The 113,763-nt window shown below is 71.1% G+C and carries 109 protein-coding genes, 3 tRNA genes and 1 other RNA gene (2 of these 113 cut by a window edge); 37 read left to right on the top strand and 76 right to left on the bottom strand.

Annotated elements, in window-relative coordinates; translation table 11 throughout:
* Window positions 1-327, top strand: the 3' end of a protein-coding gene (locus tag B5D60_RS13380) for an Ldh family oxidoreductase (protein WP_078700623.1). Its footprint begins 660 nt before the window's first position; only the last 327 of its 987 coding nucleotides appear in the window; its start codon lies beyond the left edge, outside the window; the stop codon is at window positions 325-327.
* Entirely contained in the window at window positions 324-734 is a 411-nt protein-coding gene (locus tag B5D60_RS13375) for a carboxymuconolactone decarboxylase family protein (RefSeq protein ID WP_197684323.1), read from the top strand. The genes B5D60_RS13380 and B5D60_RS13375 overlap by 4 nt, the downstream gene beginning before the upstream one ends.
* A 49-nt stretch (window positions 735-783) precedes the next feature.
* On the opposite strand, the gene B5D60_RS13370 is transcribed toward B5D60_RS13375, so the two are convergent.
* The 4 genes from B5D60_RS13370 to B5D60_RS13355 are packed head-to-tail and all read right to left on the bottom strand — an operon-like array spanning window position 784 to window position 5,566.
* Entirely contained in the window at window positions 784-2,577 is a 1,794-nt protein-coding gene (locus tag B5D60_RS13370; protein ID WP_078700622.1) for an acyl-CoA dehydrogenase, read from the bottom strand.
* Window positions 2,578-2,625: 48 nt separating this feature from the next.
* Window positions 2,626-3,330, bottom strand: a complete 705-nt coding sequence (locus B5D60_RS13365; RefSeq protein WP_078700621.1) for a GTP pyrophosphokinase — start codon at window positions 3,328-3,330, stop codon at window positions 2,626-2,628.
* A 35-nt stretch (window positions 3,331-3,365) separates the two neighbouring features.
* Window positions 3,366-3,992 (bottom strand): TetR family transcriptional regulator, encoded by a 627-nt coding sequence (locus tag B5D60_RS13360; protein ID WP_078700620.1) that lies wholly within the window; start codon window positions 3,990-3,992, stop codon window positions 3,366-3,368.
* A gap of 41 nt (window positions 3,993-4,033) precedes the next feature.
* Entirely contained in the window at window positions 4,034-5,566 is a 1,533-nt protein-coding gene (locus B5D60_RS13355) for an MFS transporter (protein ID WP_078700619.1), read from the bottom strand.
* A gap of 222 nt (window positions 5,567-5,788) precedes the next feature.
* Between B5D60_RS13355 and B5D60_RS13350 the strand changes: the two genes are divergently transcribed.
* The 4 genes from B5D60_RS13350 (at window position 5,789) to B5D60_RS13325 (ending at window position 10,444) form a co-directional block, all read left to right on the top strand.
* Window positions 5,789-6,880, top strand: a complete 1,092-nt coding sequence (locus B5D60_RS13350) for a ferredoxin reductase (protein WP_197684322.1) — start codon at window positions 5,789-5,791, stop codon at window positions 6,878-6,880.
* 11 nt (window positions 6,881-6,891) lie between these two features.
* Window positions 6,892-8,169: a fatty acid desaturase family protein gene (locus B5D60_RS13345; protein ID WP_078701436.1), complete on the top strand. Its 1,278-nt coding sequence runs from the start codon at window positions 6,892-6,894 to the stop codon at window positions 8,167-8,169.
* Window positions 8,170-8,543: 374 nt separating this feature from the next.
* Complete coding sequence (locus B5D60_RS16810) at window positions 8,544-9,818, top strand: DUF6801 domain-containing protein (RefSeq protein WP_153303021.1); 1,275 nt, start codon at window positions 8,544-8,546, stop codon at window positions 9,816-9,818.
* A gap of 86 nt (window positions 9,819-9,904) precedes the next feature.
* Window positions 9,905-10,444, top strand: a complete 540-nt coding sequence (locus B5D60_RS13325; protein WP_153303020.1) for a hypothetical protein — start codon at window positions 9,905-9,907, stop codon at window positions 10,442-10,444.
* A 355-nt stretch (window positions 10,445-10,799) separates the two neighbouring features.
* On the opposite strand, the gene B5D60_RS13320 is transcribed toward B5D60_RS13325, so the two are convergent.
* Genes B5D60_RS13320 through B5D60_RS13310 form a run of 3 tightly spaced genes read right to left on the bottom strand, consistent with a single transcriptional unit; the run spans window position 10,800 to window position 15,975 of the window.
* Window positions 10,800-11,690, bottom strand: coding sequence for a DUF3152 domain-containing protein (locus B5D60_RS13320; protein WP_078700615.1), 891 nt, complete (start codon window positions 11,688-11,690; stop codon window positions 10,800-10,802).
* Window positions 11,691-11,740: 50 nt separating this feature from the next.
* A complete protein-coding gene (locus tag B5D60_RS13315) occupies window positions 11,741-14,632 on the bottom strand; it encodes a bifunctional [glutamine synthetase] adenylyltransferase/[glutamine synthetase]-adenylyl-L-tyrosine phosphorylase (protein WP_153303019.1) in 2,892 nt (963 codons plus the stop codon).
* A gap of 5 nt (window positions 14,633-14,637) precedes the next feature.
* Window positions 14,638-15,975 (bottom strand): glutamine synthetase family protein, encoded by a 1,338-nt coding sequence (locus B5D60_RS13310; RefSeq protein ID WP_078700614.1) that lies wholly within the window; start codon window positions 15,973-15,975, stop codon window positions 14,638-14,640.
* A 91-nt stretch (window positions 15,976-16,066) separates the two neighbouring features.
* Between B5D60_RS13310 and B5D60_RS13305 the strand changes: the two genes are divergently transcribed.
* Window positions 16,067-17,818 (top strand): NAD+ synthase, encoded by a 1,752-nt coding sequence (locus tag B5D60_RS13305; protein ID WP_078700613.1) that lies wholly within the window; start codon window positions 16,067-16,069, stop codon window positions 17,816-17,818.
* A gap of 7 nt (window positions 17,819-17,825) precedes the next feature.
* On the opposite strand, the gene B5D60_RS13300 is transcribed toward B5D60_RS13305, so the two are convergent.
* The gene (locus B5D60_RS13300; protein WP_078700612.1) at window positions 17,826-19,520 is read right to left on the bottom strand and encodes a hypothetical protein; all 1,695 of its coding nucleotides are present in this window, start codon (window positions 19,518-19,520) and stop codon (window positions 17,826-17,828) included.
* Window positions 19,521-19,603: 83 nt separating this feature from the next.
* Here B5D60_RS13300 and panB point away from each other — a divergent pair, with 83 nt between their 5' ends.
* Window positions 19,604-20,455, top strand: coding sequence for a 3-methyl-2-oxobutanoate hydroxymethyltransferase (panB, locus tag B5D60_RS13295; protein ID WP_078700611.1), 852 nt, complete (start codon window positions 19,604-19,606; stop codon window positions 20,453-20,455).
* A gap of 114 nt (window positions 20,456-20,569) precedes the next feature.
* Here panB and B5D60_RS13290 read toward each other — a convergent pair whose 3' ends face one another.
* The gene (locus B5D60_RS13290) at window positions 20,570-21,409 is read right to left on the bottom strand and encodes an aldo/keto reductase (RefSeq protein WP_078700610.1); all 840 of its coding nucleotides are present in this window, start codon (window positions 21,407-21,409) and stop codon (window positions 20,570-20,572) included.
* A gap of 96 nt (window positions 21,410-21,505) precedes the next feature.
* Complete coding sequence (locus B5D60_RS13285) at window positions 21,506-23,992, bottom strand: YncE family protein (RefSeq protein WP_078700609.1); 2,487 nt, start codon at window positions 23,990-23,992, stop codon at window positions 21,506-21,508.
* 155 nt (window positions 23,993-24,147) lie between these two features.
* Between B5D60_RS13285 and B5D60_RS13280 the strand changes: the two genes are divergently transcribed.
* The 6 genes from B5D60_RS13280 to B5D60_RS13255 are packed head-to-tail and all read left to right on the top strand — an operon-like array spanning window position 24,148 to window position 31,161.
* On the top strand, window positions 24,148-25,131 hold the full coding sequence (locus B5D60_RS13280) for an ABC transporter substrate-binding protein (protein ID WP_078700608.1): 984 nt from the start codon (window positions 24,148-24,150) through the stop codon (window positions 25,129-25,131).
* Window positions 25,128-27,422 carry a hypothetical protein gene (locus B5D60_RS13275; protein ID WP_078700607.1) on the top strand — a complete coding sequence of 765 codons (2,295 nt, stop codon included), beginning with the start codon at window positions 25,128-25,130 and terminating at the stop codon, window positions 27,420-27,422. Before B5D60_RS13280 ends, B5D60_RS13275 begins: the two co-directional genes overlap by 4 nt.
* The gene (locus B5D60_RS13270) at window positions 27,419-28,222 is read left to right on the top strand and encodes a hypothetical protein (RefSeq protein WP_078700606.1); all 804 of its coding nucleotides are present in this window, start codon (window positions 27,419-27,421) and stop codon (window positions 28,220-28,222) included. Before B5D60_RS13275 ends, B5D60_RS13270 begins: the two co-directional genes overlap by 4 nt.
* A 4-nt stretch (window positions 28,223-28,226) precedes the next feature.
* Window positions 28,227-29,222, top strand: coding sequence for a FecCD family ABC transporter permease (locus B5D60_RS13265; protein WP_231948753.1), 996 nt, complete (start codon window positions 28,227-28,229; stop codon window positions 29,220-29,222).
* A gap of 11 nt (window positions 29,223-29,233) precedes the next feature.
* Complete coding sequence (locus B5D60_RS13260; protein ID WP_078700605.1) at window positions 29,234-30,322, top strand: FecCD family ABC transporter permease; 1,089 nt, start codon at window positions 29,234-29,236, stop codon at window positions 30,320-30,322.
* Window positions 30,319-31,161 carry an ABC transporter ATP-binding protein gene (locus B5D60_RS13255; protein WP_078700604.1) on the top strand — a complete coding sequence of 281 codons (843 nt, stop codon included), beginning with the start codon at window positions 30,319-30,321 and terminating at the stop codon, window positions 31,159-31,161. The genes B5D60_RS13260 and B5D60_RS13255 overlap by 4 nt, the downstream gene beginning before the upstream one ends.
* Here the strand turns inward: B5D60_RS13255 and B5D60_RS13250 are convergent.
* Entirely contained in the window at window positions 31,085-31,786 is a 702-nt protein-coding gene (locus B5D60_RS13250; protein ID WP_078700603.1) for a FadR/GntR family transcriptional regulator, read from the bottom strand. The two genes, B5D60_RS13255 and B5D60_RS13250, sit on opposite strands and share 77 nt — an antisense overlap.
* Window positions 31,787-31,830: 44 nt before the next feature.
* On the opposite strand from B5D60_RS13250, the gene B5D60_RS13245 reads away from it, so the two are divergent.
* Both B5D60_RS13245 and B5D60_RS13240 read left to right on the top strand, forming a co-directional pair.
* On the top strand, window positions 31,831-32,955 hold the full coding sequence (locus B5D60_RS13245; protein ID WP_078700602.1) for an alpha/beta hydrolase-fold protein: 1,125 nt from the start codon (window positions 31,831-31,833) through the stop codon (window positions 32,953-32,955).
* 77 nt (window positions 32,956-33,032) lie between these two features.
* Window positions 33,033-33,929 carry a sunset domain-containing protein gene (locus B5D60_RS13240; protein WP_078700601.1) on the top strand — a complete coding sequence of 299 codons (897 nt, stop codon included), beginning with the start codon at window positions 33,033-33,035 and terminating at the stop codon, window positions 33,927-33,929.
* 6 nt (window positions 33,930-33,935) lie between these two features.
* Here the strand turns inward: B5D60_RS13240 and B5D60_RS13235 are convergent, their stop codons facing one another.
* The gene (locus B5D60_RS13235; protein WP_078700600.1) at window positions 33,936-35,435 is read right to left on the bottom strand and encodes a hypothetical protein; all 1,500 of its coding nucleotides are present in this window, start codon (window positions 35,433-35,435) and stop codon (window positions 33,936-33,938) included.
* Window positions 35,432-35,626, bottom strand: coding sequence for a hypothetical protein (locus B5D60_RS13230; RefSeq protein ID WP_078700599.1), 195 nt, complete (start codon window positions 35,624-35,626; stop codon window positions 35,432-35,434). Before B5D60_RS13230 ends, B5D60_RS13235 begins: the two co-directional genes overlap by 4 nt.
* A 121-nt stretch (window positions 35,627-35,747) precedes the next feature.
* Here B5D60_RS13230 and B5D60_RS13225 point away from each other — a divergent pair, with 121 nt between their 5' ends.
* A complete protein-coding gene (locus tag B5D60_RS13225; protein ID WP_078700598.1) occupies window positions 35,748-36,068 on the top strand; it encodes a hypothetical protein in 321 nt (106 codons plus the stop codon).
* A gap of 40 nt (window positions 36,069-36,108) precedes the next feature.
* Here B5D60_RS13225 and rnpB read toward each other — a convergent pair.
* Window positions 36,109-36,485: RNase P RNA component class A (gene rnpB, locus B5D60_RS13220), an RNA gene on the bottom strand.
* 236 nt (window positions 36,486-36,721) lie between these two features.
* Between rnpB and B5D60_RS13215 the strand changes: the two genes are divergently transcribed.
* A complete protein-coding gene (locus tag B5D60_RS13215; RefSeq protein ID WP_078700597.1) occupies window positions 36,722-37,282 on the top strand; it encodes a TMEM165/GDT1 family protein in 561 nt (186 codons plus the stop codon).
* Between the two features lie 14 nt (window positions 37,283-37,296).
* The gene (locus B5D60_RS13210) at window positions 37,297-38,040 is read left to right on the top strand and encodes a YaaA family protein (protein WP_078700596.1); all 744 of its coding nucleotides are present in this window, start codon (window positions 37,297-37,299) and stop codon (window positions 38,038-38,040) included.
* Between the two features lie 6 nt (window positions 38,041-38,046).
* Here B5D60_RS13210 and B5D60_RS13205 read toward each other — a convergent pair whose 3' ends face one another.
* From B5D60_RS13205 to B5D60_RS13160, 10 genes are all read right to left on the bottom strand, one after another.
* Window positions 38,047-39,249 (bottom strand): bifunctional RNase H/acid phosphatase, encoded by a 1,203-nt coding sequence (locus B5D60_RS13205; protein WP_231948748.1) that lies wholly within the window; start codon window positions 39,247-39,249, stop codon window positions 38,047-38,049.
* The gene (locus tag B5D60_RS13200; RefSeq protein WP_231948746.1) at window positions 39,207-39,950 is read right to left on the bottom strand and encodes a zinc ribbon domain-containing protein; all 744 of its coding nucleotides are present in this window, start codon (window positions 39,948-39,950) and stop codon (window positions 39,207-39,209) included. Before B5D60_RS13200 ends, B5D60_RS13205 begins: the two co-directional genes overlap by 43 nt.
* 10 nt (window positions 39,951-39,960) lie before the next feature.
* Window positions 39,961-41,085: a Nif3-like dinuclear metal center hexameric protein gene (locus B5D60_RS13195; RefSeq protein WP_078700593.1), complete on the bottom strand. Its 1,125-nt coding sequence runs from the start codon at window positions 41,083-41,085 to the stop codon at window positions 39,961-39,963.
* Window positions 41,086-41,110: 25 nt separating this feature from the next.
* Window positions 41,111-41,971 carry a murein hydrolase activator EnvC family protein gene (locus B5D60_RS13190; RefSeq protein ID WP_172806363.1) on the bottom strand — a complete coding sequence of 287 codons (861 nt, stop codon included), beginning with the start codon at window positions 41,969-41,971 and terminating at the stop codon, window positions 41,111-41,113.
* Between the two features lie 28 nt (window positions 41,972-41,999).
* A complete protein-coding gene (locus B5D60_RS13185; RefSeq protein WP_078700591.1) occupies window positions 42,000-44,105 on the bottom strand; it encodes a RecQ family ATP-dependent DNA helicase in 2,106 nt (701 codons plus the stop codon).
* A 47-nt stretch (window positions 44,106-44,152) separates the two neighbouring features.
* On the bottom strand, window positions 44,153-44,404 hold the full coding sequence (locus B5D60_RS13180; protein ID WP_197684321.1) for a TfoX/Sxy family protein: 252 nt from the start codon (window positions 44,402-44,404) through the stop codon (window positions 44,153-44,155).
* Window positions 44,405-44,474: 70 nt separating this feature from the next.
* Window positions 44,475-45,074 (bottom strand): VOC family protein, encoded by a 600-nt coding sequence (locus tag B5D60_RS13175; RefSeq protein WP_078700590.1) that lies wholly within the window; start codon window positions 45,072-45,074, stop codon window positions 44,475-44,477.
* Window positions 45,075-45,094: 20 nt separating this feature from the next.
* A tRNA-Val gene (locus B5D60_RS13170) sits at window positions 45,095-45,171 on the bottom strand.
* A 181-nt stretch (window positions 45,172-45,352) separates the two neighbouring features.
* Complete coding sequence (locus B5D60_RS13165) at window positions 45,353-45,817, bottom strand: peroxiredoxin (protein ID WP_078700589.1); 465 nt, start codon at window positions 45,815-45,817, stop codon at window positions 45,353-45,355.
* On the bottom strand, window positions 45,814-46,200 hold the full coding sequence (locus tag B5D60_RS13160) for a DUF3052 domain-containing protein (protein WP_078700588.1): 387 nt from the start codon (window positions 46,198-46,200) through the stop codon (window positions 45,814-45,816). The genes B5D60_RS13165 and B5D60_RS13160 overlap by 4 nt, the downstream gene beginning before the upstream one ends.
* 117 nt (window positions 46,201-46,317) lie before the next feature.
* Between B5D60_RS13160 and aceE the strand changes: the two genes are divergently transcribed.
* Complete coding sequence (aceE, locus tag B5D60_RS13155) at window positions 46,318-49,077, top strand: pyruvate dehydrogenase (acetyl-transferring), homodimeric type (protein WP_078700587.1); 2,760 nt, start codon at window positions 46,318-46,320, stop codon at window positions 49,075-49,077.
* A gap of 57 nt (window positions 49,078-49,134) precedes the next feature.
* The gene (locus B5D60_RS13150) at window positions 49,135-50,220 is read left to right on the top strand and encodes a phosphatase PAP2 family protein (RefSeq protein WP_153303017.1); all 1,086 of its coding nucleotides are present in this window, start codon (window positions 49,135-49,137) and stop codon (window positions 50,218-50,220) included.
* On the opposite strand, the gene B5D60_RS13145 is transcribed toward B5D60_RS13150, so the two are convergent.
* A complete protein-coding gene (locus tag B5D60_RS13145; protein WP_078700586.1) occupies window positions 50,157-51,128 on the bottom strand; it encodes an alpha/beta fold hydrolase in 972 nt (323 codons plus the stop codon). The genes B5D60_RS13150 and B5D60_RS13145 overlap by 64 nt on opposite strands.
* A gap of 59 nt (window positions 51,129-51,187) precedes the next feature.
* Between B5D60_RS13145 and B5D60_RS13140 the strand changes: the two genes are divergently transcribed.
* Window positions 51,188-51,700, top strand: a complete 513-nt coding sequence (locus B5D60_RS13140) for a hypothetical protein (protein WP_078700585.1) — start codon at window positions 51,188-51,190, stop codon at window positions 51,698-51,700.
* 7 nt (window positions 51,701-51,707) lie between these two features.
* On the opposite strand, the gene B5D60_RS13135 is transcribed toward B5D60_RS13140, so the two are convergent.
* The 12 genes from B5D60_RS13135 to B5D60_RS13080 form a co-directional block, all read right to left on the bottom strand.
* Complete coding sequence (locus B5D60_RS13135; protein WP_456236402.1) at window positions 51,708-52,178, bottom strand: DUF3145 domain-containing protein; 471 nt, start codon at window positions 52,176-52,178, stop codon at window positions 51,708-51,710.
* A 160-nt stretch (window positions 52,179-52,338) separates the two neighbouring features.
* On the bottom strand, window positions 52,339-52,785 hold the full coding sequence (locus B5D60_RS13130; protein ID WP_078700583.1) for a phosphatase domain-containing protein: 447 nt from the start codon (window positions 52,783-52,785) through the stop codon (window positions 52,339-52,341).
* Window positions 52,786-52,813: 28 nt separating this feature from the next.
* Window positions 52,814-52,887, bottom strand: a tRNA-Met gene (locus tag B5D60_RS13125).
* Between the two features lie 90 nt (window positions 52,888-52,977).
* A tRNA-Asn gene (locus tag B5D60_RS13120) sits at window positions 52,978-53,050 on the bottom strand.
* Window positions 53,013-53,552, bottom strand: coding sequence for a sigma factor (locus B5D60_RS17355; RefSeq protein WP_407922768.1), 540 nt, complete (start codon window positions 53,550-53,552; stop codon window positions 53,013-53,015). Before B5D60_RS17355 ends, B5D60_RS13120 begins: the two co-directional genes overlap by 38 nt.
* Before the next feature lie 240 nt (window positions 53,553-53,792).
* The gene (gene dnaG / locus B5D60_RS13110; RefSeq protein WP_078700582.1) at window positions 53,793-55,676 is read right to left on the bottom strand and encodes a DNA primase; all 1,884 of its coding nucleotides are present in this window, start codon (window positions 55,674-55,676) and stop codon (window positions 53,793-53,795) included.
* A 62-nt stretch (window positions 55,677-55,738) separates the two neighbouring features.
* The gene (locus B5D60_RS13105; RefSeq protein WP_078700581.1) at window positions 55,739-56,947 is read right to left on the bottom strand and encodes a deoxyguanosinetriphosphate triphosphohydrolase; all 1,209 of its coding nucleotides are present in this window, start codon (window positions 56,945-56,947) and stop codon (window positions 55,739-55,741) included.
* A gap of 35 nt (window positions 56,948-56,982) precedes the next feature.
* Complete coding sequence (gene mutM, locus B5D60_RS13100) at window positions 56,983-57,828, bottom strand: bifunctional DNA-formamidopyrimidine glycosylase/DNA-(apurinic or apyrimidinic site) lyase (RefSeq protein ID WP_078700580.1); 846 nt, start codon at window positions 57,826-57,828, stop codon at window positions 56,983-56,985.
* Window positions 57,812-58,570: a ribonuclease III gene (gene rnc / locus B5D60_RS13095; RefSeq protein WP_197684320.1), complete on the bottom strand. Its 759-nt coding sequence runs from the start codon at window positions 58,568-58,570 to the stop codon at window positions 57,812-57,814. The genes mutM and rnc overlap by 17 nt, the downstream gene beginning before the upstream one ends.
* Entirely contained in the window at window positions 58,548-58,733 is a 186-nt protein-coding gene (rpmF, locus tag B5D60_RS13090) for a 50S ribosomal protein L32 (protein WP_078700579.1), read from the bottom strand. Before rpmF ends, rnc begins: the two co-directional genes overlap by 23 nt.
* A 2-nt stretch (window positions 58,734-58,735) precedes the next feature.
* Window positions 58,736-59,254 carry a YceD family protein gene (locus tag B5D60_RS13085; protein ID WP_197684319.1) on the bottom strand — a complete coding sequence of 173 codons (519 nt, stop codon included), beginning with the start codon at window positions 59,252-59,254 and terminating at the stop codon, window positions 58,736-58,738.
* Between the two features lie 124 nt (window positions 59,255-59,378).
* On the bottom strand, window positions 59,379-61,523 hold the full coding sequence (locus tag B5D60_RS13080; protein ID WP_078700577.1) for an SGNH/GDSL hydrolase family protein: 2,145 nt from the start codon (window positions 61,521-61,523) through the stop codon (window positions 59,379-59,381).
* Window positions 61,524-61,611: 88 nt separating this feature from the next.
* On the opposite strand from B5D60_RS13080, the gene dinB reads away from it, so the two are divergent.
* A complete protein-coding gene (gene dinB / locus B5D60_RS13075; RefSeq protein ID WP_078700576.1) occupies window positions 61,612-62,802 on the top strand; it encodes a DNA polymerase IV in 1,191 nt (396 codons plus the stop codon).
* 12 nt (window positions 62,803-62,814) lie between these two features.
* Here the strand turns inward: dinB and coaD are convergent, their stop codons facing one another.
* The 4 genes from coaD to B5D60_RS13055 are packed head-to-tail and all read right to left on the bottom strand — an operon-like array spanning window position 62,815 to window position 67,654.
* Entirely contained in the window at window positions 62,815-63,291 is a 477-nt protein-coding gene (gene coaD / locus B5D60_RS13070; protein ID WP_078700575.1) for a pantetheine-phosphate adenylyltransferase, read from the bottom strand.
* A 1-nt stretch (window position 63,292) separates the two neighbouring features.
* A complete protein-coding gene (gene rsmD / locus B5D60_RS13065) occupies window positions 63,293-63,832 on the bottom strand; it encodes a 16S rRNA (guanine(966)-N(2))-methyltransferase RsmD (protein WP_078700574.1) in 540 nt (179 codons plus the stop codon).
* Between the two features lie 55 nt (window positions 63,833-63,887).
* Window positions 63,888-66,062: an ATP-dependent DNA helicase RecG gene (locus tag B5D60_RS13060; protein ID WP_078700573.1), complete on the bottom strand. Its 2,175-nt coding sequence runs from the start codon at window positions 66,060-66,062 to the stop codon at window positions 63,888-63,890.
* Complete coding sequence (locus B5D60_RS13055; protein WP_078700572.1) at window positions 66,059-67,654, bottom strand: DAK2 domain-containing protein; 1,596 nt, start codon at window positions 67,652-67,654, stop codon at window positions 66,059-66,061. The genes B5D60_RS13060 and B5D60_RS13055 overlap by 4 nt, the downstream gene beginning before the upstream one ends.
* A gap of 109 nt (window positions 67,655-67,763) precedes the next feature.
* On the opposite strand from B5D60_RS13055, the gene rpmB reads away from it, so the two are divergent.
* Together rpmB and B5D60_RS13045 are read left to right on the top strand one after the other, a co-directional pair.
* Window positions 67,764-67,949, top strand: a complete 186-nt coding sequence (gene rpmB, locus B5D60_RS13050) for a 50S ribosomal protein L28 (protein WP_078701430.1) — start codon at window positions 67,764-67,766, stop codon at window positions 67,947-67,949.
* Window positions 67,950-68,039: 90 nt separating this feature from the next.
* Complete coding sequence (locus B5D60_RS13045; RefSeq protein ID WP_078700571.1) at window positions 68,040-69,449, top strand: amidase; 1,410 nt, start codon at window positions 68,040-68,042, stop codon at window positions 69,447-69,449.
* Between the two features lie 15 nt (window positions 69,450-69,464).
* Here the strand turns inward: B5D60_RS13045 and B5D60_RS13040 are convergent, their stop codons facing one another.
* Window positions 69,465-70,409 carry a thiamine-phosphate kinase gene (locus tag B5D60_RS13040; protein WP_078700570.1) on the bottom strand — a complete coding sequence of 315 codons (945 nt, stop codon included), beginning with the start codon at window positions 70,407-70,409 and terminating at the stop codon, window positions 69,465-69,467.
* 81 nt (window positions 70,410-70,490) lie between these two features.
* Here B5D60_RS13040 and B5D60_RS13035 point away from each other — a divergent pair, with 81 nt between their 5' ends.
* A complete protein-coding gene (locus B5D60_RS13035; RefSeq protein ID WP_078700569.1) occupies window positions 70,491-70,727 on the top strand; it encodes an Lrp/AsnC ligand binding domain-containing protein in 237 nt (78 codons plus the stop codon).
* Between the two features lie 54 nt (window positions 70,728-70,781).
* Here B5D60_RS13035 and B5D60_RS13030 read toward each other — a convergent pair whose 3' ends face one another.
* The 3 genes from B5D60_RS13030 to B5D60_RS13020 all read right to left on the bottom strand — a co-directional run bounded on the left by B5D60_RS13030 (window position 70,782) and on the right by B5D60_RS13020 (window position 72,631).
* Window positions 70,782-71,714, bottom strand: coding sequence for a PKD domain-containing protein (locus B5D60_RS13030; protein ID WP_078700568.1), 933 nt, complete (start codon window positions 71,712-71,714; stop codon window positions 70,782-70,784).
* Window positions 71,684-72,262, bottom strand: a complete 579-nt coding sequence (locus B5D60_RS13025; RefSeq protein ID WP_078700567.1) for a DUF6318 family protein — start codon at window positions 72,260-72,262, stop codon at window positions 71,684-71,686. Before B5D60_RS13025 ends, B5D60_RS13030 begins: the two co-directional genes overlap by 31 nt.
* A 63-nt stretch (window positions 72,263-72,325) precedes the next feature.
* The gene (locus B5D60_RS13020; protein ID WP_078700566.1) at window positions 72,326-72,631 is read right to left on the bottom strand and encodes a WXG100 family type VII secretion target; all 306 of its coding nucleotides are present in this window, start codon (window positions 72,629-72,631) and stop codon (window positions 72,326-72,328) included.
* A gap of 202 nt (window positions 72,632-72,833) precedes the next feature.
* Between B5D60_RS13020 and B5D60_RS13015 the strand changes: the two genes are divergently transcribed.
* Genes B5D60_RS13015 through B5D60_RS13005 form a run of 3 tightly spaced genes read left to right on the top strand, consistent with a single transcriptional unit; the run spans window position 72,834 to window position 75,769 of the window.
* A complete protein-coding gene (locus B5D60_RS13015; RefSeq protein WP_078700565.1) occupies window positions 72,834-73,178 on the top strand; it encodes a hypothetical protein in 345 nt (114 codons plus the stop codon).
* Window positions 73,179-73,187: 9 nt separating this feature from the next.
* Window positions 73,188-75,176: a DUF6571 family protein gene (locus B5D60_RS13010; protein WP_078700564.1), complete on the top strand. Its 1,989-nt coding sequence runs from the start codon at window positions 73,188-73,190 to the stop codon at window positions 75,174-75,176.
* Window positions 75,173-75,769 carry a hypothetical protein gene (locus B5D60_RS13005; protein ID WP_078700563.1) on the top strand — a complete coding sequence of 199 codons (597 nt, stop codon included), beginning with the start codon at window positions 75,173-75,175 and terminating at the stop codon, window positions 75,767-75,769. The genes B5D60_RS13010 and B5D60_RS13005 overlap by 4 nt, the downstream gene beginning before the upstream one ends.
* A gap of 1 nt (window position 75,770) precedes the next feature.
* Here the strand turns inward: B5D60_RS13005 and B5D60_RS13000 are convergent, their stop codons facing one another.
* From B5D60_RS13000 to B5D60_RS12915, 18 genes are all read right to left on the bottom strand, one after another.
* Window positions 75,771-76,886, bottom strand: coding sequence for a cysteine desulfurase family protein (locus B5D60_RS13000; protein ID WP_078700562.1), 1,116 nt, complete (start codon window positions 76,884-76,886; stop codon window positions 75,771-75,773).
* Window positions 76,883-77,719 carry a carboxylating nicotinate-nucleotide diphosphorylase gene (gene nadC, locus B5D60_RS12995; protein WP_078700561.1) on the bottom strand — a complete coding sequence of 279 codons (837 nt, stop codon included), beginning with the start codon at window positions 77,717-77,719 and terminating at the stop codon, window positions 76,883-76,885. Before nadC ends, B5D60_RS13000 begins: the two co-directional genes overlap by 4 nt.
* A complete protein-coding gene (gene nadB / locus B5D60_RS12990) occupies window positions 77,712-79,229 on the bottom strand; it encodes an L-aspartate oxidase (RefSeq protein ID WP_078700560.1) in 1,518 nt (505 codons plus the stop codon). The genes nadC and nadB overlap by 8 nt, the downstream gene beginning before the upstream one ends.
* A gap of 1 nt (window position 79,230) precedes the next feature.
* On the bottom strand, window positions 79,231-80,475 hold the full coding sequence (nadA, locus tag B5D60_RS12985) for a quinolinate synthase NadA (protein WP_078700559.1): 1,245 nt from the start codon (window positions 80,473-80,475) through the stop codon (window positions 79,231-79,233).
* Complete coding sequence (locus tag B5D60_RS12980; protein ID WP_078700558.1) at window positions 80,472-81,113, bottom strand: NUDIX hydrolase; 642 nt, start codon at window positions 81,111-81,113, stop codon at window positions 80,472-80,474. The genes nadA and B5D60_RS12980 overlap by 4 nt, the downstream gene beginning before the upstream one ends.
* 47 nt (window positions 81,114-81,160) lie before the next feature.
* Window positions 81,161-81,556, bottom strand: a complete 396-nt coding sequence (locus tag B5D60_RS12975) for a hypothetical protein (protein ID WP_078700557.1) — start codon at window positions 81,554-81,556, stop codon at window positions 81,161-81,163.
* 41 nt (window positions 81,557-81,597) lie between these two features.
* On the bottom strand, window positions 81,598-82,485 hold the full coding sequence (locus B5D60_RS12970) for a GNAT family N-acetyltransferase (protein ID WP_078700556.1): 888 nt from the start codon (window positions 82,483-82,485) through the stop codon (window positions 81,598-81,600).
* Between the two features lie 22 nt (window positions 82,486-82,507).
* A complete protein-coding gene (locus B5D60_RS12965; protein ID WP_078700555.1) occupies window positions 82,508-85,879 on the bottom strand; it encodes an error-prone DNA polymerase in 3,372 nt (1,123 codons plus the stop codon).
* A 153-nt stretch (window positions 85,880-86,032) separates the two neighbouring features.
* On the bottom strand, window positions 86,033-87,604 hold the full coding sequence (locus B5D60_RS12960) for a DNA polymerase Y family protein (RefSeq protein ID WP_078701429.1): 1,572 nt from the start codon (window positions 87,602-87,604) through the stop codon (window positions 86,033-86,035).
* The gene (locus B5D60_RS12955; protein ID WP_078700554.1) at window positions 87,604-88,299 is read right to left on the bottom strand and encodes a hypothetical protein; all 696 of its coding nucleotides are present in this window, start codon (window positions 88,297-88,299) and stop codon (window positions 87,604-87,606) included. The genes B5D60_RS12960 and B5D60_RS12955 overlap by 1 nt, the downstream gene beginning before the upstream one ends.
* A gap of 113 nt (window positions 88,300-88,412) precedes the next feature.
* On the bottom strand, window positions 88,413-90,119 hold the full coding sequence (locus tag B5D60_RS12950) for a dipeptide ABC transporter ATP-binding protein (protein ID WP_078700553.1): 1,707 nt from the start codon (window positions 90,117-90,119) through the stop codon (window positions 88,413-88,415).
* Complete coding sequence (locus tag B5D60_RS12945; RefSeq protein ID WP_078700552.1) at window positions 90,116-91,114, bottom strand: ABC transporter permease; 999 nt, start codon at window positions 91,112-91,114, stop codon at window positions 90,116-90,118. The genes B5D60_RS12950 and B5D60_RS12945 overlap by 4 nt, the downstream gene beginning before the upstream one ends.
* On the bottom strand, window positions 91,107-92,033 hold the full coding sequence (locus B5D60_RS12940; RefSeq protein ID WP_078700551.1) for an ABC transporter permease: 927 nt from the start codon (window positions 92,031-92,033) through the stop codon (window positions 91,107-91,109). Before B5D60_RS12940 ends, B5D60_RS12945 begins: the two co-directional genes overlap by 8 nt.
* A gap of 144 nt (window positions 92,034-92,177) precedes the next feature.
* Complete coding sequence (locus B5D60_RS12935; RefSeq protein ID WP_078700550.1) at window positions 92,178-93,794, bottom strand: peptide ABC transporter substrate-binding protein; 1,617 nt, start codon at window positions 93,792-93,794, stop codon at window positions 92,178-92,180.
* A gap of 220 nt (window positions 93,795-94,014) precedes the next feature.
* Complete coding sequence (locus B5D60_RS12930) at window positions 94,015-94,962, bottom strand: electron transfer flavoprotein subunit alpha/FixB family protein (RefSeq protein WP_078700549.1); 948 nt, start codon at window positions 94,960-94,962, stop codon at window positions 94,015-94,017.
* A 16-nt stretch (window positions 94,963-94,978) separates the two neighbouring features.
* Window positions 94,979-95,758, bottom strand: coding sequence for an electron transfer flavoprotein subunit beta/FixA family protein (locus tag B5D60_RS12925; protein WP_078700548.1), 780 nt, complete (start codon window positions 95,756-95,758; stop codon window positions 94,979-94,981).
* A gap of 163 nt (window positions 95,759-95,921) precedes the next feature.
* Complete coding sequence (locus B5D60_RS12920) at window positions 95,922-96,701, bottom strand: enoyl-CoA hydratase/isomerase family protein (protein ID WP_078700547.1); 780 nt, start codon at window positions 96,699-96,701, stop codon at window positions 95,922-95,924.
* 42 nt (window positions 96,702-96,743) lie between these two features.
* Entirely contained in the window at window positions 96,744-97,229 is a 486-nt protein-coding gene (locus tag B5D60_RS12915; RefSeq protein WP_078700546.1) for a GNAT family N-acetyltransferase, read from the bottom strand.
* A gap of 39 nt (window positions 97,230-97,268) precedes the next feature.
* Between B5D60_RS12915 and B5D60_RS12910 the strand changes: the two genes are divergently transcribed.
* On the top strand, window positions 97,269-98,183 hold the full coding sequence (locus B5D60_RS12910; protein WP_078700545.1) for an NUDIX hydrolase: 915 nt from the start codon (window positions 97,269-97,271) through the stop codon (window positions 98,181-98,183).
* 22 nt (window positions 98,184-98,205) lie between these two features.
* Here B5D60_RS12910 and B5D60_RS12905 read toward each other — a convergent pair whose 3' ends face one another.
* The 6 genes from B5D60_RS12905 to B5D60_RS12885 form a co-directional block, all read right to left on the bottom strand.
* Window positions 98,206-99,120, bottom strand: coding sequence for a tetratricopeptide repeat protein (locus B5D60_RS12905; RefSeq protein ID WP_078700544.1), 915 nt, complete (start codon window positions 99,118-99,120; stop codon window positions 98,206-98,208).
* Window positions 99,121-99,142: 22 nt separating this feature from the next.
* On the bottom strand, window positions 99,143-99,808 hold the full coding sequence (locus B5D60_RS12900) for a PH domain-containing protein (protein WP_078700543.1): 666 nt from the start codon (window positions 99,806-99,808) through the stop codon (window positions 99,143-99,145).
* A gap of 10 nt (window positions 99,809-99,818) precedes the next feature.
* The gene (locus B5D60_RS16970) at window positions 99,819-99,974 is read right to left on the bottom strand and encodes a hypothetical protein (RefSeq protein ID WP_172806362.1); all 156 of its coding nucleotides are present in this window, start codon (window positions 99,972-99,974) and stop codon (window positions 99,819-99,821) included.
* Window positions 99,975-100,030: 56 nt separating this feature from the next.
* Window positions 100,031-100,987 (bottom strand): methylmalonyl Co-A mutase-associated GTPase MeaB, encoded by a 957-nt coding sequence (gene meaB, locus B5D60_RS12895; RefSeq protein ID WP_078700542.1) that lies wholly within the window; start codon window positions 100,985-100,987, stop codon window positions 100,031-100,033.
* 25 nt (window positions 100,988-101,012) lie between these two features.
* Window positions 101,013-102,203: an acetyl-CoA C-acetyltransferase gene (locus B5D60_RS12890; protein ID WP_078700541.1), complete on the bottom strand. Its 1,191-nt coding sequence runs from the start codon at window positions 102,201-102,203 to the stop codon at window positions 101,013-101,015.
* Window positions 102,204-102,280: 77 nt separating this feature from the next.
* Entirely contained in the window at window positions 102,281-102,706 is a 426-nt protein-coding gene (locus B5D60_RS12885) for a pyridoxamine 5'-phosphate oxidase family protein (RefSeq protein WP_078700540.1), read from the bottom strand.
* Window positions 102,707-102,772: 66 nt separating this feature from the next.
* Between B5D60_RS12885 and mce the strand changes: the two genes are divergently transcribed.
* From mce to B5D60_RS12870, 3 genes are all read left to right on the top strand, one after another.
* A complete protein-coding gene (gene mce, locus B5D60_RS12880; protein ID WP_078700539.1) occupies window positions 102,773-103,219 on the top strand; it encodes a methylmalonyl-CoA epimerase in 447 nt (148 codons plus the stop codon).
* 98 nt (window positions 103,220-103,317) lie between these two features.
* Window positions 103,318-104,655, top strand: a complete 1,338-nt coding sequence (gene ccrA, locus B5D60_RS12875) for a crotonyl-CoA carboxylase/reductase (RefSeq protein WP_078700538.1) — start codon at window positions 103,318-103,320, stop codon at window positions 104,653-104,655.
* Between the two features lie 4 nt (window positions 104,656-104,659).
* Window positions 104,660-105,715, top strand: coding sequence for a heparan-alpha-glucosaminide N-acetyltransferase domain-containing protein (locus tag B5D60_RS12870; protein WP_078700537.1), 1,056 nt, complete (start codon window positions 104,660-104,662; stop codon window positions 105,713-105,715).
* On the opposite strand, the gene B5D60_RS12865 is transcribed toward B5D60_RS12870, so the two are convergent.
* From B5D60_RS12865 to B5D60_RS12855, 3 genes are read right to left on the bottom strand one after another with little or no spacing between them, the layout of a single operon-like run.
* A complete protein-coding gene (locus tag B5D60_RS12865; RefSeq protein ID WP_078700536.1) occupies window positions 105,696-106,472 on the bottom strand; it encodes an alpha/beta hydrolase in 777 nt (258 codons plus the stop codon). The two genes, B5D60_RS12870 and B5D60_RS12865, sit on opposite strands and share 20 nt — an antisense overlap.
* Window positions 106,473-106,509: 37 nt before the next feature.
* Entirely contained in the window at window positions 106,510-106,785 is a 276-nt protein-coding gene (locus B5D60_RS12860) for a hypothetical protein (protein ID WP_153303015.1), read from the bottom strand.
* A gap of 51 nt (window positions 106,786-106,836) precedes the next feature.
* A complete protein-coding gene (locus tag B5D60_RS12855; protein ID WP_078700534.1) occupies window positions 106,837-108,027 on the bottom strand; it encodes a 3-hydroxyacyl-CoA dehydrogenase NAD-binding domain-containing protein in 1,191 nt (396 codons plus the stop codon).
* A 96-nt stretch (window positions 108,028-108,123) separates the two neighbouring features.
* On the opposite strand from B5D60_RS12855, the gene B5D60_RS12850 reads away from it, so the two are divergent.
* From B5D60_RS12850 to B5D60_RS12840, 3 genes are read left to right on the top strand one after another with little or no spacing between them, the layout of a single operon-like run.
* Window positions 108,124-108,492, top strand: a complete 369-nt coding sequence (locus B5D60_RS12850; protein ID WP_078700533.1) for a hypothetical protein — start codon at window positions 108,124-108,126, stop codon at window positions 108,490-108,492.
* On the top strand, window positions 108,489-109,166 hold the full coding sequence (gene nucS / locus B5D60_RS12845; RefSeq protein ID WP_078700532.1) for an endonuclease NucS: 678 nt from the start codon (window positions 108,489-108,491) through the stop codon (window positions 109,164-109,166). Before B5D60_RS12850 ends, nucS begins: the two co-directional genes overlap by 4 nt.
* 14 nt (window positions 109,167-109,180) lie before the next feature.
* Window positions 109,181-109,465, top strand: coding sequence for a hypothetical protein (locus B5D60_RS12840; protein ID WP_078700531.1), 285 nt, complete (start codon window positions 109,181-109,183; stop codon window positions 109,463-109,465).
* Between the two features lie 78 nt (window positions 109,466-109,543).
* Here the strand turns inward: B5D60_RS12840 and B5D60_RS12835 are convergent, their stop codons facing one another.
* Together B5D60_RS12835 and B5D60_RS12830 are read right to left on the bottom strand one after the other, a co-directional pair.
* Window positions 109,544-110,482 carry an endonuclease/exonuclease/phosphatase family protein gene (locus B5D60_RS12835; RefSeq protein ID WP_078700530.1) on the bottom strand — a complete coding sequence of 313 codons (939 nt, stop codon included), beginning with the start codon at window positions 110,480-110,482 and terminating at the stop codon, window positions 109,544-109,546.
* 4 nt (window positions 110,483-110,486) lie between these two features.
* Complete coding sequence (locus B5D60_RS12830) at window positions 110,487-111,011, bottom strand: ferritin (RefSeq protein ID WP_078700529.1); 525 nt, start codon at window positions 111,009-111,011, stop codon at window positions 110,487-110,489.
* Window positions 111,012-111,063: 52 nt separating this feature from the next.
* On the opposite strand from B5D60_RS12830, the gene B5D60_RS12825 reads away from it, so the two are divergent.
* Window positions 111,064-111,264 (top strand): hypothetical protein, encoded by a 201-nt coding sequence (locus B5D60_RS12825; RefSeq protein WP_153303014.1) that lies wholly within the window; start codon window positions 111,064-111,066, stop codon window positions 111,262-111,264.
* Between the two features lie 93 nt (window positions 111,265-111,357).
* On the opposite strand, the gene B5D60_RS12820 is transcribed toward B5D60_RS12825, so the two are convergent.
* Both B5D60_RS12820 and B5D60_RS12815 read right to left on the bottom strand, forming a co-directional pair.
* The gene (locus tag B5D60_RS12820) at window positions 111,358-113,343 is read right to left on the bottom strand and encodes a protein meaA (protein ID WP_078700528.1); all 1,986 of its coding nucleotides are present in this window, start codon (window positions 113,341-113,343) and stop codon (window positions 111,358-111,360) included.
* 69 nt (window positions 113,344-113,412) lie between these two features.
* Window positions 113,413-113,763 carry the 3' portion of a cob(I)yrinic acid a,c-diamide adenosyltransferase gene (locus B5D60_RS12815; RefSeq protein ID WP_078700527.1) on the bottom strand. 231 nt of this gene lie beyond the right edge of the window, so only the last 351 of its 582 coding nucleotides appear in the window; its start codon lies off the right edge, out of view — the gene reads right to left on this strand; its stop codon occupies window positions 113,413-113,415.

The raw sequence follows: 113,763 nt of genomic DNA, 5'->3' as shown, positions 1-113,763 counted from the left end.
GGCGGCCACAAGGGCTCGGGCCTGGCGATCAGCGCGCAGCTGCTCGGCATGATGTCGGGCGCCGAGGCCGACCCGCCGTGGCTGACGGACATGGGCTTCTTCATGGTCGTGATGGACCCGAACGCCTTCTCGGCCGACTTCTCCCAGCGCGCCGGCGACTACGGCGACTGGGTGCGCGCGACGAAGCCGGTCGATCCGCAGTCCCCGGTCCGCATGCCGTTCGATCGGTCGGTCGTCGCCCGTGACGCCACGCTGGCCGCCGGCGAGATCGAGGTGGCCGACGAGATCGTGGACCTCCTGCGCGACTTCGTGGGGTCGCCCGCGTGAGCGTGCTGTCGGACCTCGAGTCCTCCGACGACCCCACGGTCCGGCAGGGTCTCGCCACGCGGCGCGCCGTGCTCGGCGAGGCGTACGTGAGACGGACCCTGGAGCGCGAGGCGGGCCCGGGGGACGAGCAGCAGCACCTGCTCACGGGCCAGGTCTGGGGCACTCTGTGGAACCGCGAGGCGCTCGACCGACGGTCGCGAAGCCTCGTCACGATCGCCCTGCTCGTGGCCGGTGGCCACGGGGACGAGCTCGAGGCGCACGTCCTGGGGGGCTTGCGCAACGGGCTGACGGCCGAGGAGATCACCGAGGTCGCGATCCACTGCGGCGCCTACTGCGGCGCTCCCGTGGGCCTGGCGGGCATGCGGCGGGTCAAGGCCGCGCTCGCCCGGGCGGCAACGACCGCCTGACAGCGCGGGGCCGTCGTCCTCCCCTTCACGACGACCCCGCGCCCAGATCTCAGAGCGACGCGGGATCCAGGTCCAGCACGGTCCGGTCCAGCGACGCCAGCAGGTCGAACTGCGGGTCGACCTTCGGCAGCTCGAACGCGAAGAAGTACCGGGTCGCGGCGCGCTTGCCGTCGAAGAAGGCGTCCGAGCGGTCGCCCACCGCGAGCAGCTGCTCGAGCCAGATCCACGCGACCACGACGTGGCCCGCGGCCTCGAGGTAGACGGCGGAGTTCGCCAGCGCCAGCGCCGGGTCACCTCCGGCCCACAGCTGCGACGTGACCTCGACGAGACGGTCCACCCGCGCGTCCAGCTGCGCGGCGTAGGCGGCCGCCGGGCCGTCGACGGCGGCGGCGCGCGTGGTGGTCTCCTTGATGGCGCCGACGAGCGTGGCCAGCCCTGCTCCCCCACCGGCGATGACCTTGCGGCCCAGCAGGTCGAGGCTCTGGATGCCGTGCGTCCCCTCGTGGATCGGGTTGAGGCGGTTGTCGCGGTAGAACTGCTCCACCGCGTAGTCGCGGGTGTAGCCGTAGCCGCCGTGCACCTGGATGGCGAGGTCGTTCGCGGCCAGGCACCACTGGGACGGCCACGACTTGGCGATCGGGGTCAGCACCTCGAGCAGGTCGTGGGCCCGGGTCCTCGCGGCCTCGTCGCCGCCCGTGAGCTGCTCGTCGATGAGGCGCGAGCAGTACAGCAGCAGGCCGAGACCGCCCTCGACGTAGGACTTCTGCGCCAGCAGCATGCGCCGGACGTCGGCGTGCTGGGTCAGCGGCACCATCGGCGCGGACGGGTCCTTCGCGCCGGGCACGCGGCCCTGGGTGCGCGTGCGGGCGTACTCGAGGGCGTGCAGGTAGCCGGTGTAGCCGAGCGCCACCGCGCCCATCCCCACCGAGATCCGGGCCTCGTTCATCATGTGGAACATCTGGGCCAGGCCCTGGCCCTCCTCGCCCACGCGGTGGCCCACCGCGCCGGGGGCGCCGCCGGGCGTGGCGAGCCCCTCGCCGAAGTTCAGCAGCGTGTTCGTGGTGCCGCGCCAGCCCATCTTGTGGTTGAGGCCGACCAGCGCCACGTCGTTCCGCTCACCGATGACACCGTCCTCGACGAGGTACTTCGGCACGATGAACAGCGAGATCCCCTTGACGCCCGGGGGCGCTCCCTCGACCTTCGCCAGCACGAGGTGCACGATGTTCTCGGTCAGCTCGTGGTCGCCGCCGGAGATCCACATCTTCGTGCCGAACAGGCGGTAGGTGCCGTCATCCTGGCGCACGGCGCGCGTGGTGATGTCGCCGAGCGACGAGCCGGCCTGCGGCTCCGACAAGCACATCGTTCCGTACCAGCGGCCCTCGATCACGGGCACGGCGTAGTCGCGGACCTGCTCCGGCGAGCCGTGCTCGACCAGCAGGTTGGCGTTGCCGGTGGACAGGAACGGGTACGACGACGCCGCGGCGCTCGCCGCCTGGAAGAAGGCGAAGGCACCCTGGCTCACCACGAAGGGCAGCTGCATCCCGCCGAGCTCGGCGTCGAACACGCCCGCGGGCATCCCGGAGTCGCGGTACACGGCCAGCGCGGCGCTGAGCTCGGCCGGCAGGACGACCTTGCCGTCCTCCCCCACGACCGGCTCCTGCGTGTCGAGCAGCCGGTTGATCGGCGCGAAGCGCTCGGTGGCGATCGTCTCGGACAGGTCGAGGACGGCGTCGAAGGTCTCCTTCGAGTGCTCTTCGTACCGCTCGCGCTGGGCGAGATCGGCGGCACGGAGCCAGTCGAACAGAAGGAAATCGACGTCCCGACGGGACAGGACCACGGACATGGAGAACTCCTGACTAAGCGCTTGCTTAGTCACTCTAGCCGATGCCCGTCAGCTCAGGGAACGGATCTCCTCGCGCAAGCGGCCCATCTGGTCGTCGAGGTCGGCGGCGGTGCCGGCCACCTCGGTGAGCTTGGCGCTCAGGTGCTCGGGCACGTGCATGCCGTACTTGTAGTAGATCTGGTGCTCGACGCTGGCCCAGAAGTCCATCGCGATCGTGCGGATCTGCACCTCGACCGGCACATGCACCGTGCGGTCGGAGAGAAACACCGGCAGCTGGAGGATCAGGTGCAGGCTGCGGTAGCCGTTGGGCTTGGGCTCGGCGATGTAGTCCTTGGTCTCCAGCACCGTCAGGTCCTGCTGCTGCGTGAGCATCCGCGCGAAGCGGTACGTGTCCTCGACGAACACGCACGACACCCGGATGCCGGCGATGTCGCGGATCCGCTCGCGGACCGTGGGCAGGTCACGGGGGCAGCCGGTGCGGTCCACCTTGGCCACGAGGCTCTCGAGCGACTTCAGCCGCGACTTCACGTGCTCGATCGGGCTGTACTCGTGGGCCAGCTCGAACTCCTCGCGCAGGATCGAGATCTTCGTCTCGATCTCGTCGAGGGCGAACTTGTACTCCATCAGGAAGCCCGACATCTGCTGCTGGGCCTCGCGCAGGCGTCGACGGAACTCCACCGGTCCGTGCGGGGTCCCGGCCAGCTGGCGCAGGACCCCGAGGTCCAGGGACTCGGACGCCTCGGAACTCGTCATGCCTCCATCGTGCCCGGACGCCGGTGACGTCCCGCTCAACTGCGCCAGTCCTTGAAGCCGAGCACGATGAGGCGCATCTGCCGCCGCGCGCCCTCGCGGATCTTCTCCTCGAGGTCGGGACGCCCGGCCGGCATCTCGACGACCTCCTCCGCGTTCGCGACCATGTTGCGGACGAAGAGGCGCGACACCATCTGGACGTCGTCGGCGCTCCAGGTCTCGATGTTGGGCAGGCGGGCCAGCACCACCGCGAGCTCGGAGACGAACAGGTCGAGCTCGTGGCCGATGGCCCGGCGCACGGCCTCGGACCCCCCGACGCGCTCGCGCGCCACGAAGGCGAAGTCGGCCTTGTTCTCCTTCACCGCGTCGATCAGGATCTGCGCGGCCGCGTCGATGATCTGCAGGAAGACCTCGGGATCGCGCGAGGCGTCGCGGATCATCGTGCGCAGGGTCCCGAAGCAGCGCTCGACGAGGGCCAGGCCGAGCTCGTCCATGGACGCGAAGTGCCGGTAGAACGCCGCCGGGACCACACCCGCGCGCTTGGCCACCTGTCGCAGGCTGGTCTGGGCGAAGCCCTGCTCGCTGCTCAGCTCGAGCGCGGCGTCGAGCAACGCCCCACGCGTGCGCTCCTTCTGGAGCTGACGCGCGTTGACGGCCTCGGACACGCGCCCAGCCTAGAGGCACCGCCTCGCGGGCCGGATCTCGCTCAGTCCACCGGCGTGCGGTCGCGCCGCTGCCAGAGGAACCACACGACCACGGTGGCGACGAGGCTGATCGCTCCCGTGACCACCATCGCGTCGCCCACGCCGGCGGAGAAGGCGGACATGGCCGCATCCGTGACCTGCGCGCGGGTCTGCTCCGGGAGCGTGGCCAGGGCGTCGGCGAACGACGAGGAGTTCACCAGCGCGGCGCGGAGGTCGTCGATGGTCCCCGGCTCCACCCCGGACGCGGCCGCGGCGTCGGTCCACTCGCCGACACTGAGCCCCCGGCCGAGAGCACTCAGCAGGGCGACCCCGATCGCCCCGCCGACCATGCTCGACATCTTGAAGACGCCGGCGGCCGTCCCGGCGAGGTGGGACGGCACGTTGCCGACGGCGGTGTTCGAGATCGGGGTGGAGAGCAGACCGAGCCCGAGGCCCACCACGACGAGCCCGATCGCCATCAGCCACAGCGAGGAGTCGCTCGACGTCGTCCCGAGCACGAGCAGTCCGGCGCTCATCACGACCAGGCCGATCAGCACGGGTCGCCGCGACCCGAAGCGGGCGTCCATCCGGCCGCCCAGGGGTATGCAGCAGAAGATCCCCACCGTCGACGGGAGCATGAGCAGGCCGGCCTCCACGGCGCTGAAGCCCCGGACGTTCTGCAGCCACAGCACCAGCAGGTAGCTCAGTCCGGCGAACGCGAGGTTCATCGTGAGGTTCGCGACGAGCGCACCGTCGAAGTCGCGCAGCCGGAAGAGCCGCAGGTCGACCAGTGGCGCCTTCGCGTTCACCTCGATCACGCACCACAGGAGGGCCAGCGCGACGGCGCCGACGAACATCGCGATCACGATCGGTGAGTCCCAGCCGGCAGCCGGGCCGTCGGTGAGCGCGTAGAGCAGCGCGAACACGGCGAGCGCGATCGTGACGACGCCCGGCCAGTCGGAGCGACGCGACGCGCCCTCGTCCCGGGACTCGGGGGTGTACCGCAGCACGAGGAGCGCGGACAGCGCGGCGACGGGCAGGTTGATCCAGAAGAGCCACCTCCAGTCGAGGCCGTCGGTGATCGCGCCGCCGACGGCCGGCCCGACCGCCTGCCCGCCCCACGCCACGGCCTGCCAGACGCCGAACGCCGTCAGCAGCTCCCGCCCGGAGAACTGTGGCGGGATCAGCGCGAGCGTGGCGGGCAGGATGAGGGCCGCGCCGACTCCCATGAGCGCGCGCCCCGCGATCAGCGTGGGCACGTCGGGAGCCACGGCGCCGACGACCGAGAAGGCGCCGAACAGCACGATGCCGAGGACGAGCATCCGCCGGCGTCCGAGGACGTCGCCGAACCGGCCCGCGGCGATCACCAGCGCTCCCGTGACGAGGCTGAACGCGTTGTTCGCCCATTGCAGCGCGCCGAGGTCCGCGTCGAGGTCGTCGGCGATCGTGGGGATCGCGACCCCGAGATCGGCGAACGCGAGCCAGACCATCCCCGCCGCGGCGCAGCTCCCGACGAGGGAGATCCATCGAGTCGCGTGCCCGGCCCGGCTGTCCATGGTCGAGATCCTGCCCGGGCAAGCGTCGCACCGGGCTCATCCCTCACGGGTGAACGGCGTCACCCGTCGCCGCCGGACGGACGGACTCGGTGAACACGTGTTCCACGCCACGGCACGTCGTGTTGACCCACCCCGGCCTCACCTGCCATCCTTGGGTGAACACATGTTCACTGATTCGGGTGAACACCGCCCCGCTCGCCGCGCCGCTTCGACAGGAGTCCCATGGGACTGATCCGCAAGGCCCTGGCCTCACCGGTCGTCACCAAGGTGACGTCTCCTCACCATCCTGACGAGTACCTGACGCTGCTGCACCCCATGCTCACCGTGAAGGCCGTCCGTGGCCGCGTCGTCGACGTCATTCGCGAGACCGGCGCCGCCAGCACCGTGGTACTGCGTCCCAACGGCGCCTGGTCCGGCTTCACCCCGGGCCAGCACGTGGAGTTCGGCGTCGAGGTCGAGGGCACCCGCCGGGTCCGCGTCTTCAGCGTCTCGAGCTCGGCGGAGCGCAAGGACGGCCTGTTCAGCGTCTCGGTCAAGGCCCACCCCGACGGCTACGTCTCCCAGTTCCTCCACGCCGGCAGCCTGCGCCCCGGCACGGTCGTGTACCTCTCCCCCGCGGCGGGCGAGTTCGTCCTGCCGAAGCACGTGCCCGAGCACATCGCGCTGATCAGCGGCGGCTCCGGCATCACCCCCGTCATGAGCATGCTGCGCACCCTGGCCGACCGCGGCCACCAGGGCCGCGTCACCTTCCTGCACTACGCGCGCTCGCGCGACGACGAGATGTTCTCGATCGAGCTCGACGCGATGGCCGAGCTGCCGTTCGTCGACCTGGTCCGCGTCTACACGCGCGACCCCGAGCCCGACGCGAGGCTGAACGGCCGCATCACGCTCGACCACCTGCGCGGAGTCGGGCTCGACCCGGCCACCACCCCCACGTGGGTGTGCGGACCGGCAGGCCTCATCGCCACGGTCACCGAGCTCTACACCGACCTCGGCGCCCGCGAGCAGCTCACGGCCGAGTACTTCAAGGTGCCGTCGGTCGACCTCGATGCCGAGGACGCCACTGGCGCCGTCTCGTTCGACGCCAGTGGCGTCGACGCCCCGAACTCCGGCGCCACGATCCTCGAGCAGGCCGAGGCAGCCGGACTGTCCCCCGAGTACGGATGCCGCATGGGTGTGTGCAACACCTGCGCGGTCAAGAAGCTCCACGGCGCGGTGCGCCATGTCATCAGCGGTGAGGTCAGTGCCGACACCGACGAAACGATCAAGGTCTGCGTCAACGTCCCGGTGGGCGATGTCGCGGTGGATCTGTGAAGGAGAAGAACATGTCCCTCTTCCAGCGCACGAAGCACGCGCCGATCGAGCCGCTCAGCGCGTCGGCCCACAACCAGGCGCCCGTCCCCCTCGTCGACGCCTATGACCCGAACCGCAAGTCCACGGTCGGCCTCGACCTCATGACGTACGAGCAGCTCGAGGAGTTCGGGCAGGAGCTCGACGCCGTGCGCCAGCGCGTGCTCGACAACCTCGGTCAGGAGGACGCCGACTACATCCGTCGCGTCATCCGCGTGCAGAAGTGGTTCGAGGTGCTGGGCCGCATCGGCATCTTCCTGCCGATCTTCCCGCCCGCCTTCATCGCCGGCGTCATCCTGCTCTCCCTCTCGAAGATCATCGAGAACATGGAGATCGGGCACAACGTCATGCACGGTCAGTACGACTGGATGAACGACCCGATGATCGACGGCAAGCGCTACGAGTGGGACAACGTGGCCCCCGCGCAGGACTGGAAGCACGGCCACAACTTCATCCACCACACGTACACGAACATCCACGGCATGGACCGCGACATCGGCTACGGCCTGCTGCGGATCGACGATGGCCAGCCGTGGTACCCGAACCACCGGTTCAACCTCCCGCTCGCGTTCCTGCTCATGCTCTTCTTCGAGTGGGGCGTGATGTACCACGGCATCGAGCTCGACGAGTACCTCGGCGGCAAGATGAGCAAGGAGGAGTTCATCGCGCGCAAGAAGCGCGCCTACGTCAAGGTCCGGCGTCAGCTCTTCAAGGACTACGTCGTCTACCCCGTCATCGCCTGCGCCGCGATCCCGTTCGTCGGCTGGTGGGCGCCCCTGGCGGTGCTCGCGGCCAACTTCACGGCCAACCTGGTCCGCAACATCTGGACCTTCCTGGTCATCTTCTGCGGTCACTTCCCGGCCGATGTCGAGACGTTCGACGAGGAGGACGCCCAGAACGAGACCCGCGGCCAGTGGTACCTGCGCCAGCTGCTGGGCTCGGCGAACATCTCCGGGTCCAAGCCCTTCCACGTGATGACGGGCAACCTCAGCCACCAGATCGAGCACCACCTGTTCCCCGACATCCCGGCGCGGCGCTACCGCGAGGTCAAGGTCGACGTGCAGCGGCTCGTCGAGAAGTACGGCCTGCGGTACAACGAGGGCCGGCTGTCCAAGCAGCTCATGAGCGTGGCGCGCCAACTGGCGGTCTACTCCAAGAAGCCGTCGGACCCGTACAAGGTGGGCAAGTCCCCCGAGTCGAAGGCCCTGCGCCGGGCCAAGCGCGAGGCGAAGCAGGCCGCCCAGGCCGCCTGACGCCTCCCTGACCCGCTCGCAAAGCGCACCGAATCGCTGATTCGGTGCGCTTTGCCGTGTCTGCGACAAGGAGTTTCACCCGTCGTTCCAGGGGCCAAACAGGTTGTGTGACGAATGTTACCGAAGTGATCACTGACTTTGTAACCACTAGTTGCACTTTCGTTTTCGTGGCCCTAGGTTGTGTGTTGTCTGTCACAGCCGGCTCTCACGAGGGCACCTCTCGCGCTCTCGACGCGTCGGCTCAACTCCCAAAGAAGGACACCCTTGTGAAGAAGATGACGAAGACCGGAAAGGTCCTGGCGACAGGGGCAGCTGCAGCCCTCAGTGCCGGGGCCATCAGTGTGATTGGAGCCGCCAGCGCGAGCGCTGCGGACGTGACGTTGGAGAAGAACTTCCTCTACAAGTGTGAGGTCGTCGCCGGCGGACTGAACCTCGGCATCCAGGACATCGGCGTCCTCGCGTCGACCAGCGTCCCGGACACCGTGACCCCGGGTCAGGTGATTCCCGAGACCCCCGTGAACATCACCCTCACCATGCCGGAGCTGCTGCGCCAGTCCACCGCGCTGCTGCTCGGTGGCCGCGAGGCGTCGGGTGCGTCCACCAACTCCGCCGTCACCCTGACCACGGGCGGGCAGACCACCACGATCGCCATCCCGAACCTCGGCGCGCCCCGCACGCCGATCCCGCAGGTGGCCAACGAGCCGTGGCTCATCCCCGCCACCGGCACCGTCCCGCCGATCACGACCCCCGACTACGCGGTCGACTCGGTCGTCATCGGCATGCCGGCCGCGTTCAACATCACGGCGACGATCTTCAAGGCCGACAACTCCACCATCCCGTCGACCCTGGCCTGCAACGGCCCTGCCGACCTGGCACTGGGCTCGATCGGCGTGACGGAGCCCACGACGGAGCCGACCACGGAGCCCACGACGGAGCCGACCACGGAGCCGACCACGGAGCCGACCACGGAGCCGACCACGGAGCCGACCACGGAGCCGACCACGGAGCCCACGACGGAGCCGACCACGGAGCCGACCACGGAGCCGACCACGGAGCCGACCACGGAGCCCACCACGGAGCCCACCACGGAGCCCACCACGGAGCCCACGACGGAGCCGACCACGACTCCGACCCAGGATCCGGTCATCAAGGTGCCGTTCAAGCTCAAGGGCAGCACGACCATCAAGGCCGGCAACGGCACGGCCCCGCTGAACGGCAAGGTCGCGGCTGACTTCAACCTCGCCACGGGCCAGTTCGTCGCCGATCTGACGCTGGACAAGACCAAGGCGAGCCTGAAGGCTCTCGGCTTCCTCCCGGTCGACGCGGATCTCGCGTTCACCTCGGTGGGCAAGACCAACGGTGGCATCAACCTCGCCACCGGCCAGCTGACCGCCGACTCGAAGGTGAACATCCAGATCACCTCGATCAAGTCGTTCGGCCTGAAGCTCGGCGGCGGCACGAAGTGCCAGACGTCCAAGCCGTCCGACATCCGCCTGGCGTCCAACGGCCGCTTCGACCCGCTCGCGGGCGGTACGGTCACCAGCACGTACTCGATCGCGAAGCTGCAGGGCTGTGGCCCGCTGAACGACATCCTGTCGCTCTTCGCCTCGGGTTCGGGCAACAAGCTGACCGCGACGCTCGCTCCGTGAGCTGCGTGATCATCAACTGAACACCGGGGAGGGTCCTGCCGCAGCCGCGGTGGGGCCCTCCCTCGTTCCGATCGGGAAGGCAACACATGAACAGGACCATCCGGGTGGCGCTCGCCGGTGCGGCGATGGGACTCGTGCTGGGCGGCTGCACCGGCTCCAGCGACGAGCCGGAGGCGACGGCGACTCCCCAGGAGAAGTGGGCCCAGTCGCTGTGCAAGGCGCTCGAGCCGACCACCGCACCCGTCGAGCCGCCCGCCACCGACGGCAGCGCGGCGGAGTCGAAGGAGGCCATCGTGACGTTCCTGCGCACGCTGCGCGACCGACTCGAAGCGCAGGCCCAGGTGCTGCAGGAGGCCGGGACTCCCCCGGAGGTCGACGCGGCCGCCTACGACCAGGCGAAGAAGTCGCTCGACACGGGCGCCCAGACGATCCAGGGCGTCATCAAGAACCTCAAGGCGGCCAGCACGGCCGACGCCGACCAGATGCAGGCGACCCTGCTGCAGGTCAGCGAGTCGCTCGCCGAGTCGTCCAGCTACGAAGGACCGCTCGCCGAGCTGAGCGCCAGCGACGAGGGGCTGAAGCAGGCGTTCGAGAAGGACGAGACCTGCGCGTCGATCATGAGCTGATCGACACGTGCCTCGTGCCCCGGTGCCTCAGCGGTACCGGGGCACGGGCACGGCTCCGGACAGGCCGAGACCGAAGCCGCGACGGATGAAGGACCATCCGCCGGCAGCATCGACAGTTAGTCCCCCCGTCAGCCTTCTCCGTCTTCCAGTAGTAGAACCCCGCCCCAGCGAGCGCCAGCAGTCCTAGCGCCATCCCCGCCGGCGCCTCACCCATTGCGGAGATCACCAGCAGGACAATCCCGACGACAAGCAGTGCGAGGTAATTCGCCTTGTCGGAGCGTCGTTGAGCCATGCGCTGAGGCTACGCGCAGCGGTGCAGCGTCGAAGCGAATTCGCACTAGTGCAACGTGTTGCCTCAGCGGTACCGGGGCACGTTGCGCTCCGAGGGCTTCGGCCACGGGTTGAAGGTGCACCCGTTGCGGCCCTTCGACTGCTGCATCATGACGGGGGCCTTCTGGCCCTTGCCGCCGCAGGACTTGTGGTGCCAGCCGAGCCAGTGGCCGGTCTCGTGGTTGACGACCATGTGGCGGTAGCCCCGCAGGGTGGTGCCCTTCGCGGCGTTCCAGGCCGGCGAGGCGTGCTTCCAGCGCTCCTGGTTGATGATCACGTGGCGGCCCACGCGGCAGCTCCACGTGGACGAGCAGACGCTCGAGTACGTGGGCACGCGCGAGGCCTGGGCCAGCACGATCGTCATCGAGCCGCCTGACTTCACGCGCTTGAACTTGATGCCGGCGGCACGCCACCCCCGCGGGTCGTCGAGGATCTCGGCGACCTGGCGCTTGAACGTCTTCACACTCGTGGTCATCGAGCCGTTGGTGGCGATCGAGTACTTCACCGTGCGGCGCACGTCGCGCACGTGCTTGACCTTGCGCCACGGCGAGCGGTGCGTGAGGGTGCGGTAGCCCGGCTTGCTGACGGTGACCCGGACGCGCACCGTGTGGCCGACGTCCCGAACGCCGAGCTCGTACTTCCAGCGGGTGGCGCCCTTGATCGGCTTGCCGTCGCGCAGCCACTGGGTGCGGACCTGCAGACCGCCGACGGAGTAGCGGCCCACCGAGCGGGTGAGCGTCTTGCCGAACCGATGGGTGCCCTTCACCTTCGGGCCCTCGCGCACGACGATCTGCTGGGGTGCCGGCTGCGACGTCGGTGCCACGGCCGGCGCGACCGGAGTGGGACCCGCGGCCGTCGCCGGAGCCGCCGAGAGCAGCCCGGCGGCCAGGACGAGGGGAAGCAGTCGCGAGAGCATGCCTTCAGGCTAACCCGCGCCCACTCGCCGTCCCGCACCGAGATTCGGGGTCACTCGTAGAAGACGCGCTCCACCACTTGGCGGGCCCGACGCGTGATCCGCATGTAGTCGTTGACCATCTCCTCGGTGTGGTCCTGCCCGATGCCCAGGAGGTGCGCGAGGCCGATGCGGTCGGCGGTGGTCTCGACCATCGACTCGGCGGGCTTGGCACGCCACAGCACCACGCCGTTGCGGATGCGGGTCACGAAGCGCCAGGACTCGATGAGGGCCTGGGTGTCCTCGGCCGAGAGGATGTCGGCGTCGGCGGCCGCCTCCAGGGCGTCGATCGTGCGGGTGGTGCGCAGCGCCGGCACCCGGTGGGCGTGCTGCATCTGCAGCAGCTGGATGGTCCACTCGACGTCGGCCAGTCCCCCGCGCCCCAGCTTGAGGTGCGTGTTCGGGTTGGCACCGCGAGGCAGCCGCTCGGAGTCCACCCGAGCCTTGATCCGCCGGATGTCGCGCTCCTGCGAGGCCGACAGACCGCCCTCGGGATAGCGCAGCGGGTCGATCAGCTCTGTGAACCGCCGGCACAGCTCGGGATCGCCCACGGCGGCCTCGGCGCGCAACAGCGCCTGCGCCTCCCACGTGTCCGACCACTTGGCGTAGTACGCCGCATAGGCGTCGAAGGAGCGGACGAGCGGACCGTTCTTGCCCTCGGGGCGCAGTCCGGCGTCGATCTCCAGCGCGGGATCGGCGCCCGCGGCACCCAGCATCTGGCGGATGAGCTGGGCGATCCACAGGGCGCACGCCTTCGCCTCGTCGCCGTCCGCGCCCTCGACCGGGTCGTGCACGAACATCACGTCGGCGTCGGAGCCGTACCCCGCCTCGTGGCCGCCGAGCCGTCCCATCAGGACGATGGCGTTCCGCGTGGGCAGCGGCTTGTCATGGTCCTGGGACCAGGCCGCCTCCGCCGTGGCCAGCGTGGCGGAGATCGTGGCCGTGTTGATCGCCGTCAGCGCCTCGCCGACCTCGGTGACGTCGAGCCGGCCCAGCACGTCGGACATCGCGACACGCGACAGCTCGCGGCGCCGGATCCGCCGCACCGCACGCACGGCACCGTCGGGGATCTGGTGCCGCTTGGCCGCGATCGTCATCTCGGTGTCGAGCCGGTCGAGGTCGCGCGGCACCAGCGCCTCGTCGTCGCCGAGCAGCGCCACGGCGTCGGGCGCGCGCCGGATCAGGTCGGTGACGTACGTGCTGGAGGCGAGCATGTGCGCGAACTGCTGGGCCCCGCTGCCCTCGTCGCGGAGCTTGCGCAGGTACCAGGGCGAGTCGCCGAGCTCCTCGGAGATCTGGCGGAAGGCGAGCAGCGCCGCATCGGGCTGCGGGGACTCGGCGAACCACGACAGCATCGCCGGCAGCAGCGAGCGGTGGATGGCGGCCCGTCGCGTGACGCCCGAGGTGAGGGCGCCGATGTGGGCCATCGCGCCCTTCGGGTCGCTGTAGCCCAGCGCCGCGAGCCGGTCCTGCGCCGCCTCGGTGCTGAGCCGCAGCCGGTCCTCCGGGAGGGACGCCACGGCCTCGAGCAGCGGCCGGTAGAAGATCTTCTCGTGCAGGCGGCTGACGATCCGCCGGTGCGCCTGCCACTCCTTGACCAGGTTGTCGGCCGGATTCGTGGTGAAGCCCATGCTGCGGCCGATCCGCCGGAGATCGTCGACGTCCTCGGGCACCAGGTGGGTGCGGCGCAGCCGGAACAGCTGCATCCGGTGCTCGAGGGCACGCAGGAACTCGTAGGCCTCCTCCAGCGCGGAGCCGTCGCGGCGTCCGACGTAGCCGCGGTCGGTGAGCGCTCGCAGGGCCTCGAGGGTGTTGGGGCTGCGGATCTGCTCGTCGACCCGGCCGTGCACGAGCTGCAGCAGCTGGACGGCGAACTCGACGTCGCGCAGGCCGCCGCTGCCGAGCTTCAGCTGGCGATCGCGGTGGGCCGCGGGGATGTTCTCGATGACGCGCCGGCGCATCCGGCGGACCTCGGGCACGAAGTCGTCGCGCTCGGCCGCCTTCCAGACCATCGGCTGGAGCGCCTCGAGGTACGCCTCGCCCAGCTCGCGGTCGCCGGCGGCGTACCGGGCCTTGAGCAGCGCCTGGAACTCCCACGTGACGGCCCACCGGTCGTAGTAGGCGATGTGGCTGCCCAGGGTGCGGCTCAGCGGGCCGTGCCTGCCCTCGGGACGCAGGTTCGGGTCGACCTCCCAGATCGTGCCCTCGGCGGTGTGGTCGCCGCAGATCCGGATGATCGCGCTCGCCATCCGCGTGGCGGCGGCCGCGGCGCGCTGCTCGTCGGCGCCCTCGACCGGCTCGTGCACGAAGATGACGTCCACGTCGCTCACGTAGTTCAGCTCGTGTCCGCCGGTCTTGCCCATCGCGATGACGGCCACGCGGACGAGCTCGGAGTCGTCCTCCTCGTCGCCGGCGATCCGCAGGGCGGCGTCGAGCGTGGCGACCGCGAGGTCGGACAGCTCGGCTGACGACTGCTTGAACGTGGTGTGGGCGTTGAGGTCGCGCGCGGCGATCGCGGCCAGCTCGCGGTGGTAGCGCACGCGCAGCGCGTCGGGGTCGGTCACGTCGGCGAGCCACTCGCGGTACTCCGGCTCGGTGGCGGGCCGCTCCAGCAGGCGCTCCCCCACCAGGTCGAGGACGTACTCCGGGTGACGTCGCCAGAACTCGCCGATCGCACGGCTGGTGCCCAGCACGATCATCGCGCGCTGCCGCAGCACGGGGTCGTCCTCCAGCGCGGCCATCAGCCGCGGCCCCTCGTCGGTCTCCGCGAGCGCCACGAGCGACGCGAGCGCGCCGTCGGGATCGGCGACCGCGGCGATCTGGTCGACGAACTCGGGCGAGACGGAGCCGAGCCGAGCGAGGTTCGCGGTGGCGGTCTCCGGGTCCGAGAAGCGGGTGCGGGTCACGGGAGCTACAGGACCGGCATCAGTCGGTCGATCTCGAACTGCGTGACCTGCGAGCGGTAGTCCTGCCACTCCGCGCGCTTGTTGCGCAGGAAGAAGTCGAAGACGTGCTCGCCCAGCGTCTCGGCGACGAGCTCGCTGTTCTCCATCGTGCGGATCGCCTCGTCGAGGTTGCGCGGGAGCGGAGCGATGCCCATCGCACGACGCTCGTTCTCGCTGAGCGACCAGACGTCGTCCTCGGCCTCGGGCGGCAGCTCGTAGCTGTTCTCGATGCCCTTGAGCCCGGCGGCGAGGATCAGCGCGTACGCGAGGTAGGGGTTGCACGCCGAGTCGAGGGCGCGCAGCTCGACGCGCGCCGAGCCGGACTTGTGCGGCTTGTACATCGGCACCCGCACGAGCGCGGAGCGATTGTTGTGGCCCCAGCACACGTAGTTCGGTGCCTCGCCGCCCCACGCGAGACGCTTGTAGGAGTTGACCCACTGGTTGGTGACGGCGGTGATCTCGGGCGTGTGCTCGAGGACGCCGGCGATGAACGCGCGGCCCGTCTTGCTCAGCTGGTACTCGGCGCCGGCCTCGTAGAAGACGTTCTCGTCGCCCTCGAACAGCGACACGTGCGTGTGCATGCCGGAGCCGGGGTGGTCGGTGAACGGCTTGGGCATGAAGGAGGCCCACTTGCCCTGGCTCAGCGCGACCTCGCGCACGATCGTGCGGAACGTCATGATGTTGTCGGCCATCGACAGCGCGTCGGCGTAGCGCAGGTCGATCTCCTGCTGGCCCGGGCCGCCCTCGTGGTGGCTGAACTCCACCGAGATGCCCATCGCCTCGAGCATCGTGATGACCTCGCGGCGGAAGTCCTGGCTGGCGCCCTGGGCCGTGTGGTCGAAGTACCCGCTGTCGTCCACCGCGACCGGGCGGGTGCCCGGCTCGGGCTTGCTCTTGAAGACGAAGAACTCGATCTCGGGGTGCGTGTAGAACGTGAAGCCGGCGTCGGCCGCCTTCGCCAGCGCACGCTTGAGCACGTAGCGCGGATCGGCGTAGGACGGGCTGCCGTCGGGCATCGCGATGTCGCAGAACATGCGCGCCGTGGCGGGGGTCTCGCCACGCCACGGGAGGATCTGGAACGTGGACGGGTCCGGCTTGGCCAGCATGTCGGCCTCGTGCACGCGGGCGAAGCCCTCGATGGCGGAGCCGTCGAAGCCGATGCCCTCCTCGAACGCACCCTCGAGCTCGGTCGGGGCGATGGCCACCGACTTCAGCGAGCCGAGCACGTCGGTGAACCACAGCCGGACGAAGCGGACGTCCCGCTCCTCGATCGCGCGTAGGACGAAGTCCTCCTGCTTACCCATGCGGTCAGTGTAGGGCCGCGCTCGGGCGACCCGCGCGCGGCCGTTTGCCGCCGCCCGGCTGCACCCCACGACACGCCCTAGGCTGGGAACCGTGCCGCAACTTCGCCTCGCCCTCGCTCAGATCAACGCCGTCGTCGGAGACGTCGACGGCAACCTCGAGCTCGTCCTGCAGCAGGCGCGCGACGCCCATGCCGCCGGGGCGCACGTGCTGGTCACGCCCGAGATGGTGCTGACCGGCTACCCGATCGAGGACCTCGCCTACCGGCGGTCCTTCATCGAGCGCTCGCAGGCGGCCGTGACGTCGCTGGCCGAGCGCCTCGCGCAGGAGGGCCTGGGCGACCTCGTCGTCATCGTGGGACACCTCGATCGTGCGACCGACGTGGCCGACCGCCTCGGCGTGCCCAAGAACGCGCCGGTCAACGCGGCCTCGGTGATCACCGGTGGCGAGGTCGTCACCCGCTACGACAAGCACCACCTGCCCAACTACGGCGTCTTCGACGAGTTCCGCCACTTCGTCGCCGGCGACCGCACCCAGATCATCCAGGTCCACGGCGTCGACATCGCGATCGCGATCTGCGAGGACATCTGGCAGGAAGGCCCCTCCAGGGCCGCAAAGTCCGCCGAGGCCGGCCTGCTCGTCGTGCTCAACGGCTCGCCCTACGAGGCGGCCAAGGACGACGAGCGCCTCGAGCTGTGCGCGCGCCGCGCGGTCGAGGGCGAGTGTGCGCTGGCCTACGCCAACCTCGTCGGCGGCCAGGACGAGCTCGTCTTCGACGGTGACTCGCTCGTGGTCGACGCCCGCGGCGAGGTCGTGGCCCGCGCGAGGCAGTTCGAGCCCGAGCTGCTGATCGCCGATCTCGACCTGCAGGCCGCCACGGCGCAGATGCCCGAGCCCGGCACGCGGTTCGAGGGCCTGCTGGTCGAGCGGACGGTCCTCAGCAGCGACCCGCTGTCCGCGTACGAGCCCGTCAACGGCAGCATCGCGGAGCGGTGGGACGACCTCGGCGAGCGCTGGCAGGCCATCGTGCTGGGCCTGCGCGACTACGTCGACAAGAACGGGTTCCCGTCGGTGCTGCTGGGCATGTCCGGCGGGATCGACTCCACCTTGGTCGCGGCGCTCGCGGTGGACGCCCTCGGCGCCGACCGCGTCTTCGGCGTCTCGAACCCCAGCGCGTGGTCCAGCGAGCACTCGCGCTCCGACGCCGCCGACCAGGCCGAGCGCACCGGGCTCGACCTGCGCACCATCGCCATCGCGCCGATCTTCGACTCGTACCAGGACGCGCTGCACCTCGAGGGCATCGCCGAGGAGAACCTGCAGGCCCGCATCCGCGCCGTGATCTGGATGGGCCTGTCGAACGCCGAGAACCACCTCGTCCTCGCCTGCGGCAACAAGTCCGAGCTGGCCACCGGCTACTCGACGATCTACGGCGATGCCGTCGGCGGCTACGCGCCGATCAAGGACGTGCCGAAGACGATCGTGTGGGAGCTCGCGAAGTGGCGCAACGCGTGGGCCGAGTCGCAGGGCGAGACGCCGCCGATCCCCCCGAACACGATCTCCAAGGAGCCGTCGGCCGAGCTGCGCCCCGGCCAGCGCGACTCCGACAGCCTCCCGCCGTACCCCGTGCTCGACGGCATCCTGGACGCCTACGTCGAGCGTGACCTCGGGTCGGCCGACGTCGTCGCCGAGGGCTTCGACCCCGAGCTGGTCGAGAAGGTCATCACCTTGGTCGACCGGGCGGAGTACAAGCGTCGTCAGTACCCGCCGGGCCCGAAGGTCAGCAAGCGCAACTTCGGTCGCGACCGTCGCGTGCCGATCACGAACCGCTGGCGCGAGAGCCTCTAGACGCCGCTCAGTCGCCGCGCACCGACAGGAGCACGCGGATCTCGCCGCCGTCCTCGTCGGTCAGCAGCGGGAAGGTGAGGGTCTCGTCGACCGGCTCCGCGGGCTCCTCCCACGAAGCCCCTCCGGCGCGCTCCTCGAGCCGCACCACCACGCGGGTCCCCTCGATGTCCCGGGGGCGGCGGTGGTCGTCATCGGCCGACTTGGGCCACCACGACTCGTAGTACACGGGGCGGCCCTCGACCACGAGCCGGTGCGACACCGCGGGTCCGACACTCCCCCACGCCGTGAAGCCGACGCCCTCGACCTCGACGGGCAGGTCGGCGTACGGGGCCTCGCTCAGGGCGGGGACGACCTCGTCGACCACGAGCCGCGCCTGCTCGGCGTTGACCTCGTTGCCCGCCTCGACGAACGTGCGGACCGAGGCCGAGCCCGCGAGGGTGCCGAGGATCGGCAGCAGCACGGCCGCCGCCGCGGCCGCGACGGTGAAGCCACGGATCCGGTCGGCGCCGGCACCGCGACGCTCGAGCCGCAGGCGGACCCGGTGGAACCCCCACAGCGCGAGGGCGGCGGTGAAGAAGACCGGCCCGGCCATCGTGAAGTCGAGGTAGACGATCCGCAGGTCGCCGCCGGTGCGGGTGCCGGCCCAGAAGGTGGCGGCCACCGCGAACAGCCCGACCACCACCGCGCTGGTGGCGATGTCGACGTCGCGGTCGATGCGCCGCCGGCGGCGCCGGTCGCGGGAACGCCAGGCCACGGCGACCACGCCGAGGACCAACAGGCCGACCGCCGGGTACGTCAGCTGCCCACCGTCGCGCCAGTGGCGCACCCACGGGAACACCATGTGGGTGACGTGGATCCAGGAGTCGGCGACGGAGGTGTCCTGGGTCTTCTCCGCGGTGGTGAGGGCGGCGATCTCACCGACGTTGTTCGGCGAGTACGTGAGGGCCTCGACGATCGGGCCGAGCCAGCAGACGAAGGCAACCAGGAGCGTGCGCCCGACCTCGCCGGGCCTGCTGCGGAACCCGCGCCACCAGCGGCGGATCGTCAGGAGGAGCATCCAGACGCCCAGGAGTCCGACGATCGGGGTGACGCCGAGGTGGGCCTGTCCCGTCCAGCTGACGCAGATCATGAACAACGGCCACAGGCCGCGGTGCCCCAGCAGCATCCGCCACGCCACGGCGAGGCTGGCGAGCAGCCCGAAGACGGTGGGCCACGGGTTCCAGGGCAGCACGAGCACCGACCCGAACAGCCCGTAGAGCGTGATCGTCGCGCCGGCCATCGCGAGCAGTCCGGGACGGCCCGCCGCGCGGTAGCCCGACCACAGCGACACCCCGACGAACGCCGCCGTCACGAGCGCGCAGCCGAGCAGCAGCCCCCACACGTGCCAGCCGGACAGCAGGTAGGGCAGCCCGATCACGTAGAACTCGAGCGGCCCGGGGTGATAGGCGTAGACGCCCTCGACGGTCTGGTCGCTGGTCGAGCGCATGCCCACGAGGGGCCAGTGGCCCGACCAGGCGTCGTGGGCGCGAATGGCGATCATCGCGTCGTCGCCCTGGGGCAGCCAGCCCTCACCGAGCCGCGCGAAGTACCAGACGACGATCGGGACGAGCAGCAGGGCGAAGACCGTCCAGAACCACCGGTGCTCGCGCAGGGCGAGCCGTCGGCCGATCCGCGTGGGGATCGAGGCGGGCGAGGTCGACACGGGTTCCTTGCAGCAACGGGTTCGAGGTCCCGAGCAGTCTACGGGTCCGGAGCGGCTCCCCGCCGGGGACTAGCCTGTGCTGCATGACTGAAGAGCCCGCACCGTACGGTTCCCGTCCCACCGCCTCCCCCGACGTGCGCAAGGTCCGTACGCACCACCTGGCGAAGTGGAAGTCCGAAGGTCACCGGTGGGCGATGCTCACCAGCTACGACCAGTACACCGCCCAGCTCTTCGACGAGGCGGGCGTCCCGGTGCTGCTCGTGGGCGACTCGGCCGCGAACAACGTCTACGGCTACGAGTCCTCGCTGCCCGTCACGGTCGACGAGATGCTCGTGCTGGTCAAGGCGGTCACGCGATCGGTCCAGCGCTCGCTCGTCGTCGCCGACCTGCCGTTCGGGTCCTACCAGCGCTCGCCCGAGCAGGCCTACGACACGAGCGTCCGCTTCATGAAGGAGGGCCTCGCGCACGCCGTCAAGCTCGAGGGCGGCGCCGAGATGGCGCCCCAGATCCGCAAGCTCACCGAGGGCGGCATCCCCGTGATGGCGCACATCGGCTTCACGCCGCAGTCCGAGCACAACCTCGGCGGCTACCGCGTGCAGGGCCGCGGCGACGCGAGCCAGAAGCTGGTCGACGACGCCCTGGCGGTCCAGGAGGCCGGCGCTTTCGCCGTCGTCATGGAGATGGTCCCCGCCCCCGTCGCCACCGAGGTGACCTCGAAGCTGCAGATCCCCACGGTCGGCATCGGCGCCGGCGCCGGCTGCGACGCACAGGTGCTCGTCTGGCAGGACATGCTGGGCCTGCGCTCGGGCCGGGCGCCGCGCTTCGTCAAGAAGTACGCCGACCTGCGCAGCGTGATCTCCGGCGCCGTCGACCAGTTCCAGAGCGAGGTCGCCGACGGATCGTTCCCCGCGGCCGAGCACTCCTTCGAGAGCTGAGCCGGGACCGCTCGGGCACGCGGAGAGGCGCACCGTGCGGGGTTTCCCACCGCTATGCGGGGGAAACTTCCCCCGCATAGCGGTGGTTTCCCCTGTTAACAGGGGAAACTTCGGTCAGTCCTTCGGGATCCAGCTCATCGTGTCCGGGTCGGGACCGATGCGGCGCCCGGCGTCGAGGGCGGAGATCGCGCCCATGTCGGCAGGCGAGAGCTCGAAGTCGAAGACGTCGAAGTTCTGCTTGAGCCGTTCCACGGACGAGGCCTTCGGGAAGACGATGTCGCCGCGCTGCAGGTGCCAGCGCAGCACCACCTGCGAGACGCTCCGGCCGGTGGTGCCCGCGATGGCCTGCAACGCGGGGTCGTCGAACACCTGACCCTGCGCGAGGGGCGACCAGGCCTCGGTCGCGACGCCGAGCTCGACGTTCACCGCGCGCAGGTCGTCCTGGGTGAAGTAGGGGTGGATCTCGACCTGGTTGACCGCCGGGACGACCGTGCCCTCCTGCACGACGCGGCGCAGGTGCGACGGCTGGAAGTTGGAGACGCCGATCGCGCGCGCCTTGCCGGCGGCGTAGACCTCCTCCATCGCCCGCCAGGTGTCGACGAAGTCGATGTCGGTCGTCGGGAGCGGCCAGTGGATGAGGAAGAGGTCGACCCGGTCGAGCTGGAGCTTCTCCAGCGACTCGTCGAGGGAGCCGGCGACCACGGCGGGATCGTGCCGGTTGTTGTTGAGCTTCGTGGTGACGAAGACCTCGTCGCGGGCCAGGCCGGAGGCGGCGATCGCCGCACCGACGCCGGCCTCGTTGCCGTACATCTGGGCCGTGTCGATGTGGCGATAGCCGAGATCGAGAGCCTCGGTCACCCGGTCCTGGGCCGACTCGGGCGGGACCTGCCAGGTGCCATAGCCGAACTGCGGGATCTGGACGCCGTTGTTGAGCGTGAGCGTGGGAACCGTCATGTCGTCGACGCTACGGGCTGCGGCCACACGTCGCACACCCGAGACGGACGGGGCGGGGCGTGCCGGTCCCCCCGGGCCGGCACGCCCCGCGTCAGGTCACTTCCGCTTGACCTTGACCGCCTTCGCGGCGCGGGTCACGGAGGCGTAGCCCGCCTTGCTCCCGGTGACCTTGACGGTCACCTTCTTGCCGCGGTGCTTCTTCTGCAGGACGAAGGAGGACTTCGTCGCGCCCTTGACCGCCTTGCCACCGACGTACCAGCGGTAGCGGACCGTCGTGCCCGCGGTCCACGTGCCGCGCTTGACCACGAGCCGCTTGCCGGCCTTCGGCGTTCCGGAGATCCGCGGCTTCCCGGCGCGCAGGACCCCGGCACGCACGGTGACCGCGGACGACTGCTTCGTGACCGCGGCGTACGGCGCCTTGGCGCCGGTGACCCGCACCGACAGCGCGCGGCCACGGTCGGCGGCCGTCGGCGTGTAGGTGCGACCGGTCGCCTTCGCGATCGGCTTCCCGGCGCGCAGCCACTGGTGGGTGAGGCGGGCGCCCGTGGCCCACGACGCGGTGGTCGCGGTCAGGGTCGTGCCCACCCGCGCCGTGCCGGTGACCTTCACGGTGCCGGCCTGCAGCGCCTTCGGGGTCAGCTTGACGACCTGGTTCTCGGCGGCCTTGTCGACCGCGAAGACCGAGCCCTTGCCGTCCGTCGCGATGTGGTTGGTGCGCTGGAGGTCGAGGTTGGCCACCACGCGGTACGAGTCGTCCACGACCGAGACGGTCACGCCGCCGAAGTTGGCGAGGTACGTCAGACCGTTCACGGCGTCGTGCTGGACGTTGAGCGCACCGGCACCCGTGGGCACGTCGGCGAGCTGCTTGCCGGTGCGTGCGTCGACGACCAGCAGGTTGTCGGCGCCCTGGCTGGCCACGAAGAGGCGCTGCGTCTTCGGGTCGTAGTCGACACCCGACGCGCTGGCCGAGTCGCTGAGGCCGAGGTCGATCGTCCGCACCTCGTGCGCGGCACCCGCGACGTCGATCGCGTAGGCCTTCGGCGCCGAGATGTCGACGGTGTAGAGGCTGCCCTTCTTCTCGTCGAGCGCGAGGCTCATCGGGACGCCGGGGATCTCGATACGGTCGACGACCTCGAGGGTCTCGGTGTCGAAGACGACGATGTGGTTCGTCGTCCGCGAGCGCAGCGCCTCGCTGACGTAGGCGCGGCCGCGCGTCTCGTCGACGACGACGTCTCGCGAGTGCGAGGCGGTGCCGCGGGGGAACTGCTTGACGAGCGAGAGGTCGTCCTGGTCGTAGACGGCGACGGCGTCCTGGCGGGTGTTGGTGACCCACACGGTGCCGTTGCTGTCGTCGACGCCGACGCCGTAGGCGGCCCACAGGGCGCCGGGCGTCTCCTCGGCCGGGACGGTCGAGGCCTTGACGGCGAGCGTCTTCGGATCGAGCTTGTAGAGCGTGGACGTGGCGAGCACGCTGGCCGAGGTGGCGAAGAGCGCGTCGCTCGCGGCGCTGAAGTCGCTCTGGTAGAGGCCCTGCTGGATGGCGCCGGGCGCGGTCTCGACCCGGTCGAAGGCCTCCGTGCCGAACACGGTGGCGCTGGGCGAGATCTTGGCCGACAGCGTGTAGGTCGCGGCGGGGCCCGCCTGGGTGATGACGACCGGCTGGGTGCCCAGGCCCGCGTCCGCGGGGATGGAGTAGGCGATCGTCACCGCGCCGGCGGCGTCGGCCGTCGCCGGCAGCGCGAAGTCGACGTCGCCGAACTCGATCGCGGGCACGGTGGCGCCCGACGGCAGGTTGGAGAGCGTGAGGGTGCCCTCGGATCCGGCCGAGAGGGTGCTGAACGCCGCCGCGGGCGGAACGGTCACGTCCTTGGCGATGTCGGCAGCGCCGGCGGCGGCGCGCTCGATCACGAGCTCGTGCGGACCGGCGCGCAGCGTCCCCGGCGCGAAGACCAGGCGTGCTCCGGCGACCGATCCGTCGGCCGCTGCCGCGACCGTGGGCGTGGTGGCGCCGCTCGCGCCCCACGGCTTGGCCGACCCGTCGACGCGGGCGCCGAGGGCCTCTCCCGGCTCGAAGCCGTTACCGGCGACCGTGATCGTCACGGTGCCCGCCGGGACACCGCGGCCACCGGTGCTGACGGTCGCCGTGACCTCCGCACCCTGCGGCAGCTCGTCCACGACCGTGAAGGACTGCGTGTGCTTCGAGACGACCGGGTTCGAGCCCAGGAAGCGCAGCCAGTGCTCGCCGAGCGCGACATCGCCGGGCAGGTCGAGGGTTCCGTCGAACGTGCCGTCCGACTCGACCTGCACCGTGGCGAGGACGTCGCCGGCGTCGTCGAGCTTGACCGAGACGGTCTGCCACGCCGGTGCGCCCCCGGAGGTGCCGGCGGTGAAGCCGCTTCCCTCGAACGCGACCTCGGCGCCGGGCTCGGTGGTCAGCGGGGAGGTGATCGTGACGGCTCCGTCGCCGGTGTCGGGACGGGGTTCTGCGGCGTGCGCGGGCGCGGACAGACCGGCGACCGCGCAGGCGGTCACGAGTCCGGCGACGATCGTGCGCAGGCCGCCGCGGCGTGATGCTCGCGACATGGCTGTGATGCTCACTGGGGCTCCTTCAGGGCTGGCAATCAGGTTAGGCTTGCCTTCATCTGATGGAGGACGCTATCGCACGTCGGCCCCGACCCGACGGGGGGTCCGACACTTGGTCAGATTAAGGTGAGCCTGACCTACATCGAGGAGCTTTGATGACCCAGCGCCTGCTCGCGCTCCTGGCCGCGTCCGTGCTCGCGCTCGCCGCGTGCTCGGCCGGTGACGACCCCGCCGCCAGCGGGCCCGTCCGCACCGTGACCGACATCGACGGCCAACCCGTGGAGGTGCCCGAGAGCCCGGAACGGGTCGTCGCACTCAGCGAGCCCACCCTCGACGCCCTGGTCACGCTCGGCGTCACGCCGGTGGGCGCCGTCACCGGGCGCGGCCAGAGCACGGTCCCGGCGTACCTCGCCGACGAGCTCGCCGACGTGCCCGTCCTCGGCGGCATCGCCCAACCGAACTACGAGGCGATCGGCAAGGCCGACCCCGACCTGATCCTCGTCGACGGGACCAGCATCAACAACAACGCCGATGCCCTCGAGGCGCTGCGGCGGATCGCCCCCACGGTGTACACCGGCTACGCCGGCGGCGACTGGCGCACGAACTTCGAGATCACCGCCGACGCCCTGGGCCTGACCGATCGAGGCGCCGACGTGCTCGCCGCCTACGACACCCGCGTCGCCGACCTCCGGACCCGGCTCGCGCAGGACCACGCCGACGCCACCTTCTCGATCGTGCGCTGGCAGGGCGGCGCCCCGTCGCTGATCCTCAAGGAGCTGCCGGCCGGCCGGGCCCTGAGCGACCTGGGCCTGCGCCGACCGCCCGCGCAGGACCGTGAGGGCCGGGGGCACTCCGAGCCCGTGTCCCTGGAGAACCTCGACCAGATCGACGCCGACTACCTGTTCTTCGGCACGCTGGGCGGTGCGAGCGTGGACAACCCGGAGGCCGGCGGCAGCGCCGACGCGGCCGGCTCCCTCGCCGTGCTGGCCGAGGCCGCGGGGACGCCCGGCTTCGACCGTCTCAAGGCCCAGCGCGAGGACCACGTGATCGCGGTCGACGGCTCGGCCTGGACGTCCACCGGAGGGCCTCGGCTGATGAACCGCATCATCGACGACGTCGAGAGCGAGCTTCTGCCGTGATCGTCCGCCTGCTCCTGTCGGCGCTGCTGGCCCTCCCGTGGCTGGCCGTCGCCGCTCCCTCGCACGCCGCGAGCCCGTCGGTCGACGGGCCCGGCACCATCCGCCCCGGCACCACCATCACCCTGGCCGGCACCGGCTGGACCACCGCCGACGGCACTGCCGGCTCGGTGCTCGCGTTCAAGCTCGACGAGGGCTCCATCAGCACCAAGCGCGACGTCCGCCATCCCGTCACCGACGCCGTCATCGGCAACAAGACGGTGTGGGCGGCGGTGCGGGCCGACGCCGACGGTGACTGGGAGGTCGACCTGCCGTTCCCGACGACCGAGAACGCCACCGGCACCTGGGAGCCGGGCCGTCACGGCGTGCGCATCCTCTCCGGCTCGATGCTGACCGGTGACGTGAGCCGCACGGAGCTCGTGGAGGTCGACGTCGAGGCCGAGCCCACCGAGCCCGAGCCCACGCCGACCGCCCCCACGACACCCGCCCCGACCGAGCCCGCCCCGAGCGAGCCGGGTGCGCCGTCGTGGTCCCACGAGACCCTCGCCGCCGGCACGGCCACCGCGTGGGTCGAGAGCCGGATCGATGCGGGTGACGGGCGGAGCATCCGCCTCGCCGGCACGGGATGGTCCACGCGCGACGGCCGCGGCTCGACCGTGGCGGTCAAGCTCAACCGCAGCGCGACCGCGCAGTACACCCGCTCGGGCGACGCCATCGTCGACCACCCGTCCGCGGCGGGCGACGACACGATCTGGGCGCTCGTCACGGCCGGGGCCGACGGGACGTTCTCGACCACCCTCGACGCCCCGCCCGGACTCGTGGCCGGCCAGTACCTCTCGGCCACCGTGCTCAGCGGGCGGTTCGACGCCGCCGACGTGCAGAGGACGGCCACCTCCGGCCTGCTCGTGGTCGACGGCGTGCCCCACGAGGGCGGGGGCGGCCCCGGCGAGTCCGTCACGTGCGTCCCCACCTCGTCCGTGACTACCGCCCGCGCCACGGTCGAGACCGACGGCCTCGGCGGCACCCTCCACCTCACCGGCTCGGGCTGGTGCCACCCCGCTGCCGGACGTGGCGGCTCCACCGTCGGCATCAAGATCGACGAGGGCGCCTACAGCCGCACCGACACCTCGGTGCACCAGAACCGCACGATCTGGGCCGTCGCCGAGGCCGATCCGGCCACGGGCGAGCTCGATGCCCGGTTCCGGCTGCCCGACGGCACCACGACCGGCGACCTCGGCTCGACCCCTGCCTTCGGGCAGGGAGCCCACACGCTGCGGCTGCTCAGCGGATCCCTGAAGTCCGGCGACACGGTGCGCACGCTGCAGACCGACGCCTTCGTGATCGGCACGTACCGCCCGACGACCCTGCCCGACCCCGTGGAGTACTCCGAGGACCTCACCCCGTCCACCCGCCGCGGCCTCACCGCCGTGCGCTCGGGCGGGCGCCTCGACGTCACGGTGCCCGGTGCGTCGGCCGGCTCGTTCGTCTCGCTCAGCGCGTACCGGACCGACGGATCGCCCGAGTACCCGTGGGGCGACACCTGGTTCCGCACGGACGCCCGCGGGCGGCTCAGCGTGCCCGCCGCTGTCCTGCCGGACGCACGGGTGAAGCTCGTCGCCCAGTCCGGGGACCGGGACGCCTTCGGCGACCTGCTCGGCTGGACGTGGTGGGGCACCACGGCCGCCCTCGCGCCCCGGACGCCTGACCCCGAGGAGCCGGCGGACGCCGCTCGCGCGTGGACGAAGCCCACGACGAAGGCGGCCGCCCGCGCGACACCGCCGCCCGCGACCGCGGTCACCGGACCGCCGGTGCTCGCGCCGGCTCCCCCGGCCGAGCGCGCCGCCGACCTCACGACGCTCGTTCGAGGCGGTGTCGAGGCCGAGATCGAGGACGGGATCGCCACCGTGACCGTGCCCACCGGGACCCCGGCCGACTGGGTGCACCCGTTCGTGTACCTCGACGGCTCCGCCCCCGTCGGCGCCGGCTGGCTCCAGCTCGACGCCGAGCGACGGATCCGCCTCGACCTGTCGGCCTTCGGCGACGGGGACCTCACGATCGCCCTCGTCCGGGCCGACGGGAGCCTGGCCGGCTGGGACCGTCTCGTCGTCGGAGCCACGGCCCCGGCACCTCCCTCCACCGACGACTCCCCCGTCCTGCCGGCCGTGGGCGCCGCCGTCGTCCCCGCAGGCGAGGCGCTGCTCTCCGCGGCCGACTGGTGGCTTCTGGCCGCCGGCGCGGCGCTCGCCGTCGGCATCGCCGGCGGCACCCTCTCGACCAGGAAGAAGACCGCATGAAGCACCTCGCCCCGGCCCGCCTGCTCGCGACGGCCGTGATCGCGCTCGTCGCCCTCGGCCACGGTGGACCCGCCGCCGCGCTCCCGCCCGGCGGAGCCGATCCGGACACGCCGGGCACCTCCGCCAGCGCCAGCCCCACGCGCGTCGCCCCCGGCGACCGGCTGTCCTTCACCGTCACCGGCTTCCCGGCCGGGGAGACCGTCTTCGTGAAGATCGACGACGGCACGCAGTGCGACGCGGCCGCCGTGCATGGCGCCTGCGTCTACCACCAGCAGAAGATCCCGTCGTCGGGCACCGTCTCCGGCTCCTTCACCGTCCCGGGCGACCTCGCACCCGGCGCGCACTGGCTGCGCTTCCTGGCCAGCGAGCCGATCCTGCGCGACGGGCAGCAGGTCGGCGTCAAGGGCTACACCGCACGGGGGCGCTCGGATTTCACCGTCGTCGCCGGTTCCGGCAGCAACGCCGGCGCCGCCACCGGATCGGGCGGGTCCAGCGCATCGAAGGGCTCGGCGTCGGGTGCCGCGGGCGGTGCGACGGGAACGGCGGCCGGCGCCGGCGGATCCACGGCGGGAGCGACACCCGGCGAGGTCGTGAAGGTCGCACCACCGACCACCGCGAAGCCCTCCGCCACCGCCACGACGGCGGCGCCCACCGAGGCGCCCGTCGCGGCCGCGCCGACCGAGCAGACGGCGACGTCGACGAGCGACTCCGGATTCCCGTGGATCGGGGCGCTCGGCCTCGTCGGAATCGTGGCCCTCTCGTTCGTGGGCACACGCCTGACACTGTCCCGCCGCGGGTGAGCCGGTGACCCTGACGCGACCCCGTGCCCTGGCCCTCGCCTTCGCGGCGGTCGTCGTCGCGATGGTGCTGAGCGTCGCCGTCGGCTCGCACCCCCTCTCCCCCGGCCGCGTGTGGGAGGTGTGGTGGACCCCCGACGCGACGCAGGCCTCGGTGGCCGTGCACGAGCTGCGCTGGCCCCGCACCGTCGTGGGACTCGTCGCCGGCGCCGCCCTCGGCCTGGCGGGCGCCCTCATGCAGACGCTGACGCGCAACCCGCTGGCCGACCCCGGCGTGCTCGGCGTGAACGCCGGGGCCGCCCTCGCCGTGGTGGTGGCCAGCTCGCTCACCGGCGTGACGTCGGTCGGCTCCTCGCTGTGGGCCGCCCTCGTCGGCGCCTTCCTCGCCGTCGGGGTGGTGCACGTGCTGGGCGACACCGGCAGCACGGGAGGCAGCCCCGCGCGCATCGCGCTGGCGGGCGTCGCCGTGACCGCCGCGGTGTCCGCGATCGTCCAGACGGTGATCCTGGCCGACCAGGAGGTCTTCAACGAGTTCCGGTTCTGGGCGGCGGGCTCGCTCGACGGCCGGGCCCTGGGCACCGCCGGGACGATCCTGCCCTTCGTCGTGGCGGGCGTCGCCCTGGCCGCCGCGCTGGCTCCACGGCTCAACGCGCTGGCGCTCGGCGACGACACCGGACGGTCCCTGGGCCTCGATGTCCGCCGCACCCGGCTGCTGACCGTCGTCGCCATCGCCCTGCTGTGCGCCGCCGCGACCGCCGCGGTCGGACCGATCGCGTTCGTCGGGCTCGGCGTCCCCCACGTGGCGCGAGCCCTCTGCGGGTCCGACCAGCGCTGGGTGCTCCCGTGCTCGGTGCTGCTGGGCGCGGCGTTCCTGCTCGTCGCCGACGTGCTCGGCCGCGTCCTCGGAGGCACGTCCGAGGTCCAGGCCGGCATCGTCACCGCGATCCTCGGCGGGCCCGTCTTCATCGCGGTGGTGCGTCGCCGCCGGATCGAGGCACTGTGAATCGAGTCACTGTGACCCGCACCCTGACGCGCACCCCGGTGACCCGAGAGCCCGCACCGAGCCCGACCACCCGTCTCGTCCTGCGCAACCGGCTCGTCGCCTGGCGGCTCGAGGCGCGGGTGGCGGTGTTCGCGCTCGTCGCGACGCTCGTCGGCGCCGGCCTCGCCGTCGTGGCGCTGACGATCGGCGACTACGGTCTCGCCCCGTCCCAGGTGCTGCGGGCCCTGGCCGGGGACGGGAGCGACCCGCTGGCCGAGTTCTTCGTGCGCGAGCAGCGAGCGCCGCGCGTGGTGTGCGCCCTGCTCGTGGGCGCGGCGCTCGGCGTGTCCGGCGCGATCATCCAGCAGGTGTCGGACAACCCGCTGGGAAGTCCGGACATCGTGGGCTTCACGATCGGCGCGGCGACCGGCGCCCTGATCCAGATCACGCTGCTGGGCGGAGGTCCTGACGCGACCGCGCCTGCGGCCCTCGTCGGAGGTCTCGTCACCGCCGCGGTCGTCGGGGCGCTGGCGTGGCAGGGCGGCAGGCACGGCGGCGTGCCCGGCGTGAGGCTCGTCCTGGTCGGGATCGGCGTCGCCGCCGTCCTGCAGGCCGTCAACACGCTGCTCGTCGTGCGGGCCGACCTGTCGGCCGCGCAGGACGCCGCCCACTGGCTCGCGGGATCGTTCAACGCGATGACCTGGCAGGACGTCGCGCGGCTGGGCCTGGTCCTCGCGGTCGTCGCGCCGTTCACCGCCGCCCTCGCCCGGACCCTCCCCGTCCTCGCGCTCGGCGACGACGCGGCCCGCGGTGTCGGCGTACGCGTCGAGCCCTCGCGGCTGGGCCTGGTCGTGTGCGGAGTCGTCCTCGTCGCGGCGGCCACCGCGGTCGCCGGACCGATCGCCTTCATCGCGCTGGCCGCGCCGCAGCTGGCTCGCAGGATCACCCGCACGGCCGGCTCCGGCCTGGCCTCGGCCGCGCTGATGGGCGCCGCGCTGACGCTGGCCAGCGACATCGTCGCCCAACGACTCTTCGCCCCGACCCAGCTGCCGGTGGGCGTCGTCTCCGGCTCCCTCGGGGGCCTGTACCTGATCTGGCTGCTCACGAGGGAGAAGCGATGACCGTCCCCGCTCGACTGCAGGCCCGTGGCCTGTCCGCCGGCTACGACGGCCGGCCCGTCCTGGCAGACCTCGACGTGGCGATCCCCGACGGGTGCTTCACCGTGCTCGTCGGCCCGAACGCGTCGGGCAAGTCCACGCTCCTGCGCGCACTGGCGCGGATGCTGGTGCCGACCTCGGGCGAGGTCCTGCTCGACGGCCGTCCGATCGGCGAGTACGGCAGCAAGGAGGTCGCCCGCATCCTGGGCCTGCTCCCCCAGACCCCCGTCGCACCCAGTGGCCTGGAGGTCGTGGACCTCGTCGGCCGCGGCCGGTTCCCGCACCAGACGTGGCTGCGCCAGTGGACGCGCGAGGACGAGCGCGCCGTGGACGAGGCGCTCGCCCGCGCGGGCGTCAGCGACCTGCGCGACCGGTCGATCGACGAGCTCTCCGGCGGTCAGCGCCAGCGGGTCTGGATCGCGATGGCGCTGGCGCAGCAGACCTCGATGCTGCTGCTCGACGAGCCCACGACGTACCTCGACCTGTCGCACCAGCTCGAGGTCCTCGACCTGTGCCGGTCGCTCCAGCAGGACGGGTCGACCGTGGTGGCGGTGCTGCACGACCTCAACCTGGCGTTCCGGTACGCCGACCACCTGGTCGTCCTGTCGGGCGGTCGGATCGTGGCCCAGGGCCCGCCCACCGAGGTGGTCACGGCCGAGCTGGTCGAGGACGTGTTCGACGTGCCGTGCCGGCTGCTGCCCGATCCGGAGACCGGGACGCCGATGATCATCCCGCGGTCGTCAGGTCATGATCGACGTGATCCGCGGCAGCCTGTGCGGCCCGGACCGGATCCTGCTCCCTGATGGCGTCGAGGATCCGCCCGTGATCGGCCAGGCGCTCGGCCGCGGAGATCTGCGGCACCATCTCGCCACGCGCCATCGCCGTCCGGACACCGCGCATCAGCCCGGCATGGAGGTCGGCCATCAACGAGTTGCCGGCCGCCTCGAGGATGATCGCGTGGAACTCTCCCGGCGTGGCGCCACGGACGACGCCCTGCGACTGGTCGTCGTTGAGGTCGCGCTCGTGCGCGGCGGCGAGCCGCTCGAGCTGCTCGTCGGTGCGCAGCAGCGCGGCGAGCCGCGTGGACTCCACCTCGAGCAGCCGGCGCACCTGCAGGATCTCGGGGTTCGCGTGGCTCCCGATGAAGTCCGACAGCAGCGCGCTGACGGGGCTGAGCGAGCGGACGAACGTGCCACGGCTCCGGGCCGGCTCGAGCATCCCGAGCGCGGTCAGCGAGCTCACCGCCTCGCGCAGGGTGCTGCGCCCGACGCCGAGCTCGGCCATGAGCTCGGACTCGGTGGGGATCCGGCTGTTGAGCGGCCAGCGACCCGACGTGATGTTCTCGGTCAGGATCCGCAAGGTCTCGCGCGCTCGGTCCGAGCCGCGCGCCGTGGACGCTCGCGGCGGTCGGGGGACGTGCATGGTCATGGTCCGTCGAGTCTAGGGCCGGGCCGTTCGGATCCGGGGGTGTCATGAGGCAACCGCCCAAGGTTCCTCGTCCGTCGCCGGTCCCCCGGGTGCCGCTGCCCGAGCGACTGCGCGACCCCGAGGTGCTGCGCGCGGCGCGCGGGCCCATCGTCGACATCGAGCCCGACACGTGCGTCGTGACGTTCGTCCACGACGCGCCAGGCGCCTCCTCGGTGCTGCTGTTCGCCAACCGCCTGACGGACGAGTCCGACCTCGACGCCACCACGATGGAGCAGGTCGGCCCGCGCGGTCCGTGGGCGTTGAGCGTGCGCATGGCGCCGACGTGGCGGGCGTCGTACTCCTTCATCGTCCACGAGTGGCCGGAGGAGCCGCCGTGGCGACGGGCCGACGGGCACGTCGGGCTGCGGTCGCTGCTCGATCGCGGCCTGCCCGACCCGCACGTGGCCGATCGCGCGCTGAACCGCGCGGGAACGGCCATGTCCGTCGTGTCGCTCCCGGACGCTCCGGCGCAGCCATGGCCGGGTGACTCCTTCACGCCCCGCCCGCCGGTCCATCGCATCGACGGGCGCGACGTGTGGGTCCACCGGGTCGGCTCGGGTCGCCACCTGCCGGTGCTCGTGGTCCTCGACGGCGAGACCTGGCTCGATCACCACGGCCTGCACCGCTCCCTCGACGCCGCCCACCGTGACGGTGCCGTCCCGGCGCACGTGGCGGTGTTCGTCGCCTCGGGCAGCGTGGCCGACCGGTGGGCCGACGTCGGCACTCCCGAGGGCGTGACGGCCTTCGTGGCCACCTCGGTGCTGCCGTGGCTGCACGCACGGGAGGACGTCTCGCGCTCGCCGGAGCGGACGGTGGTCGCGGGGCAGAGCCTGGGCGGACTCTCGGCCCTGTGGGCCGTCGCGCTTCATCCGGATCGCGTGGGCGTCGCCATCGCTCAGTCCGCCTCGCTCTGGAAGGCCGATCCGGCCCCCGAGCTGGCCCGGGGCGGAGGGCTCGTCCTGCTCGAGGTCGGTCGGCAGGAGTGGACCCTGCTGCCCCTCCACCGCCGGCTGGCCGAGGACCTCGCCACCACGGAGACGACGGTCGAGCTGACCGAGTTCGACGGCGGCCACGACTACGCCTGCTGGCGCGGTGGGCTCGTCGACCTCGTCGCCCGGGCGCTGTCCTGAGGCCCTCCCATGGCCCGATGGGACCAATGTGGCTGATTCGCCGGACGGGGCCCAGGTGACTGCCTACGGTCGGGATCATGCCCCGCCGTCTCCCCTCGATCCTGCTCGCCCTGGCGCTGGCGCTGGGTACGCTCGCGCTCACCTCGTCCCCCGCTGAGGCGGGCCCTCGCAAGGTGGCCGCAGGGAAGCTGCTGAAGAAGCTGCGGATCGCCCCGGAGAAGGACCGCGGCACGTACGACCGTGACGCGTTCGACCACTGGACGATGCGCAAGGGCGAGTGCAACGTGCGCGAGACGGTGCTGATCGCCGAGTCGCGCAAGAAGGCCTCCAAGGACCGGTGGTGCCGCGTGAAGCGCGGTCGCTGGGTGAACGAGTACACCGGGCGCACCATCACCAAGCCACGTGGACTGCAGATCGACCACCGTGTGGCCCTCGCCGAGGCGTGGCGCTCGGGCGCCTCCACGTGGAGCACGAACCGCCGCCGCGGCTTCGCCAACGACACGTCGTACCGGCACTCGCTGCTGGCCGTCTCGAGCCACTCCAACCAGTCGAAGTCCGATCACGATCCCGCCAGCTGGCTGCCGCGCCACCGCACCTGCGCGTACGTCGCCCGCTGGGTGGCCGTGAAGTACCGCTGGAACCTCACGGTCGACCGTGCGGAACACCGGGTGCTGAGCCGGCGGGTGGCCCGCTGCGGTGACGCCCGCACGATGGTGGACCGGCCCGCGAAGGGCAAGGCGGAGAGCGCCAAGAAGAAGAAGAAGAAGAAGAAGAAGAAGCGGACGAATCCCGGCGGCGCCGTCCCGCCGGTCTCGGCCTACGACTGCCCGGGCAGCCACCCCATCAAGGGCAACGCGAACTCGATGATCTACCACCTCCCGAGCGGTCGCTACTACGACGTGACCAAGCCCGAGGAGTGCTTCGCGACCGAGTCGGCCGCCCAGGCAGCCGGGTACCGCGCCTCCCAGGCCTGACGGGGGTCAGCGCTCGTCGAGCAGCACGAGGTCGACGTACCGCTCGGCACCCGACACGACGGTGGCTCCCGCCGGCTGCGGCAGCTCGATCCGGTCGACCACCGCGCCCTCCGGCGGTGGATCGGTCGTTCCCGGATGACTGTGGACGGTGATCCGGCGCACGGGACCCTCCGCCTGCCGTGGATCGCGGAAGTCGTCCTCGCGCTCGCCGTCGACCCGCGCGTCGAAGTACACGTCGTGGCCATCAGCCAGCAGCGCCGCGTAGACGCCCGCGCCGATGTCGAGCCAGGCCAGCCCGCCCTTGGTCTCGACCACGACGGGGCCGCCGGCCGTCCCCGCCATCGCCTGCGCCGCCCGGATCACCGGCGCGGCACGACGGCTGTCCCCCTGAGCGGTGTCGGCCATGTTCTTCGGCAGGAACGCCAGGGCCAGGAGCGCGCAGGCCACAGCGACCCCGCCGAGCGCACGTCGGTGCCGTGACCGGAGCGCCCAGCCGACCACCGGCCACGCGAGGAGAGTGAGCGGGACGGCGGCGCCGTAGACGACGTAGAAGCCGCGGCCCTCCCCCGCCCTCGTCGCCGAGGCCAGCAGCACGAGCGTGCCGATCCACAGCCACGTCACCAGGCTCGAGGGATCGCCCGAGGTCAGGCCCGTGCGCCGCCGCCGGGTCCACCACAGCAGCCCTCCGACGACCGCGGCGAGCAGGACGGCGGGCAGCAGTCCGCCGCCGGATCCGGCGATGCGCGCCAGCAGGTCGAGGTTGTCCGGCTCGTTCCGCACCACCTCCACGAGCGGAGCGGCCCAGCAGGCCAGCCCCAGCACGAGGGTGAGCACGAGGGTTCCCCGCGTGACCTCGAGGCGTCCCCTCCTCCACAGCGCGATCGAGGCGCCGAGCGTGACCAGTCCCAGCACGAGGGCGAGCGGAGCGATCGCGAGCTGGGTCTGCGCCGCCAGCGAGATCACGACGACGAAGACCGGCCACCAGCGTCCGTGACCGGTCAGGACGGCCCAGGCAGCCGAGACCGAGGCGCCCAGCGCGAACATCGCCACCCACGGATTCCACGGGGTGACGAGGGCGACGCCGACACCCACGATCATGGCGAGGTGGACCACCGCGACGGTGAGCCAGCCGCGGCGCCCGGCGGCCCGTGAGGCCGCGGCGAGGGCGAGGCCCAGGAGCCCGGTCAGCAGCAGGAACGACCCCACCACCAGCGCCCAGGGAGCGAAGCCGCTCAGCGCGTACAGCGGGGCCAGCAGCTGGAACTGCATCGGGCCGGGGTGGTGGGCGTGCGCGCCCTCGACGATCTCTCCGCCGGTCGAGGGCATGCCCAGCAGGGGCGTGTGCGGCCCGAACACGTCGTGGATCCGCACGGCGGCCACGGCCGTGTCACCGTGCGGGAGCCAGCCGTCGGAGAGGAGCCCGACCGTCCACCACAGCAGCGGCAGCGCCAGGAGGACCCAGGCGATCGGCCAGCCGGCGCGGCCGAGCCGGTCGGGAAGGGTCACTCAGGTGAGCCGGCCGGTGGAGCGTCGTCGTTCCACTTCGGGTCCTCGTCCCACGCCTTCGACTTCTCGTGCGCGGTGTCCAGCGCACGCGAGGCCTCCGCCTCCGACTCGTAGGGGCCGAGGCGATCGGACGCCTTGCACCCCTCGTCGCCCTCGACGGTGTTGTGCTTCAAGCAGTAGAAGTACGCCATGGGCTCATCGTGCCCGATCCGCGACCGCGGCGCCCGCGGGCTCAGCGGCTCACGGTGCATCAAGTGGCGGACACCGTCTCGATGTGTTGCCCACAACCTGCGGACAAGGTACGAATCAGCCATGAGTCTCAGACACGAGGTCATCTCTGCCATCACCAGGCGAATGACAGACTCCCGGCTGCAATCGTCGGAGGAGGCAGTTGTCCTGATGCTCGCGCCGGACCCTGCCAACGGCTACGACCGGCCGATGACGGTCATCATCCCGTTCGCTCACATCCCGACCTCCGCACCGGCCGGCGATGACACACCGGAGAACCTGGCGACGTGGATGCTGAGGGACCTCGGGGAGGAGTACGACCTGAAGTCCGAGGCCACCTGCTTCTATCTGACGGCAAGCTCCGACTTCGTCGGGTTGTGTCCCGCGTTGCGGGACCCCGTCTAGGGCCACCGGTCCACGTTCTCGCCGGGCGGACGAGGTGGTGCGAATGAGCCGGCCTGTAAGCCGGATTCTGTCCTGTCGAAACAGGGGCGGCCATCCATCTGGGATGCCCATTGCTGGACACCTCGGTGCGACCTACCTGCCACGTCGGACGAGCAGCCCTGTGGCACGGCCCCGGAGGGCCTACTTGGTCTTGCTCCCGGTGGGGTTTACCTAGCCGCGACGGTCACCCGCCGCGCTGGTGAGCTCTTACCTCACCGTTTCACCCTTACCCGCACCACCCGGAGGTGGCCGCTGGCGGTCTGTTCTCTGTGGCACTGTCCCGCACGTCACCGTGGGTGGCTGTTGGCCACCACCGTGCTCTTCGGAGTCCGGACTTTCCTCGACGCCCGGAGGCGCCGCGGCCGCCCGGCCGACTCATTCGCGGACCCATCCTATGCCCCGCGGGCGAGGGTGACCGCCGCCCCGGTAGGCTGGGAGCATCGAAAGGGAGTAGTCCCCAATCGCTGCGTCGACACACTGAGACCTCGGTCTCCGGTACAGCGGGCCAGAGTGATCTGGCGGACGAGACTTTCGACCGGATTCGTGCAAGCGAGCCCGGTCGAGGCTCGTCGTATCCCAAGGCTCCTCGTCCGGGTGGACGAGGAGCCTTTGTCATGGAAGCAGTGTTCATCGCGGCAGCGCTGGTGTTCGTCGCCGAGCTCGGCGACAAGAGCCAGCTGATGGCGATGACGTTCGCCACGCGCTACCGCGCCCGCACGGTGGTCCTCGGGATGGGGATCGCCTGTGCGCTCATCAACCTCGCCTCGGCCCTGGTCGGCGAGGCCCTCGGGAACCTCATCCCCGAGCACGTCCTGCAGGTGGTGGCCGGTGTCGTCTTCCTCGTCTTCGCCGCCATCACCGCCTGGTCCCTGCTCGGGCAGGAGCACGAGGAGGAGATCAGCGTCGTCCCCCACAGCGGGCGCGCCCTGGTCACCGTGGGGCTGGCGTTCGCGCTGGCCGAGCTGGGCGACAAGACGATGTTCGCCACGATGACCCTGGCCACGCAGTACTCGTGGTACTGGGTCTGGATCGGCAGCACGATCGGCATGGTCTTCTCGATCACCCTCGCCGTCCTGCTCGGCAAGCAGATCCTCAAGGTGCTGCCGGTGCGGGCCGTGCACGCCGTGGCCGCGCTGCTGTTCGCCGCCCTCGGCATCTGGCTGCTGCTCGGCTGACATAGGGTCGCGACGTGCTGATCGTGCTGCCTCCCTCTGAGGGAAAAACCCGCCCCGCGACCGGTCCCGTGCTCAACCTGGGCACCCTCTCCTCCCCCGTCCTGGGCCGCACGCGCGAGCAGCTGCTGAACGCCCTCGTCCGGCTCAGCTCGACGAAGCGTGCCGCCGAGATCCTCGGTCTCGGGCCGACGCAGGCCGACGACATCGCCCGGAACACGCGACTGCGCGAGAAGCCCACCGCGCCGGCGATCGAGGTCTACACCGGGGTGCTCTACTCCGAGCTCGGCTGGGCGGACCTCGACGACGCGGCGCAGGAGCGCGGCCGCGCGAGCCTGGCGATCGCGTCGGCGCTGTTCGGGCTGGTGCGCCCGCAGGACCTCATCCCGGCCTACCGGCTGAGTGGCTCGGTGACGCTGCCGCGACTCGGTACCGTCGCCAGCCGCTGGAAGCCGGTGGTCCCCCGGGCGCTGGCCGAGCTCGCCGAGGGGGAGCTGGTGCTCGACCTGAGGTCCGGCACCTACGTCGCGCTGGGCCAGGCGCCTGCGGGCTCGGTGACGATGCGCGTGCTGACCGAGACGGACGGCAGGCGCTCGATCGTCAGCCACAGCAACAAGGCCACGAAGGGCCGGATCGTGGGTCAGCTGCTGGCCGAGGGCGTCGAGGCCAAGGACGCCGATACGCTCGCCGACGCCCTGCGCGACCTCGGCTGGACGGTCGAGGCGTCCGGCCCCACGCGGCTCGACGTCATCCTGCGCTGACCGAGATCAGGGCGTGGCGGAGAAGTTACGCAGGCTCGGGGTGCCGTCGGGCCACCACGTGATCGTGGTGATCGAGGCCGGCGCGAGCTCCATCCGGTGGATGACGCCCATGTCCGAGCCGAGCGCGAGCCGCACCATCAGCTTGATCGGGGTGACGTGGCTGGCCACGACCACCGTCCGGCCCGCGTGACGCTGCAGCAGCCGGTCGCGCGCCGCCTCGACGCGCGTGGCGACGGCGTCGAACGACTCACCACCCGGCGGCGGGACCGCGGTGGACGAGAGCCAGGAGTCCAGCTCCTTCGGCCAGCGCTTCATGATGTCGCCGAACGAGAAGCCGTCCCACTCACCGAAGCCGGCCTCGGCGAAGCCCTCCTCGATCTCGACCGGCAGGCCGAGTCGCTCGGCCACCTGGGCCGCGGTCTGGCGGGTGCGCTGCAGCGGGGACGACACGATCGCGTCCGCTCCCCCGCGCTCGGCGATCCACGCCGCGGCATGGCGGGCCTGCTCGACACCCTCGTCGACCAGCGGCGGATCCTCGCCACCGGTGCCGCTGAACAGCTTGCGCTGCGTGTGGGCCGTGACGCCGTGGCGCAGCAGGATGACGGTGGTGGGGTCGCCGTGCATCGACCCGCGCCAGCCGAGCGCCGGCTTCTTGTCCTTCGCCTCGTCGCGGGGCTCGGTGAACAGCGCCGGCGGCTCCGGCGGCTCGTCGGCCAGCTGCACCGGCTGGGTGGAGTCGAAGGACGACACGAGGCCCGAGCGGCCTGCCTTCTGCGCGTCCAGGGCCGCGTTGGCCAGCGCGTCGGCCCGGGCGTTCTGTGCGCGCGGCACCCACGTCCACGTGACGGGGCCGAGGTCGCGCACGATCGCCTGCGCCCGTATCGCGAGCGGCTTCATGTCGGGGTGCTTGATCTTCCAGCGCCCGGCCATCTGCTCGATGACCAGCTTGGAGTCCATGCGGACCTCGAGCGGCTCACCGCCGGCGTGCTCGCGCGCGAGCTCGAGCGCGCCGATGAGGCCGCGGTACTCGGCCACGTTGTTCGTCGCGACGCCGATCGTCTCGCCGCGGTCGGCGACGAGAGCGCCGTCCTTCAGCAGCGCCGAACCGTAGGCGGCAGGACCGGGGTTCCCGCGCGATCCTCCGTCGGCCTCGGCCACCCAGCCCATCAGGCGCTGGGCTCGGAGGTGCGCACCAGGATGCGGCTGCACTCGGGGCAGCGGAGCACGGTGTCGGCGGGCTCGGCGAGCAGCTCGCGCAGGTCGGCGCCGTTGAGCTCGAGGTGGCAGCCCTGGCAGCGACGGGCGCGCAGGGCGGCCGCGCCCAGGCCACCGTGGTTGCCGGCGAGCTTCTGGTAGAGCGTGAAGAGGTCGTCGGGCACCTGGGGGCGGACCTTCTCGCGACCGGCGGAGGCCTCGGCGGCCTCGGCGTCGATCGCCGCGACCTTCTCGTCGCGCGCGGCCACCAGGGTGTCGCGGGTGGCGTTCTCGGCCTCCAGCTCGGAGAGCGCCCGGGACAGCTCGGCCTGGGCCGTCTCGAGCTGCTCCATGACCTCGAGCTCCTCGTCCTCGAGCGTGGAGATCCGGCGCGCGAGGGCTTCGAGCTCGCTCTGCATGCTCGACAGGTCCTTCGGGTTCGAGATGGCGCCCGAGGCCATCCGCTCCTCGTCACGGGTGCGGCGGGCCTTGACCTGCTCCACCTCGGTGTCGGCCTTGGCCTGCGCGCGCTCGAGGTCGGAGACGCGGGTCTGCGCCTCGATCCGGCGGGCGTCGATCTCGCGGATCCGGGCGTCGACGGCCGCGATCTCGGCGTGCTCGGGCAGGGTGTTGCGGCGGTGGGTCAGCTGCGCCAGCGCCGAGTCCTTCTCCTGCAGGTCCAGCAGCGCCTGCTGGGCGACCGGTTCAGCCTTCACGTGCGACTCCTCATGACAACGTCCGGCTCCAGGGATCGGTGCCGATCGTGGAGACGTGGGTCTTCACCGTATCGCCCAACTCCTCGCGCACCGCCGCCGCCACGGTGGGCAGCCAGGTCCACTCGGCGGCCCAGTGGGGCACGTCGATCACGGCGCACGCGCCGGCCCGCTCGAGGTGCTCGCTGACGGGATGGTGGCGCAGGTCGGAGGTGACGTAGACGTCGGCCCCGGCGGCGTCGGCCGTGCCGAGGAGGAAGTCGCCCGATCCCCCGCAGACCGCGACGGTCTCGATGGTGCGCTCGAGGTCGCCGGCGACCCGGGTGGCGCCCGCGTGAGCAGGCAGGCAGCCGCGCACATGCTCGGCGAACGCGCCCAGCGTAATCGGCTCGCGCAGGCGCCCGATGCGCCCCGAGCCGCGCTCGCTGGGCCGGGCGGCCAGGGGCCAGAGGTCGTAGGCCACCTCCTCGTAGGGGTGCGCGGCCAGCAGCGCCGAGCGCACGTCCTCACGGATCGACTGGTCGGCCACGACCTCGACGCGGACCTCGTCCACCCACTCGACCTCGCCAATCGACCCGATCGCCGGATCGGCGCCCTCGAGCGGCCGGAACGACCCGCGGCCCGGACTCTGGAACTGGGCCCGGTCGTAGTCGCCCAGGCTGCCGGCGCCCGCTTCGTGCAGGGCCGCGACGACGCGATCGGCGTCGTCGCGCGGGACGAAGACGACCCACTTGTCCATCGGCGGGTCGAGGTCGACCTCGAGCGGTCGCACGTCGGTGAGGCCCAGCGTCGTCGCCATGGACTCGCTCACGCCCCGCGGCGCACAGTCGGCGTTGGTGTGGCACGTGTGCAGGCCGATCCCGTGCGAGATGAGGGTGTGGACGACCCGCCCCTTGGGCGTCGTGGCGGCCACCGAGGTGGTCCCCTTGAGGAAGAGCGGGTGATGCGTGACCACGAGCTGGGCCCCCAGCTCGACGGCCTCGTCCACGACGGCCTGCACCGGATCGACCGCGAACAGGATCGAGGAGACCGGCGCGCTCGGATCGCCGACGACGGTGCCCACGGCATCCCAGTCGTCGGCCCAGCGGGGGTCGTAGAGACCGTCGAGAACGGCGATCACGTCACGCAGCGAAGGCATGGGGCGAGTCTGTCACGCCTGTCCGTCAGGCCTCGAAGACCTGGAAGTTGGCGGGCATCCCCGGTTCGATCCCCAGCTCGGGCTCCTTCTTCGTCCACCCGCGGTCGACCGCACCCTCGGGCTGCTTGATGTCGCTGAACCGCATCGGCAGGCCCGCGGCCCGCAGCGGCGCCGCGTGGTCCATGAGCTGCACGTGCAGGTGCGGCTCGGACGTGTTCCCCGAGTTGCCGACCTCGCCGACCACCTGCCCCGTCGCGACTCGGTCGCCGACCGCGACCGACGCGCTGCCCCTACGGACGTGGGCGTAGAGGGAGTACACGCCGGCGCCGTGGTCGACGACGACGTGGTTGCCCACGACGGCCGCCGCTCCCCCGAGGTCGCGAAGCCCGTCGATCACCATCATGTAGGCGAACGCGAGCCACGAGGTGCGTGAGAGGTGATCGCGCCGGGTGTCGAGGACCTTCACCACGGTGCCGTCGGCGACGGCGTGGATGGGCTCGCCGAACGAGCTGAACGTCTCAGGTCGCTCGAACCCGCCGAACACGGGGTACGTCGGCTCGGTGCCCTCGGGTCGCGGGTGGATGATGTCGATCGCATGGGACTGGCCGTAGCCGCGAACTCCGTGGCTCGGCACGGACGACACGGGACTGTGCACGACCGTCCACGTGCCGCGCACGGGACTGTCGACCACCTCGGGCTCACGGTCGTCCTGCCGCGGCGGGCGGACGAGGCACAGCGCGAAGAACGCGAGGACGGCGAGGCTCGTGATCCCGATCGGGACGTCGAGGGCGAACCCGGCCACCACGGCCAGCAGGAACAGCCAGGCCCAGAGCGGGAACAGCCCGCTGATCACTCGCCGCCACTGCCCCGTCTCACGCGTCGTCATGGCCCCCATGCCAGCACACCTCGCCGCGTCAGGCCACCGTGGCCAGAGCGAACGGCAGCACCGCGGCGGCGCCGGCCCGGCGCAGCTCGCGTGCGGCCACGGTGATCGTCCATCGGCTGTCGACGAGATCGTCGACGAGGAGCACCGGCCCCGGAGTGTCCCGCAGCGCGGAGGCGAGCTCGGGACCCACGCTGAACCGACCCCACACCGAGGCGAGCCGGAAGGCGCTGTTGCCCCCGGTCTCGGAGCGCGGGATGTGGGGGTCGAGGTCGAGGGTGCCGAGCAGCGGCATCCGGCCGAGACGCGAGATCGTCTCGGCCGTGGAGGCGACGAGGGTGGGCCGGGTGACCGACGGCATCGCGACGACCGCCACGGGACGTTCCTCCCACGGCCAGTCCCGCAGGGCACGCACGGCCGCGCCGACGAGCGGCTCGGGGATCTCACGGTCGGGTGCGCCCGCGGCGAACAGCTCGCGCAGGGTGCCACCCCAGCCGAGGTCGGTGAGACGCGCGATCACGCGACCGGTCTCGGCCCGCTCGTCCACCGCGATCCGGCCCTTGACGTCGACCCCGCGCCGGTCGGCGCCCGTGGGCCACTGGCCCCGCGGCTCGATCGGCACGCCCACCCGGTCGAGCGCCTCGGTGGCGCGGCCGACCGTGGCCTCCGGCACGTCGGTCGGGTACCAGGCAGCGGTGCACACGTCGCAGCGGCCGCACGACGTGGCCGACGGATCGTCGAGATCGCGCTGGAGCAGCTCCATCCGGCAGGTCTGCCCGCGCTCGTACGTCAGCATCGCCTGCTGCTCGTGCTCGCGCGCCGCAGCGATGCGCTCGTAACGCTCGGCGTCGTACACCCACGGCTGCCCCGTGGCGACCCATCCCCCGCGCACCTTGCGCACGGCGCCGTCGACGTCGAGCACCTTCAGCAGCAGCTCGAGCTGGGTGCGCTTGATGTCGACGAGCGCCTCGAGTGCCGGCGTGGAGATCGGCTCGGAGCCCAGCTGGGAGATGACCCGGTCGGCCCGCTCGGGGTCGGGCATCGACGCGGTGGCGAAGTAGCGCCAGATGTCGCGGTCCTCGGGCCCGGGGAGCAGCAGCACGTCGGCACGATCCGTGGCGCGTCCGGCACGGCCGACCTGCTGGTAGTACGCCACCGGCGAGGACGGCGCCCCGAGGTGCACGACGAAGCCGAGGTCGGGCTTGTCGAACCCCATCCCCAGGGCGCTGGTGGCCACGAGGGCCTTCACACGATTCTCCTTCAGCGCCTGCTCGAGCTCCTCGCGCTCGGACGGGTCGGTACGACCGGTGTAGGCGCGCACCTCGAAGCCCGCCTCGCGCAGCAGCCGTGCGGTGTCCTCGGCCGCCGAGACGGTGAGCGAATAGATGATCCCGCTGCCGGTGAGGTCGCCCAGGTGCGCCACGAGCCAGCCCAGCCGCTGCTTCGCCGAGGGCAGCGTGAGCGACCCGAGTCGCAGCGAGTCGCGGGCCAGGGAGCCGCGCAGCGTGAGCACGTCGCCCCCGAGCTGCTCGGCGACGTCGGCCACGACGCGGGCGTTCGCGGTGGCGGTGGTGGCCAGGACAGGGACCTGGGGCCCGAGCGACTCGATGACGTGCGCCAGCCGGCGGTAGTCGGGGCGGAAGTCGTGGCCCCAGTCGGAGATGCAGTGCGCCTCGTCGACGACCAGCAGGCCCATCCGGTCGAGCAGCCGCGGCAGCTGCTGCTCGCGGAACGTGGGATTGTTCAGGCGCTCCGGGGAGACCAGCAGGACGTCGATCGTGTCGGCCGCCAGGCGCGCCTCGATGTCGTCCCACTCCTCGACCGTGGCGGAGTTGATCGCCGCCGCACGCACCCCGGCGCGCTCGGCCGCGGCCACCTGGTCGCGCATGAGCGCCAGCAGCGGCGACACCAGGACCGTGGGACCGGCACCGCGGGAGCGCAGCAGCGCCGTGGCGACGAAGTACACGGCCGACTTGCCCCAGCCGGTGCGCTGGACGACGAGCGCCCGCCGCTGCTGGTCGACGAGCGCGGCGATCGCCTCGAGCTGGCCCTCGTGGAAGCGCGCATCGGGCCGGCCCGTGAGCGCGCGCAGGCGCTCGAGGGCCTCGTCGGCGGTGGTCGTGGCGATCGTCGTCATGTCCCGATCGTGTCAGGCGGCTCCGACAAGCGCTCCATCTCGCCGCGTCACTGTGGACGAGCGGCCAGGCCGACGGCCACCCAGGACCCCACGGCGTCGTCGTCGACCAGGGCGTCCGGCGCGACCGCAAGCCACCCGTCGCCCATCTCGCGCCCGGACTTCATCGCCGCGAGTCCCGCTCCGGGGCGATGCATGACCTCGTCCCGTTCGGCGGGATCGACACGTACGAGGAGGCTGCCGTCACGTCGCGCGGCGACGGCCAGGGACTCGTCGACCATGAACGACAGGCCGCCGAACATGGACACCTCGCGCGACCGGCGAGCACGCGGCGGACCCGCCGCGCCAGCGCCTCCTGAGGAGTGTCCGAGGTCATGTCGCATCGCCCTCCCCCGCGAGCCGCTCCTCCAGCTCGCCGAGGAAGTCTCGGGCCTCCGCCATCGCGTCGTCGCCGTCCTCGGCGCGCGCGATCGCCCCGCGGAGGATCTTGGCGGCCTGGGGCACGTCGCCCTTGCTGTCGGCCAGCACGACCGCGTTCAGCAGGCTCTCGTGCAGCGGACTGCCCGGCGCGGCGGGCTCCGCGCGGTCGCGGAAGAACCGGATCCAGTTCCCGGCGGGGTCGATGAGACTGAAGCCGGTGACGCCTCCCACGTTCTTGCGCGGCCGCGGCCGGGTGATCCGAGGGAAGCCGGCGACCGGCAGCTTCCCGTACTTCGCGCGGAGGCCTGCCGCGAACGCCTCGAAGATCTGCCCGGTGTCCTCGACGATGACCCCGCACGTGCTGTGGGACGACTCCGGGAGGTGCCCCTCCATGCCGTAGTAGTGCAGCTCGAACCCGTGCCCGTCCACCACGACGTACGGGTTGGGCCGGACCTGGCGATAGGTCACGGCGAAGCCCAGCGCGTCGAAGAACGCGGTGATCTCATCGATGTCGGCACACGGCAGCATCGCGATGACTCGGGGTGGCGTCATGGAACTCAGACTGCCACCGTTGGTGGGCGAAGAGGGGCTCGAACCCCCGACCTTCCGGGTGTAAACCGGATGCTCTGACCAACTGAGCTATTCGCCCCGCCTGCACGCTTCGAGTGCACGAGAACGGTAACGCAACGACCCCTCACCGGGCCCACGCACAGAAAAGCCGCGCCGCCGGGGTCTCGGGTCCCCGGCGGCGCGGTAGTCCTATCAAACCAGATCCACATGGCCGACGTGAGCGATTTCCTCGCGTTACGGCCTGAAAATTTGCTCAGAACTCAGTCGAGTGACGCAAGTGCCTCACGGTACGCAAAGAGATCCCGAGCCTGGCCCAGCCCGTTCTCGACCTTCCAGCGCACGATGCCCTCGCGATCGATGACGTAGGTGCCTCGCGCGGCGGCGCCGGGACCCTCCTCGAAGATGCCGAAGGCCTTCGCCACCGCGCCGTGCGGCCAGAAGTCGCTCAGCAGGCTGAAGTCGTACCCGTCCTGGTCCGACCAGGCGCGCAGGGCGAACATCGGGTCGCACGAGATGGCCAGCACCTCGGCGTCGGCATCGTTGAAGACGGCCAGGTTGTCACGGATCTCGCACAGCTCGCCGGTGCAGATGCCGCTGAAGGCGAAGGGGTAGAACACCACGACCACGTTCCGGCCGCGCAGCCCCGACAGCGAGACGTCCTCGCCGTGCTGGTTCTTGAGCGTGAAGTCCGGCGCGGCGGAGCCGACCTCGACGAGCGCGCTCATCGCTTGTGCGTCGAGAGCTTGGTGGCGACCCAGTTCGGACCGACCGCGGAGGTGGTGGTGATCGACAGTCCCGCGATGGGGGCAGCCTCACCGATGTCAGCACCGGAGACGTGACCGTCCCGGCCGACCTTGGGGGTCAGCAGCCACACGGATCCCCCCTCGGCGACGTCCTGCGTCGCATCGACGAGAGCGTCCGTCAGGTCGCCGTCGTCCTCGCGCCACCACAGGATCACGCCGTCGACGACCTCGCCGACATCACCGTCCACCAGTTCGCTGCCCGTGTGGGACTCGATCGCCGACCGCAATTCCTCGTCGGTGTCCTCGTCCCAGCCGAGCTCCTGGATGACGGAGTCAGGTTCGAAGCCCAGCTTCCCCGCGTCCACCGCACCTCCTTCTGCCCTACTGCTCAGTAAGGCCTATCGGTTGCTTGCCGGACTCACACTAGCGAACTCCGGGTGGTTTGATGGAAGGGTCCATCCCGACACCCCAGGGAGTGCACCATGGCCTCATCCGGCCCCGACCGCCCCATCATCCACGGGGGCATGCCCACGCAGCTGCCCGACGTCGATCCCGACGAGACGCGGGACTGGCTCAGCTCGCTCGACCAGATGGTCGACGAACGCGGACGCGACCGTGCGCGGTACGTGATGCTGCGCATGCTTGAGCGCTCCCGTGAGCGAGCCGTCGGCATGCCCGCGCTGCGCAGCACCGACTACATCAACACCATCCCGCCCGAGCGGGAGCCCGACTTCCCCGGCGACGAGGACATCGAGCGGCGCATCCGCTCGTACATCCGCTGGAATGCCGCGGTGATGGTGTCGCGCGCGAACCGCCCCGGCCTCGGCGTCGGCGGCCACATCGCCACGTACCAGTCGGCGGCGAGCCTCTACGAGGTCGGCTTCAACCACTTCTTCAAGGGCAAGGACCACCCCGGCGGCGGCGACCAGATCTACTACCAGGGCCACGCGGCCCCGGGCATCTACGCGCGTTCGTTCCTCGAGGGCCGGTTCGACGAGTCGGCGCTCAACAACTTCCGCCAGGAGAAGTCGCAGGGCGAGGGCAAGGGCCTGCCGTCCTACCCGCACCCGCGGCTGATGAGCGACTACTGGGAGTTCCCCACGGTCTCGATGGGCCTCGCGGCGATCAACTCGATCTACCAGGCGCGGTTCAACCGCTACCTGCAGAACCGCGGCATCAAGGACACCAGCGACCAGCACGTCTGGACGTTCCTGGGCGACGGCGAGATGGGCGAGCCCGAGTCGCTCGGCGCCATCGGCCTGGCCGCGCGCGAGCAGCTCGACAACCTCACGTTCGTCGTCAACTGCAACCTCCAGCAGCTCGACGGCCCGGTCCGCGGCAACGGCAAGGTCATGCAGGAGCTGGAGTCGTTCTTCCTCGGCGCCGGCTGGAACGTCATCAAGGTGGTGTGGGGGCGCGAGTGGGACGACCTGCTCACCCGCGACACCACCGGCGCCCTGGTCAACCAGATGAACCGCGTGCCCGACGGCGAGTTCCAGACCCTCTCGATCGAGACGGGTGCCTACAACCGCGAGCACTTCTTCGGCCCCGACCCCGAGCTCGCCAAGATCGTCGAGCACCTGTCGGACGAGGACATCGAGAAGCTGCCGCGCGGTGGCCACGACTACCGCAAGGTCTACGCGGCGTTCGAGTCGGCCACCAAGCACCAGGGCCAGCCGACCGTGATCCTGGCGCACACGATCAAGGGCTGGCTGCTCGAGTCGTTCATGGCGCGCAACGCCACGCACCAGATGAAGAAGCTGACGAACGAGGACCTCAAGACGTTCCGCGATCGCCTGCGCATCCCGATCACCGACGAGCAGATCGACTCCCCCGAGGGCGCGCCGTACTACCACCCCGGCGCCGACCACGAGGACATCCGCTACATGCTCGAGCGGCGCCAGGAGCTCGGTGGCTCGCTGCCCTCGCGCATCGTGCGCGCCAAGCCGCTCGACCTGCCCCAGGACGACGCCTACGCCGACCTGCGCAAGGGCTCGGGCAAGCAGCAGATCGCCACGACCATGGCGTTCGTGCGGCTCCTGCGCGAGCTGATGAAGGACAAGCAGATCGGCCAGCGCATCGTGCCGATCGCGCCCGACGAGTACCGCACGTTCGGCATGGACTCGATGTTCCCGTCGGCGAAGATCTACAGCCCGCACGGCCAGACGTACGAGTCGGTCGACCGCAAGCTCCTCCTGGCCTACAAGGAGAGCGAGAAGGGTCAGCTCCTGCACGAGGGGATCAGCGAGGCCGGCGCCGCCGCCTCGGCGATCGCCGCGGGCAGCGCCTACGCCACGCACGGCGAGCCGATGATCCCGGTCTACCTCTTCTACTCGATGTTCGGGTTCCAGCGCACCGGTGACTCGTTCTGGGCCATGGCCGACCAGCTGTCCCGCGGGTTCCTCGTGGGCGCCACCGCCGGTCGCACCACGCTCACCGGCGAGGGTCTGCAGCACGCCGACGGCCACTCGCCGCTGATCGCGCGCACGAACCCAGCAGTGGTCCACTACGACCCGGCCTACGCCTTCGAGATCGCCCACATCGTGCGCGACGGCCTGCGCCGGATGTATGGCGACGGCGAGAACACCGCGAGCGGCTTCGGCGAGGACGTCATCTACTACCTGACGGTCTACAACGAGCCGATCAACCAGCCGGCCGAGCCCGAGGGCGTCGACGTCGAGGGCATCCTCAAGGGCGCGTACCGCTACGCCGCGTCCCCGATCGAGGGCGACGCGCCCGCTCGCATCCTCGCCTCCGGCGTCTCGGTGCCGTGGGCGCTCCAGGCCCAGGCCACCCTGGCCGAGCAGTACGGCGTCGCCGCCGAGGTCTGGTCCGTCACGTCGTGGAACGAGCTCGCGCGGGACGCGGAGTCGGCCGAGCGCTGGAACTTCAACCACCTGGGCGAGGAGCCGCGCACGCCGTGGATCGCCACGAAGCTCGGCGAGGGCGGACCCACCGTCGCGGTGAGCGACTACATGCGGGCGGTCCCCGACCAGATCTCGCGCTGGATCCCCGGCTCGTGGATGTCGCTGGGCGCCGACGGCTTCGGCTTCGCCGACACCCGCGCGGGCGCGCGCCGGTACTTCCAGATCGACGCCGAGTCGATCGTGGTGGCGGTGCTGGCCTCGCTCGGACGCGAGGGTCGGATCGACCCGAAGGTCGCGCAGGAGGCGTTCGACTCGCTGCGGATCGACGATCCCACCGCCGTTGCAGGGGTGAAGCAGGAGGGCAGCCCCGCCTGACCCGGACGGGCCGACACCTCAGGATGCTCTCAGCGAGCGCGCCGTAGACTGATCCGCATGTTCGGACGATGGTGGGGCGTGCTGCGCGCGTGGCCGTACACCTTCGGCGTCGCCCTGGCGGCCGCCATCGGCATCACGGCGATCGTCATGTCGGCCCGTCTGGGCATCGCCCTGAAGGACCCCGAGGGCTTCCTCGGCCCGGCGTACGTGCGCCTGCCCGTCATGGGCCTGGCGTTCTTCGCCCTCGGCATCGTGCCGATGGCGCTGCGGCGCGCGGGCGTGCGCCACTTCGGGCGTGGGGTGAAGGACATCATCCGCGACGAGTGGTCGTGGAGCCGCGTGTTCCACATCGCCACGGGCCTGCTGACGTTCTACGTCTGTTACGTCAGCTACCGGAACATCAAGGGCTTCCTGCCCACCGTGCGCGAGGGCGTCAACTTCGACACGATGCTCTCGCGCTGGGACTACTGGCTGATGTTCGGCAACCACCCGGCGGACATCCTGCACAGCGTGCTGGGAACCGGCTTCGCGGCCCAGGTCCTCGCCACGGTCTACGTCAGCTACCTGCCGCTGATCCCGGTCACGCTCGCGGCGTTCCTGGTGCTCAACAAGGACTTCTCGCTCGGCGCCTGGTACGCCACCGCCCTCTCGCTGAACTGGGTGCTCGGCGCGGCGGCGTACTACGTCTTCCCCTCGCTCGGCCCGGCGTACTCCGCCGCCACCCTCTTCGACGACCTGCCCACCACGGGCGTCACCCAGCTGCAGTACTCGCTCTTCGTCAATGCGGCACAGAACTACGAGAACCCCACGCAGGCCCCCATCTGGGGCATCGGCGCGTTCGCCTCGCTGCACGTCTCGGTGACCCTGACGGCCGTGCTGTTCTTCCAGCGCACCGACCAGCCGCGCTACCTGCAGATCACGGCGTGGATCTACTTCGTGCTGACGGTCATCGCCACGATCTACTTCGGCTGGCACTTCATCGCCGACGACGTCGCCGGGGCGTTCATCGGCTGGATCTCGGTGGCCCTGGCGGGCTGGGCGACGGGCAACGGGTTCTGGCACCAACGGCACCACAAGCTTCAGCTCACGGCGGAGGGCGACTCGCGTCCGTCCGACACCGACACGCTGGCCAACCCGGCCTGATCGCCGCGCCGCAGTAGCGCGCGCCACTTGCCTCGGTGGTACTGGGCCGGAGCCTGGACCCGGCAGAAGTCGATCACGACCCGCGCGAACTCGTCGGGGTGGTCCTTGTGCGGGAAGTGCCCGGAGTCCTCGAACACGTGCACGTGCGAGTTCTCCATCAGCGGCAGGCGCTGGGCGTGCTCGACGGGGATGACGCGGTCGTTGCGCCCCCACACGACGAGCAGCGGCATGAGGCGGGTCAGGTAGGCGCGGTCGGCCATCGTGACGAACTGGCCGTCCCAGTCCAGCACCGTGCGGGTGAGGCGACGGATCGCCAGCGTGGTGGCGGGGTCGGCGAGACGCTCGTAGATCGCGGCGACCTCGTCCAGGTCGCGGGCGGCGGGCACGTGGGACAACGCCCGCATCGTGCCGGCGGCGACACCGCGCCACGGCTTCAGCGTGGCCAGGCGCAGCCCGAGGCCGACTCCCGGCAGGGTGAGGACCCGGATGAGCGGCGTGACCTCAGGACCCAGTCCCCCGCTGGAGACCAGCACGACGCGCTCGGTGCGCTCGGGGAACTGGTAGGCGAACTGCATGGCCACACCGCCACCGAAGCTGTGTCCGGCCACCGTGACCTTGTCGATGCCCAGGATCGTCAGGAGGTCGCGCATGCCGTTCGCGAAGCCGCCCAGCGAGTAGTCGGCGTTGGGCTTGTCGGACTCACCGTGGCCCAGCAGATCGGGGGCGATGACCGTGAAGTGCTCGGCCAGCTGGTCCATCACGGGGAACCACGTGGTGGAGTCGCACGCCATGCCGTGCAGCAGGAGCAGCGGCGGGCCCGTACCGCGCATCCGGTAGGCGCGGCGGTAACCGTGGACCACGACGTAGTCGACGTCGTCCACCGCTCCGCGCTCCGGGGGCAGCACCATCTGATCATCCTAGGTCAGGGCGTCGCCGGTTTCTCGTAGAAGCCCCGTAGACTTCAGGCGTGACGTCCCGACCCGACCTGCGCCACCCGGCTGCGCGCGCCTTCGGCTGGCTCGCGCTCATCGGCGTGGCGCTCGGCGTCGGGATCGGACTCTTCTCCGCGGGCGCCCTGACCGCCACCGGCGTCACGTCGGCCGACCTGCCGCCACTCGCGGCACCCACCAGTGAGCCGACGACGGCGCCCCCGCCCACGCCGACCCCCACGCCGGAGCCCGAGGCGCAGGACGAGGGCCCCAAGCCCAAGCTGACGCCCGTTCCCGGCAACCGTGCGGCCCCCGGCGAGCGCTTCGACATCGTGGGCGTCCTGCCGACCGCCGACAAGGGCGCTCAGCTGCAGATCCAGGTCAAGGACGGCGACGGCCCCTGGGACGACTTCCCCGTCACCGTCGCGGCAGGCGACGGCGGCCGGTTCGAGACGAAGATCTACACGTCGCGCACGGGCGAGAGGAAGTTCCGGGTCACCGACAAGGCGTCCGGCGACTCCACGCCCGACATCACCGTGACGATCGGCTGAGCGGGCCTCAGATCACCTGGTGCAGCCAGCGGACCGGCGCACCTTCGCCGGCCTGACGGAACGGCTCGAGCTCGGCGTCCCACTTGACGCCCAGCAACCCGTCGAGCGCCTCGTCCATCGAGATGTCGCCCTGGGCGGCCTTGACCCGGAACGCCTTGATCCGGTCCTCGGGGATCAGCACGTCGCCGTGCAGCCCGGTCATGGCGTGGAAGATGCCGAGCCTCGGCGTGAACGAGTAGCGGGCGCCCTCGCTCGTGGCGGTGGGCTCCTCGGTGATCTCGAAGCGCAGGAGGTCCCAGCCGCGCAGCACGGAGGCGAGGGACGCGGCGGTGCCGGCGGGCGCCTGCCACGAGAGCTCGGCGCGGTGGGTTCCGGGCTCGGCTGACTGGGGCGTCCAGGTCAGATCGACCTTGCCGCCCAGCACGCCGGCGGCCGCCCACTCGATGTGGGCGCACAACGCCGAGGGCGAAGAGTGCACGAAAAGGACACCCCGCGTCAGTGGGGTGCCGGATCGGACCGTATTCACCGTGTTCATCGGTACCTCCCTAGGTGCGCCTTCCCCAGCGATCTCGGGTGATACCTGGCTCCATTGTGGCCCATGCAGGGGTCCGCGACAAGGACTGGCTGCCGAATCGCGCTCAGGAGGCCGCTCCCCCGACCTCGTGGACCGTCGGCACGCCCGCGTCGCGCAGCAGCGTGACGACGGCAGCGTCGTCCTCCCAGGCCTCCACGATGCGCAGCCCGTCGTCCTCGATGTCGCCCAGCAGTGCGGTCTTGACGACGGTGGCGGGCCGGTAGTCGGCCGCCCAGCGCATGTAGAGCCCGTCGTGGGCGATGCCGTGGAGGACGAGCCAGTCGAGGGTCAGATCGCGCCAGACGAACTCGCGTCCGGTCCACAGCGCGATCGCGAGCCCACGGCTCCGCGCGTCCTCGAGCGCCGCGAGGACGTCGGTGCGCGGCGGGCATCCGGCTGAGGCCGCGTGGAAGGCCCGGTAGTCGGGGTCGTCACCGGTCACGAGGTGGTCGATGGACGACGTGTCGCACAGGGTTCCGTCGAGGTCGAACAGGGCCGTGTCGCGTGCCATCGCTCCACCTCTCCGCTCGCTGCCGAAGTAGGGAGGGTGGGGCTCGAACCCACGACCCAAGGATTATGAGTCCTCTGCTCTGACCGGCTGAGCTACCTCCCCGTCGCCGTCCGAGCGTACAAGTTCACCCGCCCGGACAAGGAAGAAGGCCCGGTCCTCACTCGTATCCGAGTGAGAACCGGGCCTCTCGCGCTCCCCCGATTGGACTCGAACCAATAACCCTTCGATTAACAGTCGAATGCTCTGCCAATTGAGCTACGGGGGATCGGCTCCCCAAGAGGAGCACGGCGACCAACTCTAGCAAGTCGTCCACGCAGATGCGAAAGGGCCCTCCCCTCCCGATCGCGGACCTGCCAGCGGGTCAACCCGAGGTGCTCGGCGACCTCGTCGATCGTGAGTCCGACGCCGTCCTCGCACAGCAGTCCGTACCGCAATCCGGCCACTGCGGCGAGGTGTTCGGGCAGGTCGTCGAGCAGGTCGCTCCCACTCGCGGAGGTGGTGCGGTGCTCGACGGTGGGTGTCTCTCGGCCGGGCGTCATGGCCCGAGCGATCCAGCTCCAGGCGTACGTCGACAGGCGCGTGCCGCGGTCGGGATCGAAGCGGTCGACGGCGAGGATGAGCGCCTCGGCCCCGGCCGCGACGGCCTCGTCGAGCCCCTCGCCCCGGTGCCCCAGGCGTAGCGCGTGCAGGGCGACGTTGCGCAGCCCGGCGCAGATCAGCTCCTCGCGCGCGGCGCGATCACCGGCCGTGGCGGCACGCGCCAGCATCCGTTCGGCGTCCGCGGGGATCGGGACCTGGGCCAGGGCATGGAGCACGAAGGGCGACACCACCCCAACCTCCCGGTCGGCGCGGCCCCGCGACAGGGGCGCGGAGCGCGCTGTGGACGACGCGCCGCTCACCCACAGGGCCCCGAGCACCGGCGACCTGTCCCGCCCTCACCGACCCCCGCACCCTCACGCCGAGTGGCGGGCGACTTTGCGCCAACTCGCGGGGTATCGGGCAGCGGCTCAGGGAGCCATGGCGCCGAGGGCGCGCTCGCGCAGGCTGCGACGACGCTGCTCGAGCTCGACCAGCCGGCCGAACACCTCGGCGTACTCCGGCGCGGTGGGCTCGGTGCGCTGCAGGCGCGACTTCACGTCGCCGATCTGCCGGGCCAGCGAGAGCTCCTGGAGGCGCGCCAGGACGGCCGGCACCACCGAGACCGCGCCCTGCTCGGAGGCGTGCATGGGCTCGACGGCCGCGACGCCGAGCACGCGGCGCAGGTCGTCGCCGGGCAGCGAGTCGGCCACCGCCGGCAGCCACCCGGAGTCGGCCTGCTCGGGCAGCCCCTGCGCCACCATGTGCCGCCAGATCTCGCGAGCCACGGGGTGCACGAAGTCGTCGTCGGTGAGGTCGGCCGCCACCGTGCGGGCCACGTGCGGGTACTGGGCGAGCGCCTTCAGCGCCTCGCGCTCGTCGCCGAACTGGGGCGCGCCGAAGCTGGCGAACACCGTCGGCTCGGCGCGCGGCGGCTCGGGCTCGGCGGCACCGCGCTGGGCCCGGGCCGGGGCGGGCTTCTGGCCGGCCGCCTTGCGGTGCTCGGAGTGCACGAGGTCGATGTCGACGCCGGCCCTGTTGGCGATCTCACGCAGGAACTCGTCGACCTTGGAGGTGTCTCGCACGGCCGAGGCGAGGCGCACCGCCTCGCGGACCGCGTCGATCCGCTGGTCGCCGCGATCGAGGTCGTACCGCTCGAGGGTGTTGTCCAGCACGAAGCGGTAGAGCGGGATGCGCGAGCCGATGAGGTCGCGGACCGCCGCGTCGCCGTCGGCGAGCCGCAGGTCGCACGGGTCCATTCCCCGCTCCTCCACCGCGGCATAGGTCTGGCCGACGAACTCCTGGTCGCCCTCGAAGGCCTTCAGCGCGGCCCGCTGGCCGGCCTCGTCGCCGTCGAACGTGAAGATGACCTCGCCGTGGAAGGCGTCGTGGTCGAGCATGAGCCGCCGCAGGACCCGGGCGTGCCCCTCGCCGAACGCCGTGCCGCACGTGGCCACCGCGGTGAGCACGCCGGCCTGGTGGCACGCCATCACGTCGGTGTACCCCTCGACGACCACGGCCTGGCTCTCCTTGCGGATCGGGTCGCGGGCCAGGTCGATCCCGTAGAGGACCTGCGTCTTCTTGTAGAGGGGCGTCTCGGACGTGTTGACGTACTTGCCCTTCATGAAGTCGTCGTCGAACATGCGCCGGGCGCCGAAGCCGATGACCTCGCCCGAGATCTCCTTGATCGGCCACAGCAGGCGCCCCTGGAACGCGTCGTACAGGCCGCGGGCGGAACGCCGGGCGAGGCCGCCGACGATGAGCTCGTCCTCGGCGAACCCCTTCGCCTTCAGGTGCGCGACGAGCGCCTCACCGGACCTCGGGGCCCACCCCATGCTGAAGACCTCGGCCGCGGCCTGGTCGAAGCCACGATCGGTGAGCAGGCGACGGCCGGGTACCGCCTCGCTCGAGGACATCAGCTGCTCCGCGTAGAAGCGCTCGGCGGCCTTGTGGGCCAGCAGGAGCCGCTGGCGCTGGCCGGGATCGCGCCGGGGGCCCGTGGGGGCGCCGGTCTCCTCGTAGCGCAGCTGGACGCCGTACTTGTCGGCCAGCCGCTCGACCGACTCGGCGAAGGACAGGCCCTCGATCTCCATGAGGAACTTGATCGCGTCGCCGCCGGCCGAGCAGCCGAAGCAGTGGTAGAAGCCCTGGGCCGGGCGGACGTTGAACGACGGACTCTTCTCGTCGTGGAAGGGGCACAGGCCCTTGCGCGCCCCGCCGCCCGCGTTCTTCAACGTGACGTACTGCTCGACGACCTCGTCGATGCGGACCCGCTCACGGACGAGTTGGATGTCCTCGTCCTTGATGCGCGCCATGAGGTCATCCTAGGTGCTGCGACCCACGCCCGATCTCGATACGGGTCGTCTCCCCCAGGCGGTCAGCCGAGGAGCCGGCGGGCCCAGGCGTGCGCCGAGGCGTCGGTGAGGCTGGCCACCTGGTCGACGATCACGCGCAGGCGCTGGGCGTCGTCGGCGGCGGCCCGGAAGTCGGCGGCGAACTCCGGCTCCAGCTCGCCCTCGCCCTTGAGTCGCAGGTGGGCCACCAGCCCGTGCAGCAGGTCGCGCTGCTGGGCGAGGTCGCGCACGCGCGGGTCGGCCCGCATGACGTGGTGGGCCGCGAGCGACTTCAGCACGTTGATCTCGTCGAGGGTGTCCCGAGGCACCTCGAGCTCGCCCGCGTAGCGGACCAGCGGACCGGTCCCCCACCGCTGCACCGTGGCCTCGTAGGCGGCACCGGCGAACCGGCCGATGAGGGCGCTGGTCAGGCTCTTGAGCACCGCCTGGGACGACCGGTCGGCGGTGAACGCCGACACCGGCCACTCCGGCAGCGCGCGCAGCCGCTCCAGCGCCGCGCCCAGGCGGTCGTCGCTGGCGGTCGCGTCGTACCAGTCACGCGCCACGCGCCACGATCCCGGGGTGTCGAGGTCGCCGACGAGGCTGAACCAGCCGCCGACGACCCCGTCCTCCACGTCGTGGACGGAGTAGGCGATGTCGTCCGACAGGTCCATGACCTGCGCCTCGATCGTCAGCCGGCCCTGCATGTCGAGCCACTCGAACACGCGCAGGTCGTCCTCGTAGACGCCGAACTTCGGGGTGTCCCGCTCGCCGCGGCGCCACGGGTACTTCACGCACGAGGACAACGTCGCGCGGGTCAGGTTGAGGCCCACGCTGCGGCCCCGGGCGTCGAAGGTCTTGGCCTCGAGCCGCGACAGGATGCGCAGCGTCTGGGCGTTGCCCTCGAAGCCGCCGATGGAGGCGGCCACCTCGTTCAGTGCCGTCTCGCCGTTGTGCCCGAACGGCGGGTGCCCGAGGTCGTGCGACAGCGCGGCTGAGTCGACGATCTCGGGGTCGCAGCCCAGGCTCTTGCCGAGCTCGCGGGCGACCTGGGCCACCTCGAGCGAGTGGGTCAGCCGGTTGCGGACGAAGTCGTCGGTGCCGGCTCCCATGACCTGCGTCTTGCCGGCCAGGCGCCGCAGGGCGGAGGAGTGCAGGATCCGGGCACGGTCGCGCTCGAACGAGGTGCGCCCGGAGCGCTTCGGCGGCTCGGGCACGACCCGCTCGCGCGCCTCGCTCCCGTACCGGTCCACGCGGTCACCCTAGCGAGCCGCGCGCATCCCGGGGCTCACCAGCGACCGTTGCGGGGCCGCGGCTGGCACGTGGGGCACCGGTAGGACGAGCGGTTCATGAACGGCTCGCGCACGATGAGGTCACCGCAGCGGTCGCAGGGCCGCCCCTCCTGGCCGTACGCGTTCAGCGAGCGGTCGAAGTAGCCGCTCTGACCGTTGACGTTCACGTAGAGCGCGTCGAACGACGTGCCACCCTGCTCGAGCGCCTGCGACATCACGTCGCGCACGTGGCCGATCAGGTCGGTGGCCTCGGCGATCCGCAGCCCCTTCGTGTTGCGCGCGTAGTGCAGGCGGGCGCGCCAGAGCGCCTCGTCCGCGTAGATGTTGCCCACGCCCGACACCAGGCCCTGGTCGAGCAGGGCGCGCTTCACGCCGGTCTGGCGCCGTCGCAGGCGGGCGACGAACGCCGCGTCGTCGAACGCGGGATCCAGCGGGTCGAGCGCGATGTGGGCGATCTCAGTGGGCGGATCGGTCTCGCTGACCGCCATGCCGCCGAAGATCCGCTGGTCGGCGAAGCGCAGCTGACGTCCGTCGTCGAGGTCGAGGGTGATCCGCAGGTGGCGAGGCGCAGGGGCGTCGGGATCGGCGATGAGGGCCTGTCCGCTCATCCCGAGGTGGGTCAGGATGCTGGAGCCGTCGTCGAGCGCCAGCCACAGGTACTTGCCGCGGCGGTGGGCCGACTCGACCCGGCGGGAGACGAGGCGGGCGACGAAGTCGGAGGGACCGGGTCCGTGGCGACGCACCGAGCGGGAGTCCAGCACCTCCACCGCGGTGATCGTGCGGCCCACCACGTGGTCGTCCAGGCCGCGCCGGACGACCTCGACCTCAGGAAGTTCGGGCACCGTCGGGGCTCGGGGCGGGATCGGCCGCGCGAGCGCTGATGGCACGCCACGCGATCTCGGCGACCATCTGCTCGGCGTCCTTCTTGGAGCGGCCGGTGCCGCCGTCGAAGCGCTCGGCGCCCAGCACGACGGAGGCCGTGAAGGTCTTGTCGTGATCGGGGCCGGTGCCCTCGAGGACGTAGGCGGGCACGCCGAGTCCGTGCAGCGCCGAGATCTCCTGCAGCGAGGTCTTCCAGTCGAGGCCGGCGCCCATCTGGGCGGCGTCGGCGATCACCGGGTCGAAGATCGCGTGGATGACGTCGGCGGCGCGCTCGATGCCGAACTCGACGAAGACCGCGCCGAGCACGGCCTCCATGGCGTCGGAGAGGATCGAGGGCTTGTTCCGGCCGCCCGAGGCCTCCTCGCCACGACCGAGGCGCAGGTGGTCGCCCAGGCCGAGGGTGCGCGCGACCTCGGCGAGCGCCTTCGCGCTGACGACCGCCGCGCGCAGCTTCGCCAGCTGGCCCTCGGGCAGGTCGGGGTGACCACGGAACAGGGTCTCGGTGACCACGAGGCCGAGCACCGAGTCGCCGAGGAACTCGAGGCGCTCGTTGTTCGGGATCTGGCCGTTCTCGTAGGAGAACGAACGGTGAGTCAGGGCATGCGTGAGGAGCTCGGGGTCCAGATCGGGGACCCCGAGCGTCTCACTCAGTGCCGCGAGCTCGGGCACGTCGTGCAGGTCAGAGGACCTGACGACGCTCACCGCGCGCGCCGTACTGGCCGCACTCGGCGCAGGCACGGTGGGAAATCACCTTGCCGTTGCATGCCGGGTTCGCGCAGTCGACGGTGGCGACAGCCGTCGTCTTCCACGCAGAACGGCGGTGCCGGGTGTTGCTGCGCGACATCTTCCGCTTCGGGACGGCCACGGTTACTCCTCAGGTCGTTCGGTCAGGTGGGTCAGCGCCGACCATCTCGGGTCGATCGCGTCACCGTGTGTGTGATCGGGATCGTCCGCGAGCCGGGCCCCACAATCGGGGCACAGTCCCGGACAGTCCGGATCACACAACGGGTTGTGCGGCAGTGCGAGCACCACCGCGTCCCGCAGGACGGGCTCGAGGTCCAGATACTCGTCCTCGAGGGCCAGTTCGTCCTCGCCCGCGTCCTCGTAGAGGTAGAGCTCCTGGAAGTCGCAGTCGAAATCCTCTTCGACGTCCCTCAAGCAGCGCACACACTCGCCGACGGCGTGGACCGAGGCGGTTCCGGTGGCGAGAACACCGTCCATCACTGCCTCGAGCCGAAGCTCCAGACCGATGGGCGAGCCCTCGGGAACACCGAAGACCGGAAGACCGAGATCCGCGGGTGCCTCGAGGTCGAGATCGTACGACTTCTCCGCACCGGGTCGACGTCCGAACACCTGGGTGTCGAACACGAACGGTCGGGAAGTCACGTCAAACCCCTCATCGAGTGCACCAAAGAACCACGGCCAGCAAACGGGCCAGCGTCGATCTTACCCCGGGCGGCCACGGGGAGGCCAATCGCGGTCCCGCGCGAGGCGCACTCAAGGATGCGGCTCAACAGGCCATGGGGTGCGGCGGCGCCTCGAGACCCTTCTCCGCCGCTGGGCTTACGCACGTACTTGGGCTGCCCTTGAGATCTCCTTTCGCGGTCTGGTCCCGAGTACCGATGGTCCTCGCCACGCCCCTTTCCCCCAAGGGTGCAGGCTCGGTTCGCGCATACCGGTAGAACTCCCACGCCGGAAACCTGTCGCCGGTTAGCGTGGCACGGTAGGTCGCTCCGGATGGCGTGAGCACAAACGTGGCATTGATGCGACCGAAGTCGACCTCGAACTGTGAAGGGCCGAAGCCCTCCCAGGAGTTCATTGCGGAGACCGTGGCCCGAAGCCCACCGGACGACTGGCGCTGGACGGATACGTAGGTGTAACGCGACTTGTCCGAGTCCTTGTAGATGCTCGCATCCGCAACGAACTTGATGGGTAGCGCTGATCGACAACCTGCGGCGATATTGAGTAACGGATACCCACCCACCGCACAAGACCGATGAGCGTAGACACCGATCTCACCTGTTGCCGTGTCCCAAGCGACGCCAATCTTCGAGGAGGCGTAGGGGTTGGAATCCCACTGCCTCCCGTCGCCGATGGAGTTAGTCTCAGCGTCCTTGCCCCGGATGTACCCTCGTGCCACGACTATGCCCCGATCCTCGCCCGCAGCAACGCGAGTTTCAGCCTTCTGATCCTTCACGACACCGACCTGGTCCGGTTCCGTGTCGAAGTACCTGCTTCGCGCCACCCCGTGGAGGTAGTTCCCCTCGTACGGCCTCGCCCGCGCACTGGACACGAGTGACCACTCGCCCTCCCCGCCATTCCTCGAGGCCAGCACGACGTAGTTGACGCAATCGTCGAAGACGTACTCCTGGGTCCATGTCGTCGTGTTTCCGAGTCCCCATTTCTGCAACGTGTAGGCGGACCTCTCGGGCGGAAGCACGTCGCCACAGCCTGGCGCCGCGTAGACCGAGTAATCCTTCGCCCCGGAGACCGCATCCCACGTGAGCTTCACGGCGTACGGCTTGTTGGGATCAACCGTCGCCTTCACGTTGGTGACGGGCGGCAGGGGCGCGACCACCGCAGATGCCGTCGGTGACTGGCTGGATGACGTGTACGTGCCTCGGGTGGTTCGGACGTAGAACTCCATCTTGTGTCCAGCGGGCAGGAGCGAAGCGGTCCAGGTGTTCGTGCTGATGTCGTAGACGCCGCGCTCAAACGGCTTCCCGGCCGTGACGTCTCGGCTGTAGAAGGCGTAACCGCCTGCGGCGAAGACGTGCGGCCAACTGATCTTGATGTCCTCTCCGCTGCGCACGGCGGTGATGCTCGCCGGGGCTGCCGGCGTCAAGTTTGATGGATAGCTGGCCGGCAGCGCTCCGAAGGGCTTGCCCACGCCATGACCCGCCAGCGCGTCGGCGAACGCCTTGGCGATCACGAACTCGCCCCGCACGTTCGGATGGAGCCCGTCGTAGCTGTGCGTCGCGGCGTCCAGCGGCCCGTCTATGTCCACGAAGGTGACCGGCGAGATTGCGTTGTTCAGGGCGGGCACTCGGGCACGCAGCCGGGCGTTGTAGTCGCTGATGAGGCCGGGGAGTTCAGGCAGGTTCGACAGAGCCGTACGTTGCGGCACGTTCGCCACCAGGATCTTCACGTACGGGTTCTTCTCCCTGGCGTTGTAAATCAACCACTCCAGGTCTTGCAGGACGCCTGCCGGCCCGTTCACTCCCCAAGCGATGTCGTTGAATCCCAGCTCGATGAGGAGGTAGTCGGGCGCGTATGTGGCGACGTTCTCTCCAATGACGTCCTTCGCCTGATGCACCTGCCAGCCCCACTGCGCGAGATTGGCGCTGTCGAAGCTGATGCCCGGACGGTAGGCGCCGTTGTGACTCTTCGTCTGATTGGTCACCAACGTGCCTGACCACGGTCCGACGAAGTCGGCAGCCTGTCCACGCGACGACAGACTCTCCGCCAGTCGGTACCGCCAGGTGTAGTCACCCTCTAGGCCCTGCGAGATCGAGTCGCCGACCACCATGATCTTCGGCGTGGCCGCTGCCGAGGCCGGCGCGGTGACGCCGGGTCCTATCAAGAACACCGTTGCGAGAAGAACGTTCGAGAACACGACGGGAACAAGGCGCCCCAGGCGGGCAGGCCGTTTCATGATCGGAGGCTAGGCGTAACTTCCCGTTTCCACCAGACCCCTCTGCCGACCCCGCCCGAATGTCAGTGACCGGTGGGACTCTGTCCCCATGGAGGGTGCGGAGCAGGACCGGTTCGGGTCGATCCTCCACGCCGACCTCGACGCGTTCTACGCGTCCGTGGAGCAGCGCGACGACCCCACCCTGCGTGGCCGTCCGGTGATCGTCGGCGGCGGGGTCGTGCTGTCGGGGTCCTACGAGGCACGGGCGCGCGGGGTGCGCACCGCCATGGGCGGTCGCCAGGCGCTGCGCCTGTGCCCCGACGCGGTGGTCGTGCCGCCCCGCTTCGACGCCTACGTCGCGGCCAGCAAGGCCGTCTTCGAGATCTTCCGCGACACCACTCCCCTCGTGCGGGGCCTGTCGATCGACGAGGCCTTCCTCGACGTCTCCGGGCTGCGCCGGCTCCGGGGCCCCGCCCTGCCGATCGCACGCGAACTGCGGCGCCGGGTGCAGGACGAGACGGGACTGCCGATCTCGGTGGGGCTCGCCCGCACGCCCTACCTGGCCAAGGTCGCCAGCACGCTGGCCAAGCCCGACGGGCTACTCGTCGTCCCGGTCGACGGCGAGCTGCAGTTCCTGCACGCGCTGCCCGTCGAGCGGCTGTGGGGCGTGGGCGACATCACCGCGGCGAAGCTGCACGCCGCCCACCTGCGCACGGTGGCCGACGTCGCGCGGCTGACCCCCGGCGAGCTGTCCGCCGTGGTCGGGCGCGCCGCGGGCCACCACCTGCACGCCCTCGCTAACGGGCACGACTCCCGCCGGGTCGAGCCCGGCCCCTCGCGCCGGTCGATCGGGGCGCAGCACGCGCTGGGCCGCGCCTCGTTCGCCGATGCCGATCTGGCGCTGCTCGCGCTGTGCGACAAGGTCGGCCGCCGCATGCGCCGGGCGGGCCGCACCGCCGCGACCGTCACGATCCGCCTGAGGTTCGGGGACTTCCGGCGCTCCACGTCGTCCCGCACGCTCCCCCGGCCCACCGAGAGCACGTCGGTGATCTCCGACGTCGCCCGCGCCCTGCTGGAGTCGCGCCGGGCCGACATCGAGCGTGAGGGCATCACGCTGGTGGGCGTCGCGCTGTCGGGGCTCGACGACCACGGGGCCCAGCTCGTGCTGCCGCTCGACGACGAGGCCGATCCCGTGCTCGACCAGACCCTCGATCGCGTCGCCGCGCGGTTCGGGAACGCCGCCGTGCGGCGCGGGAGTCACCTCGGACGCGGTTGGGAGCCCCGGTCCCCCGTGCAGTGACGGGTCAGGGGGTCAGTGCCCGAACGCGGCGTCGAGGGCGTTCATCACGTGCTTGGGAACGAGGCCGTTGACGTCGCCGCCGTGGCGCGCGACCTCCTTGACCAGGCTCGACGCGATGAACGTGTAGTCCGGCGACGTCGGGATGAAGACGGTGTCGATCCCCGTGAGGTTGCCGTTCATCTGCGCCATCTGGAGCTCGTAGTCGAAGTCCGAGACGGCACGCAGGCCCTTGACGATGGCCTGGATGTCGTTCTGCGCGCAGTAGTCGACCAGGAGGCCGGCGTAGGAGTCGAGCGTGACGTTCTCCATCTCGGCGGTCGCCTCGGCGATCAGCTCGATGCGGCGCTCGATCGGGAACAGGCCCGCCTTGCTCTCGTTGACCAGGACGACCACGACGACCTCGTCGAACAGGAACGAGGCGCGCTCGATGATGTCGAGGTGGCCGTTCGTGACGGGGTCGAAGGAACCGGGGCACACCACGCGCGTCATGTCAGTGACCGTACCAAAGCCGTGTCTCGCCGTAGGACTTGTCCCGCAGCGCGTCGAACCCCTCGGGCCACGTGAACTCGTCGCGGCTCGAGCGCTCGACCACCACGACGGCGTCCTCGGCCAGCGAGGGCCGCAGCGCGGCGACGATCGACGCCACCTCCTCGGTGGGGACGGCGTACGGAGGATCGAGGAACACGAGGTCCCACGGACCGCTGTTCGCGGCCACGTAGCGCTGCGCCGTGACGCGATGGACGCGTGCCGAGGCACCCAGCTCGGTGACGTTGCGCTGGATCGTGCGGGCAGCGCGCGCGTCGGACTCGACCAGGTCGGCGTGCGCGGCGCCGCGCGAGACGCACTCGAGCCCGAGCGCCCCGGAGCCGGCGAAGAGGTCGAGGACCCGCAGCCCGTCGAATCCGCCCAGCAGCGAGTTCAGGGAGGCGAACACCGACTCGCGCACGCGGTCGGAGGTGGGTCGGGTGCCGTCGCCCGGCGGGGTCGTGATCCGGCGGCCTCCCCAGCGTCCCGCGATGATCCGCGTCATGCCGCCCCCGCCGATGCCGGCATTCCCGGCCCACCGATCACTCGCTGGCGCTCGTTCATGCCCGCTCCAGGTAGTCGGCGCGATCGGACTCCTCGAGCCGGCGGATCGACGCCTCGAGGTCGGGCGGCACGTCACCCGATGCCAGCGTGGCCACCGCGGCGTCGCGGGCGTCGGCGATGACCTGCTCGTCGCGCACGACCGACAGCAGGCGCAGGCTCGACCGGACACCGGACTGGCGCGCGCCCAGCACGTCGCCCTCGCGCCGCAGCTCGACGTCGAGCCGCGACAGCTCGAAGCCGTCGGTGCTGGCCGCCACGGCGGCGAGGCGCTCGCGAGCCGGGGAACCGGCCGGCGACCCCGTGACCAGCAGGCACAGCCCGGGCTCGGAGCCACGGCCCACGCGGCCGCGCAGCTGGTGCAGCTGCGAGACGCCGAAGCGGTCGGCGTCCATCACGATCATCATCGTGGCGTTGGGGACGTCGACGCCCACCTCGACGACGGTGGTGGCGACGAGCACGTCGACGTCGCCTGCCGCGAAGGCCGACATCACCGCGTCCTTCTCGTCGGCGGCCATGCGGCCGTGCAGCCGGCCGAGCCGCAACCCCGCGAGGGGTCCCTGCTCGAGCGCATCGGCCAGCTCGACGAGGCCGACCGTGGGCCGCTTCTCCTCCTCGTCGTCCTCGGGCGGCTCGACGTCGTCATCCGCGACGGCCTCGCCGATCCGCGAGACCACGACGTAGGCCTGGCGCCCGCGCGCGACCTCCTCGTGCACCCGCTGCCACGCGCGCTCGAGCCACGAGGGCTGCTCCGCCACGGGCACGACGTTGCTCTGGATCGGCTGGCGGCCCGCGGGCAGCTCGCGCAGCGTGGAGACCTCGAGGTCGCCGAACACCGTCATCGCGATCGTGCGCGGGATCGGCGTGGCGGTCATGACGAGGACGTGGGGGCTCACGCCGTCGGCCGCCGCCGCGCGGTCGGAGAGCGCCGAGCGCTGCTCGACGCCGAAGCGGTGCTGCTCGTCGATCACCACGAGCCCGAGGTCGGCGAACCGCACCGTCTCCTCCAGCAGGGCGTGCGTGCCCACGACGATCCCGGCCTCGCCCGAGACGATGTCGAGCAGTGCCTGCTGGCGCGCCTTCGCGCCCATCGAGCCGGTGAGCAGCCGGACTCGCGTGGCCTCGTCGGCGCCACCGAGCATCCCGCCCTTCGCGAGGTCGCCGAGCATCCGCTCGATGCTGCGGTGGTGTTGGGTGGCGAGCACCTCGGTGGGCGCCAGCAGCGCGGCCTGTCCCCCGGAGTCGACGACCTGCAGCATCGCCAGCACGGCGACGATCGTCTTGCCCGAGCCGACCTCGCCCTGCAGCAGCCGGTGCATCGGATGCGTGTCGGCCAGGTCCTGGTCGATCTCGCCCGCCACCTGCGCCTGGCCGGCTGTGAGCTGGAACGGCAGCCTCTGCTCGAAGGCGACGCGGATCCCGTCGCCGCGCCCCGGCCGAGCGAGCGCGCGCCGCTGCTGCGAGTCGGTCCGGCGTCGCGCGAAGACCGCCTGCACCTCGAAGGCCTCCTCGAAGCGGAGCCGGGTCTGGGCGAACACCCAGTCGGCGCGCTTGCGCGGACGGTGGATGTACTCGTAGGCCGTGGGCGCGTCGAGCAGGCCGCGCTCGCTGCGGACCTGGTCGGGGATCGGCTCGGGGAACACGTCGACGACGTCGAGCGCCACCTGGACCGCTCGCTCCACGTCCCACGTGGTGAGCCCACCGCCCGCGGGATAGATCGGCAGTGCGCCGCCGCCGCGCCCGAGGTCGGCGAGCGTCTTGCCCTCGGGCAGCTCGCGCATGTGGGGCGACGCGAGTTGGAGCCGTCCCTGGTAGACCGAGACCTCGCCCGACAGCAGCTGCTGGCTGCCGACGGGCGTCTTGGAGACCACGTACTGGTTGAAGAACACCGCCTCCATCGTGGCCCTGCCGTCCGACAGGGTGACGACGACGCGGAACTTGCGCGGGTTGCTGCGGAATGAGAGCTTCTTGACGTCGATCACGGTGGCGACGAAGGCGACGACCTGGCCCTCCTCGAGCTCGTCGAACGAGTCAGGGTGTTCGAGGTCGATGTAGCGCCGCGGGAAGTGGCGCAGGAGGTCACCGACGGTGCGGTGGTCGAAGGCCTTCTCGAGCTTCTTGGCCGAGTCCCCCACGACCTTGGACAGGCGGGTGTCGAAGTCGATCGCGGTCATTCCACCGCCAGGAAGAGCGGGTAGGTGCCCTGGTCGCCGTCGATCGTCTCGACGTCCACGTGCGGCGCCTCCTGCTGGACCCGCGCGGCGATCCGCTCGCTCGTGGCGGGGTCGCAGTCGCGTCCGGTGACGAGGGTGACCATCTCGGCGGTCGCGAGGTCGAGGCGCTGCAGCACCTCGAACGCGACATCGACCTGGGAGGCACCGATGATCGCGAAGTCGCCGTTGACCACGCCGAGAACGTCACCGGCCGAGCACGGGCCCGCCATCGTGATGCCGTCCTCGACGGCGATCGTGACGGCGCCGTGCCGGGTGGCGCCGGCCGCGTTCGACATCGCCACGACCACCACGTCGAAGGGGCGGCCCGGATCGTGCACGGCGAGGGCCGTGAGCGCCTGGACCTGCACCGTGGTGGGCAGCACGGCGACCCGGGCGCCGGCATCGCGGGCGGCAGACGCGGCCGCCTCGAACATCGCGATGTGGCCGGCGCGGTTGGGCAGGAGGATGACCTCGTCGGCGCCGCTGTCGGCGATGGTGGCTGCGACTTGGGCCACGGTGAGCTGGGCGCCCGGCGAGAAGTGCAGCGCGGTGCCGCCCGCCCGCTCGGTGAGCTCGGCCAGACCGGGACCGGTCACCGCGCTGATGATCACGCGGCCGCCCGTCGGTGCGGCGGGACGGGCGATCTGCTCGGCGAAGTGCGTGACCGAGATGCGGAACGGCGAGCCGGCCGCGATGCCGGCCTCGATCGCCGCGCCCACGTCGTCGACGTGCACGTGCACGTTCCACAGCCCCTCGCCGCCGATCACGACGAGCGAGTCGCCGAGCGGCTCGAGCGCGTCGCGGAGCCCGGGGATCCGGTCGTCGGCGGTGCGCAGCAGGTACATGACCTCGTAGGACGGCCCGTCCTCTCCCAGGTCGGCACCGGGCTCGACGATCGGCACCGGGACGGTGGCGGACCGCGGCGTGGGCGCGCGGCCGGTGAGCGCGAAGGCGACGGAGTCGAGCACGACCACGAGGGCGCGACCTCCGGCATCGACGACCCCGGCCCGCGCGAGTCTCTCGAACTGCATGGGCGTGAGAGCGAGCGCCTCGCGGGCGGCCCCGGCGGCCACGTCGAACACGCGCCGGGGGTCGTCCTCCGTGGACGCGGCCTCGCGCGCCGCCTTCGCCGCCGACGCCGCCACCGTGAGGATCGTGCCCTCCTGCGGGCGGCCCACCGCGGCGTAGGCGGCGGTGGAGGCCGCCTCCAGCGCGTCGGCGATGTCGCTGGAGCTCAGCCCGTCGAGGCACTCGCGCAGGACCCGCAGGCTGCCCAGGACCAGCTCGGCCAGGATCGTGCCGCAGTTGCCTCGCGCTCCGATCAGCAGGCCCTCGGCGAAGGCACGCATGACGTCGATCGGCGTCGGGTCGGCGGGCAGCGCGTCGATGGACTCGACGCCGGAGACGAAGGTGAAGTACGCGTTCGTTCCGGTGTCGCTGTCGGGCACGGGAAAGACGTTCATGGCGTCGATCTCGTCGCGCGCGACGGCCAGCATCTCGGTGCACAGGCGGGCCCACGCGTCGAACCGCTCGGTGTCGATCCGCAGGGCCATGGGTCGAGACTATCGGGCCGGCACCGGACTCGATTAGCGCTGGTCGTGTCGCGTCAGGTATGCTCGAGAGGTTGTATTTTTCCCCCGAACTAGTTCAGGAGTGGTCGCCGTGGCAGCCGTCTGCGATGTGTGCGGCAAGGGACCGGGCTTCGGCCACAACGTGTCCCACTCGCACCGACGCACCAAGCGTCGTTTCGATCCGAACATCCAGCGCGTCCGCGCCGTCGTCGAGGGCACTCCGAAGCGACTCAACGTCTGCACCGGTTGCCTGAAGGCCGGCAAGGTCTCGCGCTGAGACGCTCAGATCTTTCATGAACAACGGCGGCCCTCGGGCCGCCGTTGTTCGTTTCCCCCGGGACCCGCTGCGTCGGTCTATCCTCGCGGAGTGACCCGAATCCACGCCTTCACCGACGACGTCCTCGCCGATCACGATGCCGTCGCCGTGGGCCAGCTCATCGCCTCCGGCGAAGCCAGCCGCACCGAGGTCCTCGAGGCCGCCCTGGCCCGCATCGACCGGGTGAACCCGGTCCTGAACGGGATCAGCCACGACGACCGCGCCCGGGCCACGATCCGCGCCGAGGACGTCTCCGGCGACGGCGGCCCCTTCGCCGGGGTGCCGAGCCTGATCAAGAACAACACCGACTACAAGGGCGTGCCCACCCAGCAGGGCTCCGCGGCGGTGCCGCCCGAGCCGGCGGAGCGCCACGAGGAGTTCACCGAGCAGTTCCTGTCCACCGGCGTCACCGTGGTCGGCGCGAGCACGCTCCCGGCCTTCGGGCTGACCGCCTCCACGGAGTTCGTCGACCGCGAGCCGACCCGCAATCCGTGGAACCCCGCCTACTCCTCGGGCGCCTCCTCCGGTGGCTCAGCGGCCCTGGTCGCCGCGGGCGCCGTGCCGATCGCCCACGGCAACGACGGCGGCGGCTCCATCCGGATCCCCGCGGCGGCCTGCGGGCTCGTGGGGCTCAAGACCACGCGCAACCGCCTCGCTCCGGCCAAGGAGATGAAGGACGCCCCGCTCGACATCGTGGCGAACGGCGTGCTGACCCGCAGTGTGCGCGACACCGCCGTGTTCCTGGCCGCCGCCGAGAAGTACCGACCGGTCCCCCGCCTGCCGCGGGTCGGCCTCGTCGAGGGCCCCTCGACGCGCCGCCTGCGCGTCGGCCTCGTGACCGAGACGCTCAACGGCGTGCCGCTCGACGCCGACAGCGCGCGCGAGCTGCGCCGTGTCGCCGAGCTCGTCGCCTCCCTGGGACACGTGGTCGTCGAGATGCCGATCCCCGTCGACGCGGCCTTCGAGCGCCACTTCGTCCAGTACTGGCGCACGCTGGCCTTCTCGCTGGACTACGCCGGCCGGTTCGTCGTCTCGCGCGACTTCGACCGCAGCAAGGTCGATCCGTTCACGCGCGGGCTGGCCAACGCGTTCGTCCGCAGCTTCTGGCGCACCCCGGGCGCGATCATCGCCCTCAAGCGGTCGGCAGGGGCCTACAGCGAGGTCTTCGCGGAATGGGACGTGGTGCTGAGCCCCACGCTCGGCCACGTCACGCCCGAGCTGGGCTGGCTCGACCCCGGCGTCGAGTTCTCCGAGGCGTTCGACCGCCTGCGCACCTACGTGGCGTACACGCCGCTCAACAACGCCTCGGGTGGGCCGGCGATCAGCCTGCCGCTGGGTCGCAGCTCGAACGACCTGCCCCTGGGCCTGCACTTCTCGGCCGACCACGGCGACGAGCGCACGCTGCTGGAGCTCGCCTTCGAGCTGGAGGCGGCGTCGCCGTTCGCGCGGATCCAGGACTGAGCCGGGTCCGAGCGCTCAGGTCCAGTGCTTGTGGCCGGTGCCGCCCTCGTACGGGGCGCCGGCAACGGTGACGCCCTCACCGGCCCGGACCGTGCCGATCTTCGTCCAGCCGTCCGGCAGGGTCGTCCCGGCCGCGAAGGTGGCGGCCAGCGCGTAGTCGTCGCCGCCGGTCAGCACGAACCTGAGCGGGTCGACGCCGCCAAGCGCTCCGGCCACCGTCTGCACGGCGTCGAGGATCGTGAAGGCCGCAGGGTCGAGATCGATCGCGACCTTGCTGGCCCGCGCCACGTGGCCAAGGTCGGCCAGCAGGCCGTCGCTGATGTCGATCATCGAGGTGGCTCCCGCGGCCGCGGCCGCGGGGCCCGCCGCGTACGGCGGGTGGGGGGTGCGGTGCTCGTCGACGGCAGCCTTGGGAGACCGGAAGCCACGGCTCAGCGCTCCGTACCCGGCGGAGGCGAGCCCGAGGGTGCCGGCGTAGGCGACCTGGTCGCCGGCCTTCGCGCCCGCACGGGTGACGGGACGCTCGGCGTCGCCGAGGGCGGTGATCGACAGGATCACCTGCTCGGCGGACGACATGTCGCCGCCGACGATCTTGGCGCCGACCTTGTCGCACTCCTCCACCATGCCGCCGACGAGGTCGGCCACCCAGGAGACCGGCAAGTCGCCCGGCGCCGCGAAGGCGACCAGCAGGGCCGTGGCGACGCCGCCCATGGCGTTGATGTCGGAGAGATTCGCGGCGACAGCCTTGCGGCCGATGTCGGCGGCGGTGGACCAGTCGCGGCGGAAGTGGCGGCCCTCGACGAGGATGTCGGTCGCGGTCACGTAGGTGCCGTCGGCCGTGGCGATGTGCGCGGCGTCGTCCCCCGGACCCACCAGCACGTAGTCGCTGGTGCCGAGTCGCCCCCTGACGAGATCGATCAGCCCGAACTCGCCCAGTTCCGCAATCGTCTGCTCGCTCACAGGGTCATTGTCTCAGCCGACCGCGTCGGACCGAGGCGACTGCGATAGCGTGTCCCGGGCCGAAAGAAAGCAGGTTCCCCGATGGCCGTTCACGCCTACATCCTCGTGCAGACCGAGGTCGGCAAGGCCGCCGACGTCGCCGCCGCGATCGCCCAGATCGAGGGGGTCGAGCTGTCCGAGGACGTCACCGGTCCCTACGACGTCATCGTGCGGGCCGAGGGCCCCTCGGTCGACGAGCTCGGCACCCTGGTGGTCTCGCAGATCCAGCGCGTCCCGGGCATCACCCGCACGCTGACCTGCCCCGTCGTCCGGATCTGACCACCCGGCGGGCCCGCTACGCGAGATGGCAGCGGGCACGCCGGAGGCGTGAGGTCAGTCGACCTCGGTGACGACGGACTGGATCTCGCCAACCTCGAGCGCCTGGGGCGCGGAGGTGCGGGTGATCGGCGTCGGCATGTCGATCGGCGGGCCGTTGGGCACGAAGATGCGCGCGGTGTAGCCGACGGTGACCGAGACGCTGTAGTCACCCGAGCGGGCGTAGGCGTGCTCGACCGCGCCGGCCTGGCCGACGGAGGCGCTGCGCACACCGACGCCGCTGCCTGAACGGCCGTCACCGAAGGACCAGGTCACGTCGCCGGGGGTGAACTCCACCGGGATCGAGTAGCCGAGCAGCTCGACGGTGACGGTGGCGCCCTGCGCCTGCGCCGCGAAGTTCGTCGGGATGTTGACGTACGAGCGATCAGCCGGCTCGATCACGAACGTGGGCGTCGGTGCGAGCGCGCGGGCGCGCTCGATGATGTCCTCGGTGGTGATCGTCGGCGGCTCGGACTCGTTGGGCTCGTCCTGTCCGCGGCAGACGACTCCGGCGCTGCGGAAGTTGTCCTCGGTCGCGAGGTTGTCGGGGCCCATCGAGCGCTCGAAGACGCGGTAGCGGTAGTCGCCCTCGGCCGGGCAGGAGCCGAAGCCGGTGCAGAGGACGTCGCCGACCGTCTCGTAGTCACCGACGCCGCGCCCGGTGGCGCGCACCGAGTTGTCGGAGCAGTAGGGCACGAAGACCTTCTGGGTCCACGGCACGGGCACGCGAATCGCGCCGCCGCCTCCGTTGTTGCCCCCGGTGCCCGGGTTGCCGTTCGAGCCACCGTCGGACCCACCGACGTCGGTGCCGCCGTCGGTGTTCTCGCCGTCCCACGTGGGATCGGCGTACGCGCCGACTCCGGCGCCGAAGACCAGAGCGGTCGTCAGCGCCAGGATCGAGGCCGCTCGACGCAGGCCCCTCAGCCGAGGTCGTATCGCAGCAGCAGCCACTGGTCGTCCTTCCACTGGATGTCGGCCTTGAAGGGAAGCCCCTGGGCCGCCTTGATCGTCTCTGCCTTCTTCTTGCCGTCCGTCGTGACGACCGAGCGGCCCTTCGGCACGTCCATCGTCAGCTTCACCTGGTAGAAGACATCATCGGTGATCGTGGGCTTCCCGGCCAACTCGTAGGTGGCGGGGCCCGTCAGGATCGACTTCTTGTTGATCTTGCCATTGTCGTAGTTGTCGACCCAGCCCTGGCACGACTCGCACGTGGCGACGTCGGCGATCGCGGTCAGCGCCGGCACGTCCGAGGTGGCCATCATGTAGAAGACCGTGTCGGCGGCGAACTCGGCGAACGCCTGGGCGCCTGCCTCGGACTGCTCGTCCACGGGTCGCTCCGGCTTGGCGTCGGCGGACCAGGCCGCTTCGGTGGTGGGCGCAGACGTGGTGGCTGACGCGCTGGGCTTCGGGTCCGCAGGATCGCTGTCGTCACTGCCGCACGCGGCGGTCAGGCCGAGCGTCAGCACGAGGGCGGCGGCACCGGCGAGGGTCTTGCGCATGGAACTCCTTCAGCACGAACCGAGACGCCCGGCCCCACGAGGGAGCCGGGCGTCGAGGTCAGGTCAGCGAGGCGACTGCAGGGGCGTCAGCACGGGGTGCTGATCGGCTTCCTTCGCGCCCTCGGCGAACTTGTTGTGCTGGAAGGCGACGTCAGTTCCGGCGTTCGAGAACGCCTGGCACAGCTGCGTGAGCGCCTGCTTGAACTGGATCCAGGCCTCGTTGAACTCCTTGGCGCCGGTGGACTGCCACTCCTCGTTCGCCTGGTTCAGGGACGCGTCCACGTTGGAGACCATCGTGTCCGTTTCCTGCATCGACTTGTTGAGCGTGTTGTACAGCGCGTAGAGATCTTCGATCCGAGCTTGCACCATGGGTTTGTCTCCTTCGTGAGTTCGTCCCCCGATATTTCGAACGCAGGGACCAGGATGCTGGCCACGAGCGTATCGGACAGATCGCCCGTTGGCAGCCCTACCCGACCATCGGGCATGGCCCGTTGTGACCACGTCGGGCTGACGGCGTCATCGATCGGCGCTACGCTGGGCCACGCCGAAGCAACCATCGCCGGGGGAAACGATGACACCTGAAGACACCGAGGACACGACCGAGCCGAACCTGTTCCGCAACACGCTGCAGTCGGCGAAGACGACCGTGTCCAACTGCGGGAACAACGTCTACTCCGGTTACGGATCGCCGCTCGACGCGATCGCCAACCCCCTGGCCAACGGCGGGTGGGTCTGCACCGAGGCCGACTCCTGGATCGCCGAGCTCAAGGAGCAGTGCACCGGCATCCCCGAGGCCTTCGACGACGCGGTCTCCACGATCCAGGCCCGGATCGGGTCCGAGCCGGACATGGTCCCCGAGAACGACTGGCGCGGCAACAACTGGCCCCGTCAGTGGCGCATGCAGAGCATGTACTGAGAGGGCGTCATGACCACCGTCACGATCAAGATCGACGAGATCGGCGCGGCGATCACCGCGATGCAGGACCTCTCCACCGAGGTCCAGTCGCAGGCCGCCGTCGCGCGATCCGCCTCCCCGATCAGCCTGCCGAGCCTGTCGGACAGCTCGCTGGGCAAGAAGACCCGCTGGCTGGACGACCACCTCGAGGACCTCACCACGCGCCGTGACCTCGCGATCCTGCTGGACAAGGAGGGCACGGGCTCGGCCACCTACTCGGTCACGAGCGACACGCTCTCCAGCGTCAAGGAGATGCTCGGCCAGGAACTCGCCTCGGCGGCCGCCTCGATCGATGCCAGCTCCTCCGAGGAGGACCTCGACCACATCGCCGGCCTGCTCGAGACGTGGAACGAGGATCCCGACGTCATGGCGGCGATGTTCACCGAGCTGGGGCCCGACGGCACCGTCGGCTTCATGGCGAACATCTCGTCGGCGATGGGCTATGGCGGCGTCGCCGACCCCGAGAAGTACACCTCGCTGGCCGAGGAGTTCCGCACCGGCCTGTCCACCGCCTCGAACGCGCCCGGCTTCCCCGCCGAGACGTTCGGCGAGGAGATCGTGCGGTACAGCTGCGCTCCCCTGCTCACCGACGAGGAGCAGCGGGCCTTCTCCGAAGAGTTCGGCATGGGGATGAACGGCGCCAACATCCTCACGTACCTCATGCAGGACACCACCTACGACGACGACTTCCTGCTCGGCGCCGCACGGACGCTCGACGGCTTCGAGCGCATGGCGCAGGACGGCCCGCTCACGGCGCAGGACTGGTACAACCACAATGGTCACGGTCCGCTGCCGACGAAGGACGAGTACGACGGCTGGTACGACGACCCGATGGCCGCGATCATGCACAACTTCGGGGAGAACCCCGAGGCCGGCCTGACCTTCTTCACCGAGCCCACCGACGACGGCTGGAACCGCCAGACCTACTACTTCAACGACCGCGAGTGGAAGGCCGACGGCTACGGCGGCATCTCGCACGCCGTCGAGGGCATCGGCACCTCGGAGGCCAACCTCACGAGCGATCCCGAGGCCACCACCGGACTGGTCTCGCGGTTCCTCGACCAGGTGGCGAACAGCCCGGGCTTCAACCCCGAGGACGCCAAGGCCGCGTCCCCGCACATCGCCGACCTGCTGAAGTTCTACATGCCCGCGGTCGACACCGCGCTGCGCTTCCCGAACGAGGACGGCGACGGCGGCTCCAAGAGCCTCACGATCGACAACCTGGGCACGTTCGAGCACTACCCGATCCTGTTCAGCGACGACCTCGACTCGCTCATGCAGGTCGCGATGGGCACGCCCGACGGCATGCAGAGCATCGCCGAGGGCACGGGCGCCTACCAGCAGACCCAGGTCAACAACATCGCCGCGGCACTCGAGGCGAACCCCGACGACCCCGACCTGCGCATGCAGCTGCGCGACGTCCTCCAGCGCTCGGCCGCCCTCCAGGGCTTCGCCGAGTACTCGGTGGGCCAGGTCGAGATCGAGGGCGCCGAGAGCCGCGACGCCCAGCGCCAGGCCTTCATCGACCTCGTCGGCGACGCCGCGGGCATGGTCCCGCTGCCCGGGGCCGACGTGGTCGGCGACTGGGGCAGCAAGCTGATCGACTTCGGCTACAGCCAGGCGGTCGACCTCGGCAAGGACGCGGGCGGCGACGCCTTCACCTCCGAGGGCGCGGCCGCCACGGACAACGCCAACGACCGCGCCGCGGCGGGCACGAACCGGGTCAAGATCCAGGCCTACCTCGCGCTCGTGGAGTCCGGCGTCATCCCCCGCGACCAGGTGCCCGACAGCTTCTTCGAGAACGGGCGGCTCATCAACGCCGGCGACATCCCGGCCAACGAGATGTCCAGCTACGCCCAGTCGGCGATGTCGGGCGTGAGCTCCTACGCGTCGAACAACGACCTCGAGGGCCCCTACCGGGACGAGTTCCTCGAGTACTACGGACCGGCGGGCGAGTGACGGTGCGGCGACTGCTGATCGGCGCCGTCGCGGCCGCCGCCCTGCTGGCGGGGTGTGCCGACGAGGAGCCGAAGGGCGGCACCGACCGCGACGACGTGCCCGCCACCCTGCTGCAGCGCGAGGACCTGCCGGAGGTCGAGAAGGTCTCCACCGACGACCGCTCGGTGCTCACGAGGACGAACTGCGCCGCGATGGAGGGCGAGTACAACCTCACGATCACCGACTCCGACGACGTCAGCGCCCTGTACGTGCTGGCCGACGGCGACCAGGTCAGGTCGTCGCTGCAGGGTCCGGCGCAGAACCAGACCACGATCGACCACACCATCGACCAGGTCGACGCGGCGATCACCGAGTGCCTGACCGCGGACATCCCGAGCGGGAGCTTCGAGCGGATCGAGGGCCTGCCCGACGGCGCGGTCGGCTTCCGCACGGTCCAGGACACGTCCGAGGGCCCACAGACCACCGAGCGCGTCTACGCCCCGGCCGACGACGACACCGCCGTCGTGGTCACGGTCGACCACCTCGGCGAGGGCGAGCCCTCGGTCACCGCCGCCGAGCTGCTGCCGCAGGCCGTGCAGCGCGCGCAGGGCTGAGTCAGGCCTTCGCCACCTGGGCGAACTCCTCGGCCGCCCTGTGCAGCGCCTCGTCGTCCACCGAGGCGTCGAACGTGAAGCGCACGGCGGTCTGGGCGGTCTCGCGGTCGTGGCCCATCGCCGTGAGCACGTGGCTGGGCTCGTCGCTCCCGGCGGCGCAGGCCGAGCCGCTCGAGGTGACGATCCCTCGCGCGTCGAGGTCCACCAGGATCGACTCCCCGCTGCGCGGCGTCTGCGTCAGAACGAACGAGGCGTGACCGGGCAGGCGCTGCTCACGGTGCCCCGTGAGCTCGGCTCCGGGCACGAGCTCCTCGACCAGCGCGACGAAGCGATCCCGGCGCGCCGAGACGGTGTACGGATCGCCGTGGCCGAGCTCGAGCGCCGTGGCGATGCCGACGGCGCCGGCGACGTCCTCGGTGCCTGAGCGCCGCCCGTCCTGCTGCGCGCCGCCGTGCACGAGCGGCTCCCAGGCCTGGCGCCGGTCGATCCACAGCACCCCGACGCCCTTGGGCGTGCCGAGCTTGTGCCCGCTGATGCTGAGGGCGGTGACGCCGAGGGCGCGCGCGTCGAGGTCGAGCCAGCCCGCGGCCTGCACCGCATCGGTGTGGAAGGGGACGCCGCGCTCGGCGGCGACGGCCGCCAGCGCAGCGATGGGCTGGACGGTGCCGACCTCGTTGTTCGCGTACTGGATGCTCACGACCGTGGTGTCGTCGCGCAGGGCCGCGGCGAGCCGGCCCGGGTCGACGAGCCCCTCGGCGTCCACGGGCAGCTCCGTCACCTCGAACCCGAGCCGGCCGAGCCAGGCCGCGGACTCGAGCACCGCCGGGTGCTCCACCGCGCTGACCACGACGTGACGTCCGCGCGGGTCGGCCAGGGCGATCCCCTTGATCGCGGTGTTGTCGGACTCGGTGCCGCCGCTGCAGAACGTGACCTCACCGCCCCGGGCGCCGAGCACGGCGGCCACCCGCCGCCGGGCGTCGTCGAGCGCCCGGCGCGCGGCGGCCCCCACCTCGTGGTGGCTGGCCGGGTTGCCGAAGTCGCGGGTCAGGAACGGCCACATCGCCTCCAGCACCTCGCGGCGCACCGGGGACGTGGCGGCGTGGTCGAGGTAGATCACGAGAGCCGTACGTCCAGGCCGAGATCGAGGTTGCTGACCGAGTGCGTCAGCGCCCCGACGCTGATGACGTCGACGCCCGTCTTCGCGATGTCGGCGATCGTGGTCAGGTCGACGCCGCCCGAGGCCTCGACGAGCGCTCGACCGGCCACCAGCTCGACGCCGGCGCGCAGGTCGTCGAGGGTGAAGTTGTCGAGCATGATCGTGTCCACTCCCCCGGCCAGCACGGGCTCGACCTGGTCGAGCCGGTCGACCTCGACCTCGAGGTGGGTGGTGTGCGGCAGCTGCTCGCGGGCCGCGCGGATGGCGGCGGTGACGTCGTCCACGAGCGCCAGGTGGTTGTCCTTGGCCATGACGGCGTCCGACAGGCTGAAGCGGTGGTTGTGGCCGCCGCCGCACCGCACGGCGTGGCGCTCCAGCGCGCGCAGACCCGGCGTCGTCTTGCGGGTGTCGACCACCCGCACCTCGGGTCCCGCGGCCTCGACGTAGGCGGCCGTGAGGGTGGCGATGCCGCACATGCGCTGCACCAGGTTCAGCGCGATGCGCTCGCCACGCAGCACGGCGCGCGCGTTGCCACGCACCGTGGCCAGCCGGTCGCCGCCGGCGAACCGGGCGCCGTCCTCGAGGTGCAGCGTGACCTCGACCCGGGGGTCGAGCGCGGTCATCGCGACCTCGACGACCTCTCCACCGGCGAAGACGCCGGGCTCACGGGCCACGAGGTCGGCCGTGGCGACGGCGTCGCGCGGGACGAAGACCTCGGACGTGAGGTCGCCGTGCGGAGCATCCTCGTCGAGCGCGGCCTCGACGACGCGCACGATCTGGCGGCGCTCAAGCATGGCGCACCGCCACGAGCGTGGAGTGCCGCGCCTGGCCGGGGCACGACTCGGGGAGGTCGCGACGGAAGTGGCCGCCACGCGACTCCTCGCGCGCCAGCGCGCTGGCGACGACCGCGCGCGCCACCCACCACAGGTTCGCGTCCTCGGCGGACTTCGCGTCGATCGGCGCCGGCGGCGCCCACGCGGCCAGCACCCCGGCCGCGTCCTCGAGGCCGGAGCGGTCGCGCGACAGCCCGGCGGAGTCCCACATGAGCTGCTGGAGGTCGGTGCGCCCGAAGGCCTCGTTGCCGGGCACGACGTCGAGCTCGATCGGCTGGGCCCACACGCCGTCGAGGTCCGCCTGCGTCTCGCCGGCGCGTCCGAGGATCGCCTCGCTGACGCGACGGCCGTAGACGGCGCCCTCGAGGAGCGAGTTCGACGCCAGCCGGTTGGCCCCGTGCAGTCCGCTGCAGGCGACCTCGCCCACCGCGTACAGGCCGGGCACGCTGGTGCGGCCCCACACGTCGGTGCGCACGCCGCCCATGACGTAGTGCGCCGCGGGCGTGACCTCGATCGGGTCGCGCGACCAGTCCAGGCCCTGCGACCGCACGACGGCGTCGATCGTGGGAAAGCGCTCGGCCAGGAACCGGGCACCCAGGGCCGTGGCGTCGAGCCGCACCGGCGCACCGCCTTGGCGCTGCATCTGCTCGGCGATCCCCCGGGCCACCACGTCGCGCGGCGCCAGCTCGGCGTCGGGGTGCACGTCGGTCATGAACCGGTGCCCCGAGGCGTCGACGAGGACCGCGCCCTCGCCGCGCACCGCCTCGGACACGAGGTGGTTGCCCGGGGTGGCCAGCGACGTGGGGTGGAACTGGTGGAACTCGAGGTCGGCGACGACGGCGCCCACCCGCAGCGCGATCGCCACGCCGTCGGCCGTGGCGACGGCGGGATTGGTGGTGCAGGGGAACAGCTGCCCCGCGCCGCCGGTGGCCAGCACGACGGCGTCGGCCGCCAGGACCTCGCCACCGAGGAGGCGCACGCCGGTGGCGACCCCGGCCTCGACCACGACGTCGACGACCGTGGTGTTCTCACGGACGGTGATCCCACTGCCGGCGAGCCGCGCGATGAGGGCCGAGGCGATCGCCGAGCCGGTGGCGTCACCGCCGGAGTGCAGGATCCGCTCGTGGGAGTGCGCGGCCTCGAGCCCGAGGGCCAGCTGCCCGTCCGCGCGGTCGAACGGCACGCCGCGCCGGATGAGCGCGGCCACCGCGGCGGGCCCGTCGGCGCACAGCACCTCCACCGCGTCCTCGGCGCACAGGCCGGCACCGGCGACGAGGGTGTCGGCCACGTGGGAGGCGACGGTGTCCTCGGTCGCGGTCACCACCGCCACGCCGCCCTGCGCGACGGCGGTGTTCGACTGGTCGAGCCGGGCCTTGGCGACGAGCGTGACCTCGACCCCGGGCCGCGCGACGAGCTCGAGCGCGGTGGTCAGGCCAGCGACGCCGCTGCCCACGACGACGACGTGCGTCATGTCAGTCGGCCTTCGGAAGGGCGGCGAGCATCCGCTCGAGCGCGACCTTGGCATGGACGGCGACCTCGTCGGTCACCACGATCTCGTTGCGGACCTCGCCCTCGACCAGGCCGTCGAGCACCCACGCGAGGTAGCCCGGGTGGATGCGGTACATCGTCGAGCATGGGCACACGACCGGGTCGAGGCAGAAGACCGTCTTGTCGGGGTGCTCCGCAGCCAGCCGGTTGACCAGGTTGATCTCGGTGCCGATCGCGATCACCGAGCCGGACGGCGCCGCCGCGACGAACTTCCGGATCGCGTCGGTGGAGCCGGCGGCATCGGCGGCGTCGACCACGGTCATGGGGCTCTCGGGGTGGACGATCACGCGGACGCCCGGGTGCTGGGCGCGGGCCTGCTCGATCTGGGCCACGGTGAAGCGCTTGTGCACCGAGCAGAAGCCCGGCCACAGCAGCACGCGGGCGTCGCGCAGGACGTCCTCGTCGACCCCGAGACCGGGACGCCGCGGGTTGATCATCGGCATCTGCTCCAGCGGCACGCCCATCGCCTTGCCGGTGTTGCGGCCCAGGTGCTGGTCGGGGAAGAACAGCACGCGGCGGCCCTGCTCGAAGGCCCACTCCAGCACGGTGGAGGCGTTGGACGAGGTGCACACGATCCCGCCGTGGCGTCCGCAGAACGCCTTGAGCGCAGCCGACGAGTTCATGTACGTGACCGGGACGGTCTCGTCGTCGCCGTAGAACTCGGTCAGCGCCTCCCAGGCCGCCTCGACCGACTCCTCGTCGGCCATGTCGGCCATCGAGCAGCCCGCCGCGAGGTTCGGCAGGATGACCCGCTGCTCCGGGCGGGCCAGGATGTCGGCGGTCTCGGCCATGAAGTGCACGCCGCAGAACACGATCGCCTCGGCGTCGGGACGGGTCAGCGCGGCGTTGGCCAGCTGGAACGAGTCGCCCACGAAGTCGGCGTACTGGACCACCTCGTCGCGCTGGTAGAAGTGCCCGAGGATGACCAGGCGGTCGCCCAGCGTCTGCTTGGCGGCGCGGATGCGGGCGTGCAGCTCGGCCTCCGGCATGCGCTGGTACGCCGCGGGCAGCTGGCCCGGGCGGGTGACCGGGGCGGGGATGACGTCGGTCTCGGACGCGCCCGGCCCGTAGCCCGGGAACCGGTCGAACTCCCACGGCTGCTTCGCCAGCTCGGCGTCGCACGTGTCGCCGGGCGCCGTGACGATGAGGTCGTTGATCGAGAGGGTCATGCTGTCTCCAGTCGGTAGAGCGCCGGCGGCCGGTGGCTGGTGCCGGTGACGTGACGGCCCGTGGCGACGATGCGCGGGTGGGCGAGTGCCTGACGGCGGAAGTTGGCGGGATCGAGGCGCACCTGGCGGACGGCCTCGTGCACCTCGCGCAGCTGGGCGATCGTGAACTCCTCGCCGGTGAACGCGTGCGCGATGTCGGAGTAGGTGATCTTGGCGCGCAGGCGGTCGAGCGCGTACGTGACGATCGCGTTGTGGTCGAAGGCCAGCGCCGGGACCTCGTCGGCGACGAACCACTCCACGTTCTCGCCGTCGATCGCCCGCGCGTCCTCGTCGGGCCGCACGAGCGCCCAGTAGACGATCGAGACGACCCGGTCGGGCGAGCGGTCGATGCCGCCGAAGCTGTAGAGCTGCTCGAGGTACGACGGCTCCAGCCCCGTGGTGCGGCGCAGCGTGGTGCGCGCCGACGTGACGAGGTCCTCGGCCGGCTTCAGGGGGCCGCCCGGTAGCGCCCATTGGCCGAGGAACGGCTCGCGGATGCGCTTGACCAGTGGCAGCCACAGGGTGTCGTGGCCGGTGGCGGGGTGCGGGCGCAGCGCGAAGATCACCGTGGACACGGCCAGTTCGATGCGTTGCTCCATCACACCCACCTCCTTAGGGTCACCGCGACACTAAGGGGTGGTTAAGGTCATGTCAACCCTAAGTCTCGAGACGTGGGCCTCCGATGATCTCGATACGCGTCTCGCTGCGCTCGCATGCTACTCGATCGCCGGCGGTCGAGCAGCACGGCGAGGAACGAGCACCGGTGGTCGAGTAGCACGGCGAGGAACGAGCGCCGGTGGTCGAGCAGCACGGCGAGGAACGAGCGCCGGTGGTCGAGCAGCACGACGAGGAACGAGCACCGGTGGTCGAGCAGCACGGCGAGGAACGAGCACCGGTGGTCGAGCAGCACGACGAGGAACGAGCACCGGTGGTCGAGCAGCACGACGAGGAACGAGCACCGGCGGTCGAGCAGCACGACGAGGAACGAGCACCGGCGGTCGAGCAGCACGACGAGGAACGAGCACCGGTGGTCGAGTAGCACGGCGAGGAACGAGCCGGCGTATCGAGACCCGGATCCCGGCGTCAGAAGTAGTCGCGGATGAGAACCGGGCCGGTCGGCGGCTCGAAGGCCTCGGACTCCAGCACGAGCAGGTCGTAGGGCCGGTTCTCCAGGACGCGGTGCTCCGGCAGCACGGACGTCAGCTCGGTCCCCGAGGTGTCGAAGCGGACCGTCGGGGCGACGGTGGAGAACGTGCCGAACATCCACAGCAGGGAGTCCCGCGACCCCTCGTCGGCCCAGACCAGGTCCTCGACCTCGACGTGGGCGTCCCCTCCGACGCCCGGCGACCGGTTCCACGCGGCGTAGGCGAGGGCCGTGCCGTCCTCGTCGAGCGCGAGGGTCACGCCCGTGGCGTCGTGCAGCCAGGCATCGTCGTCGAACTCCACCGTCGTGCGGGTGAGAGGGCCGTCGTGGCGGCTCGCCCAGCCCGTGTAGATCCGCTTCAGGGCCGGGAGGTCGTCGGCGGTCGCGCGCCGCAGCTCGCGACGGCGCGTGAAGCGGTGCAGGGCCGAGGCGTGGACCTCGATCGTGTCCATCGCACCGACCGTCCGGTACCCCAGGCTCGCGTAGATTCCCGGCGCGCTGGCGAACAGCGTGGCGACGACGTCCCCCTGCGAGCGGGCGTCGTCGTGCAGGCGCTCCATCAGCGGACGCAGCAGCCCACGGCCGCGGAACTCCGGCGCGATCGCGACGCCGCCGACGCCGCACGTCGGCACCTCGCGTCCGCCGAACCACGAGGCGTACGGCTTGCGCGTGGTGGTGGCCGCGAGCCGCCCGTCGACGAACAGCCCCCAGCGCTCGTACGCGGGATGCTCGACACGGTCACCGCCCAGCGTCGAGGTCCCGAACGCCGGAAGCCGCACGGCCACGAGCGCGTCTCGGTCGTCCTCGGTCAGTCTGCGGATCTCCATGGACCCGACCCTAGGCGAGCGCTCAGCGATAGTCGCGGGACCGGTGGTTGCTCGGCACGGCGGGGTCGATCAGGCGCTCGAGCGTCTCGGCGACGAGGTTGACCGCCCCCTGCTGGTGCTCGAGGCGCCCCCGGATCACCACGGCGGCACTCGACCGCGCCACGGCCCGGTGCCGCTGCCACACGGCGTCGAACACCACCACGTTGAGCATCCCGGTCTCGTCCTCGAGGTTGAGGAACGTGACGCCCCCGGCGGTGTACGGCCGCTGGCGGTGGGTGATCAGTCCTGCCACCCTGATCCTGCGGTCCGATTCGTGATCGGCCAAAGAGCTCACGGTCAGGATTCCTGCCGCGTCAAGCATGGCGCGAAGGTGGGCGAACGGGTGCTCGCTGGGAGAGATCCTCGTCGACTCGAGGTCGGCGAGCGTCAGCTCGACGTCGCTCATCCCCGGCAGCATCGGCGGCGGCGCCACGATCGCCGTGCCGGGCAGCTTGTCCTGGCCGTCGGTGTAGCCCGCGTTCCAGATCGCCTGGCGCCGGGTGAGGCCGAAGTCGTCGAACGCGCCGGCGGTGGCCAGCTGCTCCTGCTGGGCCCGGGTGAGGCCGCAGCGCCGCACCACGTCGGCCATGTCGGCGAAGGGCCGCTCCTCCCGCGCGGCCACGATCCGCTCGGCGTCGGCCGTGCCGATCCCCTGCACCGAGGTCAGCCCCAGGCGCACCGCGTGGTGGCCGTCGCGACGGTGCTCGGCGTGGTCGGGAGCGGCGGAGGCATCGAACTTCCCCACCGGCGGCTGGTCGGGGTGCGCGCAGGACGCGCGGCCCGTGGGACCGGTCGGGTCGCCGAGCGGCTCGAGGTCGGCGTGGACGCCCGACCGCACGATGTCGGGACGGCGGACCTCGACCCCGTGGCGCCGCGCGTCGGCCACGAGCGACTGCGGCGAGTAGAACCCCATCGGCTGGGCGCGCAGCAGGCCGGCCAGGAACGCCGCCGGGTGGTGCAGCTTGAGCCAGCTGCTGGCGTAGACCAGCAGCGCGAAGCTGATCGCGTGGCTCTCGGCGAACCCGAAGTTCGCGAACGCCTGGATCCGGCCGTAGATGTCGTCGGCGAGGTCGCCGGTGATCCCCTTCTCGGCCATCCCCCGGTACAGCTGGTCGCGGAGGCGGTCGATCTTCTCGATCCCCCGCTTGGACCCCATCGCCCGGCGCAGCAGGTCGGCCTCGTCGCCGGTGCACCCGCCGAGCACCATCGCGATCTGCATGAGCTGCTCCTGGAACAGCGGGACCCCCAGCGTGCGCTCCAGCACGGGCTCGAGCACCGGGTGCGGGTACGTGATCGGCTCCTCGCCGAGCTTGCGCCGGATGTAGGGGTGCACGGCGCCGCCCTGGATCGGGCCGGGGCGGATCAGGGCGATCTCGATGACCAGCTCGTAGAACCGGCGGGGCCGCAGCCGCGGCAGGGTGCCGATCTGGGCGCGGCTCTCGACCTGGAACACCCCGATCGAGTCGGCCCGGCAGAGCATGTCGTAGACGCCCTGCTCCTCCTTGGGCATCGTGGCCAGGGTCCACCGCTCGCCGACGCGCTCGGCGACGATGTCGAAGGTGTGCTGGATGGCGCCGAGCATCCCCAGGCCGAGCAGGTCGAACTTGACCAGGCCCATGTAGGCGCAGTCGTCCTTGTCCCACTGCAGCACGGTGCGGCCCTCCATCCGGGCGCGCTCGATCGGGACGACCTCGCCGACGGGGCGCTCGGTGAGCACCATGCCGCCGGAGTGGATGCCCAGGTGGCGCGGGGACTTCATCGCCTGCTCGGCCAGGCGCACCACCGGCTCGGGGATCGCGTCGGCCTCCTGCTCGGGGGCGTCGGTGCGGATGGAGGACCACGAGTCGATCCGCTTGCTCCAGGCGTCCTGCTGGCCCACCGAGTGGCCCAGCGCCCGGGCCATGTCGCGCACGGCCGACTTGGGCCGATAGCTGATGATGTTGCAGACCTGGGCGGCGTTGCGGCGGCCGTACTTGTCGTAGACCCACTGGATCACCTCCTCGCGCCGGTCGGAGTCGAAGTCCACGTCGATGTCGGGCTCCTCGTCGCGGGTGGCCGACAGGAAGCGCTCGAAGGGCAGGCCGTACGCGATCGAGTCGACCGCCGTGATCTCGAGGGCGTAGCAGACCGCGGAGTTGGCCGCCGAGCCCCGGCCCTGGCACAGGATCCCGCGGCTGCGGGCGAACGCCACGATGTCGTGGACGATGAGGAAGTAGCCGGCGAAGTCCTTCTCCTCGATGACCGCCAGCTCGCGCTGGAGCCGGGCCTCGGCAGCATCGCGGTCGGCGGCGTAGAGGCGGTCGGCGCCGCGACGCACGAGCTCGCGCAGCCACGTCATCGGCGTGTGGCCCGGGGGCACCTGCTGCTTGGGCAGCCGCGGCGAGGCCTTGCGCAGGTCGAAGGCGCACGCGTCGGCGATCTCGACCGAGCGGGCCACCGCCCCGGGCCACCGCGCGAACCGCTGGGCCATCTCGGCACCGGAGCGCAGGAACGCCGGCGGCGCGAGCCAGCCGTCGAGCTCGGCCAGGCTGCGGCGCGCCCGGACCGCGGCGAACGCCTGGGCCAGCCGGGCGTCGGCGGGCCGGGCCGCGTGGACGTTGCCGGTGGCGACGGTGGGCAGGCCGAGCTCGGCGGCCCACCCGGCCAGCGCGTCGTTGGCGGGCCCGTCGCCGGGACCGCCGTGGTCGGTCAGCTCGACGACCACGTGCTCGGCCCCGAACAGGTCGACGAGCCGGTGCAGGCCCGTGATGCCCTCGCGCCGGACCCAGCCCTTGCGGCACCCGGTGAGCACGACCCAGTGGTCGCGACCCCGCTCGGCGAGCTCGGCCAGGTCGTACACCGGCCGGCCCTTCTGGTCGCCCGCGAGGTTCGCCTCGGTGATCGCCGAGGCCAGCGCGTGGTAGCCCTGCACGCCGCGCGCCAGCACCAGCAGGTGGTCGCCCTCGGGATCGGGGACGCCGTTCTGCGGACCGGGCAGGCCCAGCGACAGTTCGGCGCCGTAGACCGTGCGCAGACCGTGCAGCTGGGCCGCCTCGGCGAACCGGGCCGCGCCGCTGAAGCCGTCGTGGTCGGTGAGCGCGAGGGCCGACAGCCCCAGGTGCACGGCCTCGCGCACGAGCTCCTCGGGGTGGCTCGCGCCGTCGAGGAAGCTGTGGTTGCTGTGGCAGTGCAGCTCGGCGTACGGGACCACCGCATCGGGCGCGGCGGGCACCTCGGGAGCTTGGTAGGCACCGCGCTTGCGCGAGAACGCCGGACCGTCGCCCCCGTCGGGCAGCGGCTGTGCGGGATCGCGCCACCGGCCCGACAGCCGCGCCTCCAGCTCGCGCCACGAGATGTCGGGGTTGTTCCAGCCCATCAGTGGACCACCATGATCTCGATACGACGTCTCGCTGCGCTCGCCGTCACTCGATCACCGGCAGCGCGCCCGGTGGTTGAGTAGCAGGCGACGAAGGAGCCGCGTATCGAAACCACCGCTCCCGACCCTCCCGCGAGCCCACCGCCGACCCGGTCAGTCATAGCGGGCCTCGGTCCACCAGTGGCCGTTCTCGACGACCATGAGCCAGGCGCTGCCGTCGACGCCGACGACCTGGAAGCGGGCGACGCGCCGGGCGGCGGCCTCGTCCCACCAGTGCTCGTCGACGGGCCACGGCCCGGCCCAGGCCGCCACGGGCTGCCAGGCGGCGTCGACGCCGGCCCGGAAGCGCGCCGGACGTCCGGACAGCGCCCCCCGCCCGCTGACGCTGACCGGCATCCCCTCGGCGCCCACCACCTGCGCGGGCGCGGGCTCGGCGAACACCGTGGCGGGCGCCGGCGGCGGCACGCTGCCCGGCCACGGCCGGTCGCGGGGCCGCTGGGCGACCGGACGCTCGCCCCACGCGGCCGACAGCCGGCGGTCGGACGGTCCCCGGCCGCCCTGCACCCCGACCGAGCGGACCCCCTCGGGGCCCACCAGCGCCTGGACGCGCGCCACCGAGCGCTCCACCTGGTCGTCGGGTCCGCCCCCGAACAGGCTCTCGGCGTGCTTCCCGAGGGGCTCGACCTCGACAGGGACGCAGCGCACCGCCACGACCGGCCCACCCGGAGGGGCGGCGGACAGCTGCCACCGCACGCGGTCGAGCACGTCGACCGATCCGAACCACCGCGGATGGCGCCACAGCCGGCTGGACACCCGGGGCTCCCCCGCCACCTCGGCGTCCACCTCGATCCGCAGGGTGGAGCAGACCAGGCCGGCCGCGTCGAGCCGGCGGACGAAGTCCTCCACGGTCTGCCGGGCACTGAAGACCACCGCATCGGCGCGCTCCAGCGCCGGCTCGAAGGCCACCGACGCCACCAGCTCGGGCGGCGGGGTGCGCCGCGAGATGCGGCGCACCTCCTCGCCCCGGGACCAGCGGTGCATCAGGGCTCCGTGGGCGCCGAAGCGGGCCAGCACGTCGGGAGCGGGCAGGGCCGCGAACTCCCCGACCCGGCGGATCCCCAGCCGGCGCAGCACCGTGACGAGGTCGAGGCCGGGCGCGGCCGGGCCCGCGGGGGCCGGCACCTCCAGCACCTCCACCGGCAGGTCGCGCAGGAAGTCGACGTTGCCGCCCGGCGCCACGATCACGCTGTCCTGCGCCGGGGCCCGGCGTGCGGCCAGCTCGGCGACGAAGACGCCGTCGGCGATGCCGAAGCGCACGTCCCACACCCCGAGGCCGACGAGGTGCTCGGCCATCACCGCGACCGCCTCGGGCTCACCGCCGTAGTACCGCTCGGGCACCGACAGCGCGCACAGTCCCGGCCGCAGGGGCGCCACGCCCGGGCTGAGCTCCTCCAGCGTGGTGACCACCTGCTCGAAGGCGCGGGCGTCCGCCTCGGGCCGGTGGTCGCAGACCACGAGGTCGGGGCAGCGCGACTGGGCGTCGCGTCGGCGCATCCCCCGACGCACGCCGAGCGCGCGGGCCGCGGGCGTGCAGGCCAGCACCACGCCCTTGTCGAACACCGCCAGCGCGGGCGAGGGCTCGCCACCGCCGCGGGCCGCCTCGGCCAGCTCTCCCTGATGCACGAGCGCCGGCCAGTCGGGCACCCACACCACCATCGTGCGCATCAGCCCGCCGCCCCCCACCGGTCCGTTGCTGCGACCGACTCGAGGCGAGGGTCACGGTCCACCGACCGGCCGAGGGCGACCGGGGCCACGCGCAGCTCGCGGCTGGGGAACCACAGCCGGCGCGAGCCCGTGACGCGACCGCCGCGCTCGACCTCGACGGTGGCCTGGCGCGCCACCAGGTGCCCGTGCCCGTCCTGGGGCCCGGCCCAGACCGTGTCGCGCAGGCGCAGCCGGGCGTCGGCCCGCGGCCAGTCCCCCACGGCCACCAGGACGCCCTGGCGCCGGTGCAGCCGGGCCCTCAGCCGGGCGACCTCGCGCTCGGGCAGCGTGACCCGGTCGACCAGCACCACGCCGACCGCGTCGACCAGCGCGCCCAGCACCGAGGCCGGGTCGGCGCCCACGTCCGGCACCCACACGGTGCGATCGAGGTCGACCCCCACCTCGGCGGCGGCCTCGAAGCCGATCCGGTCGGTGCCGACCATCGCGCACCAGGCGCCGTCGCGGGACGGGCCGGCCATCAGCAGCAGGGCCAGGCTGGTGGAGTCGACCGCGTAGCTGCCGCCGGGCTGCAGCGACAGCAGGCCCGACAGCGCCGGATGCGTGGGCATCGACAGCACCGACGGGCGTCCCTGCATCCGGCCGATCTTGGCCCGCAGGTCATCGACCAGCGCGGCAGGAGGGACGGCGAGACTCACCCCTCCATGATCGAACACCTGTTCGAAGGAGTCAACACGAACCCCGAGATCGGAGACGAAACCGCGGGTGGTAGGCCCTCAGGCCCACCACCCGCGGTGAGGTGTCCGAACGATCAGCGCGAGAGCTCGATGGACCCACCGGGGATCGCGTCGAGCAGTCGGCGCGTGTACGCCTGCTTGGGGTTGCTGTAGACCTCGTCGACCGAGGCGTGCTCGACCAGCTTGCCCCGCTCCATCACCAGCACGTCGTCGGCGATCTGGCGCACGACCGCCAGGTCGTGGGTGATGAACAGGTACGACAGGCCCATCTCGGCCTGCAGGTCGGCCAGCAGCGACAGGATCTGCGCCTGGACCAGCACGTCGAGCGCGCTGACGGCCTCGTCGAGGATCACGACCTCGGGCTGCAGCGCCAGGGCACGCGCGATCGCGACGCGCTGGCGCTGGCCGCCGGAGAGCTCGTTGGGGAACCGCTGCGAGACGGTCCACGGCAGCGAGACCTTCTCGAGCAGGTCGCGGACCCGCGCCTCCCGCTCGGCCTTGGAGCCGATGCCGTGCGTGGCCAGCGGCTCCTCGATCGCCCGGAAGATCGTGTACTGCGGGTCGAGGGACGCGTACGGGTTCTGGAACACCGGCTGCATCTGCCGGCGGAAGGCCAGCTGCTGCTTCTTGGTGCGCAGGGTCGAGATGTCGACCCCGTCGAACTCGACGGTGCCGCTCGTGGGCTCGAGCAGGTCGAGCACCATGCGCGCGACCGTGGACTTGCCCGAGCCGGACTCCCCCACGATGGCCGTGGTGGTGCCGCGCGGCAGCCGGAACGACACGTCGTCGACGGCGATGAAGTCGTTCTTGCGCCACGGGGCCGAGCCGGGGATGGTGAACACCTTCCGCAGGCTCTTGGCCTCGAGCACGATGTCGGAGCCCTCGCCGAACTCGGACTCGAGGTGGGCGACCTCCTCGGCCAGCTCCTCGGCGACCTCCTGGGCCTGCTCGCGGACCTCGGCGCGCTGCTGCGACAGCAGCCGCTGCGAGGCCAGCGACGGGGCGCTGGAGATCAGGCGCTTGGAGTACGGGTGCTGCGGGTCCTGCAGGATCTCCAGGGCGGGACCCGACTCGACGATCTGGCCCTTGTACATGACGACCAGGTGGTCGGCGCGCTCGGCGGCCAGGCCCAGGTCGTGCGTGATCAGCAGCACCGCGGTGCCCAGATCAGCGGTCAGCTGGTCGAGGTGGTCCAGGATCTGCTTCTGCACCGTCACGTCGAGCGCGCTGGTGGGCTCGTCGGCGATGAGCAGCTTCGGCCGGGCGGCCAGGCCCATCGCGATGAGCGCGCGCTGGCGCATGCCGCCACTGAACTCGTGCGGGTACTGGCGCGCGCGCTGCTCGGCGTCGGGCAGGCCGGCCTCCTCGAGCAGCTCGACGACCCGCCGGTCGACGTCCTTGCCCTTGACCACGTCGTTGGCCACCAGGACCTCGGCGATCTGCTTGCCGACCTTGACGAGCGGGTTCAGGTTGCTCATCGGGTCCTGGGGCACCAGGCCGATGCGCGAGCCGCGGACCGCCAGGATGTCCTTCTTGTTGGACTGCGCGATGTCCTTGCCCTCGAACAGGATCGATCCGCTCGTGACGCGGCCCGTGCCCGGCAGCAGGCCGATGATGGCGTGCGCGGTGGTGGACTTGCCGGATCCGGACTCACCGACGATCGCGACGGTCTGGCCCGGGTAGACGGTGAGGTTCGCACCGCGGACGGCGGGGATGTCCTCCTTGTTCTGACGGAACGCGACGTTCAGGTCGGTGACCTCGAGCAGCGGCGTGCGGTTCATTCGCGGTTCCTCGACTTCGGATCGAGGGCGTCGCTCACGGCGTCGCCCAGCAGGATGAATCCCAGCGACGTCAGGGCCAGCGCCGAGGCGGGCCAGAACATCACGCCGAGCCGCTCGCCGGAGCGCACCTGGTTCTGCGCGGCCGAGATGTCGTTGCCCCACGAGACGATGCTGGTCGGCAGGCCCAGGCCCAGGAACGACAGCGTGGCCTCGGCCACGATGTAGACGCCCAGCGACACGGTCGCCAGCACGATCACCGGAGCGAGCGAGTTCGGCACCACGTGGCCCCACAGGTTGGCGCGACGGGTCTTGCCGATGGCGCGCGCCGCATCGACGAACTCGAGGCTCTTGACCTCCAGGACGGCACCGCGCGAGATGCGCAGCACCTGGGGCCAGCCGAACGCCGCCAGGGCGAACACCACGGTGAGGATGAAGCCCCAGTAGCCGCGGTCGGGCCACAGGTTGTTGATGATCGACAGGCCGACCAGGGCGCCCAGCAGCAGCGGGATCGCGAAGAAGATGTCGGCCACGCGCGAGATGAACGTGTCGGACAGGCCACCGTAGAAGCCGGCCATCGCCCCGAAGATCACGCCCGGGATCGTGACGACGAGCGTGCACAGGAAGCCCACCAGCACCGAGGCGCGGGCGCCGTAGATGGTGCGGGCGAACACGTCGTAGCCCTGCTTGTCGAAGCCGGCGATGTGGCCCTCGCTGGGGCCCTCGAGGCTACGGCTCAGGTCGGCGCGCGTGGGGTCGATGTCGGTGAACAGCTGCGGGAACAGGACCACGATCACGACGAAGAACAAGATGACGACCGAGACCCAGAAGATCCAGTTCTTCCGGAGGCGCTTCCACGCCTGCTTCCACTGGCTCTCGGGGCTGCGGGAGTCGTCGAACGAGCCGGTGTCCGCGAGGGGCGTCACCTCGACGGGGGCGACGAAGCGCTCCTGGCCGGGCAGGCTCTTCGGGGGGAGGTCGATGGGGAACTCAGGCATAGCGGATCCTCGGGTCGAGCCAGGCATAGAGGAGATCGACGATCAGGCTCATGACGATGTAGATGAGGACCATCACCGTGACGACCGAGACGATCGTGGGGCCCTCCTTCTGCTGGATGGCGCGGAAGGCCAGGTTGCCCAGACCGGGGATGTTGAAGATGCCCTCGGTCACGATGGCCCCGGCCATCAGGGTGCCCAGGTCGGCACCGAGGTAGGTCACGACGGGGATCAGCGAGTTGCGCAGCACGTGGCGCCGGTTGACCTGCCCGTCGGTGAGGCCCTTCGCCCGCGCGGTGCGCACGTGGTCGGCGGTGAGGTTCTCCACCACGGAGGTTCGGGTGAGGCGCAGGACGTAGGCGAACGACACCAGGCCCAGGACGAAGGCCGGGATGATGAGGCGGTCCCAGCTGGCGTCGCCGCCGACCGTGACCGGTGCCCACCCCAGCTTGACGCCGAAGATCAGCTGCATCGTGAAGCCGAAGACGAAGATCGGGACCGCGATGACCAGCAGCGAGGTCACCAGCATCGTCGAGTCGAAGAGCTTGCCGCGCTTGAGGCCGGCGAAGAAGCCGGCAGCGATGCCCAGGACGCCCTCGATGATCAGCGCCATGAACGCGAGCTTGAACGTGACCGGGATGGTCTCCGCGAGCAGCTCGCTGACGGGGCGGCCCGAGAACGAGACGCCCAGGTCACCCTGCGCCGCGTTGCCCAGGAAGAGCAGCCACTGCACCAGGAACGGCTTGTCGAGGTTGTACTGCTGCTCGATCTCCATGCGGACCGCGTCGGAGACGGGCTTCTCGCCGAACAGCGCGACGATCGGGTCGCCGGGCATGGCGAAGACCATGGCGTAGATGAGCAGCGTGGAGCCCAAGAGGACTGGGATGGCCTGCAGGATCCGCCGGCCGATGTACCACCACATAGTTAGGAACCTCCGCAGCACGAGGGTCGTCCCGTGCATCGATTAAGCGTACCTTCGGGCCGCGGGTCGAGCGCGGTGTCGGGTCGCCTTCGGTCATGAGTGTGGGGCGGCACCGGGTTGGTGCCGCCCCACATCAGCGAAGCATCACTTGGTGATGTTCTGGTATTCCGGCTTGTTCTGCCAGTTGAACTCCACGTTCTCGACACCCGTGGCCGCGACAGCCGCGACGTTGGTGTTCCAGAGCGGGAGAGCCGGGAGCTCCTCCATGAGGATGGCCTGGGCATCAGCCAGCAGCTTGGCCTGCTCGTCGCCCTCGGCGCTCAGCGCGTCGGACAGGAGCTTGTCGAACTCCTTGTTGGTGTAGTCACCGTCGTTCGAGCCGGCGCCCGTGCCGAAGATCGGACCGAGGTAGTTGTAGACCGACGGGTAGTCGGGCTGCCAACCGGTACGGAACGCGGTGCCGATCGTGCGATCGGTGACCTTCGTGCGCAGCTCGGCGAACGTGGCGTAGGCCTTGGGCTGGGCGTCGATGCCGAGGTTGTTCTTGAGCTGGTTGGTCAGCGCCTCGACCCACTCCTTGTTGCCGGGTCCGTCACCGTTGTACGCGATGACGAACTTGCCCGACCACGGGGCGATGGCGTCGGCCTCGGACCAGAGCTTCTTGGCCTCGTCGGCGTCAAACTCCAGGACCTCGGCACCGGGGATGTCCTCGGTGTACTCGGGCATCAGCTCGGAGCTGAACTCCTTCGCCGGCGAACGGGTGCCGTCGAAGATCTTGTCCGTGATCTCCTTGCGGTTGATCGCACGGCTCAGGGCCTGGCGACGCAGGTTGCCCTCTTCACCGGAGAAGTGATCCAGCGACTCGGGGATCGTGATCGTGCTGTTGACCGTGCCGGCCGCCTCGAACGCCTGGACCGAGTCGTCGGTCTTGAACGTCGTGAGGGCGCTCGGCGGAGCCTGGTCGAGCACGTCGAGGTTGCCCGCCTGGACGTCGGAGTAGGCCGAGTCCGGGTTCGTGTAGAACTTGAACGTCACGCCGCCGTTCTTGGCGGGGCGGTTTCCGTCGTAGTCCTCGTTCGGGGACATGACGGCCTCGACGTTGTTCTCCCACGAGTCGAGCTTGTAGGGGCCGTTGCCGATCGGGGCCTTGCCGAACGCCGCGATGTCGGCGAACGCGGCCTCGGGCAGCGGGAAGTAGGCCGAGTAGCCCAGACGCAGCGGGAAGAGCGCCTCGGGGTTCTTGAGCGTGACCTCGAAGGTCTTCTCGTCGACGACCTTCAGACCCGACATCTCGGAGCCCTTGTCGAGGATGATGCCCTCGTCGTCGGTGCCCTCGATCGGGTAGTAGAAGTAGGAGGAGAGCTGGGCGTTCTCGGCCGCGGCACCGTAGTTCCACGCCTTGACGAACGACTCGGCCGTGACCGGGGTGCCGTCGGTGAACTGCCAGTCCTTGAGCTTGATCGTCCAGACCTTGTTGTCCTCGGACTCGATCGACTCGGCGACCTCGAGCTCCTGGGAGCCGTCAGCCTTGTACGAGACCAGGCCCGCGTAGATCAGGTCGATGATGTTGCCGCCACCGACCTCGTTCGTGTTGGTCGTGACCAGCGGGTTCTGGGGCTCGGTGCTGTACGCGGTGATGACCGCATCGGTCGAATCCGAACCGCCGTTGTCGTCGTCGCCACCACTCGAGCAGGCCGCCAGGGTGAGGCTGGCAACTGCGGCGAGGGCGACACCTGCGAGGGCTGAACGCCGAGTTCGCATGTATTTCCTCCTGTGAAGGGCGTACGTCGGTGAAAACGTGCAATGTACGCGCGTGATTCATAGGTATCACCTGCAGGGTGTCCCAGCCCACTCCGCAGGGCCGACTTCACCGAACTGCAACCAAACCCAGCGGCGGGACGCGAGCGTCGGGAAGGGCCGCGAGACGAACGACGGCGGCCCCGCTCCCGGGTGGGAGCGGGGCCGCCGAGCGGGGGCCGGATCAGCCCTTGCGCTTGTTGATCTCCTCGGTCGCCTGGGGCAGGACCGACTTGATGTCACCGACGACGCCGAAGTCGACGAGCTCGAAGATCGGCGCCTCCTCGTCCTTGTTGACCGCGACGATCGTCTTGGACGTCTGCATGCCGGCGCGGTGCTGGATCGCACCGGAGATGCCGTTGGCGACGTACAGCTGGGGCGACACGGTCTTGCCGGTCTGGCCGACCTGGAACGTGTGCGGCTTCCAGCCCGAGTCCACCGCGGCGCGCGAGGCGCCCACGGCCGCACCGAGGGCGTCGGCCAGGGCCTCGACCTCGGTGAAGTCGCCACCGGTGCCACGGCCGCCGGAGACCACGATGGCGGCCTCGGTCAGCTCGGGACGGCCGGTGGAGACGCGCGGCTCGGACGCCACGATCTTGACCTTCTTGGCCGAGTCGGGGACGTCGAACGAGACGGCCTCGACGGCACCGGCGCCGGCCACGGCCTCCGGAGCGGCCGAGTTCGGCTTCACGGCGATGACCGGCGCACCCTGGGTGACCTGCGCAGCGACGGTGAAGTTGCCGGCGAACGCCATCTGGGTGGTGGTGATCGCGCCACCGTCGACGGTCACGTCGACGGCGTCGGTGATCAGGCCGGAGTCGGACTTCAGCGCGACGCGGGCCGCGATCTCCTTGCCCTCCGAGCTCGACGGCACCAGCACGGCGGCGGGCGCCTTGTCGGCGACCAGCGCGGCCAGGGCCTCGGCCTTGGGCGCCACGAGGTACTCCTCGAAGGCGCTGTCGGCGTAGGTGTAGATCTTCTCCGCGCCGTACTCGGTCAGGACGCTGGTGTCGGCGTCGCCGAACACGACGGCCGACGGCTCGCCGATGCGACGGGCGATCGTCAGGAGCTCCAGCGAGGGCTTCGTGACCTTGCCCTGGGGGGCTTCGATCAGAACGAGAACTTCACTCATTGATTCAGGCTCCTACTCACACGAACTTCTTGGACGCGAGGAACTCGACGAGCTTGGTGCCGCCGTCTCCCTCGTCGGTGACGATCTCGCCGGCGGTGCGCGGCGGGCGGGGGGTCGTGGACTCGACCTTGGTCCAGGCGTTGTCGAGGCCGACCTCGGCCGCGTCGATGCCCAGATCAGCCAGGCTCCACTCCTCGACCGGCTTCTTCTTCGCGGCCATGATGCCCTTGAAGGACGGGTAGCGGGCCTCGCCCGTCTGGTCGGTGACCGACACGACGAGCTTGCCGGTGGCCTCGATCTGGTGCGTGGCGGCATCGCCGTCACGACGGATCTTGACCGTGTCGCCGTCGACCGAGATCTCCGACGCGAAGGTGATGGCGGGCAGGCCGAGGCGCTCGGCGACCAGCGTGGGAACGACGCCCATGCCGGCGTCGGTGGAGCCCATGCCGAAGAACACCATGTCGTAGTCGAGCTTCTCGATGGCCTTCGCCAGGACCAGCGACGTCGCGAACGCGTCGGATCCGGCGATGGCGTCGTCCTCGACGTGGACGCCGGCGTCGGCGCCCATCTGCAGGGCCTTGCGGACCGCGTCCGAGGCATCGGCCGGGCCGACGGTCAGGACGGTGACCTCACCGTCACCGGCCTCGACCACCTGCAGGGCCTGCTCGACCGCGTACTCGTCGAGCTCGGACAGAAGCCCGTCGACGTTCTCACGATCGACAGTGTTATCAGCGTCGAACGTGCGGTCCGCCGTGGCGTCCGGCACGTACTTCACAGCGACAACGATCTTGGTCACGAGGACCCTCCTGTGAATTCGGGGCGCGGGAGACGGTTTGACCACCCGCGAGTTATCGGGTCCACCTTGCCACGCGAAGCAATTCGCGAGTGAGGCGACCCTTCCTGACTTTGATGTTACCGAAAGGTAACGAAGGCCGACATCCCACGCGGAGTGGGATGGGTCACCTCCCGGTGAAGGTGGCCTTGCCGGGCCCGTTCTCGACGAAGGAGCGCATCCCGTCGGCCTGGTCCTGCGTGGCGAACAGCGCGCTGAAGCCGGCCCGCTCGATCTCCAGGCCCGTCTGCAGGTCGACCTCGAGACCGCGGTCGACGACGTCCTTGGCCGTGCGCAGCGCGATCGACGGCCCGCCGACGAACTGCGACGCCCACGCCACGGCGCGGTCGTGGACCTCGGCCGCCGGCAGCACCTCGTCCACCAGGCCGAGGGCGAGCGCCTCGTCGGCGCCGACGAACCGGCCGGTGTAGATGATGTCCTTGGCCTTCGAGGGACCGATCAGCCGGGCGAGGCGCTGGGTGCCGCCCGCTCCGGGGATGATGCCGAGCAGGATCTCGGGCTGGCCGAGCTTCGCGTCGTCGGCGCAGAAGCGCAGGTCGGTGGCCAGCGCCAGCTCGAGTCCGCCGCCGAGGGCGAAGCCCGTGATCGCCGAGACGGTCGGCTTGCCGATCCCGGCGACGGCGCGCGTGAACTCCTGCAGCAGGTGCCCGTGGCGGAACATCTCGGGGTAGCCCATGTCGGCCATCTCCTTGACGTCGGCGCCGGCAGCGAAGACCCGCTCGCCGCCCCAGACCACGACGGCGGCGACGTCGTCGCGGCGATCGGCCTCGCGTGCCGCCTCCAGCAGCTCGGTCTGGACCTGCGCGTCGAGCGCGTTCATCTTGGGCCGGTCGAGGCGGATCGTGCCGACGCCGTCGGTCACCTCGAGTCGGACGAATTCGGCCATGGTGGAGCCTCCTGTGTGGGTTGGGGCGAGCATAGGACAGCGTCAGGACGGCGAGCCGAGGGCCCGGAGCGGCTCCCCCGCGAGGCGATAGGTCCGCCAGTCGGCCAGGTCCACGGCGCCCAGGGACTCGTAGAACTCGATCGACGGGGTGTTCCAGTCGAGCACCTGCCACTGCATGCGGCTGTAGCCCCGTTCCACGCACACCTGCGCCAGGCGCGTCAGCAGCGCGTGGCCGAGTCCGGTGCCGCGGTGCGCCGGGTCGACGAAGAGGTCCTCGAGGTAGATCCCGTGCACGCCGTCCCACGTGGAGAAGTTGAGGAACCACACCGCCAGGCCGACGACCGCGCCGTCCACCTCGGCGACGTGGGCGAACAGGGCGGGCCGCTCGCCGAAGAGGCGCTCGTGGAGCATCGTCTCGGTCAGCACGCACTGCTCGGGCGCGCGCTCGTACGCCGCGAGGTCGTGGACGAGGCGCACCATGGCGCCCACGTCGTCGGGGGTGGCGGGGCGGATCCGCGGATCGGTCATGGGCTCGATTCCATCACGAGGGCCGGTAGCCTCGGCCGAGTGACCGAGCCTGCCGACTCCTCCCCCACCCTGCGCGACGACGACCTCGTGCTCGAGCCCACCTCCGGCGCCGACGACCTGCACGGCTTCGCGGTGCTGCACGAGGGAGAGCGCATCGGCACGGTGGCGCTGCAGAGCGCTCAGGGCAAGGCGGGCCGACGGCTCGGGACGATGCGCTGGAACCTCTCCTCCGCGCCGGGGGCCATGGTGGCCAGCCGAGCCCTGCGGCTGGCCGTGGGGCACGCGTTCGACCACCTCGGATGGACGCGGATCGAGGCGCGGGTCCCCGCCGACGACGCGCTGGGCCAGCGGGCCGCGTCCATCGCGGGGCTGCGACGCGAGGGCATCGCGCGGTCGCCCGGGGGCGAGCCGGACCTCGTGCTGCTGGGGCGGATCGTCGACGACCCGCCCGCCTTCAGCCGCGACGGCTTCGTCGCCATCCTCAACGCCGGTCTCCCGCGCAAGCGCGTCATCGGGCAGGGCATCCTGCGCGACCGCGACGGCCGCGTCCTGCTGTGCGAGCTGACGTACAAGCGCGAGTGGGACCTGCCCGGAGGCGTGGTCGAGGTCGGCGAGAGCCCCGCCACCGGCCTGGTGCGCGAGCTGGAGGAGGAGCTCGGGGTCACGGTCGAGGTCGAAGGTCTCGTGACGATGAACTGGCTGCCGGCGTGGAGCCGCTGGGACGACGCGTGCCTGTTCGTCTTCGACCTCGGCGTCGTCGACGCCGAGCTGGTCGAGCAGATGGTCCTGCAGCGCACCGAGATCGCGGCCGTGCACTGGTGCGACCTCGACGCGGTGCGCGAGCGCGCCACGCTGGCCACCACGGAGCTGCTCGAGTCGCTCGCCGACGCGCCGCTGCCGGCCTACCGCGAGGCGCCGCGCCAGCCCGACCCGGTGCGCGACCAGGCGCGCTGACCGCTCAGGACGCGCCAGCCGCTCAGAACAGGGCGGCGGCCAGGGAGCGCCGGGCCAGCGCCACCCGCTGATCGCTCAGGCCGACCACGGTGAACAACTCGAGCAGGTGCTCGCGGACGCGGTCGCGGTCGTCCTCCCCGGTGCGCTTGATGAGCTCGATGAGCCGCAGGAACGCGTCCTCGACGTGTCCGCCGGTGACGTCGAGGTCGGCCACGAGCAGCTGGGCATCGACGTCGTTCGGAGCGTCGGCGGCGGCCTGACGCGCCTGCTGCAGGTCGGCACCGGCCACGCGGGCGTAGAGCCTCGTGGCCGCGAGCCGCTCGGCCACCTCGGTGTCGCCGGGGGCCTGCGCCAGCAGCGCCTCGTACTCGGCGATCGCTGCGTCGAAGTCGCCGCGCGAGTAGGCCTCGTCGGCGGCGGCGAAGCGCGGATCCTCCTCCGGCTCCTCCGGGGCGTCGACGGGCGCGCCCCCGGACGGCTGGGCACGGCCGTTGAGGCCGTTCTGCTGCGCGAGCCGCACGAGCTCGTCGAAGAACCGCTTGACCTCGGCGTCGTCCACGGTGCCCTGGAAGAGGGGCACGGGCCGGCCCTGCACGAGGCCCACCACGAACGGCACGGCCTGCACCTGCAGCGCCTGGGCGATGCCGGGGTTGGTGTCGGCGTCGACCTTCGCCAGCTGCAGCGCGCCACCGTAGGCGGACGTGGCCCGCGCGAGGACCTCGTTGAACTCGACGCTCTGCGGCGAGCGGGTCGACCAGACGCTCAGCACCACGAGGTGCTGCATCGAGGAATCGACCACCTGCTGGAAGTCGGCCTCGGTGACGTCGATGACGTAGACCGCTCCCTCAGGAGCGGGAGCGCCCCCACCGGACGGGGGCGTGGGACGCGGCGTGGCCAGCGAGGACAGGTCGAACGCACCGGGCTGCGAGAAGCTCATGGCCACAGTCTAGGAAGGCCGGTCACAGACCGCGGATCGGCTCGGTGCGTTCGCCCTCGTCGGGCCCACCGTCCAGCGTCCGGTCGCGCGTCGCGGCCATCATCCGCTCACGCCGGCGGTTCTCCCGGTTCACGGCATTGTTGATCTCTCGGTCGACCGCCAGGATGTCCGGAACGAACTTGATCTCGCGCAGACCCTGCTCCTGCGCGGCCGACTCGAAGACGAAGTGGCCGTAGCCGAGCGCACGGCCCCACACCGAGCGCGTCATGGTCATGTCGAGGATGCGGTTGATCGGCATCGTCGCCACCCGCGCGGTCAGCACACCGCTGAGCCGCACGACCCGCCAGTTCGTGACCACGAAGACGTCGCGCCACTCCACGAACGCGCGCACGGCCGCCGCTACGGTGACGACGAGCGACAGGAGCCACAGCGCCTGGGCCGGACCGGAGTTCCAGTGGAACAGCAGGACCACGAGGCAGCCCATGGAGGCCAGCGCCGCGGCGGGCAGGGTCCAGTAGACGGCCACGTGCTTGGGGACGATCTGCAGGACCCGCTCGCCGCTGCGGGGATTGAGGCGCGTGTTCAGCGCGACATGGTTCTCGGGATCGGGGAACGGCTCGCGCAGGCGTCGCCAGAACCGCGCCGTGACAGGCGGGGGCGCCGTCTCGATCGCTGGTCGCTCGGTCATGACGAGGTCCTCACAGGAGCTCGGACATGAACACCCCGACCTGTCCGAATGCGCTGATGGCTGCGTCGAAGGCCCCCCGAACGGCCGTCGCGGCGTCCTCAGGCGTGCTGAACAGGTAGTAGAGCCCGAAGCCCACCACGAACAGGATCACTGCCTTCTTCACCACGCGAACATGTCTACCGGAATCGCGGCCCCAAACCGTGGACGCCGCGCGGGAGACTTCTACGCGTCGGATTCGGCGAGCAGGGTGTCGGCGGCCGAGAACGGATCGATGTCGCCGGCGAAGGCCCGGGCGGCCAGCGCGTCGAGCTCCTCGCCCCCGTCGACGACGAAGCGGCGTCGCACCTGGTCGAGGGCGATGGCCTGGATCTCGCGGCGCAGGCGATCGGTGCGTCGGCGCGCCAGCTGCCCGGAGGCGCGCAGGTGGGAGGCGTGCTCCTGCAGGTGATCGACCAGCTCGGGGACCCCCGTGCCCTCGGTGGCCACGGTGAGGTCGATCGGGCGCTTCCAGCCGTCGCGGCGGTCGGACATCGACAGCATCGTGCGCAGCTCGCGGCGCGTGGTCGAGGCGCCGTCGCGGTCGGCCTTGTTGATGCAGAAGATGTCGCCGATCTCGAGGATCCCGGCCTTGGCGGCCTGGATGCCGTCGCCCATGCCGGGCGCCAGCAGCACGACGGTGGTGTCGGCGAGCCCGGCGACCTCGACCTCGGACTGCCCGACGCCGACGGTCTCGAGCAGGATCACGTCACAGCCGGCGGCGTCGAGGACCCGGATGGCGTGGGGCGTGGCCCATGACAGCCCGCCGAGGTGGCCCCGGCTGGCCATCGAGCGAATGTAGACGTCGGGATCGGTGGCGTGGTCCTGCATCCGGATGCGGTCGCCGAGCAGCGCTCCCCCGCTGAACGGCGAGGTGGGATCGACCGCGAGGACCCCGACGCGACGGCCGCGAGCACGCAGCTCGGTGACCAGCGCCGACGTGGTGGTCGACTTGCCCACGCCGGGCGAGCCGGTCAGGCCGACCACGTGGGCGCCGCCGACCAGCGGGGCGAGCGCCGCGCTGACCTCACGCAGGTGGTCGGACTCGGTCTCGACGAGGGTGATCAGACGCGCCACCGACCTGGCCTCGCCGGCTTGCGCCCGCGAGACCAGGTCGGTGACGTCGACGTTCCTGGGGTTCAACTCCGCAGATTCGGTTGAGGGCCGATCAGGCCTGCGGGACCCGGATGATCAGGGCGTCACCCTGGCCGCCGCCGCCGCACAGCGCCGCTGCGCCCGTGCCGCCACCGCGACGCTGGAGCTCCAGCGCGAGGTGCAGGACGATGCGCGCACCGCTCATGCCGATCGGGTGGCCGAGCGCGATCGCACCGCCGTTGACGTTGACCTTGTCCTCGCTGACGCCGAGCTTCTCGGTCGAGACGACGCCGACCGCGGCGAAGGCCTCGTTCAGCTCGAACAGGTCGATGTCCGCGACGTCGATGCCCTCCTTCTGCGCCGCCTTCGCGATGGCGTTGGCCGGCTGCTCCTGCAGCGTGGAGTCAGGGCCCGAGACGTTGCCGTGGGCGCCGATCTCGGCGAGCCAGGTCAGGCCCAGCTCCTCGGCCTTGGCCTTGCTCATGACGACCACGGCGCAGGCGCCGTCGGAGATCTGGCTGGCGGTGCCCGCGGTGATCGTGCCCTCCTTGGAGAACGCGGGACGCAGGCGGCCGAGCGACTCGGCCGTGGTGTCGCCACGGACGCCCTCGTCGGCGCTGACGACGACCGGGTCGCCCTTGCGCTGCGGGATCTCGACCGGGACGATCTCGTCGTCGAACACGCCGTTCTTCTGCGCGGTCGCGGCGAGCTGGTGCGATCGGGCGCCGAAGGTGTCCTGGGCCTCACGCGTCAGCGTGTCGGTGGCGGCGTTGCGCTGCTCGGTGAGCGAGCCCATCGCCTGGTCGGTGAGCGCGTCCCACAGGCCGTCGTACTCCATGTGGTCGAGCATCGTGACCTTGCCGTACTTGTGGCCCTCGCGCGAGCCCGTCAGCAGGTGGGGCGCCTGGGTCATCGACTCCTGGCCACCGGCGACGACGATGTCGTACTCGCCGGCGCGGATCAGCTGGTCGGCCAGCGCGATCGCGTTGATGCCCGAGAGGCACACCTTGTTGATGGTGATCGCGGGCACGTCGAGCGGGATGCCGCCCTTGAACGCGGCCTGACGGGCCGGCACCTGGCCGGCGCCGGCGCCGAGGACCTGGCCCATGATCACGTAGTCGACCTGGTCGCCGTTGATGCCGGACCGGTCCAGGGCGCCCTTGATCGCGATGCCGCCGAGATCGGAGCCGGACAGGGTCTTGAGGCCGCCCTGGAGGCGGCCGATCGGGGTCCGTGCCCCTGCGACGATGACGGAAGTGGTCATGAAACGTGCTCCTTCGGTGCGTGCGTTGGGGTCACTGTACCCATGGGTACGGACGACCCGGCCGGGCGTGGCTCACCTCACATCACGGGCGTGAGATCGGGCTCGGGGCCGAAGCGGAACCGACGGCCACTGATCTCGCTGACGTCGATGACGACGAGGTTGTACTTCAGGGTGGGCAGCCACGAGTGCAGGTCGGCCAGGTCGAGCTCCTCGGCCTGCGCCTCGGTCTCGATCTTGCGGGCGGTGCCCTTCAGGACGACGCTCGTGGCGCCGTCGGCCGTGACCTCGTCGACCTCGAACGCCACGTGGCTGTCCAGCAGGACGCCCATGAGCTTCGTGCCCTCGGCCGTGCGGAAGGCGATGCGGCGCCCGGCCAGGGCGTAGTTGACGGGAAAGATCTCGGGCTGGCCCAGGACGTTCAGTGCCAGCCGCCCGAAGGTGTGGTCGCCGACGAAGTCCCACGGCTCGTTCCCGCTCATCTCGGTGATCGCGGTGGTGTCCATACCCCATTGTCACCCCGGATGCGGTCCACGCGCAGGGCCCGCGGAGGCCGTACTAGGCTGCCCGGCATGACCAGTGAATCGCTCGTTCCGGGCCACCTGCTCACCGCCATCGATCACGTCGGCATCGCCGTTCACGACCTCGACGACGCCATCGAGTTCTACTCGCGCGTCTTCGGCCTCGAGTCGATCCACGAGGAGGTCAACGAGGAGCAGGGCGTCCGCGAGGCGATGCTCGCCGTCGGCGACTCCGGGTCGTGCATCCAGCTGCTCGCTCCGCTGAGCGAGGAGTCCACGATCGCCAAGTACCTGGACCGCAACGGACCGGGCGTGCAGCAGTTGGCGTACCGTGTCACCGACATCGACGCGGTCTCGACCACCCTGCGCGACCGCGGCGTGCGCCTCCTGTACGACACCCCCAAGCGGGGCACGTCCGACAGCCGCGTCAACTTCGTTCACCCGAAGGACGCCGGGGGCGTCCTCGTCGAACTCGTCGAGCCCGCCGCCGCGCACTGATCGGCTCGCGGACCCGACTCCATCCCGGCTCGCGGGACAAGTTTCCCGCCAGTAACATCACCGCAGACCCCCTGCAATACCGACGCGAAGGATCCCCAGTGCAGCACATCCTCGACGCCATCATGTCCGGCGACCGCACCGCAGAGACGTACCAGAACCTCGAGCTCCCCGACACCTACCGGGCAGTCACCGTCCACAAGGACGAGCAGAACATGTTCGAGGGCGTGGCCACCCGGGACAAGGACCCGCGCAAGAGCCTGCACCTCGACGACGTCCCCCTGCCCGAGCTGGCTCCGGGCGAGGCCCTCGTCGCCGTCATGGCCAGCGCGATCAACTACAACACCGTGTGGACCTCGATCTTCGAGCCCGTCTCGACGTTCGGGTTCCTCGAGCGCTACGGCAGGCTCTCGGAGTACACGAAGCGCCACGACCTGCCGTACCACGTGGTCGGCTCCGACCTCGCCGGCGTCGTGCTGCGCACGGGCCCGGGCGTCAACGCCTGGAAGCCCGGACAGGAGGTCGTCGCGCACTGCCTGTCGGTCGAGCTCGAGAGCCCCGACGGCCACGACGACACGATGATGGACCCGCAGCAGCGCATCTGGGGCTTCGAGACGAACTTCGGCGGCCTGGCCGAGCTCGCGATCGTGAAGTCGAACCAGCTCATGCCCAAGCCCGGGCACCTGTCGTGGGAGGAGGCGGCCTCGCCCGGCCTGGTCAACTCCACCGCGTACCGCCAGCTGGTGAGCAAGAACGGCGCCAACATGAAGCAGGGCGACGTCGTCCTGATCTGGGGCGCGTCGGGCGGCCTGGGCTCCTACGCCACGCAGATGGCCCTCAACGGCGGCGCCATCCCGGTGTGCGTGGTCTCCAGCCCCGAGAAGGCCGAGATCGTGCGCTCGCTGGGCGCCGAGCACATCATCGACCGCTCGGCCGAGGGCTACAAGTTCTGGAAGGACGAGCACAACCAGGACCCGAAGGAGTGGCAGCGCTTCGGCAAGAAGATCCGCGAGCTCACCGGCGGCGAGGACCCGGACATCGTGTTCGAGCACCCGGGCCGCGAGACCTTCGGCGCCAGCGTCTACGTCACGCGCAAGGGCGGCACGATCATCACCTGCGCGTCGACCTCGGGCTACATGCACCAGTACGACAACCGGTACCTGTGGATGAACCTGAAGAACATCAAGAGCTCGCACTTCGCGAACTACCGCGAGGCCTTCGAGGCCAACCGCCTCATCGACAAGGGCCTCATCCACCCGACCGTGTCGAAGGTGTACAAGCTCGAGGACACCGGCCAGGCCGCGCTCGACGTTCACCACAACCTGCACCAGGGCAAGGTCGGCGTGCTGACGCTGGCCCCCGAGGAGGGCCTGGGCGTCTCCGACGAGGAGAAGCGCGCCAAGTACCTCACGGAGATCAACCGCTTCCGCGGCATCTGATCGCATGACGCGAGTCCGCGGGCTGGATGCCGCTCGCGGACTCGCGCTCGTGGGCATGGTGGTCGCCCACCTCGACACCCGGATCGACTTCGATCCGGGTGTCGCTGCGTCGTGGCGCCATGTGGGCGACGGCCGCGCCGCGGTGCTGTTCGTCGTCGTCGCCGGGTTCTCGCTGGCTCTCACCACCGGCGGGACACGGCCTCATGCCGGCGAGCGGCTCGCCGACGACCGGCTGGCCATCTTCGTCCGCGCCGCCGTGCTGGCCGCGCTCGGCGCCTTCCTGAGCGCCCTCGGCACCCCCGTGGCCGTCATCCTGGCCTCGTACGCCGTGTTCTTCGTGGCGGCGCTGCCGTTCCTGCGCGCGCCCGTGCCGGTGCTGATCGGCGTCGGCTCCGTGCTCGGCGTCGCCGGGCCCGTGATCATCGCGTGGCTCGTCGAACGCGTGCCCGAGCTGACGACCAGCCCGATCGGCGAGCTGTTCGTGGGCATGCCCTACCCCGCCATCCAGTGGACGGGGTTCCTGCTCGTCGGGCTCGGCCTGGGCCGCCTCCGGATCGGCCATTCCACCCTTCTCGCGGTGGGCTTCGTGGGGCTCGGGGTCGGCATCGTCCTGCACCAGCTCATGCTCGACCTCCTCCAGCGCACGCTGGCCGACCCGGCCGCTCGCGACAGCCTCGTCCTGGCCACGCTGACGTCCGACCACCGCTCGCAGAATCCCGTGGAGGCCGCCTCCGTGCTGGCGATCTGCGTCGCCGTGCTGGCGCTGCTGATCGCCCTCACGCCGCACGCCCGCGGGCTGACGTATCCCCTGGAGGCCGTCGGCCGGATGGCGCTGACGCTCTACGCCGGCCACATCGTGGCCTACTGGGCCGCGATCCAGGTCGACCCCGCGCTCGAGTCCGGATCGGGGGCGCTGGCGCTGTGGACCCTCGTCGTCGCCCTCGCCGTGGCGAGCCTGTGGTTCCTGCGCTTCCCCCGCGGGCCGCTCGAGTGGGTGCTGCACCGGATCGTGCGGGCCACCCTGGGCCCGCGCGACGGCGTCAGCGCGGCTGGTCCTTGAACGCGGCCGTGGTGCGGTCGGCGTAGGCCGACGAGTCGGCCCGCTCCATCGGCCCGTCCCACTCCCGCGGCAGCGGCACCTCGGCCTGCGGGTTGAGGCGGCTCACGATCTCGTCGAGGACACGCTCGGTGTCGCCCACCCACAGGTGCTTCGCGCCGTCCACGGCGATCACCTCGGCCTGTGGCACGGCGCCGAAGCGCTCGCGGGCCTCCGCGGGCCGGAGGTAGTCGTCGAACTCCGGGACCAGTGCCGTGAGGGGGCGCCCGTCGGCGGCCCACGCCTCGAGGTGCTCGGGCCGGCTGAACCGCAGGGGCGGCGACAGCAGGATCGCGCCGGCCACGTCGGGCTCCAGCCCGTACATCAGGGTCAGGTCGGTCCCGAAGGACCAGCCGACGATCCACACGTTCGGCAGCTCGGTGAACTCGGCGTACTCGATCGCCGCGGCGACGTCGAAGCGCTCGCCCTCGGCCCGGTCGAACTCGCCCTCGCTGCGGCCTCGCACGCTCTCGGTGCCTCGCGTGTTGAACCGCAGCACCGCGATGTCCGCCTGGGCGGGAAGGCGGTAGGACGCCTTGCGGAAGACGTGGCTGTCCATCATCCCGCCGTGGGTGGGCAGCGGGTGCAGGCAGATCATCGTGGCGACGGGATCGCGGTCGGCGGGCAGCGCCAGCTCCCCCACCAGCGTCAGCCCGTCGGCGGTCGTGAGCTCGATGTCCTCGCGTCGGGCCGGCAGCACCGACGATCCCGTGATCTTCACACGACCATCCTGCCCGAGCCCGTGACGCGGCGACCGCTCAGGACTGCCGCTGCCAGCAGTGCTGGTGCCAGTGGCGGCGCTCGTTGATCCCGTCGGACTCCAGCAGGCTCGGGACGTCCGGCCACACGACGAAGTGCGGGGTCGACGGCGGGATCAGCTGGTCGCACCCGGGGCAGCGGTACGCGGAGGAGGACGTGGCCCCCGTGATGAAGCGCTGCCAGAAGTCTCCGGCGCGACGGTGGACCAGCTCCTCCCGGCGTGCCGGGGGCTCGCGACGGGCGGCCCGGGCGGCGGCTGCCTTGCGACGCGACATGGCCCCGATCGTACCGATCGGGGCCATGCGCGAGGTGCGTGCGGGTGCGGCTCAGTACGTGTGGAAGCCGGCCTTGGTCTTGCGACCCAGCCTGCCCTCGGCGACGACCTTCTCCAGCGACTCGGCAGGCTGCCAGCCCTCGTGGCCGAACGTGTCGACGAGGGACTGCTGGATGGCCAGGGAGACGTCGTTGCCGACCACGTCGAGCAGCTCGAACGGGCCCATCGGCAGGTTGGTCTCCTTCATGGCGGCGTCGATCTGCTCCAGGGAGGCCGCACCGGACTCCTGCAGCAGGATCGCGTCGTTCAGGTAGGGGAACAGCAGCGCGTTGACGATGAAGCCGGCGCGGTCGCCGCACGAGACCGGGTGCTTGCCAGTGGCCAGGCACAGGGCGCGCACGGTCTCGTCGACGTCGGGGTCGGTGACCTCGGTGGTGACGACCTCGACCAGCTTCATGACCGGGGCGGGGTTGAAGAAGTGCATGCCGATGACATCGGCGGGACGGCCCGTGACGTCGGCACACGCCCGGATCGACAGCGACGAGGTCGTGGTGGCCAGGATCGCGCCCGGCTTGCAGATCCGGTCGAGGTCGCGGAACAGCTCGAGCTTGATGTCGAGGTCCTCGGCGATCGCCTCGACGACGAGGTCGACGTCGGCGAGCGCCTCACGCTCGGTGGCCCCGGTGAGACGGCCGAGCACGGCCTCCTTGCCGGCCTCGTCGAGCTTGCCGCGCGCGACCGCCCGGTCGAGGTTCTTCGTGACGTAGGCGACGACGCCGTCGAGCTTCTCCTGCGAACGACCGACGTAGACGACGTCGTAGCCCGCCTGCGCGAAGACCTGGGCGATGCCCGAGGCCATCGTGCCGGTGCCCACGACACCGACCGAGGCGACGGGGCGCTTGATCTCGGGCACGGGGGTGCCGTCGGCTCCCTCGCCGGAGAAGGAGGCGCCGGAGTCGGCGATCTCGACCAGCGCGGGGGCCGGACGGTGCAGCGGGTCGCCGGTCAGGGCGAACTGCTCGGAGAGACCGTCGACGACCGTCTTGGCGCCCAGTGCGTCGGTCAGGGCCAGCGGGCCGATCGGGTAGCCGCAGCCGAAGCGCATGCCCGCGTCGATGTCGGCCGCCGTCGCGTAGCCGTCGCCGTACATCGTCGCGGCGTGGTTCAGGTACGGGAAGAGCAGGGTGCGCGCGATGCGGCCCTTCTCGTCGTCGGCGGTGATGCTATCGACGATCTCTGCCATCAGATTCTCCTTGGAGGCTTGGCCCGCCGGTGCTGCTTCCCGCCGAGCGTTCGTGAAAGGGTAGCGTGACAGCACCGATGTCTCGATGGGAGTCCCATGTCCTCACGTCTCGCCGCGACGGCACTCGCGATCGTCCTGCTCACCGGCCTGGCCGGGTGCGCCGATGACGAGCCCGCGACGCCCTCCGACCCGACCTCGGCGACCCCCAGCGCCACCGTCCCGTCGGAGGATCCGCGGGCCGATCTCGTGGGCTCGTGGCGGGCCGACGAGGCCGACTGGACCGTGCACTTCGCGGCCGACGGCACGTTCACCGAGGACTTCGAGGGCAACGTCGACTTCCGTCGCGGCACCTACCGCGTGGAGGACGGCATCGTCTACCTCGACGGTGACGACGGCGAGACCACCGAGGGCGAGCTGTCGGGCGACACGATCAACTTCAAGCTCGGGATGCTCGAGCGCCTGTGAGGATCGTCGTCGCCCGCTGCCAGGTCGACTACGCCGGACGCCTGACGGCCCACCTGCCGCTGGCCCTGCGGGTCATCATGGTCAAGTCCGACGGGTCCGTGCTCGTGCACGCCGACGGAGGCTCCTACAAGCCGCTCAACTGGATGAGCCCGCCGTGCACGCTGCGCGAGGGTGTCGCCGAGGACGGCGTCCCCGAGTGGACGGTCACCGCGAAGAAGACCGACGACACGCTGCGGATCCGGCTCGAGGAGGTCATCCACGACTCCGAGCACGAGCTGGGCGTCGACCCGGGCCTGCAGAAGGACGGTGTCGAGAAGCACCTCCAGGAGCTGCTGGCCGAGCACACCGTCGCCCTCGAGGAGGGCATGACGCTCGTGCGCCGCGAGTACATGACCGCCATCGGGCCCGTCGACCTGCTCTGCCGCGATGCCGCCGGCGCCTCCGTGGCCGTGGAGATCAAGCGCCGCGGCGAGATCGACGGCGTCGAGCAGCTGACCCGCTACCTCGAGCTGATGAACCGCGACCCCAAGCTGAGGCCCGTGCGCGGCATCTTCGCCGCCCAGGAGATCAAGCCCCAGGCCCGCACCCTGGCCAAGGACCGCGGCATCGACTGCGTCGTCGTCGACTACGACGAGCTGCGCGGCCTCGACGACCCGAGCCTGCGCCTGTTCTGAGCGGGCCGGCGCGGATGACCGGGGCCGACGACTTCGTCTGCACGATCGATGACGTGCTCACGATCGGCGGCTCAGACGTCGTCATATTCGGCGTCGTTGAGTCCGGCGAGTGTCGGGACGGGGATTGGATCGATGTCTGGGACGGCGCTCAGGTCGTGATGACCGTCGTCGCCAGGCTCGAGCTCTATGGCCGGCGGCCGGTCGTCCCGGGGCAGATCTCGTTGGGACTCGGCCAAGTCGACCCCAGCAGACTGAGGGCTGGCCAAGTCGTGAGAATCCGCCCTGAAGGGGCGCCGTAGGGGACGGAACTCTCTGACTTTGGGTCGCCGCAGCGACACCTTGGTACCAAGATCCGTCGCCCGACGGACGACTCGTGGTCAGCGGGTGCAGACGCGCAGGTCGGCCCAGACGGCCCGGTGGTCGCTGCCCTTGATGTCCTCGGTGCCGTTGCCCTGCACGCTGAGCCCGCGCACGAGCACGTGGTCGATGTCGGCGAACGGCGGGTAGGAGCGGTTCTTCGGCCACGTGGCCGTGGGCCACAGGCCGGCGGTGTCGTACATGCCGCGCTTGGCGTCGCGGAAGGCCGCATGGGCCGAGGAGGCGTTGAAGTCGCCCGCCATCACGAGGGGCCGGCCGCGGTTCGCGCGCTGCCACTCCCCCAGCTCCAGGAGTCCGGCGCGCCAGTCCTCGAGCCACTGGTTGACCGGCGGCTTCGGGTGCACCGCGCGCACCAGGACGGGCGTCCCGGCGACATCGACCGACAGGGCGGGCTGCTGGAAGGTGTCTGCCTCGCCCGCCGGCACCTCCACGCGGGTGGTGGGATACCGGGAGAGGATCGCGGTGCCGTCGGTGTCGCGGCCCTCGACGGTCTGGCCGGTGCGGTGGGTGAAGCGACTGCCGGCCTCGGTGGCCGACAGGGCCGCGATCATCGGCTCGGTGGCCTCGGCGACGACCAGCACGTCGACGTCGTGCCGCTGCACCGCGGCCGCCAGCTGGGCCACGTCGGCCTCGCCGTAGAACGCATTGAACGACAGGACCGACAGGCGGGCCTCGCCGGCGTCGCAGTCGGGCCGGTTGCTGACGTTGAGGATCGTCACGAGCGCCACGGCGATCACCACGGCGTTCGCGCCCAGGGCGAGCCACGCCCGCGCGAGCAGGCTGAGGACGATGCCCACGACCGCGAGCACGATCCACGCCCGGCCCAGCGCCTGGACCGCGGGGAGCCACGACGGCTCGATCCGGTCGATCCACGGCGTCGCCGCCAGCAGCAGCAGCGCGACCGCGACGACCGTCAACAGCGCCCGGACGACCCTCACGACGTCAGGCGCCCGCGATCGGCGGCGCGGTGGGGTCGGACCCCTCGCCGGTCTCCTCGCGCGCGATCCAGTCCTCGATGCGCTCGTAGTCGTCCTTCGAACGGGTGACGACGGCCAGCAGGTCGCTCATCTTCGCGACCTCCTCGACCTGCTCCTTGATGAACCACTGCATGAACTGGTCGGAGGCGAAGTCGTTGTCCTCGCGCGCCAGGCGGGTGAGCTCGTTGATCTGCGCGGTGACGCGCTTCTCCTGCTCCAGGGCCGCCGCGACCGGCTCGACGACGTCGACGAAGTCCATCCGCGGAGCGGCCAGCGCCGGGATCACGACGCGCTGGTCCTGGTCGAGCAGGTACTGGACCATCATCATCGCGTGGTCGCGCTCCTCGAGGGCCTGCGCATAGAACAGCGCGGCCATCTGCGGCATGGTGAGCGCGTCGTAGTACGTCGCGATGCCGACGTACTGCTGGTGCGCGCTGAACTCGTGACCGATCTGATCCTGCAGGGCCTTCACGAACTGCTCGGACGCCATGTTTCCTCCTCTGGCTAGGTCAGCCTAACCTTCGCGCTGTACCGTGGTGGGTGTGCCGAAGCCGCCGAAGAAGAAGTGCTGCGTGAGCAAGCCGCGCTGCAAGCGCTGCCCGATCCGCATGATGGCCGAAGGCACCCTCCCCGACGGCTACACCGTCAAGAAGCGCAAGCTGGTCAAGGTCAAGAAGAAGGACAAGGACAAGAAGAAGTCCTCGAAGCCCTCCAAGACCAAGACCAAGCCTCTGGCCGCCTGATCACTTCGACTGCCGCGATCACGCCGAGCCTATTGGTCCGGACCCGCCGTCGCCACGAAGGACAGGCGAGCCTTCGCGCGCCTTCCTTCGTGATCAGACCGGCAGGTCGTTGGCCTTGCGGATCTCGTCGACCACGCGCGACATGATGTCGGTCATGCCGAAGTCCTTCGGCGTGAAGACCGCCGCGATGCCCGCGGCCTCGAGCTTGCGGCCGTCCGAGTCGGGGATGATCCCGCCGACGATGATCGGCACGTTCGTCAGGCCGGCGTCGGCGAGGCCCTTCTGGACGTCGGGCACGAGCTCCATGTGCGAGCCGGACAGGATCGACAGGCCGACGACGTGGACGTCCTCGGCGACGGCGGCGGCGACGATCTGCTCGGGCGTCAGTCGGATGCCCTGGTAGATCACCTCGAAGCCGGCGTCGCGCGCTCGCACGGCCACCTGCTCGGCACCGTTGGAGTGCCCGTCGAGGCCCGGCTTGCCGACGAGGAAGCGCAGGCGGCCGCCCAGCTCCTCGCCGGTCTGGCGCACCTTCTCGCGCACGGCGGTCAGTTCGGATCCGGCCTCGGCCACGCCACTCACTCCTGCCACGCCCGTGGGCGCCCGGTACTCGCCGAAGACCTCGCGCAGCGCCGCGGACCACTCGCCCACGGTGGCGCCGGCGCGCACGGCGTCGAGCGTGGCGGCCATGAGGTTCTCGTCGGTCTTGGCCTGCTGCTGCACGACCTCCAGGGCCGCGTCGACGGCGGCCTGGTCGCGCTGACTGCGCCACTGCTGGACGTCGGTGATCGCGTTGGCCTCGGCCTTCGGATCGGCCACCATGATCGCGGCGTCGAGGTCGGCCGTCAGCGGCGACGGCTCGGTCTCGATGAAGCTGTTGAGGCCCACGACCTTCATCTCGCCGGACTCGATCCGCGCGCGCCGCTCGGCGTGCGAGGTGACCAGCTCCTGCTTCATGTAGCCCGAGACGACGGCGGCGACGGCGCCGCCCATCGCCTGGACGCGGTCCATCTCGGCCTTCGCACCCTCGACGAGCTCGGCGACCTTGGTCTCGACGACGTGCGAGCCGTCGAAGATGTCGCCGTACTCGAGCAGGTCGGACTCGTAGGCCAGCACCTGCTGCAGGCGCAGCGACCACTGCTGGTCCCACGGCCGCGGCAGGCCCAGGGCCTCGTTCCACGCCGGCAGCTGCACGGCCCGCGCGCGGGCGTTCTTGCTGAGCGTGACGCCCAGCATCTCCAGCACGATGCGCTGGACGTTGTTCTCGGGCTGCGCCTCGGTCAGGCCGAGGGAGTTGACCTGCACGCCGTAGCGGAAGCGACGCATCTTCGGGTCGGTGACGCCGTAGCGGTCGCGGGTGATCTCCTCCCACAGCTGGCCGAACGCGCGCATCTTGCACATCTCCTCGACGAAGCGCACGCCGGCGTTCACGAAGAAGGAGATACGACCCACGACCTGCTCGAACTGGTCGTCGGGCACCTGGCCGGAGTCCTTGACGGCATCCAGGACGGCGATCGCCGTGCTCATCGCGAAGGCCAGCTCCTGCACGGGAGTGGCCCCGGCCTCCTGCAGGTGGTAGCTGCAGATGTTGAGCGGGTTCCACTTCGGGATGTTCGCGACCGTGTACGCGATCATGTCGGTCGTCAGGCGCAGCGACGCCTCGGGCGGGAACACGTAGGTGCCCCGCGACAGGTACTCCTTGATGATGTCGTTCTGCGTCGTGCCGGCCAGCGCCGACGCGTCGACGCCCTGCTCCTCCGCGGCGACCTGGTACATCGCCAGCAGCCACATCGCCGTGGCGTTGATGGTCATCGACGTGTTCATCTCCGAGAGCGGGATGTCCTCGAAGAGACGACGCATCGCACCCAGGTGCGGGATCGGCACGCCGACCTTGCCCACCTCACCACGCGACAGGACGTGGTCGGGGTCGTACCCGGTCTGCGTCGGCAGGTCGAAGGCGACCGAGAGTCCGGTCTGGCCCTTCGCCAGGTTGCGACGGTAGAGCGCGTTGGACTCGGCTGCGGAGCTGTGGCCGGCGTAGGTTCGCATCACCCACGGGCGATCAGGCTGCACTGACATGCGGCAAGGGTACCGCTGGTCCCGGACGCGCGAACGACGGTCCACCCCGCGCTCGCGCCCGGTCGTGGCTCAGGCGCCGGAGCGATCGCCGCCGGGGACCCAGAGCACGTCGCCGCGCTCGCGGTTCGCGTAGCGGCCGAGGATGAACAGCAGGTCGCTCAGCCGGTTGAGGTACTTCGCCACGAGCACGTTGACCGTGTCGCCGTGCTCCTCGATCGCGCGCCAGGCGGCCCGCTCGGCGCGACGCGTGACCGTACGGGCCACGTGCAGGTGGGCGGCGGCGAGAGTGCCACCGGGGAGGATGAACGAGTCGAGCTTCGGGGTGACCTCGTTGAAGCGGTCGCACCACTGCTCGAGGCGCTCGACGTAGTCGGGCTCGACCCGCAGCGGGACGTACTTGGGCTCGGCGACGATCGGGTT

This window comes from Aeromicrobium choanae (genome assembly GCF_900167475.1).
GTDB lineage: Bacteria > Actinomycetota > Actinomycetes > Propionibacteriales > Nocardioidaceae > Aeromicrobium > Aeromicrobium choanae.
This window is presented reverse-complemented; position numbering and strand designations above follow the sequence as displayed.

Coding starts and splice junctions, on each gene's coding strand:
- B5D60_RS13180 (WP_197684321.1), bottom strand. CDS start 44,404: ATGTTCGGCGGCCTGTCGTTCATGGTCGACGAGTCCCTGGCCGTCGCC.
- B5D60_RS12945 (WP_078700552.1), bottom strand. CDS start 91,114: ATGCCTGAGTTCCCCATCGACCTCCCCCCGAAGAGCCTGCCCGGCCAG.
- B5D60_RS13020 (WP_078700566.1), bottom strand. CDS start 72,631: ATGGTGCAAGCTCGGATCGAAGATCTCTACGCGCTGTACAACACGCTC.
- B5D60_RS17355 (WP_407922768.1), bottom strand. CDS start 53,552: ATGCTGGCGCGTGCCGCCACGGCCGGTGATCGCGCCGCGCGCGAGGAG.
- B5D60_RS13190 (WP_172806363.1), bottom strand. CDS start 41,971: ATGACGACGCGTGAGACGGGGCAGTGGCGGCGAGTGATCAGCGGGCTG.
- B5D60_RS13225 (WP_078700598.1), top strand. CDS start 35,748: ATGAGTCTCAGACACGAGGTCATCTCTGCCATCACCAGGCGAATGACA.
- B5D60_RS12820 (WP_078700528.1), bottom strand. CDS start 113,343: ATGTCAGTGCAGCCTGATCGCCCGTGGGTGATGCGAACCTACGCCGGC.
- B5D60_RS12900 (WP_078700543.1), bottom strand. CDS start 99,808: ATGACCGAGCGACCAGCGATCGAGACGGCGCCCCCGCCTGTCACGGCG.
- B5D60_RS13270 (WP_078700606.1), top strand. CDS start 27,419: ATGAAGCACCTCGCCCCGGCCCGCCTGCTCGCGACGGCCGTGATCGCG.
- B5D60_RS13060 (WP_078700573.1), bottom strand. CDS start 66,062: ATGACCGCGATCGACTTCGACACCCGCCTGTCCAAGGTCGTGGGGGAC.
- B5D60_RS13250 (WP_078700603.1), bottom strand. CDS start 31,786: ATGACCATGCACGTCCCCCGACCGCCGCGAGCGTCCACGGCGCGCGGC.
- B5D60_RS13245 (WP_078700602.1), top strand. CDS start 31,831: ATGAGGCAACCGCCCAAGGTTCCTCGTCCGTCGCCGGTCCCCCGGGTG.
- B5D60_RS13345 (WP_078701436.1), top strand. CDS start 6,892: ATGTCCCTCTTCCAGCGCACGAAGCACGCGCCGATCGAGCCGCTCAGC.
- B5D60_RS13365 (WP_078700621.1), bottom strand. CDS start 3,330: ATGACGAGTTCCGAGGCGTCCGAGTCCCTGGACCTCGGGGTCCTGCGC.
- B5D60_RS12940 (WP_078700551.1), bottom strand. CDS start 92,033: ATGTGGTGGTACATCGGCCGGCGGATCCTGCAGGCCATCCCAGTCCTC.
- B5D60_RS12870 (WP_078700537.1), top strand. CDS start 104,660: ATGACGCGAGTCCGCGGGCTGGATGCCGCTCGCGGACTCGCGCTCGTG.
- B5D60_RS13150 (WP_153303017.1), top strand. CDS start 49,135: ATGTTCGGACGATGGTGGGGCGTGCTGCGCGCGTGGCCGTACACCTTC.
- B5D60_RS12970 (WP_078700556.1), bottom strand. CDS start 82,485: ATGGAGATCCGCAGACTGACCGAGGACGACCGAGACGCGCTCGTGGCC.
- B5D60_RS12950 (WP_078700553.1), bottom strand. CDS start 90,119: ATGAACCGCACGCCGCTGCTCGAGGTCACCGACCTGAACGTCGCGTTC.
- B5D60_RS13255 (WP_078700604.1), top strand. CDS start 30,319: ATGACCGTCCCCGCTCGACTGCAGGCCCGTGGCCTGTCCGCCGGCTAC.
- B5D60_RS13240 (WP_078700601.1), top strand. CDS start 33,033: ATGCCCCGCCGTCTCCCCTCGATCCTGCTCGCCCTGGCGCTGGCGCTG.
- B5D60_RS13145 (WP_078700586.1), bottom strand. CDS start 51,128: ATGGTGCTGCCCCCGGAGCGCGGAGCGGTGGACGACGTCGACTACGTC.
- B5D60_RS13285 (WP_078700609.1), bottom strand. CDS start 23,992: ATGTCGCGAGCATCACGCCGCGGCGGCCTGCGCACGATCGTCGCCGGA.
- B5D60_RS13355 (WP_078700619.1), bottom strand. CDS start 5,566: ATGGACAGCCGGGCCGGGCACGCGACTCGATGGATCTCCCTCGTCGGG.
- B5D60_RS13080 (WP_078700577.1), bottom strand. CDS start 61,523: ATGAAACGGCCTGCCCGCCTGGGGCGCCTTGTTCCCGTCGTGTTCTCG.
- dinB (WP_078700576.1), top strand. CDS start 61,612: ATGGAGGGTGCGGAGCAGGACCGGTTCGGGTCGATCCTCCACGCCGAC.
- B5D60_RS12980 (WP_078700558.1), bottom strand. CDS start 81,113: ATGGAGCAACGCATCGAACTGGCCGTGTCCACGGTGATCTTCGCGCTG.
- B5D60_RS13175 (WP_078700590.1), bottom strand. CDS start 45,074: ATGACGCCACCCCGAGTCATCGCGATGCTGCCGTGTGCCGACATCGAT.
- B5D60_RS13320 (WP_078700615.1), bottom strand. CDS start 11,690: ATGCTCTCGCGACTGCTTCCCCTCGTCCTGGCCGCCGGGCTGCTCTCG.
- B5D60_RS13215 (WP_078700597.1), top strand. CDS start 36,722: ATGGAAGCAGTGTTCATCGCGGCAGCGCTGGTGTTCGTCGCCGAGCTC.
- B5D60_RS13290 (WP_078700610.1), bottom strand. CDS start 21,409: ATGACGGTTCCCACGCTCACGCTCAACAACGGCGTCCAGATCCCGCAG.
- rsmD (WP_078700574.1), bottom strand. CDS start 63,832: ATGACGCGGATCATCGCGGGACGCTGGGGAGGCCGCCGGATCACGACC.
- B5D60_RS12960 (WP_078701429.1), bottom strand. CDS start 87,604: ATGCGCACGATGGTGGTGTGGGTGCCCGACTGGCCGGCGCTCGTGCAT.
- B5D60_RS12920 (WP_078700547.1), bottom strand. CDS start 96,701: ATGGCCGAATTCGTCCGACTCGAGGTGACCGACGGCGTCGGCACGATC.
- B5D60_RS12885 (WP_078700540.1), bottom strand. CDS start 102,706: ATGGACACCACCGCGATCACCGAGATGAGCGGGAACGAGCCGTGGGAC.
- aceE (WP_078700587.1), top strand. CDS start 46,318: ATGGCCTCATCCGGCCCCGACCGCCCCATCATCCACGGGGGCATGCCC.
- B5D60_RS13025 (WP_078700567.1), bottom strand. CDS start 72,262: ATGCGCAAGACCCTCGCCGGTGCCGCCGCCCTCGTGCTGACGCTCGGC.
- B5D60_RS12850 (WP_078700533.1), top strand. CDS start 108,124: ATGTCCTCACGTCTCGCCGCGACGGCACTCGCGATCGTCCTGCTCACC.
- B5D60_RS13195 (WP_078700593.1), bottom strand. CDS start 41,085: ATGCCTTCGCTGCGTGACGTGATCGCCGTTCTCGACGGTCTCTACGAC.
- B5D60_RS12935 (WP_078700550.1), bottom strand. CDS start 93,794: ATGCGAACTCGGCGTTCAGCCCTCGCAGGTGTCGCCCTCGCCGCAGTT.
- B5D60_RS13165 (WP_078700589.1), bottom strand. CDS start 45,817: ATGAGCGCGCTCGTCGAGGTCGGCTCCGCCGCGCCGGACTTCACGCTC.
- B5D60_RS12890 (WP_078700541.1), bottom strand. CDS start 102,203: ATGACCACTTCCGTCATCGTCGCAGGGGCACGGACCCCGATCGGCCGC.
- B5D60_RS13055 (WP_078700572.1), bottom strand. CDS start 67,654: ATGGCCCTGCGGATCGACACCGAGCGGTTCGACGCGTGGGCCCGCCTG.
- dnaG (WP_078700582.1), bottom strand. CDS start 55,676: ATGGCGCGCATCAAGGACGAGGACATCCAACTCGTCCGTGAGCGGGTC.
- nadC (WP_078700561.1), bottom strand. CDS start 77,719: ATGCTTGAGCGCCGCCAGATCGTGCGCGTCGTCGAGGCCGCGCTCGAC.
- B5D60_RS13130 (WP_078700583.1), bottom strand. CDS start 52,785: ATGGCACGCGACACGGCCCTGTTCGACCTCGACGGAACCCTGTGCGAC.
- B5D60_RS12930 (WP_078700549.1), bottom strand. CDS start 94,962: ATGAGTGAAGTTCTCGTTCTGATCGAAGCCCCCCAGGGCAAGGTCACG.
- B5D60_RS13035 (WP_078700569.1), top strand. CDS start 70,491: ATGGCCGTTCACGCCTACATCCTCGTGCAGACCGAGGTCGGCAAGGCC.
- B5D60_RS12855 (WP_078700534.1), bottom strand. CDS start 108,027: ATGGCAGAGATCGTCGATAGCATCACCGCCGACGACGAGAAGGGCCGC.
- B5D60_RS13185 (WP_078700591.1), bottom strand. CDS start 44,105: ATGACGACGATCGCCACGACCACCGCCGACGAGGCCCTCGAGCGCCTG.
- B5D60_RS13325 (WP_153303020.1), top strand. CDS start 9,905: ATGAACAGGACCATCCGGGTGGCGCTCGCCGGTGCGGCGATGGGACTC.
- B5D60_RS12965 (WP_078700555.1), bottom strand. CDS start 85,879: ATGGGCTGGAACAACCCCGACATCTCGTGGCGCGAGCTGGAGGCGCGG.
- B5D60_RS12905 (WP_078700544.1), bottom strand. CDS start 99,120: ATGAGCTTCTCGCAGCCCGGTGCGTTCGACCTGTCCTCGCTGGCCACG.
- B5D60_RS13015 (WP_078700565.1), top strand. CDS start 72,834: ATGACACCTGAAGACACCGAGGACACGACCGAGCCGAACCTGTTCCGC.
- B5D60_RS13230 (WP_078700599.1), bottom strand. CDS start 35,626: ATGGCGTACTTCTACTGCTTGAAGCACAACACCGTCGAGGGCGACGAG.
- nadA (WP_078700559.1), bottom strand. CDS start 80,475: ATGACCCTCTCGATCAACGACCTCATCGTCACGGCGCCCGGCGACACG.
- B5D60_RS13370 (WP_078700622.1), bottom strand. CDS start 2,577: ATGTCCGTGGTCCTGTCCCGTCGGGACGTCGATTTCCTTCTGTTCGAC.
- B5D60_RS13280 (WP_078700608.1), top strand. CDS start 24,148: ATGACCCAGCGCCTGCTCGCGCTCCTGGCCGCGTCCGTGCTCGCGCTC.
- B5D60_RS12830 (WP_078700529.1), bottom strand. CDS start 111,011: ATGGCGTCCGAGCAGTTCGTGAAGGCCCTGCAGGATCAGATCGGTCAC.
- B5D60_RS12840 (WP_078700531.1), top strand. CDS start 109,181: ATGACCGGGGCCGACGACTTCGTCTGCACGATCGATGACGTGCTCACG.
- panB (WP_078700611.1), top strand. CDS start 19,604: ATGACTGAAGAGCCCGCACCGTACGGTTCCCGTCCCACCGCCTCCCCC.
- B5D60_RS12860 (WP_153303015.1), bottom strand. CDS start 106,785: ATGTCGCGTCGCAAGGCAGCCGCCGCCCGGGCCGCCCGTCGCGAGCCC.
- B5D60_RS13350 (WP_197684322.1), top strand. CDS start 5,789: ATGGGACTGATCCGCAAGGCCCTGGCCTCACCGGTCGTCACCAAGGTG.
- nadB (WP_078700560.1), bottom strand. CDS start 79,229: ATGACGCACGTCGTCGTCGTGGGCAGCGGCGTCGCTGGCCTGACCACC.
- mce (WP_078700539.1), top strand. CDS start 102,773: ATGACCAGTGAATCGCTCGTTCCGGGCCACCTGCTCACCGCCATCGAT.
- coaD (WP_078700575.1), bottom strand. CDS start 63,291: ATGACGCGCGTGGTGTGCCCCGGTTCCTTCGACCCCGTCACGAACGGC.
- B5D60_RS13310 (WP_078700614.1), bottom strand. CDS start 15,975: ATGGGTAAGCAGGAGGACTTCGTCCTACGCGCGATCGAGGAGCGGGAC.
- B5D60_RS13010 (WP_078700564.1), top strand. CDS start 73,188: ATGACCACCGTCACGATCAAGATCGACGAGATCGGCGCGGCGATCACC.
- B5D60_RS12915 (WP_078700546.1), bottom strand. CDS start 97,229: ATGACCGATCCGCGGATCCGCCCCGCCACCCCCGACGACGTGGGCGCC.